General features: G+C 39.6%; 91 protein-coding genes, 1 tRNA gene and 1 other RNA gene (2 of these 93 only partly in view). 54 read left to right on the top strand and 39 right to left on the bottom strand.

Annotated features, from left to right (window positions below):
- The 5 genes from pgi to HII17_RS01780 all read left to right on the top strand — a co-directional run.
- Positions 1–393: the 3' end of a glucose-6-phosphate isomerase gene (pgi, locus tag HII17_RS01800; protein WP_169073605.1), read on the top strand. The gene continues 1,260 nt to the left of window position 1, outside the view; the window shows 393 of its 1,653 coding nt (coding positions 1,261–1,653); its start codon lies beyond the left edge, outside the window; it ends in the stop codon at positions 391–393.
- Positions 394–658: 265 nt separating this feature from the next.
- Positions 659–3,253, top strand: coding sequence for a TonB-dependent receptor (locus HII17_RS01795; protein WP_169073604.1), 2,595 nt, complete (start codon positions 659–661; stop codon positions 3,251–3,253).
- Between the two features lie 206 nt (positions 3,254–3,459).
- On the top strand, positions 3,460–4,164 hold the full coding sequence (locus HII17_RS01790; protein ID WP_169073603.1) for a SapC family protein: 705 nt from the start codon (positions 3,460–3,462) through the stop codon (positions 4,162–4,164).
- Positions 4,165–4,185: 21 nt separating this feature from the next.
- Positions 4,186–5,739, top strand: a complete 1,554-nt coding sequence (locus tag HII17_RS01785; protein ID WP_169073602.1) for a tryptophan halogenase family protein — start codon at positions 4,186–4,188, stop codon at positions 5,737–5,739.
- Positions 5,740–5,742: 3 nt separating this feature from the next.
- Positions 5,743–7,299: a tryptophan halogenase family protein gene (locus tag HII17_RS01780; RefSeq protein WP_169073601.1), complete on the top strand. Its 1,557-nt coding sequence runs from the start codon at positions 5,743–5,745 to the stop codon at positions 7,297–7,299.
- Here HII17_RS01780 and HII17_RS01775 read toward each other — a convergent pair.
- Positions 7,296–8,822 (bottom strand): tetratricopeptide repeat-containing sulfotransferase family protein, encoded by a 1,527-nt coding sequence (locus HII17_RS01775; protein WP_169073600.1) that lies wholly within the window; start codon positions 8,820–8,822, stop codon positions 7,296–7,298. The two genes, HII17_RS01780 and HII17_RS01775, sit on opposite strands and share 4 nt — an antisense overlap.
- 105 nt (positions 8,823–8,927) lie before the next feature.
- Here HII17_RS01775 and HII17_RS01770 point away from each other — a divergent pair, with 105 nt between their 5' ends.
- The 5 genes from HII17_RS01770 to nagP all read left to right on the top strand — a co-directional run bounded on the left by HII17_RS01770 (position 8,928) and on the right by nagP (position 16,206).
- Entirely contained in the window at positions 8,928–11,627 is a 2,700-nt protein-coding gene (locus tag HII17_RS01770) for a family 20 glycosylhydrolase (RefSeq protein WP_169073599.1), read from the top strand.
- Between the two features lie 174 nt (positions 11,628–11,801).
- Positions 11,802–12,692 (top strand): N-acetylglucosamine kinase, encoded by an 891-nt coding sequence (nagK, locus tag HII17_RS01765; protein WP_169074138.1) that lies wholly within the window; start codon positions 11,802–11,804, stop codon positions 12,690–12,692.
- A gap of 21 nt (positions 12,693–12,713) precedes the next feature.
- A complete protein-coding gene (nagB-II, locus tag HII17_RS01760; protein WP_169074137.1) occupies positions 12,714–13,712 on the top strand; it encodes a glucosamine-6-phosphate deaminase NagB-II in 999 nt (332 codons plus the stop codon).
- A gap of 18 nt (positions 13,713–13,730) precedes the next feature.
- Positions 13,731–14,873 carry an N-acetylglucosamine-6-phosphate deacetylase gene (gene nagA, locus HII17_RS01755; protein WP_169073598.1) on the top strand — a complete coding sequence of 381 codons (1,143 nt, stop codon included), beginning with the start codon at positions 13,731–13,733 and terminating at the stop codon, positions 14,871–14,873.
- Between the two features lie 40 nt (positions 14,874–14,913).
- Positions 14,914–16,206 carry an N-acetylglucosamine MFS transporter NagP gene (gene nagP, locus HII17_RS01750; RefSeq protein WP_169073597.1) on the top strand — a complete coding sequence of 431 codons (1,293 nt, stop codon included), beginning with the start codon at positions 14,914–14,916 and terminating at the stop codon, positions 16,204–16,206.
- 319 nt (positions 16,207–16,525) lie between these two features.
- Here the strand turns inward: nagP and ccmE are convergent, their stop codons facing one another.
- Genes ccmE through ccmA form a run of 5 tightly spaced genes read right to left on the bottom strand, consistent with a single transcriptional unit; the run spans position 16,526 to position 19,342 of the window.
- The gene (gene ccmE / locus HII17_RS01745) at positions 16,526–17,038 is read right to left on the bottom strand and encodes a cytochrome c maturation protein CcmE (protein WP_169073596.1); all 513 of its coding nucleotides are present in this window, start codon (positions 17,036–17,038) and stop codon (positions 16,526–16,528) included.
- Positions 17,028–17,252: a heme exporter protein CcmD gene (gene ccmD / locus HII17_RS01740; RefSeq protein WP_169073595.1), complete on the bottom strand. Its 225-nt coding sequence runs from the start codon at positions 17,250–17,252 to the stop codon at positions 17,028–17,030. The genes ccmE and ccmD overlap by 11 nt, the downstream gene beginning before the upstream one ends.
- Positions 17,252–18,010, bottom strand: a complete 759-nt coding sequence (locus tag HII17_RS01735; RefSeq protein WP_169073594.1) for a heme ABC transporter permease — start codon at positions 18,008–18,010, stop codon at positions 17,252–17,254. The genes ccmD and HII17_RS01735 overlap by 1 nt, the downstream gene beginning before the upstream one ends.
- A gap of 1 nt (position 18,011) precedes the next feature.
- Entirely contained in the window at positions 18,012–18,701 is a 690-nt protein-coding gene (ccmB, locus tag HII17_RS01730; protein WP_169073593.1) for a heme exporter protein CcmB, read from the bottom strand.
- 2 nt (positions 18,702–18,703) lie between these two features.
- A complete protein-coding gene (gene ccmA / locus HII17_RS01725) occupies positions 18,704–19,342 on the bottom strand; it encodes a cytochrome c biogenesis heme-transporting ATPase CcmA (RefSeq protein ID WP_169073592.1) in 639 nt (212 codons plus the stop codon).
- A gap of 290 nt (positions 19,343–19,632) precedes the next feature.
- Between ccmA and HII17_RS01720 the strand changes: the two genes are divergently transcribed.
- From HII17_RS01720 to HII17_RS01690, 7 genes are all read left to right on the top strand, one after another.
- Positions 19,633–21,615, top strand: a complete 1,983-nt coding sequence (locus tag HII17_RS01720; protein WP_169073591.1) for a heme lyase CcmF/NrfE family subunit — start codon at positions 19,633–19,635, stop codon at positions 21,613–21,615.
- 10 nt (positions 21,616–21,625) lie between these two features.
- Positions 21,626–22,174 carry a DsbE family thiol:disulfide interchange protein gene (locus HII17_RS01715; RefSeq protein WP_169073590.1) on the top strand — a complete coding sequence of 183 codons (549 nt, stop codon included), beginning with the start codon at positions 21,626–21,628 and terminating at the stop codon, positions 22,172–22,174.
- 1 nt (position 22,175) lies between these two features.
- The gene (locus HII17_RS01710; protein WP_169073589.1) at positions 22,176–22,646 is read left to right on the top strand and encodes a cytochrome c-type biogenesis protein; all 471 of its coding nucleotides are present in this window, start codon (positions 22,176–22,178) and stop codon (positions 22,644–22,646) included.
- A gap of 3 nt (positions 22,647–22,649) precedes the next feature.
- Positions 22,650–23,903, top strand: coding sequence for a c-type cytochrome biogenesis protein CcmI (ccmI, locus tag HII17_RS01705; RefSeq protein WP_169073588.1), 1,254 nt, complete (start codon positions 22,650–22,652; stop codon positions 23,901–23,903).
- A gap of 133 nt (positions 23,904–24,036) precedes the next feature.
- Positions 24,037–24,537, top strand: coding sequence for a glutathione peroxidase (locus HII17_RS01700; protein WP_169074136.1), 501 nt, complete (start codon positions 24,037–24,039; stop codon positions 24,535–24,537).
- A 23-nt stretch (positions 24,538–24,560) separates the two neighbouring features.
- Entirely contained in the window at positions 24,561–25,574 is a 1,014-nt protein-coding gene (gene hemH / locus HII17_RS01695) for a ferrochelatase (RefSeq protein WP_169073587.1), read from the top strand.
- Positions 25,575–25,713: 139 nt separating this feature from the next.
- Positions 25,714–27,576, top strand: a complete 1,863-nt coding sequence (locus tag HII17_RS01690; RefSeq protein WP_169073586.1) for a tetratricopeptide repeat-containing diguanylate cyclase — start codon at positions 25,714–25,716, stop codon at positions 27,574–27,576.
- Positions 27,577–27,639: 63 nt separating this feature from the next.
- Here the strand turns inward: HII17_RS01690 and HII17_RS01685 are convergent, their stop codons facing one another.
- The 4 genes from HII17_RS01685 to pepA form a co-directional block, all read right to left on the bottom strand.
- A complete protein-coding gene (locus HII17_RS01685) occupies positions 27,640–27,849 on the bottom strand; it encodes a cold-shock protein (RefSeq protein ID WP_169073585.1) in 210 nt (69 codons plus the stop codon).
- A gap of 321 nt (positions 27,850–28,170) precedes the next feature.
- Complete coding sequence (locus HII17_RS01680; RefSeq protein ID WP_169073584.1) at positions 28,171–31,023, bottom strand: valine--tRNA ligase; 2,853 nt, start codon at positions 31,021–31,023, stop codon at positions 28,171–28,173.
- Positions 31,024–31,067: 44 nt separating this feature from the next.
- Positions 31,068–31,502 carry a DNA polymerase III subunit chi gene (locus HII17_RS01675; RefSeq protein ID WP_169073583.1) on the bottom strand — a complete coding sequence of 145 codons (435 nt, stop codon included), beginning with the start codon at positions 31,500–31,502 and terminating at the stop codon, positions 31,068–31,070.
- Positions 31,502–33,010: a leucyl aminopeptidase gene (gene pepA, locus HII17_RS01670; RefSeq protein ID WP_169073582.1), complete on the bottom strand. Its 1,509-nt coding sequence runs from the start codon at positions 33,008–33,010 to the stop codon at positions 31,502–31,504. Before pepA ends, HII17_RS01675 begins: the two co-directional genes overlap by 1 nt.
- Positions 33,011–33,282: 272 nt before the next feature.
- Between pepA and lptF the strand changes: the two genes are divergently transcribed.
- Together lptF and lptG are read left to right on the top strand one after the other, a co-directional pair.
- A complete protein-coding gene (gene lptF / locus HII17_RS01665) occupies positions 33,283–34,416 on the top strand; it encodes an LPS export ABC transporter permease LptF (protein WP_169073581.1) in 1,134 nt (377 codons plus the stop codon).
- Entirely contained in the window at positions 34,413–35,483 is a 1,071-nt protein-coding gene (lptG, locus tag HII17_RS01660; RefSeq protein ID WP_169074135.1) for an LPS export ABC transporter permease LptG, read from the top strand. The genes lptF and lptG overlap by 4 nt, the downstream gene beginning before the upstream one ends.
- 68 nt (positions 35,484–35,551) lie before the next feature.
- Here the strand turns inward: lptG and HII17_RS01655 are convergent, their stop codons facing one another.
- On the bottom strand, positions 35,552–36,187 hold the full coding sequence (locus HII17_RS01655; RefSeq protein WP_235938609.1) for an RDD family protein: 636 nt from the start codon (positions 36,185–36,187) through the stop codon (positions 35,552–35,554).
- Between the two features lie 86 nt (positions 36,188–36,273).
- Between HII17_RS01655 and HII17_RS01650 the strand changes: the two genes are divergently transcribed.
- A tRNA-Leu gene (locus HII17_RS01650) sits at positions 36,274–36,360 on the top strand.
- Between the two features lie 91 nt (positions 36,361–36,451).
- Here HII17_RS01650 and HII17_RS01645 read toward each other — a convergent pair.
- From HII17_RS01645 to HII17_RS01635, 3 genes are read right to left on the bottom strand one after another with little or no spacing between them, the layout of a single operon-like run.
- Positions 36,452–37,732 carry a TRAP transporter large permease gene (locus HII17_RS01645; protein ID WP_169073580.1) on the bottom strand — a complete coding sequence of 427 codons (1,281 nt, stop codon included), beginning with the start codon at positions 37,730–37,732 and terminating at the stop codon, positions 36,452–36,454.
- Positions 37,732–38,220, bottom strand: a complete 489-nt coding sequence (locus HII17_RS01640) for a TRAP transporter small permease (RefSeq protein WP_169073579.1) — start codon at positions 38,218–38,220, stop codon at positions 37,732–37,734. The genes HII17_RS01645 and HII17_RS01640 overlap by 1 nt, the downstream gene beginning before the upstream one ends.
- Positions 38,207–39,250: a C4-dicarboxylate TRAP transporter substrate-binding protein gene (locus HII17_RS01635; RefSeq protein WP_235938608.1), complete on the bottom strand. Its 1,044-nt coding sequence runs from the start codon at positions 39,248–39,250 to the stop codon at positions 38,207–38,209. The genes HII17_RS01640 and HII17_RS01635 overlap by 14 nt, the downstream gene beginning before the upstream one ends.
- 306 nt (positions 39,251–39,556) lie before the next feature.
- Between HII17_RS01635 and phnD the strand changes: the two genes are divergently transcribed.
- From phnD to HII17_RS01610, 5 genes are all read left to right on the top strand, one after another.
- A complete protein-coding gene (gene phnD, locus HII17_RS01630; RefSeq protein ID WP_169073578.1) occupies positions 39,557–40,432 on the top strand; it encodes a phosphate/phosphite/phosphonate ABC transporter substrate-binding protein in 876 nt (291 codons plus the stop codon).
- 4 nt (positions 40,433–40,436) lie between these two features.
- Positions 40,437–42,413 carry a putative bifunctional diguanylate cyclase/phosphodiesterase gene (locus tag HII17_RS01625; RefSeq protein WP_169073577.1) on the top strand — a complete coding sequence of 659 codons (1,977 nt, stop codon included), beginning with the start codon at positions 40,437–40,439 and terminating at the stop codon, positions 42,411–42,413.
- Between the two features lie 71 nt (positions 42,414–42,484).
- Entirely contained in the window at positions 42,485–43,072 is a 588-nt protein-coding gene (locus tag HII17_RS01620; RefSeq protein WP_169073576.1) for a Tll0287-like domain-containing protein, read from the top strand.
- A 67-nt stretch (positions 43,073–43,139) separates the two neighbouring features.
- Positions 43,140–44,369: a sensor histidine kinase gene (locus HII17_RS01615; protein WP_169073575.1), complete on the top strand. Its 1,230-nt coding sequence runs from the start codon at positions 43,140–43,142 to the stop codon at positions 44,367–44,369.
- Positions 44,366–44,896, top strand: a complete 531-nt coding sequence (locus tag HII17_RS01610) for a response regulator transcription factor (protein ID WP_169073574.1) — start codon at positions 44,366–44,368, stop codon at positions 44,894–44,896. The genes HII17_RS01615 and HII17_RS01610 overlap by 4 nt, the downstream gene beginning before the upstream one ends.
- Positions 44,897–45,083: 187 nt before the next feature.
- On the opposite strand, the gene HII17_RS01605 is transcribed toward HII17_RS01610, so the two are convergent.
- Together HII17_RS01605 and mutS are read right to left on the bottom strand one after the other, a co-directional pair.
- Positions 45,084–45,518: a hypothetical protein gene (locus HII17_RS01605; RefSeq protein WP_169073573.1), complete on the bottom strand. Its 435-nt coding sequence runs from the start codon at positions 45,516–45,518 to the stop codon at positions 45,084–45,086.
- A 59-nt stretch (positions 45,519–45,577) separates the two neighbouring features.
- Positions 45,578–48,142, bottom strand: a complete 2,565-nt coding sequence (gene mutS, locus HII17_RS01600) for a DNA mismatch repair protein MutS (protein ID WP_169073572.1) — start codon at positions 48,140–48,142, stop codon at positions 45,578–45,580.
- Positions 48,143–48,443: 301 nt separating this feature from the next.
- On the opposite strand from mutS, the gene recA reads away from it, so the two are divergent.
- Together recA and HII17_RS01590 are read left to right on the top strand one after the other, a co-directional pair.
- Positions 48,444–49,466 (top strand): recombinase RecA, encoded by a 1,023-nt coding sequence (recA, locus tag HII17_RS01595; RefSeq protein ID WP_169073571.1) that lies wholly within the window; start codon positions 48,444–48,446, stop codon positions 49,464–49,466.
- A 284-nt stretch (positions 49,467–49,750) separates the two neighbouring features.
- Positions 49,751–50,830: a hypothetical protein gene (locus HII17_RS01590; protein WP_169073570.1), complete on the top strand. Its 1,080-nt coding sequence runs from the start codon at positions 49,751–49,753 to the stop codon at positions 50,828–50,830.
- Between the two features lie 44 nt (positions 50,831–50,874).
- Here HII17_RS01590 and dolP read toward each other — a convergent pair whose 3' ends face one another.
- Genes dolP through HII17_RS01570 form a run of 4 tightly spaced genes read right to left on the bottom strand, consistent with a single transcriptional unit; the run spans position 50,875 to position 54,264 of the window.
- Entirely contained in the window at positions 50,875–51,444 is a 570-nt protein-coding gene (gene dolP / locus HII17_RS01585) for a division/outer membrane stress-associated lipid-binding lipoprotein (RefSeq protein ID WP_169073569.1), read from the bottom strand.
- A 2-nt stretch (positions 51,445–51,446) separates the two neighbouring features.
- Positions 51,447–52,037 (bottom strand): phosphoheptose isomerase, encoded by a 591-nt coding sequence (locus HII17_RS01580; protein WP_169073568.1) that lies wholly within the window; start codon positions 52,035–52,037, stop codon positions 51,447–51,449.
- A gap of 15 nt (positions 52,038–52,052) precedes the next feature.
- The gene (locus tag HII17_RS01575; RefSeq protein ID WP_211185218.1) at positions 52,053–52,427 is read right to left on the bottom strand and encodes a YraN family protein; all 375 of its coding nucleotides are present in this window, start codon (positions 52,425–52,427) and stop codon (positions 52,053–52,055) included.
- Positions 52,414–54,264, bottom strand: a complete 1,851-nt coding sequence (locus HII17_RS01570) for a penicillin-binding protein activator (RefSeq protein ID WP_169073567.1) — start codon at positions 54,262–54,264, stop codon at positions 52,414–52,416. Before HII17_RS01570 ends, HII17_RS01575 begins: the two co-directional genes overlap by 14 nt.
- A 78-nt stretch (positions 54,265–54,342) precedes the next feature.
- Between HII17_RS01570 and rsmI the strand changes: the two genes are divergently transcribed.
- The 4 genes from rsmI (at position 54,343) to HII17_RS01550 (ending at position 57,350) form a co-directional block, all read left to right on the top strand.
- On the top strand, positions 54,343–55,197 hold the full coding sequence (rsmI, locus tag HII17_RS01565; protein WP_169073566.1) for a 16S rRNA (cytidine(1402)-2'-O)-methyltransferase: 855 nt from the start codon (positions 54,343–54,345) through the stop codon (positions 55,195–55,197).
- Positions 55,198–55,599, top strand: coding sequence for a hypothetical protein (locus tag HII17_RS01560; RefSeq protein WP_169073565.1), 402 nt, complete (start codon positions 55,198–55,200; stop codon positions 55,597–55,599).
- A gap of 55 nt (positions 55,600–55,654) precedes the next feature.
- A complete protein-coding gene (locus HII17_RS01555; protein WP_169073564.1) occupies positions 55,655–56,050 on the top strand; it encodes a hypothetical protein in 396 nt (131 codons plus the stop codon).
- 112 nt (positions 56,051–56,162) lie between these two features.
- Positions 56,163–57,350 (top strand): serine hydrolase domain-containing protein, encoded by a 1,188-nt coding sequence (locus HII17_RS01550; RefSeq protein ID WP_169073563.1) that lies wholly within the window; start codon positions 56,163–56,165, stop codon positions 57,348–57,350.
- Between the two features lie 29 nt (positions 57,351–57,379).
- Here HII17_RS01550 and HII17_RS01545 read toward each other — a convergent pair whose 3' ends face one another.
- Positions 57,380–58,258 carry a TolB family protein gene (locus tag HII17_RS01545; protein ID WP_169073562.1) on the bottom strand — a complete coding sequence of 293 codons (879 nt, stop codon included), beginning with the start codon at positions 58,256–58,258 and terminating at the stop codon, positions 57,380–57,382.
- A gap of 152 nt (positions 58,259–58,410) precedes the next feature.
- Between HII17_RS01545 and rnpB the strand changes: the two genes are divergently transcribed.
- Positions 58,411–58,791: RNase P RNA component class A (rnpB, locus tag HII17_RS01540), an RNA gene on the top strand.
- Between the two features lie 150 nt (positions 58,792–58,941).
- On the opposite strand, the gene speA is transcribed toward rnpB, so the two are convergent.
- A complete protein-coding gene (speA, locus tag HII17_RS01535) occupies positions 58,942–60,867 on the bottom strand; it encodes a biosynthetic arginine decarboxylase (protein ID WP_169073561.1) in 1,926 nt (641 codons plus the stop codon).
- 33 nt (positions 60,868–60,900) lie between these two features.
- Positions 60,901–61,833 carry an agmatinase gene (gene speB / locus HII17_RS01530; RefSeq protein WP_169073560.1) on the bottom strand — a complete coding sequence of 311 codons (933 nt, stop codon included), beginning with the start codon at positions 61,831–61,833 and terminating at the stop codon, positions 60,901–60,903.
- Between the two features lie 115 nt (positions 61,834–61,948).
- Here speB and HII17_RS01525 point away from each other — a divergent pair, with 115 nt between their 5' ends.
- The gene (locus HII17_RS01525) at positions 61,949–62,944 is read left to right on the top strand and encodes an adenosylmethionine decarboxylase (RefSeq protein ID WP_211185217.1); all 996 of its coding nucleotides are present in this window, start codon (positions 61,949–61,951) and stop codon (positions 62,942–62,944) included.
- Positions 62,934–63,794 (top strand): polyamine aminopropyltransferase, encoded by an 861-nt coding sequence (gene speE, locus HII17_RS01520; protein ID WP_169073559.1) that lies wholly within the window; start codon positions 62,934–62,936, stop codon positions 63,792–63,794. Before HII17_RS01525 ends, speE begins: the two co-directional genes overlap by 11 nt.
- Positions 63,795–64,027: 233 nt before the next feature.
- Here the strand turns inward: speE and HII17_RS01515 are convergent, their stop codons facing one another.
- The 5 genes from HII17_RS01515 to HII17_RS01495 form a co-directional block, all read right to left on the bottom strand.
- Entirely contained in the window at positions 64,028–64,915 is an 888-nt protein-coding gene (locus tag HII17_RS01515) for an aspartoacylase (protein WP_169073558.1), read from the bottom strand.
- A 202-nt stretch (positions 64,916–65,117) separates the two neighbouring features.
- Complete coding sequence (locus HII17_RS01510; RefSeq protein WP_169073557.1) at positions 65,118–68,381, bottom strand: VPS10 domain-containing protein; 3,264 nt, start codon at positions 68,379–68,381, stop codon at positions 65,118–65,120.
- A 130-nt stretch (positions 68,382–68,511) separates the two neighbouring features.
- Positions 68,512–69,228, bottom strand: coding sequence for a manganese efflux pump (locus tag HII17_RS01505; protein ID WP_169073556.1), 717 nt, complete (start codon positions 69,226–69,228; stop codon positions 68,512–68,514).
- Positions 69,229–69,230: 2 nt separating this feature from the next.
- Entirely contained in the window at positions 69,231–70,943 is a 1,713-nt protein-coding gene (locus HII17_RS01500; RefSeq protein WP_169073555.1) for a hypothetical protein, read from the bottom strand.
- A 79-nt stretch (positions 70,944–71,022) separates the two neighbouring features.
- A complete protein-coding gene (locus HII17_RS01495) occupies positions 71,023–72,981 on the bottom strand; it encodes an alkaline phosphatase PhoX (protein ID WP_169073554.1) in 1,959 nt (652 codons plus the stop codon).
- Positions 72,982–73,328: 347 nt separating this feature from the next.
- Between HII17_RS01495 and HII17_RS01490 the strand changes: the two genes are divergently transcribed.
- From HII17_RS01490 to HII17_RS01480, 3 genes are all read left to right on the top strand, one after another.
- Positions 73,329–75,161: an SLC13 family permease gene (locus HII17_RS01490; protein ID WP_169073553.1), complete on the top strand. Its 1,833-nt coding sequence runs from the start codon at positions 73,329–73,331 to the stop codon at positions 75,159–75,161.
- A 98-nt stretch (positions 75,162–75,259) separates the two neighbouring features.
- A complete protein-coding gene (locus tag HII17_RS01485; protein WP_169073552.1) occupies positions 75,260–76,822 on the top strand; it encodes an AMP-binding protein in 1,563 nt (520 codons plus the stop codon).
- Between the two features lie 345 nt (positions 76,823–77,167).
- Positions 77,168–78,073 (top strand): PEP-CTERM sorting domain-containing protein, encoded by a 906-nt coding sequence (locus HII17_RS01480; protein ID WP_169073551.1) that lies wholly within the window; start codon positions 77,168–77,170, stop codon positions 78,071–78,073.
- A 32-nt stretch (positions 78,074–78,105) separates the two neighbouring features.
- On the opposite strand, the gene HII17_RS01475 is transcribed toward HII17_RS01480, so the two are convergent.
- Entirely contained in the window at positions 78,106–80,352 is a 2,247-nt protein-coding gene (locus HII17_RS01475; RefSeq protein WP_169073550.1) for a response regulator, read from the bottom strand.
- A 360-nt stretch (positions 80,353–80,712) separates the two neighbouring features.
- Between HII17_RS01475 and HII17_RS01470 the strand changes: the two genes are divergently transcribed.
- The 6 genes from HII17_RS01470 to HII17_RS01445 all read left to right on the top strand — a co-directional run bounded on the left by HII17_RS01470 (position 80,713) and on the right by HII17_RS01445 (position 86,972).
- Positions 80,713–82,749, top strand: a complete 2,037-nt coding sequence (locus HII17_RS01470) for a TonB-dependent receptor (RefSeq protein ID WP_235938607.1) — start codon at positions 80,713–80,715, stop codon at positions 82,747–82,749.
- Between the two features lie 169 nt (positions 82,750–82,918).
- Complete coding sequence (locus tag HII17_RS01465; protein WP_169073549.1) at positions 82,919–84,211, top strand: M20 family metallopeptidase; 1,293 nt, start codon at positions 82,919–82,921, stop codon at positions 84,209–84,211.
- A 150-nt stretch (positions 84,212–84,361) separates the two neighbouring features.
- Positions 84,362–85,621, top strand: coding sequence for an NRAMP family divalent metal transporter (locus tag HII17_RS01460; RefSeq protein ID WP_211185216.1), 1,260 nt, complete (start codon positions 84,362–84,364; stop codon positions 85,619–85,621).
- Positions 85,622–85,641: 20 nt separating this feature from the next.
- Complete coding sequence (locus HII17_RS01455; protein WP_169073548.1) at positions 85,642–86,043, top strand: cupin domain-containing protein; 402 nt, start codon at positions 85,642–85,644, stop codon at positions 86,041–86,043.
- Positions 86,044–86,049: 6 nt separating this feature from the next.
- Positions 86,050–86,460 carry a GFA family protein gene (locus HII17_RS01450; protein ID WP_328824437.1) on the top strand — a complete coding sequence of 137 codons (411 nt, stop codon included), beginning with the start codon at positions 86,050–86,052 and terminating at the stop codon, positions 86,458–86,460.
- A 50-nt stretch (positions 86,461–86,510) separates the two neighbouring features.
- Positions 86,511–86,972, top strand: coding sequence for a Rid family detoxifying hydrolase (locus HII17_RS01445; protein WP_169073547.1), 462 nt, complete (start codon positions 86,511–86,513; stop codon positions 86,970–86,972).
- Positions 86,973–86,983: 11 nt separating this feature from the next.
- On the opposite strand, the gene HII17_RS01440 is transcribed toward HII17_RS01445, so the two are convergent.
- The gene (locus HII17_RS01440) at positions 86,984–87,898 is read right to left on the bottom strand and encodes a LysR family transcriptional regulator (protein ID WP_169073546.1); all 915 of its coding nucleotides are present in this window, start codon (positions 87,896–87,898) and stop codon (positions 86,984–86,986) included.
- Between the two features lie 454 nt (positions 87,899–88,352).
- On the opposite strand from HII17_RS01440, the gene HII17_RS01435 reads away from it, so the two are divergent.
- The 4 genes from HII17_RS01435 to HII17_RS01420 all read left to right on the top strand — a co-directional run bounded on the left by HII17_RS01435 (position 88,353) and on the right by HII17_RS01420 (position 96,715).
- Entirely contained in the window at positions 88,353–89,756 is a 1,404-nt protein-coding gene (locus HII17_RS01435) for a S8 family peptidase (protein ID WP_169073545.1), read from the top strand.
- A 188-nt stretch (positions 89,757–89,944) separates the two neighbouring features.
- Complete coding sequence (locus HII17_RS01430) at positions 89,945–91,741, top strand: sensor domain-containing diguanylate cyclase (protein ID WP_169073544.1); 1,797 nt, start codon at positions 89,945–89,947, stop codon at positions 91,739–91,741.
- A gap of 46 nt (positions 91,742–91,787) precedes the next feature.
- Positions 91,788–92,240: a TlpA disulfide reductase family protein gene (locus HII17_RS01425; RefSeq protein WP_328824459.1), complete on the top strand. Its 453-nt coding sequence runs from the start codon at positions 91,788–91,790 to the stop codon at positions 92,238–92,240.
- Between the two features lie 158 nt (positions 92,241–92,398).
- Entirely contained in the window at positions 92,399–96,715 is a 4,317-nt protein-coding gene (locus HII17_RS01420; protein ID WP_169073542.1) for a PAS domain-containing protein, read from the top strand.
- A 28-nt stretch (positions 96,716–96,743) separates the two neighbouring features.
- Here HII17_RS01420 and HII17_RS01415 read toward each other — a convergent pair whose 3' ends face one another.
- Genes HII17_RS01415 through HII17_RS01405 form a run of 3 tightly spaced genes read right to left on the bottom strand, consistent with a single transcriptional unit; the run spans position 96,744 to position 100,146 of the window.
- Positions 96,744–98,108, bottom strand: a complete 1,365-nt coding sequence (locus HII17_RS01415; RefSeq protein ID WP_169073541.1) for a sigma 54-interacting transcriptional regulator — start codon at positions 98,106–98,108, stop codon at positions 96,744–96,746.
- Entirely contained in the window at positions 98,108–98,653 is a 546-nt protein-coding gene (locus HII17_RS01410) for a hypothetical protein (RefSeq protein WP_169073540.1), read from the bottom strand. The genes HII17_RS01415 and HII17_RS01410 overlap by 1 nt, the downstream gene beginning before the upstream one ends.
- On the bottom strand, positions 98,650–100,146 hold the full coding sequence (locus HII17_RS01405; protein WP_169073539.1) for a sensor histidine kinase: 1,497 nt from the start codon (positions 100,144–100,146) through the stop codon (positions 98,650–98,652). The genes HII17_RS01410 and HII17_RS01405 overlap by 4 nt, the downstream gene beginning before the upstream one ends.
- Before the next feature lie 368 nt (positions 100,147–100,514).
- On the opposite strand from HII17_RS01405, the gene HII17_RS01400 reads away from it, so the two are divergent.
- From HII17_RS01400 to HII17_RS01385, 4 genes are all read left to right on the top strand, one after another.
- Positions 100,515–100,826, top strand: a complete 312-nt coding sequence (locus HII17_RS01400) for an EF-hand domain-containing protein (RefSeq protein ID WP_169073538.1) — start codon at positions 100,515–100,517, stop codon at positions 100,824–100,826.
- Between the two features lie 80 nt (positions 100,827–100,906).
- Positions 100,907–101,230, top strand: coding sequence for a hypothetical protein (locus tag HII17_RS01395; protein WP_169073537.1), 324 nt, complete (start codon positions 100,907–100,909; stop codon positions 101,228–101,230).
- 246 nt (positions 101,231–101,476) lie between these two features.
- On the top strand, positions 101,477–103,021 hold the full coding sequence (locus tag HII17_RS01390) for a methyl-accepting chemotaxis protein (protein WP_169073536.1): 1,545 nt from the start codon (positions 101,477–101,479) through the stop codon (positions 103,019–103,021).
- A 53-nt stretch (positions 103,022–103,074) separates the two neighbouring features.
- Positions 103,075–105,588 (top strand): putative bifunctional diguanylate cyclase/phosphodiesterase, encoded by a 2,514-nt coding sequence (locus HII17_RS01385; protein ID WP_169073535.1) that lies wholly within the window; start codon positions 103,075–103,077, stop codon positions 105,586–105,588.
- A 14-nt stretch (positions 105,589–105,602) separates the two neighbouring features.
- On the opposite strand, the gene HII17_RS01380 is transcribed toward HII17_RS01385, so the two are convergent.
- From HII17_RS01380 to HII17_RS01360, 5 genes are all read right to left on the bottom strand, one after another.
- A complete protein-coding gene (locus HII17_RS01380) occupies positions 105,603–107,099 on the bottom strand; it encodes a sensor histidine kinase (RefSeq protein ID WP_211185215.1) in 1,497 nt (498 codons plus the stop codon).
- Entirely contained in the window at positions 107,096–107,812 is a 717-nt protein-coding gene (locus HII17_RS01375; protein ID WP_169073534.1) for a response regulator transcription factor, read from the bottom strand. Before HII17_RS01375 ends, HII17_RS01380 begins: the two co-directional genes overlap by 4 nt.
- 33 nt (positions 107,813–107,845) lie before the next feature.
- The gene (locus HII17_RS01370) at positions 107,846–108,586 is read right to left on the bottom strand and encodes a spondin domain-containing protein (RefSeq protein ID WP_169073533.1); all 741 of its coding nucleotides are present in this window, start codon (positions 108,584–108,586) and stop codon (positions 107,846–107,848) included.
- Between the two features lie 10 nt (positions 108,587–108,596).
- Positions 108,597–109,307, bottom strand: coding sequence for a spondin domain-containing protein (locus tag HII17_RS01365; RefSeq protein WP_169074126.1), 711 nt, complete (start codon positions 109,305–109,307; stop codon positions 108,597–108,599).
- Between the two features lie 146 nt (positions 109,308–109,453).
- Positions 109,454–110,281 (bottom strand): LysR family transcriptional regulator, encoded by an 828-nt coding sequence (locus HII17_RS01360; protein WP_169073532.1) that lies wholly within the window; start codon positions 110,279–110,281, stop codon positions 109,454–109,456.
- A 120-nt stretch (positions 110,282–110,401) separates the two neighbouring features.
- Between HII17_RS01360 and HII17_RS01355 the strand changes: the two genes are divergently transcribed.
- Genes HII17_RS01355 through HII17_RS01345 form a run of 3 tightly spaced genes read left to right on the top strand, consistent with a single transcriptional unit; the run spans position 110,402 to position 114,925 of the window.
- Complete coding sequence (locus tag HII17_RS01355; protein ID WP_169073531.1) at positions 110,402–111,586, top strand: acyl-CoA dehydrogenase; 1,185 nt, start codon at positions 110,402–110,404, stop codon at positions 111,584–111,586.
- A gap of 27 nt (positions 111,587–111,613) precedes the next feature.
- Complete coding sequence (locus tag HII17_RS01350) at positions 111,614–113,839, top strand: dehydrogenase E1 component subunit alpha/beta (protein ID WP_169073530.1); 2,226 nt, start codon at positions 111,614–111,616, stop codon at positions 113,837–113,839.
- A complete protein-coding gene (locus HII17_RS01345; RefSeq protein ID WP_169073529.1) occupies positions 113,840–114,925 on the top strand; it encodes an ACP S-malonyltransferase in 1,086 nt (361 codons plus the stop codon).
- Between the two features lie 131 nt (positions 114,926–115,056).
- Here HII17_RS01345 and galK read toward each other — a convergent pair whose 3' ends face one another.
- Positions 115,057–115,343: the final stretch of a galactokinase gene (gene galK, locus HII17_RS01340; RefSeq protein ID WP_169073528.1), read on the bottom strand. Its footprint extends 865 nt past the window's final position; the window shows 287 of its 1,152 coding nt (coding positions 866–1,152); the start codon falls outside the window, past its right edge; it ends in the stop codon at positions 115,057–115,059.

The raw sequence follows: 115,343 nt of genomic DNA, 5'->3' as shown, positions 1-115,343 counted from the left end.
AATTTCTTTGCTCAGACTCAAGCGTTAATGACTGGCGTTGATGAAAGTCAGGTACGTGCTGATCTAAAAGCGAAAGGAAGAACTGATAGCTATATTGATATGGTCGCGCCACATAAAGTACATCAGGGTAACCGACCAACGAATACGCTATTACTTAACCGTTTGGATCCTCGATCTTTAGGTGGCCTGATAGCGCTATATGAACATAAGATATTTGTACATGGCATCTTATTAAAAATTTGTTCGTTCGATCAATGGGGTGTAGAACTCGGTAAAGGCTTAGCAGCTAAAATTCAAACTCAATTAGAGGATGAGGAGCTGCAGCAAGCTCATGATTGTTCTACAGAAAACTTAATTCGCTATTACCATCAAGCAAGAGCAAATAAATCGTAATTACTACTATTATTATCATACAAATAACTTGGTTAAAATTGACGGTCATCTAAATATATTAAGACAATAAGTTCATATAAAACAAGTGTTTAGTATAATTTGTTGTATTTTTATTGAACAAACTATAGCCAAAGTTAATTTTTATGTGTATGGTTTAAGACAGATGAATGACAGCGTTGTCATAACCAAAAAAGACAACGCTGTCATTCGCAAGCAAGCTAACATAATGAAAATATTAAATAAAACGTGTGTAAGGGAAAAGTCGATGTCAACTTTAACATTTAAAAAAGGCGCATTAGCAACTAGCATTGCTGTAGCCTTGGCTGGTGTGCCAGCCTCTGTTGCATTTGCTGCTGAAGAAGCAGCTGCAAACCAAGACGATAAAATAGAAGTTATTGAGGTTCGTGGTATTCGCGGTAGCTTAAAAGCTAACCTCAATGCTAAACGTTTTTCTGATGCTGTTGTTGATGTAATCAACGCAGAAGACATCGGCAAATTCCCTGACAAAAACGTTGCAGAGTCATTGCAGCGTGTACCAGGTATTACCATTCAGCGCCAATTTGGCGAAGGTTCTTCAGTATCAATTCGTGGTGCAGGTCAAAACTTAACTAAAACGACATTGAATGGTCAAAATGTTGCTTCTACAGGTTGGTTCGTTTTAGAACCTGCTAAGCGTTCATTTAACTATGAGTTATTACCTTCAGAATTAGTAGGTGGTTTAGAAGTTTACAAATCATCTCAAGCAGATATTTCTGAAGGTGGCATTGGTGGTACAGTTGTTGTAAATACCCGCACGCCTCTAAAACTCGATTCAAACACTGCATATGCTTCAATTGAAGCACAATACTCTGATGATTCTGAAGAAACAGATCCACAATTCTCTGGTATGTACAGCTGGAAAAATGATGAAGAAACGTTTGGTTTCCTAGTTTCAGCAGTTGCACAAGAACGTCACCTGCAACGTCAAGGTAACGAAGCGTTCTGGCAATGGGGTGCAGGACCTGTTGGTTTTGAACAAAACCGTAAACGTAATGCCTTTACTGTTGCATTAGAGTGGGCGCCAACAGAAAACTTATCTTTCGTATTAAATGCGATGGATATGGAAATGGAAGCAGATAACACTAACTTCGCATTATGGTTAACACAAGCTGATACTACATGGGGTGGCGGTCAAACTGATGAGTTTATTGCACCAGGCAGCGAGCCAGGTCAAGTTGGTACTCCAGTTAAAGGTCCATTAAATGTTGCGTACTATCAGGCACGTCCTCGTGAAGCGACAATGAATTCAGATTTAATTGACTTAAAAACTACTTATGAAGGTGAAGCATTCACGTTAGAAGTTCAAGTAGGTACTACTGAATCTGACGGTGGTACTGACTTCGAAATGGTTGTTGATGACGGTACCGGCGGTACACCGATTCCAGGTGGTACTTATGACTTTACTGGCGGTACTCAGAAGTGGGATACCAATGGTTTTGACATTGCGACTTATGACCCAGGTTCATTAGCAATGGGTACAGGTGCAAACTTTAATGCGACACCTAAAACAGATGAAGAAACTTACTTCCAGGCTGATGTGGAGTTCCAAGTTGAAGATTGGGGCATTATTACCGCAGTTAAAACAGGCTTCCGTTACGCAGATCATAATACAACTAGCCGCAAATTTGAGTTCAATCAAGCTGATGGCTTTAATAACGTGATTTCGACTTCTGGTTTAGCGCAAGGTTCATATGATGTGGGTCTTGATAACCTAGAAATTATGAAGTTTGATGTTGCTGAACTTAAGAAGTGGGCGAAAAACAGCATCACTGGTAAAACAGAAGATTTAGGTGCTTATTCTGAAATTCAAGAAGACAACACTGCTGCTTATGTAATGGCTAAGTATGAAGGCGAAAACTACCGAGGTAACTTTGGTGTTCGCTACATTCAAACTGATGCAGAGTCTATTTATTATGTCGATGGCGTAAAATCATCTACAAAAGCGGACTACAGTGAAGTATTACCAAGTGTTAACTTTGCATATAACTTAGAAGAAGACCTAATTTTACGCTTAAGTGCAGCGCGTACAATTGCACGTCCTCAATATAACGATATGTATGTTAACCCAAGCCCATTAGGCGTTAACGATGATACACCAAATAACCAAATTTGGGTGGCAGGTAATGTAGCATTAGAACCCTACAAAGCGGATCAATTTGATATTGGCTTAGAGTGGTACTTCAATGAGAACTCACTAATTTCAGGTGCAGTATTTGCTAAGAAAGTAGATAACTTCGTTAAAGTTATCGAAACGCAAAACGTACCTGCATCAGAAATCCCGCTACAATTACCACCGGAAGAAGCGGCATTTGGTTGGACTACTCAAACTAAAGAAAATGCAGAAGATGCGGATATCTTAGGTTTTGAATTCCAATACCAACAAGATTTCGGCAATGGCTTCGGTACTATGGTGAACTACACCTATACAGATACTGAAACAGATGATTTAGCATTTAGCGATCAAAATCCGTTTTTAACAGATGCATCGGATCACACGTATAACCTAACTGGTTACTACGAAACTGACGACTTCTATGTGCGTTTATCATACAACTGGCGAAGTGAGTACATGCTTCGTGAATCAGGGGCCTATGGTAATCGTTTACATGATGACTTTGGTTCACTTGACCTAAGTGCTGTGTATAACTTTAACGAAAACATTACGTTTAAAGTTGACGTTGTAAATATGACGGGTGAAGAGTCTAAACAGTACGGTAATAACCAACAGTACACTCACTACTCAGGTTTTGCTGATGGCTTCCCTGTATACCAATATGCTGTGGCAACGCGCATCAATGCAGGTGTTAGCTTTAAGTTCTAATAACTTTAGCTAAAAAAGAAAAGGGGAGTTTAGCTCCCCTTTTTGTTCAACGTTTTGTAAATCTAGAAAAAATTACTTAGTTGTTAATTGTTGTTTGCGGTATAACCACATTAAATACTTGGCTTGTGGGTTACTTTCTATAAACATTTTGATATAACCCCAACAGTATAATTCTCTCGTAAAAAATAATTATTAAGGATTCCTTTATGTCTGCACCAGCTAGACCGTTAAACTTTGTAGACCATGGCAAAGTCAAAATTAAACCTTCTCGTCACTTTCCTCATGTTGAAAATGAACAAATCGTTCCGCTAATTGTTCACGAATTTGCTAGTGCTGCGGCTGAAATGCCGGTAGTTTTTGTTAAAAACGCCGAAACAGGTGAATTTACACCAGTGGCAATTATGGGTTTTGAAACAGGCGAAAACGTCTTCCATGGTGAAACATGGCGTGGTAGCTATGTTCCTGCTGTTGTAATGCATCACCCATTTGCACTAATGCCAAGTAAAGAAGATCCAGAGCAACTACAACTTATTCTTATCGAAACTGATGAAGTACTTAATGGTACAGAGGGTGAAGCGTTATTCACCGAAAGTGGCGAAGAGTCTAAGTATTTGGCATCACGTAAAGAAGCGTTAGGAAAATATTTTGAACATACTCATGTCACTAAGTCATTCGTAAACTTCTTAACAGAAAAAGACCTGTTGGTAGAACAAACGCTTAACTTAGAAATTAATGGCCAAAAGCGTCAGTTAAGTGGTGTTTACTTGATTAACGAAAGTAAGCTAAATGCACTTTCAGATGAAGACTTTTTAACGTTAAGAAAGCGTGGCTTTTTATCGCCTATTTATGCGCATTTCTTCTCGATTCAACAGCTTAGTAATCTAGCGCGTTTAAAAAGCACTAAGGCTTAATAAAATATAGGTAACAAGCGTATGAACAGTGGCCCAGTTTCTTCGATTATCGTTGTCGGTGGCGGCTCATCTGGCTGGATGAGTGCTTTGTACTTGAATCGTTTATATAACCAAGAAAAGCATACGGTTGATATTACGGTAATTGAAAGTAAAGACATTGGCATAATCGGTGTTGGAGAGGCCACAGTTCATAGTATTCGCTTCTTTTTTGCTGCGATGGGCTTAGATGAGGCGGAGCTGCTAAAAGAAACTAATGCTACGCTTAAAGCCGGAATTATGTTTAACAATTGGATGAAGCCTGTCGATGGCAAAATGCATCAATATTTTCATCCTTTTGAACACGTACAAATAGGCCCTGGACTTGATATCGCCTCTCGATGGCTATTGAGTGGTAGAGGTGAAATTGAGCGTTTTGATCAAGGAGCCTCGCTTTCAGCACACCTAATTGAAAAAGGGCATAGCCCAAAAATGGCCAATGCTCGTCCTTACGAAGGTGCTGTTCCCTATGGTTACCACCTTGATGCAACGCTAATGTCACGTTACTTAAGAAAAAAAGCAACGGAAGCAGGGGTTAAGCATATTGAAGGAACAGTTAGCCAAGTGAATGTCAACGGCGAGAATATCGAGTCGATAGTCACTGAGCATGGTGTTCACCAAGCCGATATCTATCTTGATAGTACTGGCTTTAGGGGCTTGTTAATTAATCAAGTGAAATCTGATAATTGGCAGTCATTTGAAGACGCTTTACCGTGCAATAAAGCGGTGGCAATGCAAATTGCCTACGACGATGATCAAGTACCAAATCCGTATACAACAGCGACTGCGCTCGATAATGGTTGGGCATGGCAAATAGATTTGGTTAATCGCCGTGGTACAGGTTATGTCTATGATGGTAACCGAATCTCAAAAGAGCAGGCAGAAGCTGCGCTAATTGCCCATAATGGTGAAAATGCCACTATTTTAAAAACTGTTCATTTAGATATGAATGTTGGGTGTCGCAAAGAGTTTTGGGTGGGCAATTGTGTTGCTATAGGGCTTTCAGGCGGTTTTATTGAACCATTGGAATCAACAGGGCTGCACATTATTAATATTGGTGTACGTTTGTTGGCTACTCACCTTTCAAGCAATCAAATTCCGCAAGAAGTACGCGATTCATACAATCGCTTAATGAATGGTGCTTACCAAGACTTAAAACAATTTATCGTATTACATTATTGCTTAACAAATCGAGATGATACGGAATTTTGGCAACAAGCCCAGCGTTCGGTTGATTTCTGTCCAGAGCTAAAACGAAACTTAACTGTTTGGCAGCATAAAGTCTGTGAATATTTTGACTTGGCCGGCGGCTATTCGACTACGTTTACTGATGAAAACTACCGTTTTATCTTATACGGTATGCAGCACTATCCAAATTTGAATATGCAGGTCGATGAAGAACACAGCAAAGACTTGTTTGAAAAGTTAGGGCGAAAAGCGACACAAACAGTACAAAATACCTTAAGTCATGAAGCGTTTATACAAAGTTTGCATGATATGTCGTTAAGTGAGATTGCCGATATGTGGAGAAACCACTAACAAATGGCAACGCACACCCCAATTAAGCAGGTGATTATTGTCGGTGGCGGTACAGCTGGCTGGCTGGCGGCTAATCATCTAGGTAAAAATCTAGCGCCCAGTTCGCCTGATGGCGTCAAAGTCACTTTAATTGAATCGCCAGATATTCCTACTATTGGTGTTGGTGAAGGCACTGTACCGCTAATGCGCCAATCGTTAAAAGCGCTTGGGATTTCAGAAACAGAATTTATTCGCGAGTGTGACGTTACCTTTAAGCAAGGTATAAAGTTTGTTGATTGGTTGCATAATCCGATAGCGAATAACCCTCATTACTATCATCATATTTTTGATTATCCACAAATTGAACCGGTAGATTTAACACCATTTTGGTTAGACAACAATCAAGGTCGTAGTTACGTAGACACCATTGCATGGCAAGGAAAAGTCTGTGACGCAGGCTTAGCACCAAAACTTATTACTTCGCCAGAATATCAAGGTCAAAGTGCATATGCTTATCATCTTGATGCAGGTAAGTTTTCTGCCTTATTAACTAAAAATGCCGTGGAGCGCTTTGGTGTTAATCACATATTGGCAAATGTTGTTGAGGTTAAGCAACATGAGAATGGTGATATAGCCTCGGTAGTCACTGATCGCAATGGAGAGTTATCGGCTGATTTGTTTATCGATTGCACAGGCTTTTCTGCAAAATTAATCGGTGACGTACTTAACGTACCTTTTATTGATAAGTCTGATGTGCTATTTGCTGATCATGCGGTTGTTATGCAAGTGCCGTATCAATCTGAAGATCAAGCAATTGCCAGTCATACTATTTCAACAGCGCAGCAGTCGGGTTGGATTTGGGATATCGGCTTACAGACTCGTAAAGGCGTAGGGCATGTCTATTCATCAAATCATACGAGTCATGAACAAGCAGAGCATGCGCTAAGAACTTATATTGGTAAACAGGCTGAGTCGATTGGTAGCCGCGTGATCAAAATGAATATTGGCTATCGCGAAAAGTTTTGGCATAACAACTGTGTCGCGCTTGGTTTATCACAAGGCTTTGTTGAGCCATTAGAGGCTACTGGTTTATTAGTGTTTGATGCGACGGCTAAAATGTTGGCAGAGCAGTTTCCAACCACCACTACAGAAATTCCATTGATAGCGAAGCTATTTAACCAACGTATGTCTGAAAGTTGGGAGAAAGTAATTGATTTTATTAAGTTACATTACTGTATTTCAAAACGTGATGATAGTCAGTTTTGGCTAGATAATCGTGAGTTGAGCTCAATTCCAGACTCCTTGCAGGAACGATTAGCACGGTGGAAGTTTCAGCCGCCAAGTAAGTATGACTTCTTCAGTGGCTTTGAAATATTTAACTTAGAAAATTACCTTTACGTGCTCTATGGTATGGAATACCCGACAGCGAGCTCTTTAGTGAGGGGTAAAGTTGTCCAGGCTGCGCAAATTGAAGAGTTGCACCGTTGGATTGCTAATAATACAGAACAGGCCTTAACTCGACTACCTAAGCATCGCGAGTTGATAGAAAAGATTAAGCAATTTGGACTACAACGCGTTTAAAAGTTTAAAAAGCTTTTGTAGTGTTGCCAATCGTTTAAGTGTTTTTGTGTTATAGGTTTTCTAACTTGAGTGCTACTAACTGTATGCACTGGCTCTTGCTTCTTATAAAATTCCAACATGCTTTGTTGATAATCTAACGATAAAAATTCACATATAGATTGCGTGACTACTTCGGGTGTCGAAACCAGATTCTCATAGTCAACAACAAGCACTTTGTCTTTTAAATGTTTAAGCCAATGATCCATTAATTGGCTATGGGCGCTATAGAATTGTTCAAGATCAGAAAGACTGTTAGCGAAGCTATTTCCTTGACCAAGAATTTGCTTATAACACCCCCAGATGACATCTTCTTTGTTTCGTCTAACGTAGATGATTTTTGCTTTAGGTAATGCTTGGTGAATAATACCAATGGCTTTGTAATTAAGTGGCATTTTATCGGTTAAATAGTTGCCATTAGCAAGTGGCTGGCATGCTTGTAAATAGTGCTCACCAATCTCATGCCAATGCTTATTGTTTAGCTGTTTTACCCAGTTAGGAAACGGTGATTGAAGGTTGTGATTTTGAAGTATTGCTTGACTAGCTTGAGCTAAATATAGCAATTCATCACCAGCGTTAACTTGCGGATGACTGGCAATAATCTGCTCTACTAATGTTGTGCCTGAGCGAGGTAAGCCACAGATAAAAATGGCTTTTTCACCTAGCGTCGAAGACCCTGATTGCATGCTTGTTTTTGCGAGATATTCAGAAGAAAAAAGATCCTTTATGGTGCCATGTTCTTTTATATCAGCGCTTATATTGCACTGGGTGATAGTTGATAGTGCTTGGTTGCCTTTAGTTAGGTAGTCAAACGCTAACTTATAGTTTTGGTGACTATTATAATGACGAAATAATGTGAATGCTGCATAAGTCAAAAGCTGTAAATTAGATTTTTCTGGTCGGTTTATTTGGGTAGTGTGGTTTGTTACCGCTTCAAAAAATTGAGTTAATAGGGCTGTTTCTGGTTCGTTTAAGCTCGGCTGATAATCACTTCTTAACCAATAGCTTTCAAAGTCTTGTTGATTTTGCGCTATACAATAATTAAATGCAGCTAAGGCGTCTTCTTTTCGGCCAAATTCTTTATATAAGGTACCAAGAGTTCTTCTCCATGCAAGCTGAGCGGGCATTAATTTAACTGCTTTTTCGAGCGCAGGTAAGGCTTTGTCTGCCATTCTCATAAAACGGTATGCAATCGCCATCGCATAAAAGGCTACAGGCCATTGCGGAAATACCACTAATGCCTGTTCAGCGATAGCGCTTAATTTTAAGTAATCAGTTTGTTTTAAAAGATAGTTAAACGTTAGTTGATACGCTGTTTCGCGCTGCTGACGAGTGATTTCTTTGTGTGTTATTAATTGCTGCAGTACATCGAATGTATGAGTTGAACGTGAACTGATTAACTGATGGCATAGCGCGATGGCGTGATCAAATGTCATCTGTTTATCGATGCTATTTAGCCGTAAATTTATATTTTTATCTGTTGCCATGTCAGCCAGTTATCTCAAATTATGCCAATTGATAGTAATTTATTTTTGACAGCGCTGTCAAAATGAGTATCTTATAGACAAACCATAAGTAATATTGAGTATACAATGAAAAGACTGATAGTAACGACTGCTGTGATTAGCGCGCTAATATTAAGCGGTTGTGAGCAAGCTCAACAAGCTGGCGAGTCAAATGAAACGCAAGCTCAACACCAGACGAGCCAAGCATTGCCTATGATTACACAATCAAGCTTGGACCAAATTGCTCAATCGCTAAAGGTAAACTATCAGTTAGTGACGAATATACCTACCGACAAATGTGATAAAGAAAAAGCCGACGGAGCTTGTTTTGAAGTTTTATTGTCGCTAACGGCAAATACTGAAATAAAAAGTAAAGATTGGTCAATCTATTTTAGCCAGATATCACCCATTCAATCTTATGAAAGTGATTCCTTTAGTGTTAAGCATATTAATGGCGATTTACACCGAATTTCACTTAAAGATGATTTCGCAGGTTTTGAAAAAGGTGAAACTAAAACCTTATTGTTTAGAGCGAATTTTTGGTCGCTTTCAGAAACGGATGCATTGCCAAACTATATCGTCGCTGCTGATAATCTAACCGCGAAAGTTATTGAGTCGACCAAAACGGTTATCAACCCAGATACAGGTCTTGAAGTTTTGCCATATGTATCGCCATATACCGACGAAGTGAAACAGTTTAAGCGAACCCATTCAGACAAAACACAGTGGCTAACTACAGAGCGTTTATTTGAACGAAACCAAGCGGTTACTAAACACCGAGCTGATATTGAAAATGTCATTATTCCAACACCAATGCAACTTACGTCACAAGCAGGCACTTTGGATATCACACAAGGCTTAGCGCTTAATTGGCACAACGTTGCTCTTACTGACGTAGATGCAGCAATTCAACGTTTAGCTAGCCTAGGTGTAGTGCTAAATCCTAAAGGGGTGCCGCTTAATTTACGTATAACACCCGATGAAGATGCAAAAATTGGTAGCTATCAATTACAGGTGGCGAGCGAAGGAATTAGTGTTGTTGGTGTCGATGCTAATGGTGTATTTAATGGCTTACAATCACTTGCGGGCTTAAAAACAATAGGTAGTAATCATTTACCGTTAGTGGAGGTTAATGATGAACCGCACTATGCGTTTAGAGGGATCTTAGTTGATGTCTCACGTAACTTTCATAATAAAGCGTTTATTCTGAAGCTTCTCGATCAAATGGCCGCATATAAAATGAATAAACTTCATTTGCACCTTGGTGATGATGAAGGGTGGCGATTAGAGATCCCAAGCTTACCTGAACTTACTGACATTGGCAGTAAGCGCTGTTTTGACCCTAGTGAGCAAACTTGTTTGCTTCCGCAACTAGGTGCCGGTACCGATTCAAATAGTGGTGTTAACGGTTTTTATTCTGTAGCCGATTACCAAGAAATATTGGTTGAAGCCAAGCGTCGATACATCCAGGTGATTCCATCATTAGATATGCCAGGCCATTCTCGTGCTGCGGTTAAGTCAATGGCGGCGCGTTATAATAAATTTATGGCGAAAGAACAGCCAGAAAAAGCAGAAAAATTTTTGTTACACGACCCGGAAGATAAAACTGTTTACTCTTCTGTTCAATATTATAACGACAATACAATTAATGTGTGTTTAGAGTCGTCTTATCACTTTATCGAAACAGTGATGAAGGATGTAAAAGCTATTCATTCAGAAGTTAATCACCCACTCACTCGATATCATATTGGCGCCGATGAAACGGCAGGTGCTTGGGTTGAATCTCCTGCATGTAAGGCATTTTTAGCAAAACACAATGCTCAAATAGCAGGACCTAAAGAGTTAGGTGCTTATTTTGTTGAGCGTGTGTCGAATATGCTTGCTGACTTAGGGATTGAAGCTGCAGCATGGATTGATGGGTTAGAGCATACCAACCCAAATAATATGCCAGCGGTTATTCAAGCAAATGCTTGGCACCCATTAGCTTGGGGTGGCCATCAATCAGCTCATAAGTTAGCTAACTACAATTGGCAAATGGTGGTTTCTAGCCCAGATGTAACCTATTTTGATTTTCCTTATGAAGCAGATCCAAAAGAGCACGGTTATTACTGGGCTTCAAGACAAATAAATACTCGGAAAATGTTTAACTTTATGCCGGATAACTTGCCAGTCCATGCTGAATTTTGGCTAGATAGAGCTGATAACGCATACATAGCAGACGATACAGTGAAAACAGATGAAAGTGGCAAAATTATATCTGCTCCGATGAATAAGGGAGTTAAGTTTTTAGGTTTACAAGGTCAGCTGTGGAGTGAAAATACTCGCACAGAGGCAACAGCAGAATACAAAATATTTCCACGTTTAATTGCGCTGGCTGAACGAGCTTGGCATAGCGCCAATTGGGCTGTTCCGTATAATTATGAAGGTTTTAAATACAGCCAAGATACTAATACGTTTACTGATGAAAAGCGTAAGTTACGGGATACTGCTTGGTTCGATTTTGCTCATACGATAGGTAAAAAAGAACTACCTAAGCTAGAGCTGGGTAACATTAACTATCGATTACCTACCGTTGGTGCAAAGATAATTAATGGGCTATTGCATGCCAATATTGCATTCCCTGGAATTACTATTGAGTATCGATTGCTCGAAGGAGAGTGGCAAAAATATACAGGACCAGTAAAGGTTGATTCGCAAGTAAGTGTGCGTAGTGTAAGTCACCAATTAGATCGCTATGGTCGCGAATTAGTGATTGAAAATATAGAACAGACGAAATTAAATAATTAGCATTAACAAGTGGTTATCAAGTAAATTGATGTTTTTTTGATAATCACTAAAAAAACAAATGACAACGCTGTCATTTGTGTTAAGATAAATTTCATTAATAAGAGAAATAATACGTTGCCAGCGCGATTAGCGACAGAGATTAACAATAGGCAACGAGAGTATAACGAGGTTGATATGCTTAAAGGCGAATTAGACAGCCAAGGGCTTTTTCTAGGGATTGATGGCGGCGGTAGCAAATGCAAAGCTATTTTAGTCGATAAGCATAATAATGTGCTTGGCACTGGTATTTCAGGTCCAGGTAACCCTCTTCATGGCTTTGAGCAAGCGACAAACTCAATTGAAGAATCTGCAAAACTTGCGTTAACAGACGCTGGCATAGATGTGAGCTTACTCGAAAAAATTTCGGCAGGTGTTGGTCTAGCGGGGGTTAATTTACCTGTGTTATTCGAACAAATGAACAATTGGCAACATCCATTTAAAGATATGTACCTAGCAACTGATTTATTGATCGCGTGTTTAGGTGCTCATGGTGGCGAAGACGGTGCAGTAATGATAACCGGCACTGGTTCATGTGGCTTTGTTTATGTTGATGGTCAATCTCATATTGTTGGAGCCCACGGTTTTCCGCATGGCGATAAAGGTAGCGGTGCTTGGATTGGCCTGCAAGCAGCTAAACAGGTTCTACTGTCTCTGGATGGTCTTGTTGAATCAACAATATTAACTCAGTCTTTGCTTAGTCATCTCGATGCTAAAGATGCTATCGAAATGGTTGAGGCAATTGCGGCTAAGCCTGCGGCATTCTATGCAAAAATGGCCGGTCTAGTGTTTGAGGCTGCCAATAAGCACGATGCTATTGCTCAAGCAATTATCGAAGAGGGCGCTGATTACATCAGTCGTGTTGCGCGTAAATTACTTGCTAAAAACCCTCCGCGTATTTCGTTGATTGGTGGATTAACGCCACTATTAACACCATGGTTAGATCAAGATATTCAAGACAAATTAACGACTCCAGAATTTCCGCCTGAAATGGGCTCAGTAATTTTTGGTCGCCAACAAGCAGTATAGATAAGTTAAACAGGTTATATGATGACACAAACGATAATGGAAAAAGAGGCAGCACAAGCACCTCAAGTAATTGCTGAACAGTTAACGGCTAACCAAGCATTAATGGAGCGTATTGGAGAAAAGCTTCGCTTATTAAGTCCGAAAATGGTGATGATTATCGGTCGTGGTTCTTCTGATCATGCGGGTGTGTTTGGTAAATATCTTATTGAAATTGAAGCGGGAGTACCTGTTAGTTCGGCTGCACCTTCTGTTGCTAGTGTCTATGGGAAACAGCTTAATTTGTCTGGCGCGATGGTGATTGTAATTTCTCAATCTGGTCGTAGTCCTGACATCATTGCTCAAGCTGAAATGGCTAAAAAAGCAGGCGCTTATTGTGTGGCATTAGTTAATGATGAAACTTCGCCTTTAGCTCAGGTTGTTGATGACTTCGTACCGCTTAAAGCGGGAGCAGAAATTTCAGTCGCTGCGACTAAAAGCTACCTTTCAACATTGTCGGCTTTACTTCAATTAACAGCGTATTGGACACAGAATCAATCGCTTATCTCTTCACTTAAGCGCTTACCTAACGTATTACAAAATATGGTCGACAGTGGTACTCAATTTACCGCCGATTCACTAGATAAAGTGAAAAATATGGTCGTACTAGGGCGTGGTTTAGGTTACGCGGTTTCAAAAGAGATGGCATTAAAACTTAAAGAAGTTAGCAGTATTCATGCTGAGGCATTTAGTAGTGCTGAGTTTTTACATGGGCCAGTTACGTTGGTCGAGCAAGGGCTGGCAATTTTAAACTGTGCTGTAAACGATGAAAGTGCTGCATCACATAATGAACAAATTGAAGAAGTGTCGAGCAGGGGAGCAGATTTAGTTCACCTTAATCAAATAGATAACGATATTCACCCGCGCTTAGCGCCACTTGTTGTGTTGCAACGCTTTTATTTAGATGTGGCGAAAGTAGCGGTAGCTCGAGGCTTTAATCCTGATGAGCCGAAAGGCTTAAAGAAAGTAACTAAAACCGTTTAGTTAGGCGAGATAATAGTAATGGCAAACACAGTCAGTATTTTTGCAGAACGCATTTTCGATGGTCAGAATTTTTTAGACCAAGCGAGATTGACTATTAATGACGGCATAGTTTCGTCAATTGATAGCCATGTAGAGCGTCAAGCGGCTGATCTTTATTGCCGAGGGTTACTTGCACCAGGTTTTATCGATTTGCAGGTCAATGGTGGTGGTGGAATATTACTTAATTCAACTCCCTCGTTAAGTGGTATTCAAACCATCATGGCCGCGCATATCAAATTTGGTACCACAGCAATGTTTCCAACGTTAATTACCGATACGGTTGAAGTGATGGAATCTGCGGCAGATGCTATAGCTCAAGCAATAAGTGAAAGCGTACCAGGTATTGTCGGTGTTCATTTTGAAGGGCCACATTTGTCCGTCGAGAAAAAAGGTGCTCATAGTGCCGAATATATCCGACCTATTTCAGTGCGTGAATGGAACATTCTAGAACGAAAAGATCTCGGTCAAATTATTGTGACTTTAGCACCTGAAAATGTTTTACCTCAAGATATCGCCAAAATGGTCGAACTGGGTATTAAAGTTTGTTTAGGGCATACCAATGCAAAGTTTGAAACGGCACAAAAAGCGGTTATCGCCGGTGCCGACGGTTTTACTCATTTGTATAACGCAATGTCACCATTAGCAGGAAGAGAACCAGGTGTTGTTGGCTGTGCATTTTTTAATGAACATACCGCATGTGGACTTATTGCTGATGGTCATCATGTCGACTACAGCAGTTGTCAAATTGCCTTGAAAGCAAAAGGGAAAGGTAAGCTATTTTTGGTCACAGACGCTATGCCTCCTGTCGGGACAAATGAGCAAGCATTTGAATTTTTCGATAGAGAAGTCACTTTGTCTGATGGCAAACTTACCTCAACAACAGGCGAACTAGCTGGCTCTGTTTTGGACATGGCTACTGCAGTAAAAAATTGTCATCAATATATGCATGTTTCTCTTGACGAGTCCATACGAATGGCAAGCTTATATCCTGCGCAATATGCAAATTTAGTTAACGAAATGGGCACACTTTCTATTGGCTCAAAAGCCAATTTTGTCGTGCTTAATCACGAGCTATCTGTCGAGCAAACTTGGATAGATGGTAAAAAAGAATTCCAACAATAATAACAAATATTAATAAGCTAACAGGTAATGGGGAAAAGTTATGACAACCAGTGTAGTAGAGGCACCAGCTAAAAGTACTTTATTGCCAATGGCATTAGCAGGCTCAATGTTTTTTATATTGGGTTGTATCACTTGGCTTAATGGTGCGATAACGCCATTTTTACAACAAATGCTTGAACTTACGCCTCTGCAAGCATCATTTATTATTTCGTCATTTTATATTGCGGTTACCATTGCGGGTATTCCGTCAGCAATGCTCATCAAACGTGTTGGCTATAAAAACGGTATGGCTATTGGTTGTGCGGTTATGGCAGCATCGGCACTTCTTTATATACCTGCGGCGAAGCTTCAGGCTATTGAAGTATTTTTATTTGCTCAATTGCTAATAGGTGTTGGTCAAACAATATTACAAACAGCTGTTAACCCTTATGTTGTAAAAATGGGCTCAGAAGAGTCTGCAGCCGTTCGGGTGTGTATCATGGGGTTGTTAAACAAATTTGCCGGTGTTGTTGTACCAATTATCTTTGCTATGGTTACCGTCGCTGCAGTCGCTGGTGAAGGTGCTACCCTTAGCCAAGAACAAAAAGATGCGATGGCTAGTAGTCTAGTTGCACCTTATATTGCCATTGCAGCACTTATTTTTGTTTTTGCTGCGTTTGCTAAGTTTTCTCCATTACCAGATTTAGTTTTTGAAGACGAAAACCCTAATGCTAAAGGAGAAGTTAGAGAGGCGCTGAAACATCCTCATTTGGTGTTAGGCGTTGTAGGGATTGCGTTATATGTTGCGGTGGAAGTTATTGCAGCTGACACAATTGGCTCATATGCCTTAGCCATTGGCATTGCAGATTATTCTATGATGACCTCTTACACTATGGGCTGCATGCTTATCGGTTATGCAATAGGTATTGCGCTTATTCCGAAATATATGTCTCAACAGAACGCCTTAGTTATGTCAGGTGTTGCCGGCATTATTACTGTTGCTGCTGTCGTATTTGGCAGTAATGACTCGCATGTCATCTCAGAATTATTATTAGTGCCATTCGGTGGCCCGCAGCTACCGGACCCTTTACTTTGCATAGCATTACTTGGCTTTGCAAATGCAATGGTTTGGCCGGCAATTTGGCCGCTTGCTTTAAAAGGTTTAGGACGTTTAACAGGTACAGCGTCAGGTTTACTTATTATGGGGATTGCCGGTGGTGCATTAGGGCCATTGTTAATTGGTGTAGGAAACGCTGCAGGTCTAGGCGCTCAAGGTGCTTACGCATTAATGATCCCAAGTTATATATTCATTCTTTACTATGCAATAAGTGGTCATAAAAAAACTCATTGGTAATTAAATTATCCCCCTCCCAGTTTCGGGTGCGTTAAATGATCGAAATGATCGCCCTAGGTTTTGCCTAGGGTTTTTTTTGTCCGTTTGAAAAGTGAATTATGTGACTCGACTTTTATGAATGTTAGCTCTTATTCTGCTGTCGACGACAGCGCAAATTAAGTACCGGCTCATTGCGCTTTTTGACAGGCTTCAATAACGTTGAAAGGCTAAATGTAATTACCTATAGTTCATGTGATAGTAGCTGAAAATTGACTACTTAATTTTGAATGAATAAAAAAGCCAGCGTTATGCTGGCTTCTAATTTAAGGATAACTGTGAGCTAGTTTTTACTTTCTAGCTGCTCTTTTGTGTATTCAGGCTTAGCGTGTTTCTCACCAGCATCATCTGCTAACTCTTTAGGCATATAGTTTTCGTCATGCTTAGCCAGTACTTCACTTGCTTCGATAATAAAACCTTCAGCTAACTTACCATTAGCAACAATACCTTGTCCTTCACGAAATAAGTCAGGCAAAATACCGTCATACTTAATGGTGATCATCGGCTCATTTGGGTCAAAACTGATAGGCATTTTCATATCAGCTAACCTAAAGGAAACTTTTAAACTTTTTTCGTCACGCTTAACACTTTCTGGCACCACTAAGCCACCAACTCGTAATCGCTGGCCGATTTGCGCTTTTAAGCCTGTATCTTCTTTACCATGATGAATTTCTGAAGGTTTATAAAATAAATCAATATTTTGGCTTAATGCATAAAGTACTAAGCCTGCTACAACAGCTAAACCAGTTAAAATTGAGACAACTATAGTTAAGCGTTTTTTCCTTCTAGGATTCATTGGTAACCTCTTGCTGAGCTTGCTGTTTTGCAGCAAGTTTTAGTTTTTGTTCACGTTTAATTTGGCGAGCGATTTGCTCGCGAGTGTTACGATTACTTATTTTACTGCCGACAAGAAGCGTGATTAGAAGTGCTAACGAAACACCGTAGCTCAACCATACATAAAAACCATAACCGCCCATATCTAAAAAGGCTGAAAAACTTTCAAATTGCATTATTTTGCCTCTTCAGGTTGGTTATTATCACATACCAATGCGCGAACCCAAGGGCGCATTTTGTTACGAGATATAACTTCGGTTTGAAAACGAATACAGGTGACATAACCGACTAAACCAATAAAGCCTAAAAAGCAGAAAAGAAATGGCCAGTACATTTCTGCTGCCATTGCTGGAGCTCCTAATTTAGATACCGTTGCGCCTTGATGTAAAGTGTTCCACCACTCTACAGAGTACTTAATTATTGGCAAATTGATTACACCAACTAACGCTAATATACCTGCAGCTTTTCCTGCCATTTGTTTGTCATCAAAGGCATTGTTTAAAGCAATTACCCCAAGGTATAAGAATAATAATATTAATTCAGATGTAAGACGAGCGTCCCACACCCACCAAGTCCCCCACATAGGTTTACCCCATGCTGCACCGGTAACAAGTGCTATTGCTGTAAAAATGGCACCAATTGGTGCTAGCGCCGAAACAGATGCGTCTGCCAATTTAAACTGCCAAACTAAACTACACAGTGCGGCTGTCGCCATGCCTGCGTATATGCCTGCAGACAAAATGGCACTGGGCACATGAATATAGAAGATACGAAAGCTTTCACCTTGCTGATAATCAGCAGGAGCAAATAAAAGGGCCCAAACAAAACCTATGGATAGCAATAAAAAAGTTGCCCAACCAAACCAAGGTTTAATTTTATCGGTGAAGTGATAAGACACTTCAGGATTTGCATAAGGGTGTAACCATTTCCACATTTTAGTTAGTACTCACTTTTAAAGCAGCACCCACAGCAAATGGTGCTAGTGTCAGGGTGCCAAAAAACAGCGCAGCAATTATAGCAAGTTGTCCACCGTAGGGTAAGCTCATGCTTGCAGTGTCAATTGCGCTTGTTGCAAATATTAATACTGGTATATACAAAGGTAGCACGATCAAACTTAACAGAACGCCACCTTTCTTAATCCCTACAGTTAACGCAGCGCCAATAGCACCGATAAAACTTAATACCGGTGTGCCAAATAATAGTGTTAAAAATAGTGCCTGATAACTTTGTTCCGGTAAATGTAGAAGCACGGCTAATAAAGGAGCTACTAAAATAAGTGGTAAGCCAGTAAGCAGCCAATGGGCACATATTTTAGCTAAGGTAAAAATAAACAATGGCTGAGGACTGATTAACATTTGTTCTAATGAACCGTCGTTATGATCGGCTTTGAAAAGGCGATCTAATGATAATAACGTTGCAAGCAGTGATGATACCCAAATTATTCCTGGTGCAATTTTAGCTAATGTGTTGGTTTCAGGTCCTATACCCAACGGAAATAAGGTAACAACAATAATGAAAAATAATAGAGGGTTTAACATTTCATCTTTATGACGAAAAGCGATAGTTAAATCTCTTTTTAAGATTAAAGAAAATGTTTTACGGTAAGACAATGCAGTGGCAGACATAACTAGTAAAACCTATAACTTAAGGTGATTTTTTTCACCAGATCTGCAGGTAAAGATAAATCTTGATGTGTAGTCAAAATAACGCAACCACCAGCTTGTGCATGTTGAACAAAAAGTTGTTCAAGTGAAGCTACGCCTTGTTTGTCTATCGCAGTAAACGGTTCGTCCAAAATCCATACTTTTGCTTGGCTTTGCCATAAACGTGCTAACGCTATTCGTCGGTGTTGTCCTGCACTTAGATGTGAAGCCGTAGCGTCTTCAAAACCTAATAGATTCACATTGGCTAAGGTGTCTTCAGCTAGTTCGGGATCAGCACCAACCATTGCTAAGTTAAAGGCAAGGTTTTCTTGTGCAGTTAATTCGGCTTTAACACCAGGCATATGACCTAAATAAAGTAAATCTTGATAATAGTGTTCAGCTTGTTCGTGAATAGATTGTTCTTGATAAAAAATATTGCCTTCAAATGGCATTGAAAGGCCTGCCAGCAAACGAAGTAGGCTAGTTTTTCCTGCGCCATTTGGCCCCTCAACTTGAACGATGTCGCCGGGGGATATGGCAAAAGAAAGGTGTTCAAAAAGAATACGATCTTCTCGAATACAAGTTAAATTTTTCGCTTGAATTAACGGTGATTGCTCAGCCAAGAGTTTACTTCAATTTTCTATTGTTGACTGTTTACTAGACACCCAACGTTTATTTATGACCGATATCATACTACAAATTATCGATTACAAAATAGTTTCACCCGAGTGAATTGCATTTTCTTGTGTTAAATCATAAAACGTCATAATTTGTCACCAATTTGTACTGTGAAAAGGCTGAAACACTGATGTTTTTAATGCTAGAATCGGCCTAGTTTTACCGACTGCGAATACTCACTGAGGCTCAAAGCCTCAATGTGCAGCGGCTTTATTACACAGCATTGGAGATATTCATGATCCCTGAGTTAGGGCATTTTTCTTTGATAATAGCAATGGCGTTTGCCATTTGTTTATCTATTGTGCCACTTGTCGGCGTATATGCTAACCAACCTAGGTTGGCGTCATATGCTAAGCCACTTACTTTTGGTATGTTTATTTTTACCACGATTAGTATTGTGATATTAGGCTACAGCTTTGTTGTTGATGACTTTTCAGTACGTTATATAGCAAGTCATTCAAATAGCCATTTGCCTTATTATTATAAAATTAGTGCGGTTTGGGGCGGACATGAAGGTTCTTTATTATTATGGGTGTTTTCATTAACCGCCTGGACAATGGCCGTTGCTGCATTTAGTAAAGATGTTGAACAAGCTTTTATTGCGCGTGTATTAGCTGTTATGGGGATGATTTCAGTCGGATTTATCGCCTTTACTCTACTTACTTCAAATCCTTTCGATCGTTTATGGCCGAATGTGCCAATGGAAGGTCGAGATCTCAACCCACTTTTACAAGATTTTGGCTTAATCGTTCATCCCCCTATGCTTTATATGGGCTATGTTGGCTTTTCTGTAGCATTTGCCTTTGCGGTTGCTGCGCTGATGTGTGGAAAAATGGATGCGGCTTGGGCACGTTGGTCAAGGCCTTGGACAGTGGCAGCTTGGATTTTCTTAACGTTAGGTATCGCGCTAGGTAGTTGGTGGGCGTATTACGAATTAGGTTGGGGCGGTTGGTGGTTCTGGGATCCAGTAGAAAATGCTTCATTTATGCCATGGCTTGTTGGTACGGCGCTAATACACTCTCTTGCGGTAACAGAAAAGCGTGGTACGTTTAGAAACTGGACGGTATTGTTAGCAATATTCGCCTTTAGTTTAAGTTTACTTGGTACCTTCTTAGTACGTTCTGGTGTGATTACTTCGGTACATTCATTTGCTGCTGACCCAACTCGCGGTGCGTTCATTCTATTATTATTAGCTATAGCCGTGGGTGGTTCGTTAACGCTCTATGCATTAAGGGCTAGCAATGTTCAATCGTTTTCAAGATTTTCATTTTATTCGCGTGAAACTGCACTGTTAGTTGCAAATGTAATTTTAGTTACCGCTGCAGTTACCGTTATGTTAGGAACTTTATATCCACTACTTATTGATGCGTTAGGTTATGGAAAAATATCAGTAGGGCCTCCTTATTTTAATGCGGTATTCGTGCCTATGATGTGCTTACTATTTGTTGCTATGGGTATTGGGCCACTTATTCGCTGGAAGAAAGCCAAGCAAGGAGAGTTGAGAAAACAACTTAATCCTATAACAGTTATTAGTGTCGTTGTCGGCGTAGCATTTCCTTTCGTATATGGCGGGTCGTTTGAATGGTTAGTCGCTTTAGGTGTTGGCCTTGCTACTTGGGTAGCATGTGTCGTTATTAAAGAAGCGATTAATCAATTACGTAAAGCAAATAAATTGACGATGAGTCAATGGGGAATGACGGTTGCTCATTTTGGTATTGCGGTCACGATTGTTGGTGTAACATTAGTGTCTGTATATGAAACAGAAACAAATATTCGGATGGTGGCAGGAGAACGTGCTACTGTTGATGGTTACACCATCGCATTTAATGGTATTAAACAAGTTAAAGGACCAAATTATTCAGCTGAGCAAGGTCAGTTGGAGGTTTATCAAGGTGATGAGTTTATTGTTTTACTCCAACCAGAGCGTCGTACTTATTTAGTTCAAACGATGGGAATGACAGAAGCGGGAATAGATCCTGGCTTTACTCGTGATGTTTATTTGGCGCTAGGTGACCCTCTTGGTGGCGGTGCATGGGCAATTCGCGTACATATTAAACCTTTCGTTCGTTGGATTTGGTTAGGGGCTATCTTTATGTCACTTGGTGGGTTGATTTCCGTACTTGATAAACGCTATCGACTGCGTCGTAAAGTTAAGAATCCTGCTAAGCAAAATGATTCAACTGCTAGCTCATTAGTCGAAAATACACAAACGGTATAGTTGTAAAAATATGGGAAAAATAATTCGATTTCTACCACTGATTGTTTTTATTGCATTAGGAGTAGTCTTGTATCGAGGTTTATTTTTAAAACCTCAAGAGTTGCCATCTGCACTAGTTGGAAAACCTGTACCAGAATTTACACTAACTGGCCTTAAAGATGGTGATAGAACGTTAACGTCTGTCGGTCAAAAGGGTGATATTAAGTTGCTAAATGTATGGGCCACTTGGTGCCCTTCATGTCGTTACGAGCATCCGTATTTGCTTGATTTGGCGAAAAGTGACCAATTTAAATTGTATGGGCTGAATTACAAAGATGAGCGTGATTTAGCAATTAAGTGGTTGGAAGACTTAGCAGACCCCTATCAATATTCTATTTTTGATCCTAACGGTCGATTAGGCTTAGATTTAGGAGTATATGCAGCACCGGAAACGTTCGTTATTGATCATAATGGCATTATTCGTAAACGTTTTGCTGGCCCTATTGACGGCAAAGTGTGGCAGAAAGAGTTTGCCCCATTGATTAAGACTATTTCGCAAGAAAGAGCCAGAGGAGAGTAGGATGTTAGCAAAACTAGCAAGTTTATTTTTAGTGCTGGCATTTGGGGTTGTATCACAAGTATCCGCTATGCCAAGTCAAACAGTGAGCTTTGACGATCCTGTTACGGAAAAGCGTTATCAGTCGCTTATTAAGGAGCTGCGTTGCCCTAAATGTCAGAACCAAAACTTAGCAGATTCAAATTCTCAAATTGCTGTCGATCTCCGTAATGAAGTCTATGCAATGCTTAAGCAGGGCAAAGCTGATATGGAAATTACGCAATATATGGTCGAGCGTTACGGAGAGTTTGTGCTTTATCGCCCGAAGATCAGTGGTTTAACCTACGTGCTTTGGTTTGGGCCGGCGGTTATATTGCTCATCGGTGTAATTATTGTTGTGGTTGTTGCTCGTAAAAAATCAGCGACTAAAAAAGAGTTGGCGTTGTCAGATGAACAGCAACAACGTTTAAGCAAAATTTTAGAAGAAAAAGAATAAGCCATGATAGATGTATTGGTCATAATAATTGTATTTGTTTTACTGTTATTGGCAGTAATTTGGTGGCATTACTTATCTAGTGCCAAAGGCGATGCTGAGTCACTTTCTGGTGAATCTAGAGAGCACACTAATATTTCTCTATATAAAGAGCATAAAGCAGAAATTGAAAAAGATTATGCTGAAGGAAATATAGATCAAGAAAACTACGAATACTTGTTAGCAGAGCTTGATAAAAGCTTATTGCAAGATATTGAACAAAGTAAGCAAGAACAAGAAACTCAAGAAAAAAGCTCTCATCGTATGTCCGTGCTTTGGCCTGTTGGTTTAAGTATTTTTGTAATTGCTTTTAGTGTCTTGCTATATAGCAAACAGGGTGCTTATAAGCAATTGGCTGAACCGCAAGCGGCCATGTCTGATCACAGCCATCAAGATGATCAAACAGCAATGCACTCACAACTTGATAGAATAAAAAAAGCGTTGGAAGAAAACCCAAATGACCCCGATGCATTGTATAGTTTGGCTCAGTTGTACATTAGTGCAGGTGAGTTTGAACAAGCAATTTCTGCGTTTGATAAAGTTATTGCTATTGAAGGTGAACATGCCGATTTAATTGGCGCTAAGGCACAAGCAACTTATTATGCTGCGAATCAAAAAATAACACCTGAAGTGCAGGCGCTAATCGACAAAGCTTTAGCAATTAACCCTAATGACCCTTCTACCAATATTTTGTTGGGCATGCATCACTTTATTGAGCAGTCCTATCAACAAGCGATTGACTACTGGCAGAAGGTAGCTGATACGGGAAGCGAAGCTGTTAATGTTGACGCCCTTAAAGAGGCGATAACTGAAGCGAAAAGTCGCATGGCATTGACGAACGGTAATCAAGGTGAAGAAGCAGTAACAGGTCCGCAGATAAATGTTGCTGTTGAATTAGGTGAAGAAGTACTAGAGAAACTGATCCAAGGTGAAGACAAGGTCGTATTTATTTATGCGGTACCAGCAGAAGGTGGCAGAATGCCGCTGGCTGCAGTGAAACTAATGGCCTCTGATTTACCTACGCAGGTTGTACTTAATGATTCGCGGGCAATGACACCCGAAATGAAGTTAAGTGGCTTTGAGCAAGTTAATATTTATGCGGTTGTCTCTAAGCTAGGTGGTGCAGGTATTAAATCAGGTGATTATAAGGCTGAAATAAACAATGTCAGCGTAAATACGACAGACATTATACAGCTAAAAATAGATACCATCGTTCCTTAAACGTGCGTATTGTAAGTAGATGACCTTAATTAATAGTTAAAAAGGATTACTATTTGTGAAATTAATTTATGCACTCGTGACAGTTGTGATTCTTTTCGGCCTAGGGCTTTCGAATGAAAGTAAAGCCGAAAAGATGGCAGAAAATAAGCAAAATGACGCTTCTTGTTCGCAGTTTTTAAATCATAGTTTTCGACAATTACATGCGAAGGAGCGCGTTGATCTTTGCCAATTGACGGCAGGCAAGCCAGTGTTGATTGTAAATACTGCCTCAAATTGTGGTTTTACACCTCAATTTAAAGCATTAGAAACACTGCATAAGCGGTATAAAGAACAAGGCTTAGTGGTAATCGGATTTCCTTCGGATGATTTTTTTCAAGAAGAAGATGACGAAAAAGATACAGCGAAAGTGTGCTTCGTTAATTACGGCGTGACTTTTACTATGCTTCAAACTACCGCAGTACGAGGCTCTGATGTTAATCCAGTATTTGAACATTTAGGTGAAGCAACCACATCGCCCAAATGGAACTTTTACAAGTATTTAGTCAGTAAAGATGGGCAAACGATTAAACATTTTAATAGTCGTATGTCGCCAGATGAATCTGAATTTATCCAAGCTGTTGAAGCTATTTTATAATTAGAGTGCATTAAGGTAGTAGCATGTCTCGATTTGTCGGTGTCGATAAAAATATTCACGACCAACAGTTAAAAACAGGTGTGTTATTGGTGAACCTTGGAACACCTGATGCACCTACAGCACCGGCTTTACGCCGCTATTTAAGTGAGTTCTTATCTGATCCTCGCGTTGTTGAAATCCCACGTTTAGTATGGATGATAATTTTGCACGGCATCATTTTACGCGTTCGTCCGGCAAAATCGGCGGCTTTGTATCAGAGTATCTGGACTGAGGATGGTTCGCCGCTTCTAGCAATCACTAAAAGACAATTGGCTAAACTGAAAGAAAGTTTAAAAGGTGAATATGGTGATAATGTTGTTGTCGATATAGCGATGCGATATGGCAATCCGTCGATGAGTAAGGCGCTTAAATCATTTCAACAGCAAGGGGTCAATAACATAGTTGTGTTGCCCTTGTATCCACAGTATGCAGGCCCTACTACTGCGTCAGCCTTTGACGCTGTTGTTAAAGAGTTACAACAATGGCGCTGGATACCAAGCCTGCACTTTATCGGTACTTATCATGATCACCCGCTGTACATTGCAAGCTTAGCTGCATCGGTAAGAGAGCATATTCAGGCACACGGTAAGCCTGATAAGTTAGTGCTGTCTTATCATGGTATGCCAAAACTATTTCACGACAATGGCGACCCATATTATTGTTTTTGCGCTAAAACAACACGTTTGCTTGCTGAAGAACTGCAGCTTTCGGAAGATGATTTTGTAATGACCTTTCAGTCGCGTTTTGGTAAAGCTGAATGGTTAAAGCCATATACTGATGAAACACTTGAACAAATCGCCACACAAGGTATTAAAAATATCGCAATTATTAGCCCCGCATTTAGTGCCGACTGCTTAGAGACACTTGAAGAGTTAGAATCGGAAAATCGAGAAGTATTTGTAAAAGCGGGTGGTGAGCAATACCATTATATTCCAGCGTTAAATGACCGTGATGATCATATTAAGTTAATGTTGGCTTTGATCAACAAACATATTTAATATGTGCCTAGTTGAGCTAGGTAAAGTTTGTTTTTATGCAGAATTTATAGTTTATTACAAAGGTTTAACAACGAAATAGCGGACATTTAACAATCACTACTGCTACTATGGAATTAGTAGAAAGCAATGAGGGTATCAAATGCATAGGTTAAGTCGTTTTGTCACGTTACTATTTGCTTTATTGCTAACATCAAATTCCTTTGCTGAAAATCGAAATTTAGAACAAGAGTTAGGTGATATTGAATCACAAATTAACTCGCAACCAAGTAAATTCTTTTACCGTCTTAACCAGCTAAAAGAAGATCTTCCTCAGTTCGACATATACTCACAGCAATACTTCTGGACACTGTATTGTGATACTGCTGTCCGGATGGAGCTCTACCAAGATGTTATAGATCTAGTTAACAATCAACTTAGCCAAGCTACAACTGAACTTACTAACGATAATAAAATAGAACTTCTGATTTGCCGTGCGGAATCTAAACAAGCACTGGGTAAAACCCAGCAAAGTTTACTTGATTATAATATGGCACTCGAACAGGCCATTAATTCAAAGCATCAAGAATTAGAAATATCTGTGCTGGTGAAATTAGGGCAAATGCATGGCTCACTATCAAATTTTGCAAAAGGGCAAAAGTACTTGTTGCGGGCATTTAAGCTTGCACAAAGTCTAGAAAACGATGAGCTACTAAACAATGTAAACTCTTCTTTAGGCGGCTTTTATGCCTATAAAAAAGAATACGCTAAGTCTATTCCCTATTACCATAAAACCAAAGATTACCATTTAGCAAAGGGCCATTTGCAGCAAGCATCTATTAGTGTTTATAACTTAGGGGTAATAGCTAATAAGCTCCAAGACTACAAGCGCGCAGTAGCCTACTTCAACGAAGCTAAGAGCCTATCCGAAAAGGTCGGAGACATTCCTGGTATCGCTTATGCTGAATTAAAAATGGTTCCTGCATTGCTCGCAGAGCAGCGATTTAAGGAAGCAGAAGAAGGACTTAACGTTGCCTACAATTTCTTTTTTCAACAAAAAAATAGTACCAAACTTGCAGAAGTTCAAAAGTTTCGTGCTCAGATAGATATCCATGAAGGGCAGTATCAGCTGGCAATAGATTTACTACACAAGGTGTTGCCTATATATCAAAAGAGCCAATTTTTAGATGAACAATCCGCCGTACTCCTAATGATTTCTGAGGCTTATCTTCTTAACGACGACCCTGACAACTCACTGAGGTTTTATAAACAATACCACCAAATCGAGAATGAATTGGCTAGTCGACAAAGTGAAGAAATTACCCAACGCATGGCGGCAGAGTTTCAATTTGAGTTGAAAGAAAACGAAAATTCACAACTTAAAAAATTACTCGATGCAGAGCAACAAAAAGTCAAAGCTCAGAAGGCAACGCAAAATTTACAAATTGGTCTTATTGTTGCGGGTATCTTGCTGATCGTTTTTGTTGTTTATCACCTTTATAAGCAATATTCATATGGTAAGAAAATGCGTGCATTAGCAATGCGCGATGATTTAACGCAAATTGCGAATCGCAGAGCGATAATGGCCAGTCTTAAGAAGTCGGTATCCTGGTCGCTGCGTTACCAAGACTCTTTGTCCATTGCGATATTTGATATCGACAACTTTAAGAATTTTAATGATAGCTATGGTCATGATGTTGGTGATCAAGTACTGGCTGCATTTGCCCAAGAAATGGCAAATGCCATTAGGTCGACTGACGATATCGGGCGATTAGGCGGTGAAGAATTTATGTTAATAATGCCTAATACTACGGTGGAGCAAGCGAAAATATTAATGTCTCGTATAATGCCAGCAATTAGAGCGCTAACTATCAAGGTTAAGGGTAAAGACTATCATGTCACGGCAAGTGCAGGAGTAACGGAGTTTGATATTAAAAACGAAACGTTAATGGATTTGTATGGTAGAGCAGACACAGCGTTATACTTGGCGAAAGAGTCAGGTAGAGATCAATATAAAGTAAGTTAATCACTCATCTTCAGACACAAAAAAAGCAGCTAATTAGCTGCTTTTTTTTAACGTATCGTCAGATTAAACTGCGTTTACGTTCTCAGCTTCTGGGCCTTTTTGACCTTGCTTAACAGTAAAAGATACTGCTTGGCCGTCAGTTAAAGTGCGGAAACCAGAACCTTGGATAGCGCTGAAGTGAACAAACACGTCAGGACCATTTTCTTGTTCGATGAAACCGAAACCTTTAGTTTCGTTAAAAAATTTTACTTTACCAGTTACTGTATCAGACATACCAACATTTCCCGTAGTCATATATTTAAATTAAGTGGCCATAATTGACCGTTTCACGGAGTAAATGCCCTCTACCCAAAAGTACAGACAGAGGAAGGTATCCAATAACACTAGCGCGTCAGGTGAATCAACTAAACTTCTTAATATAGTTAATTTGAACCTTCATCCGAAACGCAAAAACTCAACGCGAACATAGTCTAACACAAAGAATTTGAATTAGCTTGAAAAAATTTACTTTAGTTGTATTGCAAATTTATGAATTCTAGAAGAAAAAAGCCATTACAAAATGTAATGGCTTTTTGTTTGTCGCTTGCGGTTTGACTAGAGTGCAGCAATCTGTGCTTTCTGTTCAACCAGTTTAGCTAACGCTGACTCTGCTTCGGCCAGTTTGGCTTTTTCTTTTTCGATAACAGCAGCAGGTGCTTTGCCAACAAAGTTTTCGTTGCCTAGCTTGCCTTTAACTTTTTGAACATCTTTTTCAAGCTTTTCAATTGCCTTAGTTAAGCGAGCAATTTCAGCGTCTTTATCTATTAGTCCTGCCATTGGAATAAGCACTGATAAATCACCAATTACTGCAGTAGCAGATGCTGGGCCTTCTTCATCATCAGCAAGTAAAGTGATGCTTTCAAGTTTTGCCAATGCACTTAAGAACTGCTCATTATCAGCTAAACGGCGTTTGTCTTCGTCGTTCACGTTTTTAAGGAGCACAGGTAGTGGCTTGCTAGGCGCAATATCCATTTCACCGCGAATGTTACGAATAGCGATAATAAATTGCTTAACCCACTCAAGATCATCAATAGCAGCTTGATCACACTGACGTTCATCAAATTGAGGGAAAGCTTGAGTCATGATACTGTCGCCATTTTTTTCAAACTGGCTAAGCGGTTGCACACGTTGCCAAATGGTTTCGGTGATAAATGGCATAATTGGGTGCATTAAACGTAACAATCCTTCCAGCACATTAACTAGCGTGTGGCGGGTACCACGTTGCTGAGCTTCATTACCTTTGAATAATACAGGTTTAGTCAGCTCTAAGTACCAGTCACAGAATTGGTTCCAAGTGAATTCATATAACGCCTGTGAAGCGATATCAAAACGGAAGGTATCAAACGCTTCATGTACTTTTTGCACTGTTTGTTGGAACTGGCCTAATATCCAACGATCGGCCAATGAAAGTTCCATTTCCCCACTGCGACCACAATCTTGGTCTTCAGTATTCATTAATACGTAGCGACTTGCATTCCAAAGCTTGTTACAGAAATTGCGGTAACCGTCTAAACGTTTCATGTCCCAACTGATATCACGCCCTGTAGATGCAACAGAAGTAAGTGTGAAACGAAGCGCATCAGTGCCGTGTGCTTCTATACCGTCAGGGTATTCTTTCTTGGTTAGCTTAGTAATTTTCTTAGCTAACTGTGGTTGCATCATATTGCCAGTACGTTTTTCTAATAAATTATCCAGCGAGATGCCGTCAATCATATCTAGCGGATCAACAACGTTACCTTTTGATTTACTCATCTTATCGCCATTTTCATCGCGAATAAGACCTGTTACATAGACTTTCTTAAATGGCACCTGTGGCTTGCCGTTTTCATCTTTAATGAAGTGCATGGTCATCATGATCATGCGGGCAACCCAGAAGAAAATGATATCGAAACCGGTGACTAGCACGTCTGTTGAATGGAATTTCTTTAAGTCTTCCATGCTGTTTGGCCAGCCTAACGTAGAGAATGTCCAAAGTGCTGAAGAAAACCACGTATCTAAAACGTCGTCATCTTGCTTTAAAACAAGTTCGTCAGCTAAACCATTGTTAGCACGAACTTCAGATTCACTGCGTCCAACATATACTTTGCCGTTTTCGTCATACCATGCAGGAATGCGATGTCCCCACCAAAGCTGACGCGAAATACACCAGTCTTGAATGTCACGCATCCAAGCGTTGTACATGTTTTCGTATTGTTTTGGAACGAACTCAATATCGCCGTTTTCAACCGCTGCAACGGCAGGCTCAGCTAAAGGCGCAGCACGCACGTACCATTGGTCGGTTAAAAGTGGCTCAATAATTACGCCAGAGCGATCGCCGTATGGCGCAACTAAATCGTGGTCTTTAACTTCAACCAATAATCCGAGTTCATCGAACTGAGCAACAATGGCTTTACGTGCATCGAAGCGATCCATACCAGCGAATTCTGCTGGTAAATCAGTGCTGTAATCGTCCGATGGTTCGCCATTGGTATTGTATACTTCTGATTGCGCAAGAATAGCGGCGTCTTTGTCAAAAATATTGATCATAGGTAGCGAGTGACGCTTACCTACTTCATTATCGTTAAAGTCATGTGCTGGCGTGATTTTTACACAACCAGTACCTTTTTCCATGTCAGCATGTTCATCGGCAACAATTGGAATTAAACGGTTTACCAGCGGCAATAAGACGTGTTTGCCAATTAAGTCTTTATAGCGCGAATCTTCAGGGTTAACAGCTACACCAGTATCACCTAACATTGTTTCTGGGCGAGTAGTTGCGACTACTAAGTAATCTTTACCTTCCGCCGTAGTAGCACCATCAGCTAATGGGTAACGTAAGTGCCACATGTGGCCTTTTTTGTCTTTGTTTTCAACTTCAAGATCCGAAATAGCAGTATGGAATTTCGGATCCCAGTTTACTAAGCGCTTGCCGCGGTAAATTAGGTCATCTTCAAATAAACGAACGAAAACTTCTTGAACCGCTTCAGACATACCGTCGTCCATGGTAAAGCGTTCGCGAGACCAATCAATAGAGTTACCTAAACGACGCATTTGTTGACCGATAGTGCCGCCTGACTCTTCTTTCCACTGCCATACTTTGTCGATAAATGCTTCACGGCCGTAATCGTGACGAGTTTTTTCTTCTTCTGCTGCTATTTTGCGTTCAACAACCATTTGTGTTGCTATGCCCGCATGGTCGGTACCCGTTTGCCATAAGGTGTTTTTACCTTGCATACGTTGGTAACGAATTAGCGTATCCATAATAGTTTGTTGGAACGCGTGCCCCATGTGCAAGCTACCCGTAACATTGGGTGGCGGAATTGCAATGCTATAGCCGTCGCCTTCACCTGTCGGGCTAAAATAGCCATTTTCTTCCCAGCTTTTATAAAGCTTTTGTTCAATTTCAGAAGGATTAAATGTTTTTTCCATCTCTACTTTCTATTCTTTATTCATTAATAAGAGGTTTGATTCTGTTAACTGTTAATCGCTTGCGTATTAACGTTGAACCCCATTTGCCGGCATGCTTTAAAACGCTCTCTAGCGAGCTGTTTATCATTTTCGGCTACGGGAACAAAATCCATGATTTGTGAAAACTGACCGGCAAATGCAGGCATTGTTTGCGTCAAGTTAATTAATACTGGTCGTCGCCCTCTAGGTGCTTGCCATCCTATTTCGACAGGGGAACCTTGCCTTGGTCCTTCGCCAACAAGGTTATGTGGAACAAAGCTATCTGGCTCAAACGACCAAAGCAACTCATCAACTGCATGTGCTTGCTGCTCATTTTCAGCAAAGATAAATACCTTTTGCTGCTGACGAAAATGCTGGGCGGCTAGCACACAGGCATATTGCACTAACGCATTGTCATGCGCATTATCAGGCATCAGATGAAAAGTTGCTTGAGTTTGCATTATTCGCCTTGCTCTGCACCGCTTCGGTTAAGCAAGAACTGCGTTAGCATGCTAACAGGACGCCCTGTAGAGCCTTTGTCTTTTCCACCACTACGCCAAGCTGTACCAGCAATATCTAAGTGTGCCCAATTATACTTTTTGGTAAATTTCGCTAAAAAGCATGCTGCTGTGATTGTGCCTGCTGCACGACCACCTAGATTGGTGAAATCAGCAAATGGACTTTCTAATTGCTCATGGTAGTCGTCCCACAATGGCAAACGCCACGCTCGATCGCCACTTTGATCTGAGGCATTTAATAATTCGTGAGCTAATGGATTATGACTACTCAATAGACCTGTAGCATGTTTACCTAGTGCAATGACACAAGCCCCTGTTAACGTTGCGACGTCTATTACTGCTTCTGGTTCGAAACGCTCAACATAAGTTAACGCATCACATAGCACTAAACGGCCTTCGGCATCAGTATTTAATACTTCTACCGTTTGACCAGACATAGTCGTTAAAATATCACCAGGACGATATGCGTTAGCGTCAGGCATATTTTCACAGCCGGCTAATACGCCAATAACATTAATTGGTAGATCTAATTCCGCTAAAGAGTGCATTGCACCTAATACACCTGCGGCACCACCCATATCGTATTTCATTTCATCCATAGCTTCGCCGGGTTTGATTGAAATACCACCGGAGTCGAAGGTTAATCCTTTGCCGACGAGAACGATTGGTGCTTGATCTGCTTCGCCGCCTTGGTACTTGATAATACTCATCATTGATTCGTTAACAGAACCACGACCAACGGCTAGGTATGAACCCATGCCAAGCTCTTCCATTTCACGCTCACCAACAATTTCGGTAGTGACCTTGCTGTAGTCGTTTTCAAGAATTTTTGCTTGCTCTGCTAAGTAAGCAGGATTACAAATATTTGGTGGCATGTTTGCCACATTCTTACAGGTACTAATACCTTCAGAAACCCCTAAACCATGCGCAATAGCGCGTTCACCAATCGGTAATTCACGACGTGTTGGAACGTTAAATACGATTTTGCGTAGTGGACGACGAGGTTCTTCTTTACGCGTCTTTAAGCTATTAAAGCTGTATAAACAATCTTGAGTTGCTTCTACAGCTTGTCTCACTTTCCAATAAGTGTCGCGGCCTTTAACATGTAATTCTGATAAGAAACAAACAGCTTCCATTGAGCCGGTTTCATTGAGCGTGTTAATTGTTTTACTGATAATTTGACGGTATTGACGTTCGTCTAGCTCACGTTCTTTACCACAACCAACAAGTAATACACGTTCACTTAAAATATTGGGCACATGGTGCAATAACAACATTTGCCCTGATTTACCTTCAAGATCACCACGACGAAGTAAGTTACTAATATAACCTTCACTGATTTCGTCCAGTTGTTCGGCAATAGCGGATAAACGACGAGGCTCAAAAACACCAACGACAATACAGGCGCTACGTTGTTTTTCCGGGCTGCCACTTTTTACACTAAATTCCATGAATTCTCCTGCTGGCTTTCTTGCGTGTAATTGTAATCAAAATTAGGTGAAAACTGATTTCACTTATTATTAAACTTGCTAAAATCAACAATTAATAGATAAGGTTACTATTAATTAGATAGCGCTAAGGGCTATAATTATAGCCGCATTCGTCGCGTTTACTATGAGCAAGTTTGTTCTATTATGTATAAAAATAGCAATTTTACTTAAAAATTGCTCAATTGTCAGAAAAAAACTATGTTTTTAATAATGGTTTACCATTCGAGGTTTAAGTGATTGTATTTCGTTATCTATTAAAGGAAGTAGCTAAGACACAATTGGCTGTTTTCTTTGTTCTGATGACCATATTTATCAGTAATAAATTTGTTAGGGTACTTGATGACGCCTCAGAAGGTGGCATCCCTGGTCACTTAGTGATGATATTTATCGGCCTAAAAATGCCTGATTTAGCAGGTATGTTGCTGCCACTAAGCTTATTTCTTGGGGTACTTTTAGCGTATGGGCGAATATATGCTGACAGCGAAATGACGGTGCTACATGCTTGTGGTGTCAGCGAATGGTATGTGGTTCGAGTAACGTTAGTATTAAGTTTTATTACCGCAATTTTTACCGGTTTGTTTACCTTGTATTTAGCGCCAATGGCCTCCGAGTATGAATATCAAGTTAAAGAGCAACTGGCAGCCGACTCGGGTATTACCGCTATGGTCGCTGGTAGATTTCAAAAAACAGGTAATAAAAAAGCAGTAGTGTTTATTCATGATAAAGATCGAAATGACAACTCACTCAATAAGGTGTTTGTAGCACAACTCCCCAATGAAACGGCTGATACCGAAAGCGTTATTAATTCAAGCTTAGTATATGCCGATAAAGGTCGTGTAGAAGAAGAAGATTCTGGTTTACAACGCCTAATTTTAGAAGATGGTACTCGCTATCAAAGTGATAATGGCTCAGGTGAATTTAGAGCAGTATCGTTCGATAAGTACTATATCCAAATTCAAGACCAAAAAGTTGAGCATAAGCGCCGTAAAATTAGTGCTATAGCAACAGGTGACTTATTGGTTGATGATTCTCAAGATGCTCAAGCTGCCATTCAGTGGCGTTTAGCTTTTCCATTAGCTTGTCTTATTTTAACTTTGGTGGCAGTTCCTTTAAGTGTAGTTAATCCTAGACAAGGGAAATTTGCCAAGCTATTACCTGCACTAATGCTGTTTTTAGCCTATTTCTTGTTACTAACGGCAATGCGTTCAGGGGTAGAAGGCAATGCATTACCTTATTATGTTGGGTTATGGCCCGTACATTTAATGGCGTTAGTATTGGGTGTAAGTTTACTGTTGAAAAGCAGAAGTAGTGGTATGAAGTTAAAAGCTAAATTACCTAAGCGAAAGCAAACAAAGAGGGCTAAATAATGCGTATTTTAGATGCATACATTGGCCGAGTGATTACTTCTACAACATTTATCACTTTAATGGTGTTTGTTAGTGTTAGCGGTATTATTAAGTTTGTTGAACAAATGGGCGATGTCGGCCGAGGTGACTATGAGCTAGCTCATGCTGCACTTTATGTTTTATATGCTGTGCCTAGGGATGTTGAAATATTTTTTCCAATGGCGGCCTTAATTGGTGGCTTAATCGGGATTGGAATGCTGGCAAGTAACAGTGAGTTAGTTGTCATGCAAGCTGCTGGCCTATCCAAATTAAATATTGTTAAGTCTGCAATGAAAACTGCCACCTTATTAATTGTAATTTCAATGGCGGTAGGCGAATGGTTAGCGCCAGCAGGTGAAGCGTCAGCAAGGGAGCTGCGTGCCCAAGCAATTTCTGGAGGTAGTCTCATTTCGTCTAAGAACGGTGTTTGGGCGAAAGATGGTGATTATTTTGTTCATATTGCAGAAGTAGAAGATCAAGGTACTTTAAACAAAGTACAGGTCTATCGTTTTGATGCAAATTTAAAATTAGATAGCTGGTTGTCGGCAGATTCAGCGGTCTATAGTGATGGTGCATGGCAACTTAAAAATGTTAGAGATACAGCAATCGAAGAAAGCCAGATAAGGGAAGTTCAACATCAAACTATGGCGTGGAAATCAAGCTTAACGCCAGAAAAGCTCGGCGTGGTTACGGTTAAGCCAGAGTCACTGTCAGTGCAAGGGTTGATTAGCTATTTAGAATACCTTTCACAAAACCAGCAAGATCAAAGTCGTTATTTGCTGGCATTCTGGCGTAAGATTATGCAACCAATTACAGTGGCAGTGATGCTACTAGTAGCTTTGTCGTTTATTTTTGGCCCGTTACGTTCAGTATCGATGGGCGCGAGAATTATGATGGGGGTATTAACCGGGTTGTTATTTCATATTACCAACCAAGTTTTCGGTAGCTTAAGTTTGGTGTACCAATTGCCACCTGCATTAGGTGCGATAATGCCAAGTGTACTCTTTGTTTCAGTGGCGCTTTTTTTGATGAAACGAAAGGCGTCCTAGCTATTCGGCTAAGTTTTGTGGTTAAGATTTACGCCTTAGTTAAGTTGATTAACTAAGGCGCTTATTTATTAGATTTTAGATTTATTGGCATCAAGTGAAAGCACAATAACTTCCGTTTTTGTCATCCTATCTTGCAAACTTAAATGGTTCTTACGATCAAATAACACCAATATATTCCCAAAACCAAATAAAGTAGGGAAAATACGCTTAAAACCGGTTTTCTTTGTGATCAAACTGCCATCTAAGTTTTGTACTCGTAATCGCCACGCTTTCATTCCGATAGTCTGGCCGCTTCGTGCCCAAAAATAGACGAAGAAAAACGCAACCCAAGCTAGCGACCAGCCATCTACCAGTATTTGATAAACGTAGGAGCTTTCTTTTACATCAATTAGGTGCTCATGACCGCTAGTATCTACGAGTCCAATATTGGCAGCTAACGCGAATAAACCAAATCCAATCGCACCTGCTACCATGTATACAGCAAGCGCTATTAATACATCATAAACCCATGAACCGAATCGGCGAAAAAAGCCTGCTCGCGGAAATTCGGTATATTTAACAAAAGTCGTATTATCTTGTTCGGACATAAAGGCATTCATTGGATTAAAATCGGCGTTAGTATAACGTGGCAGAGCTGTTAAATTCAAAGTCACTGCAATAATGACTAAAATGCTGACTCGATTGGTTGATTTATCGTCAATCAAAGAGCTATCTATATAAAAAGGATTGATAACCCTTAATCTTTTCGTATAATGCCAGTCACTTTCGTAATAAACGAAAGGCATGTGTTGCCGGAGTGGTGGAATTGGTAGACACAGGGGATTCAAAATCCCCCGCCGTTAAAAGCGTGCCGGTTCAAGTCCGGCCTCCGGTACCATTAATCTTTCATTAGATTAATCACAATAAGCCAGCTATTTAGCTGGTTTTTTTGTGTCTAGATTTTGATGCGATAAGAATCTTAAACTTCATCAAATCAAGTTAGGTAGAAACAGCACAATGTCTGGTAAGTAAGTAACAACTAATAAAGCGATTAGTAATGCCAATATAAACGGCCAAACCTCTTGAATAAAGTCAGTAACAGGCACTTTAGTAATAGAACAAGTGGTGAACATCATTGAGCCAAAAGGTGGAGTAATTCCTCCTATCATAATGTTAACAATAATGATCATGCCAAAATGAATAGGATCGATACCTAATTGCATGGCGATAGGCACAACTAAAGGAGCGATGATTAGCATTGCCGCTCCTCCTTCTAATAACATTCCTAACGCTAGAAGTAGAATGTTTAGTGTTGCTAACATTAGGTATTTGTTATTAGTAAAATCAAGCAATAGTTGAGTTAAGGTTTGCGGTATTTGCTCCCAAGTTAAGTAGTAGCCAAATACCGAAGCGGCAACGATGATAAGCACCACGGAGCCTGTGCCATATATAGTGTCGAGGAGTATTGGCTTTATATGGCTAAGGGTAAGTTCTTTGTAGACAAACGCACCAATTAATACACAGAATAATACGGCTATAGCACCCGCTTCTGTTGGCGTGAACAGCCCAAAACGTAATCCTAATATAATGCCAAATGGTAATGCGAGCGCCCACAATGAATCAAAAAATTGTCCACTTACTTCGCGCAGCGAAGCCCTCTTTTTTCTCGTAGCAGCATAGCCTCGTTTCTTTGCGATTATCGCAACCGTTAGCATTAAACAGCCAGCCATCAATAAACCAGGAATATAGCCAGCAACAAACATTTTTGCCACAGACACTTGTGCAATTAATGCGTAAATGATTAGTACGATTCCAGGCGGGATGACCGGGGATATCGCTGAAGAAGCAGCAGTAATCGCTGCAGAAAATGCAGCAGGGTAACCGTGCCTGCGCATTTGTGGAACCAGCATTTTGCTTTGCATCGCTGCATCAGCATTTGCAGAGCCAGATATACCGCCCATCATGGTACTTAGCACTACATTGACCTGTGCTAGTCCTCCAGGTAAATGGCCTGTCAACATTTGTGCAAGTTCCATTAGCTTTTTGCTTATACCTGCATAGTTCATTGTTGAGCCCGCCATAATAAAGAATGGAATAGCTAACAAAGGGAACGATGCCGTAGCGGTTATGAATCGCTGTAATACAAGATCTGCTGGCATACCAGAGTCAAAAAATACGAAGTAACTTAAAGCCGCACCGAGCAAAGCATAGGCAATAGGAATACCAGTAAAATATAATAAAAAGACAAGAAGTATTGGTATATATTCCATTATTCGTTTGCCTCGCTATTATCGCTAAATTGGCGCAAATTGGCGGCTAAAAAACGCAGACTATGCCAACTAATAAAGGCGAAACTGACAATTAGAGAAGCGTTTACAATAAAAGAACTGATACCCAATACTGCGGTTGGTTTTTCAAAGGCGATTATTGAAAAAACAATGCTAATATAAAAAATATACACGTTTAGTATTAATAAGATACAAGATACGATTAGCTTCACACTTTGTTGAGTACGCTGAGATAATTGATTAACAATAAGATCAATGCCGATATCTAGCTTTCTTTTGTATGTGGCACTCGCTCCTAAAAAAACGGCCCACACGAAACAAATTGTCGCGACTTCTTCAGCCCAAAATAATGAATAATTAGTTAAGTAACGTAAGAAAACGTTAATGATAACTAAACCAACCATGACAACTAAAAAAGTGCCACAAAGTACTTCTTCAATATTGGCAACTAGCTTGCTATGGGATTTCATTGACTGGTGCCTTGCCTTTAATTTTTGCTAACTCAGTTTGTATTTGCTCATACATTTTCAGCGAAACCCCTGGCAATGATTCAAATAATGGACGTGTTTTGGTTTTAAAGGCATTTCTGTCAATCGTGTTGAATGTTACGCCATGCTCTTCTAATTCATTCACAACTTTAGCGTGATTGGCCTTAAGCATATCGACCATTTCATCTGCCCCAATCGCAAACTCCTGTTCGATTATCTCTTGATATTGTTTAGGAATGGTATGCCAAACTTCAGTAGATATATAGACGCCACAAACGCCTAAAAAGTGATTTGTCAGAGCAACGTTTTTCTTGCCAGTTTCATAGACTTTTGTGCCTAAATTAGTGAACTCTGAACCTTCAAGCCCGTCAACGACACCTTGCTGGACAGCGCTAAATGTTTCTCCCCAAGGTAATGGTGTTGCTGTGGCGCCCATTGCGTTAAGCGTTTCAATGAATAACTTACTACCTGGCGTTCTTAGTTTGATACCTTTTAAGTCATCAGGGTGTCTAATTACTTGATCAGAAATGATATTTCGAAAACCAAAGATATACTGAAGAGAAAGTACTTTTATGCCTTTTTCTTCTAGCTTTTTTTCCCAGCTCTTAACCAAAGGCGTATTGATTAGTGCAATGTATTCATCATAGTTCTCATAAAGCATTGGGCCAACTAAGGCGGTAAATTCAGGTACGTAATCGCCGATATATGAAGGGTCTTCAACAGAGATGAAATTTGCGCCACGTACGACCATCTCTACACTGTCTTTATATGCTGCAATTTGCCCTTGAGGAAATGTAAGGACTTCGACAGCGCCATTTGTTTTTTGCTTGATACGCGCAGAAACTAAATCCATAAAGTGGGTTAATTCTTCATTTGGCGCGAATACATGGCTAAGTCTTAATACGATATTAAAATCATTATCTGATTTAGGTTGGCAGCTTGTTATGCAACACACAGTAATAAATGTGATGAACCAGCTAAACGTTCTGGCATGTTTTTGTAAAAGGGCCAATGCACTTCTCTCTTGGAAATAGGTAACAGAAGTATCAATAAAGAGAACTTCTCGTTGTATTTATTATATGAAGGGAAAATTTGATGCTATGCAAGCGTTTTGTTTTTATAGGCTCATATTTGTAACTCAAAGAATATGAGTATTTGGAATCTGATTTAATATACTTAATTTACTAGTCAGATACTTGAGCCTTCGATTGGCAACTGAAGACTATGCTATTCATCAGTTCCATAGTAAAACTTTCAGCGCGTTTTCTCATATTTATTCTATAATTTTATTAAATAATTATTTTAAATTAGTTTGTAAATGCTCTATAAATGGACTGCTTTAGCAGCATTACTGATGTTATTGTTCGCTGTTGCTTCTTGTAACCCCCTTCCAAAAAAAGCTGAACAGCCAAAACAACTTGTTATTGGGCTTTTGCCAGATCGTGAGCCTGAGCAATTAATGGAAGTTCATCAACCGCTGTTAGCGTTTATATCGGCCAAATTAGCGGTTGATTATAAAGTTGTTATTCCAGCAAATTATGATGATTTCATCGATAAATTTGAAAAAAACAAAATAGATTTGGCATTGTTTGGTGGGGTTACTTTTATTAAAGCCTCAAACAAAAATAATGCAATTCCATTGGCTATGCGCAATATAGATTTAAACTTTGTAAGTTATTTAATTGTAAGAAGAGATAGTGAACTAACAAACTTAAGAATGTTAAAAGGAAAAAGCTTCGCTTTTGGTTCAAGTTTATCTACCTCTGGTCACATCATGCCGCGCTTTTATATGAAGCGACAAGGAATAACTCCTGAAGAATTTTTTTCAAGTGTTATATTTAGCGGTTCTCATACTGAAACCATTAATATGGTGGTAAATAGGGAAGTTGCAGCAGGCGTGCTCAATAGCCAAGTGTACGAGACAATGCTAACAAGCAAGCCCGCAATTGGTAAGCAACTGATGGTGATTCGACAATCACCTCCATACCCTGATTATGTTTGGGCTATTCAACCTAATTTTGACGAAGAGTTTAATCAAAAAATTATTGACGCTTTTTTATCTATCACATCAGAGACTGAAACTGGAAAAGCAATCTTAAGCAAGCAATCTGCAGAAGCTTTCTATCCTGCGTCAATAGAAGATTTTGATGAGCTTAAACAGGCTCTCATGTTAATAGAAATGAAAGAAGATTAGAAATATGTCGGATGTAAAAGAGGCAGGGATTGCCAAAGATCCAACGCTAAAATTGTTATATGCCTTATCTATAGGGGTGGTCATATTCATTGCTATAGTGTTGTTCGTGCTTGATGGTTTTAATCAACAACTAAGACAACAGCAGGATGTTATTTTAAATTATTATGATAAAAGCATCGCTGAAACTTTCAATTTAACAGAAGCTTTACAAGCCCTAAAATTTGAATTGTCCGCTAATTACGGTCGGCCTATTCATATTGATAGTCCGCAAAAAAAAGCAGAGCAACTAAAGCGGATCCTTCATAAAATTAACCTCCTACAACAACGTTATCAGCAATTGAAATTTCAACAATCTGTCAAACGCTTGAATAAACAAATCAATCAAGTTATTGAAAATTTGTCTCGAGGGGAATTACAGGAAATAAGACGTTATTTGGATAGCGCAATGCACAGTGCAAGACAAATAAACCTGCTTCATCAACATGAAAGAGGTAATAGTACGGAACAACATTATATTGAGTTTTCTCGTGTTGATTCTGTTATTGAAGCAGCCACATTAATAACGGTACTGATAGGATTACCCTTGATAGCCTACATCTTATTTAGAGTGAAGGCAGGCGTTCAACAACTACAATATGTTCACGCTAAATTATTGGATACACATAAAGAAGTAGAGCGTCATGCGTATTACGATGCGCTGACTCAACTTCCTAATCGACGTCTATTCAAGGAATATTTGGAATCAGCGATTGAAAATAGCGCTAGAAATGGTGAAACCTATGGTGTTTTTTACATAGATATTGATAACTTCAAGCGAATAAATGATTCGTTAGGTCATGATATAGGTGACGAGCTACTGATTGAAATTAGTCAACGAATACTTAGCTGTATCCGCTCAACCGACATGCTATCTCGTATCGGTGGTGATGAGTTTAATTTACTGCTGGTGAATGTTGAAAATGATCTCAAAGCACGACAAATTGCTGAAAAAATTATCGAGAAAATAACTAAACCTGCAATAATTCAAGGTCATGAAGTTAATGTAAGTGTAAGTATAGGCATTACGTTGCTTCCAGATGACTCAAGAGATTTTTCAACGTTATTAAAATATGCTGATCTAGCGATGTATCACGTAAAAGCGGTTGGAAAGAATTCATTTAAGTTTTTTGATAAGACACTTAATGATAACGCTATTGCCAACTTAAAGCTTGAGCAAAAATTGAAAAGTGCAATAGAGCGAGGTGCTTTTGAATTGCATTATCAGCCACAGTTTGACATTAAAACTAAACGCTTGATTGGCTTTGAAGCGTTAATCCGTTGGTACGATGATGAACAAGGAAATATTTCCCCCGTTGTATTTATACCTCTGGCTGAGGCGACGGGCCTTATTGATAAAATAGGGAAGTGGGTTATCACGCAGGTCTGTAAAGATATAAACACCCTCATAGCACATACACACGCTAATATTAGGGTGGCGATCAACATATCCACCAGACAATTATGTAATACTGAACTAGTTAAAACTTTGAAAGAAAGTTGCGAGGTACACCAGGTAAGCCCGACTAATATCGAAGTAGAAATTACGGAAAGTATGCTTATGGATGACATTGATGAGAAAAAACAGTTGCTACAATCGTTACAAAACATGGGAATAACAGTAGCAATTGATGACTTTGGCACTGGTTATTCTAGTTTTAGTTACTTAAAAGACTTACCGGTTAATACCTTGAAAATTGATAGAACATTCATTCAACACGTTTGTGAGCAGGTAAAAGACGAAGAAATTGCGTCTGGAATTATTGCACTGGCCCATAGCTTACAATTGAAAACAGTCGCTGAAGGAGTGGAAACACAAGAGCAGTTATCTTTGTTGGCGCAGCAAAGTTGCGATTGTTGTCAAGGGTACTTATTTAGCAAGCCCTTACCGCTAATTGATATTGTCAATATTAATTATGACGGTATTAGACAATCGACTAACTGATTATTGCCAAAGTATCTATATCTTTGGATTTTCTATGGCTAGGTTAACTAAATAATTTAGAGGGTTCTTAAATGAAAAAAGCATTGCACTTTTTGCTATTCTTTACGCTAATTTTCCCATTGATATCGTTTGCAAATACATCACAACAAGAAACTGAACATCAGCTAAATGGTGAGGCAAAACAAAAGATTCAACTATTTGCTAAACAATTAAAATCTACTTTACAAGCTGGTGTTAAACAAGGAGGTTTAGTGCACGGCATGAGGATCTGTCAAGAAGTGGCAAATGATATTGCCCATTCATACTCGACAGATGGTTGGACTATTGGCCGTACTAGCTTAAAACTTCGAAATACAGATAATGCAGCGGATAATTGGCAGAGAAAGCAACTCATCAAATTTGAAAAGCAACTAGCTGAAGGTGTGAAACCTAAAAAGTTGATGAGCAGTGAAATTATTCAGCAAAGCGATGGCAAACAGGTCTATAAATTTGCCAAGGCAATTCCAACTGGAAAACTTTGTTTAAATTGTCACGGCAGCAATATAAAACCTGAAGTCAAAAGCGCTCTAAATTTACAGTATCCAAATGATGTCGCAGTTGGCTTCAAATTAGGTGAACTAAGAGGAGCCTTTATTGCAACTAAGCAGCTTACTAATTAAAAGAGCCATAGAGAGCTACTTGGTTTTTCGGTATAGTCATTTTACTAAATAAGAATCTAATTTTCATATGCTTACCAATTTAAAACGTTTGTCAGTGCTTGAGTTAATCCTAGCGCTTCGTGCAATTTCTATCGTTACCCAATTAGGTTTAGTGTTATTTGTAAATCTAGCATTAGGTTATGAGTTACCTTGGGTGCCTTTATTTACCATTATTACTATTGAAGTTGTTTTTAATGGTCTCTGTTTTTGGTTTTATAAGTTAAGGGCGACAAAAGGCGCTAAGCATATTGTTATACAATTACTTGCTGACGTCGTATTTTTAGGTTGCCTTTTATATTTTAGTGGCGGCGCTACCAATGCTTTTGTTTCATTGCTACTAATTCCAATAGCTATTGCGGCCGTTTCGTTATCATATTTGCGAATGCTATTAGTAGCAGTTGCCGCTGTAGGTACTTATAGTTTGCTTTTATGGGCGATGCCGATGCATGTAATGCATGGCAATATGGAAGGACACTTTATTGGCATGTGGATAAACTTCCTGTTTTCTGCACTTGTTGTCTCGGTAGTTGTTGGGCAGTTAGCACAGATGATAACTCAAAGAGAGGCTACTATAGCTCGCTATCGTGAAGAGCAATTAAAACAAGAACGCATAATGGCACTAGGTGTCGCTTCAGCACAAGTGACTCATGATTTAGCAACGCCACTTGCAACGATAAACCTACTTGTCGAAGAATTACAAGAAAGCGATGAACATCAGCCAGAAGTAATTGAAGATCTAGTTAAACAAGTAGCAAGGTGTAGTGAAAATTTACACGCATTTCGACAAACTACTGAGCAAATTAAAACCAATCAAAAACAACGGGTAAGTAGCGAAAAGTTATTTAAACAGATTAAACACCATTGCCAATTGAACTATCCACAATGTAAATTTCAGTTCCTTTCAGAATGCGCTGAAACCGTAATTGAAGCTGATGGTGCTTTGATCCCTGCCATCGTTAACATTATTGATAATGCTGTAGAGGCAAATAAACATACTGATAAAAACCAAATTAATGTTTCAACTAGCATAGTTGATGAAACTTGGCGTTTGGCAATTAAAGATTTTGGCAAAGGATTTTTAGCAGAGCAGACGTCACAGTTAGGCGCGTATCCGCAAGCAAGTGAACAAGGGTTAGGAATTTCAGTATTATTAAGTAATGCGAGCCTAGAACGAATTAATGGCAAGCTGGAACTTGCTAACCATTCTGATGGCGCTCAAGTCAATATCTCAATACCAATTGTAGAGGGGGCTGTATGACAAAGTTGCTGATTGTTGAAGATGATGAAGCGTTTGCTACAACCCTTTGTAGACGCCTAGCTAAACATGGGCTTCAAGTTGAACATGCGAGCAATTCGACAGATGCTTTATTGATGACTCGAAAACACTTACCTGATGCAGTTTTACTTGATATGCATTTAGACGGTGACAGTGGCTTAAATTTAATTACGCCAATTAGAAATGTTTTGCCAGATGCTCGAATTGTTTTACTTACTGGTTATGCGAGTATTGCTACGGCGGTTGATGCAATTAAACTAGGCGCGGATGATTATCTCGCGAAGCCTGCGGATGTTGCGACTATTTTAACTGCTATTGGCATGACTAAAAGTACTAAAGTTGGTAGTGATAATACTAGCGAGCCATTATCAGCGGAACAAGCAGAGTGGGAACATCTGCAACAAGTATTAAAAATCAATGAAGGTAATATTTCGGCTGCGGCGAGACAGCTTTCAATGCACCGGAGAACTTTGCAGCGAAAATTAAAAAAACGCCCTAGTAATCACTAAGGCGTTATAGGGTAGGCAAAGGCCTAAATTTTGCGAAATTTTGCCAAGTAAGTGTCCAGCTACTTGGCCAGCAACAGTTAAGCTGCCGATGAATACAGTTTGCGGTACCGGACATTGATTAGCAACGATAAACCCGAAAAGTGCGACAAAATGTCACACTTGATTGCATAATAAATAGGTTACTGGATTAATCATCAAGGACATCAAGTTGATATTGGCGGGCAATTTGATTTAGCCAATGCCTTAACAATATCTGTAATTGAAGTTGAATGTCGTTTGATAGCCAACGGCTTTTATCTGCAATGTCGCCGTAGTGTTGATTTTCCATATCTAAAATAATGTGTTGTTTCTCTTCAATGCCACCGAATTTCAGCGCTGCATTGTTTTCGTTATCAATTTTCCATTCAGGCATATCAAGCGATGCAAATTTTTGCTGGAATGTATCAGCGCTAACTAGCGTAAATTGACATTTCAGTTCTATATCTTCATCACCATACCAATTAGCTTTTAATGTTTCGAAATTTGCCCAAGCTTCTAGCTTTTCGAGCATGCCAGTGGATAGATCAAAAAGCTCTGACACTTTTTGCTCTGCTGAGATAACGATAGGTAATTTTATCGACATAAACTTATTTCATATTCGCTTTAGCAATACCATAGGCGACTTTACAAACGTTTGGCAAATTAAAGCATGGTTTTTAATTGATATAACATATCCATAGCTTGTTTTGGTGTCATGTCATCAATATCCGCCTGCTTTAATGTTTCAATTGCTGGATGTTCAACATCGACCAACTGAAGTTGTTCGAAGGTATTTGGTTCTGTAGCAACTGTTGGCGTTTGTTGACTTTCTAATTCAGACAAGCGTTGTTTAGCTCGTTGAATAACGGGTTTCGGAATGCCTGCAAGTTGTGCAACTTGTAAACCAAAACTCTTGCTAGCAGCTCCTTCTTGAACGGCATGCATAAAGATTATTGTGTCATCATGCTCTACGGCATCTAAATGAACGTTAGCCAAGGTTTCAATTTGCTCCGCCAATAACGTTAATTCAAAATAATGGCTGGCGAAAAGCACAAAGGCCTTAGTATTTAAGGCGAGCATTTCGGCAACCGACCAAGCGAGAGATAAGCCATCATAGGTACTGGTACCGCGACCTATTTCATCTAACAGTACTAAGCTGCGATCTGTGGCGTTGTGCAGAATATTTGCGGTTTCGGTCATTTCTACCATAAAGGTTGAGCGACCGCTGGCTAAATCATCTGATGCACCGATACGAGTAAATATCCGATCTACAAGTCCAATTTGAGCAGACTCAGCTGGCACAAAACAACCAATATGAGCAAGTAACACGATTAGTGCGGTTTGACGCATATAGGTAGATTTACCACCCATATTTGGGCCTGTAATAATAAGCATTTCACGGTTAGTATCTAATACCACTGGGTTAGCAATAAAGGCATCACAGGTCACTTGTTCAACGACTGGATGACGGCCTTGTTCTATTGCAATTCCTTTATTTTGTGATAATACCGGCTTAGCGTAATTTAATGTGTCTGCACGCTCTGCGAATGTACTTAACACATCTAGTTCAGCAACCGCTTCGGCCAGCGTTTGTAATTGTTCGATATGTGGCAATATTTGGTCAAATAATTCGTCGTACAAGCGTTTTTCTAATGCTAAGAAACGGCTTTGTGCTGTAAGCACCGTCTCTTCATGTGCTTTTAGTTCTTCGGTGATATAGCGTTCATTATTTTTTAGTGTTTGACGTCGAATGTAGTTATCAGGCACTTGGCCCGCTGATGCTTTACTCACCTCTATAAAAAAGCCGTGTACTTTGTTATAGCCTACTTTTAATGTTGGTATGCCTGTGTGTTCTTTTTCTCGGGATTCAATTTCTTCCAAAAAGTTAGTTGCGCCTTGGCTTAAATCGCGTAATTTGTCTAATTCTGCGTGATAACCTGGGGCAATGACTCCGCCATCTCGAATAAGTACTGGCGGGTTTTCAATAATGGCATGACTCAATAATTGATGCATGTCTGCCATAGGCATCATGTTGTTCGCTAATGGTTTAAGCTTGTTATTACTAGCTGTGGCCATAACTTCTTGAAGTGAAGGTAACTGGTCAAGTGCTTGTCTCAATCTAGCGAAATCACGCGGCCTTGCAGTCCTTAATGCAATACGAGCGACGATTCGTTCAACGTCACCAACTTGTTTTAGGATGGGTTGTAGCTCATGGGTTAAATCATCATTTAAAATACTGGCAACAGCATCTTGTCTGCCGTTTAACGTATCTAAATCTCGTAGCGGGAAATGCAGCCATCGTTTAAGTAATCGAGAGCCCATTGGGGTAGATGATTTGTCTAAAATAGCGGCCAGCGTATTGTCAGTGCCGCCTTGTAAATTATGCGTTAACTCTAAATTTCGGCGAGTAGCGGCATCCAAAATCACGCCTTTTTGTGAAGACTCCGCAACAATAGAACGAATATGCGGCAGGGCAGTTCGTTGGCTATCTTGTACATAATTTAATAAACACCCTGCGGCAGTAATGCCTTTTGTATAATCTTGTACTCCGAAACCAACGAGTTCTTTGGTATTAAATTGTTTATTTAATAAAGTGGTGGCGGTTTCAAAGTCATAATCCCACTCAGGGCGACGTCGTAACCCTTTGTAGTTGTCTAATAATTCTGGTTGTGAAAAATTTTCTGGATAAAGTAATTCGGCAGGTGATAAACGTTGTAGCTCTGCTTGAAGTTGTTCAACCGTGCGTGGCTCATTTAATACAAAGCGACCACTTGTCATGTCCAAGTAAGCTAAGCCAAATCCTGATTTACTTTCTGAAATAGCAACAATTAAATTGTCTTGGCGATCGGTTAATAGCGCTTCATCACTTACTGTGCCGGGTGTAACTATTTTTACAACTTTGCGCTCTACAGGTCCTTTGCTTGTGGCTGGATCACCGATTTGTTCACAAATAGCAACCGATTCACCAAGTTGTACTAGCTTTGCCAAATAATTATCGACGGCATGATACGGCACGCCAGCCATTGGAATGGCATTGCCACCTGACTTACCACGAGCGGTTAATGAAATATCTAATAAATCTGCAGCACGTTTTGCGTCATCATAAAATAGTTCATAAAAGTCACCCATTCGGTAAAACACTAAAATATGCGGAAATTCTGCTTTTATTTTTAGATATTGACGCATCATAGGCGTATGAGAAGAATGGTCAGCAGTGGTGTTGGTCATGGCAGAAAATTATTATTATTAAAGGAAAAAACAAAGCCGCATTATGCCATATTTTTTATAAATACCAGTAAAAATTTGCCAAATTAAATAACAAAAAAGTACTGTATAAATACTGTTTTATATGTCTGTTTAAAATAAATGAAAAATATAAACTATAAAAATACCCTTTTAAAACAACAATTTGAAAGTGCAATTATATTTTAATAAGTAATAATGAAAAAAAATACTTGATACTGTATGCATTGACAGTATACTTACTCCCAACTTAACAAGATTCGTCAAATATTTTCCGGAGCGATAAATGGACGCAAATAAAGAAAAAGCACTATCGGCAGCACTAGGTCAAATTGAGCGCCAATTTGGTAAAGGTTCTATCATGAAGCTTGGTGAAAACCGTAGTATGGATGTTGAAACCATTTCTACTGGCTCGTTAGGCTTAGATATTGCGTTAGGTGCTGGCGGTTTGCCAATGGGTCGTGTGGTTGAAATTTTTGGCCCTGAATCAAGTGGTAAAACAACGCTTACACTAGAAGTAATCGCAGAAGCCCAGCGTAACGGTAAAGTTTGTGCCTTCGTAGATGCAGAGCACGCTTTAGACCCAATTTACGCAGAAAAGCTAGGTGTTAATATTAATGAATTACTTGTTTCACAACCCGACACTGGTGAGCAAGCATTAGAGATTTGTGACATGTTAACTCGCTCTGGTGCCGTTGATGTTATCGTCGTTGACTCAGTTGCAGCCTTGACACCGAAAGCGGAAATTGAAGGTGATATGGGTGACTCGCACATGGGCTTGCAAGCACGTATGTTGTCTCAAGCAATGCGTAAGTTAACTGCCAATCTAAAGCAGTCTAATACGATGCTTATTTTCATCAACCAAATCCGTATGAAGATAGGTGTAATGTTCGGTAACCCTGAAACAACAACGGGTGGTAATGCACTTAAATTCTACGCCTCAGTACGTTTAGATATTCGCCGAATTGGCGCTGTAAAGCAGGGTGATGAAATTGTAGGAAACGAAACCCGCGTTAAAGTAGTTAAAAATAAGATTGCACCTCCATTTAAACAAGTTGAATTCCAAATACTTTATGGCGAAGGCATCAATAGCTTAGGTGAGTTAATTGATCTTGGCGTACAAAATAAAATGGTTGAAAAGGCTGGTGCTTGGTATAGCTATAATGGTGATAAGATTGGTCAAGGTAAGGCTAATGCAGTTAAGTTCTTAAGTGAAAATGCTGAAATTGCTAATGAGCTTGATACTCGCTTACGTGAAGTTTTCTTAAATCGCAATGTCGAAAGTGAAGAAGAAGCTGTTACTGAATAGTAGGTGTTTGAAATTAAATAGATAAAAAAAGCCTTGCAGATGCAAGGCTTTTTTTATCTAACGGGTTTATATTTTGCAACATTATTTTTATTAAAAAGCTCAACATTTGCTTTTTTTTTCTATATGATGCCGCGAACTTTATAGTGTGATTAATATAAATAAAAAAATAATGAAATGATCGTAAGCACTATAATCATTATTATGACAGTCAGAATTAGCAGAGCTTTGTGCCACCCTTAAACTTGTACGTAGGCAAGGCTAACTTAAAATTCAAAAAGGGATACATGAAAAAACTACTTGCTGTAATGCTAAGTCTTATCGTGCTTAGCGGTTGCGATACTATTAACTTGTCGATGACTGAAGATAGTTATCAACAAGCGATAGAATCAGGAGAGCTGCAACAACAAATTCACTTAATTGATGAGTTATATCAGTATGCGCCAGAGAAGTATCAATTAGCACTGGATGAAAAGGAATATTTACTTCCACTACTTGAACAACTCATTGCCAATCCTCGTAACTTTAGTGGCTTAAGTGAAAGCGACTTAGAAAGAGCATTTGCCTTTGCTCCTAACTATGAACCTTTCTCGTTAGCAAAAAAATATTTATCTAAGCAGCAAGCAATTAAAGCTAAGATCCGCGAAAGCGAAGCTGCTGCGCTGACTGCAAAAAAACACTTACAAGAAAAGCTCATTCAAACCCCTAAGCATATTGAAACGTATAATACTGGTATGTCATTTAGAGGCTTTGAGCGATATTTCTTAGCGTCAATCTATACGCGTAAGTTTATTGATACATTCGAAGATAAGCAGCTAAATGGTTATCAACTTGCTGCAATCACCAAAGGTTTAGCTGACATATTTGTAGCAAATCAGGTTAAAGAGAAGTCGCTGTTAGAACTAGATTTAAAAGCCTTGGATAAATTAAACGAAAATGATCGTGAATTTATTAAAGAGAATGGCGATATTCAACGTGTATTGATGTGGCTTTATAAAAAACAATTGGTATTAAGTTATAAAAGCGCGGAAAAGTCTAACGACTATTTACAATCGTTATTAAATAGTAAGTATGGCCGTGAACGACTAGATGATGTTTGGTTACGATTAGTTGAGCCCGCGGCTAAAAAGTCGGTTATGCAAGCAAAAGAAACGTATTTGAGTGCGTTAGATTTAATTGCTGCTAAGATTGATAAAACAGCTGGTGACAAACCGAAATTAAAGAAAATTTATAGTGAAACATTAGCATTAGATAAAAAGCTATTATCGTTAATGTGGCCTCCTAATGGTTTAGACAACTTTAAGGAGTCTTCTAAACAAGCGATGAGAGAGCTTAAAGTAGCAATCAACGAAATTCAGCAGAGATAAAAAAACGCCACGTTAAGTGGCGTTTTTTTGTACATCATGAATTGTTACTGGTATTCAAATGCTTTAACAACACGGTTCACACCGCTAACATTACGCGCTATTTCAACCGCTTCGTTAGCCTCTAGCTGACTAACGAGACCCATTAAGAAAACTTCACCATTCTCGGTGACAACTTTAATATTTGTTGCTTCTAATTGATCGCTTTTAAATAATGCAGTTTTCACCTTTGAGGTTAACCATACATCATTACTTTTGGTGCCAATAGATACAGTGTTGCCAATTCTAATTTGGTTATGAATTTGCACTATGCCATCAATCGACTTTAAGATTTTCATCGCTTCGTCACGCAAAAAGCTATTAGGTGCTTGGCCTACAACCAAAATAGATCCATTCATGCTAGTAACTTGTAAGTTCGTATTTTCATTTACGCCTTGGTGTTTAGCTAACTTGGCATAGGCGTCAAATTCGATTTTCTGATCATCAATTTGGGCACCAACACTTCGCTTGTCTGCAGCCATCGTTGCGCCGCCAACCACACCAACGACGGCAGCAGCAACACAGCCTTGAAGTAATGCCACGGCAGTTAAAGTTGTTGCAAGTTTAGAAAGCTTCACTGCTAATCCTCTGTTTGTGGAAATAGTGTCGTGTCGATAATTTCACAAAGGCAATGGATAACCAATAAGTGAACCTCTTGAATGCGTGCTGTACGTGGCGAAGGCACACGAATTTCTACATCGTTTTCACCAAGTAAACCCGCTATATCGCCACCATCACGGCCAGTTAATGCAATAATTGGCATATCACGCGCTACTGCAGCTTCAATGGCTTTAATGACATTCTTTGAGTTACCACTGGTTGAAATCGCTAATAACACGTCGCCTTCATTGCCAAGTGCTCTAACTTGCTTAGAAAATACTTCATCGTAATGATAGTCATTGGCGATAGAGGTTATTGTAGAACTGTCAGTAGTTAACGCTATTGCTGGTAAACTTGGACGTTCAGTCTCATAGCGGTTAAGTAATTCTGATGAAAAGTGCTGCGCATCGCCAGCTGAACCACCGTTACCGCAACTTAATATTTTTTTGCCATTAAGTAGGGCTTGCACCATAACCATTCCCGCTTGCTCAATCGGTACGGCTAATGCTTCACTCGCCGCAATTTTGGTTTGAATACTTTCAGTGAAGTTACTTTTTATACGCTCTAACATGAGAGTGTTGGCTCCTTAAAAGGCATTTTTCAGCCAGGTTATTTGTGGTTTATCTAAACTGCCTTGCAATGCGACCACATCAAATCGACAAGGGGTATTATATTCATTTAGCCCCAATTGTTGGAAATAAAAAGAGGCACAAAGTTTCAGTTTTTGTTGCTTTTTTTTTGAAATCGTTGAAATTGCACCACCAAATTGACTTGACTGGCGATATTTTACTTCAACAAAAACGTAAACCTCTTGGTCTTGACAGACTAAGTCGAGTTCGCCAAATTTACTGGAAAAATTTTTGCCGATAACAATCAAGTTATTTTCTTGTAAAAATTTGGCAGCTTGTGCTTCGCCCTTGTCACCAATTAACTTAGTGGTTATTCCTTTAATCCATTGCAATTTCTGTTACGCGCTCTGTAAAGTAGCGGCCCCAAATTAAACTCCGAGTTAAAATTTGTTGCTCATTGAGGGTGAGAGTACCTATTTGGCCAAAGTGTCTGGCATAAGGCCTTTTAGCCATTACTTGTACTTTATCAACTAATGCTAATGCGTCATAACCCATAGCGAAAATTCGCTGTAAGCTATCACTGCGGTTAGGGAATAAATGTTTACTTGCATTCACCAACTGCTTATTTTGTTGCTTACTGTTTAACAACCAAGGCATTTCACTAAAGCTTAATCCTGCTAAATCACGCGTATCCCCTTCGTCAATTCGTGCACTGTGACTGCGGCTACTAGCGTACATGGGTATAGCGTCGGCAAATGGGCTAATACTGACATCTATATATGGCTTTAACAGTCTTGTTTGTGTTGGTGAGCCGACGATATAAATCATGTCGATATCACGCCTATTACGCGTGTCAGCTTTGATAGTTTGTTTAATCCGGCGATTAATATCATTAATGCGCTCTTGGCTTTGTTCGACACCTAATGCTGATTTAAGCATTACCTGCATTTTTTTACCTTTAGTAAATGCCATTTTATTAGGTAAGTAACCGGTAACTCGTTGCCATTCTTCAATAAATGCATCAGCTATTCGTTGGCTTACGGCATCTTGATAGGCGAGTACTATTGGCATTTTATATTGCTTGTTCGACAATGTCGCCGCCGCTTGCGTAGCTTCATCTTCAGGACGCATCGAAATGGCATATTGATGCTGCGCTAATAATTGATCTGCTGGGATGTTTAAAAATAATGTCGGAACTGAAAGTTCTGGCAACGCTTTATATTGCTTTACTCGCTCTCTTAGCAATGGGCCAATAACAAAGTCAATATTATTGCTATTAAGTTGTTCAGTTAAGGTTGCCCAGTCGAGCTTTTCTGAGTCGATAAAATGCAAGTTACCAGTGGCATTATTCGCGTAGGCCGCCAATATCCCCTGTTGTGCAGCGTTTCCAGCCGCTTGTTGTTTGCCGGTAAGTGGAAGGATGACCGCAATATTTGAAGCACGACTTAATGTGCTGACTGTTTCCTCTTGGCTTAATTCCAGTGAGCTTTGCAATTGCATTGCTATAGTATTAGCTGGATGAGTTGGAAACTGATGTTGCCATTGTTTTAAATATCGAGAAAGTTGCTCGTTATTTGCACCAAATTGATTCGCAAATTGAATTAGTCTTAGCCAGCCTTGAATAAAAGGTGCGTCAAGTTGACCAAATGCCGATAGCTGTTGCGGCGATAATTGAACAAATGATTGCCATATATCGTCAATATCTTCCTCTGCTGCATCAAGGTTTATGGCAAAGGCGTTAAGTTTTGCCTGTAAACTGAGTACAGGAAAACCATTGTTTTTATGAGCATTACTCAGCAACTGGTAGTAATGTTTACTGTGTTTGATATTCAATTCATTAACCAACGCTAGCTGCTCAATAGCTAGTTTTGGATGGTTAAGCTTATTTAAGGCTTCTGCTTTAAGTAAGCGGGCGTTATAAATATCAGTTGGGTTGACCAATAAAGGTTGTAAATGGTTGGCTAACCAAAGAGCCTTTAGCGCGTCATCTTCAGCAATATATAACTCGCACGCTTTAAGAAGCGCTGCTTTCGCTTCCTTAGGTTCAAGTGTTTTACTTAGCTCTGTGTAATCTTGTGCCGTTAATAACTGTTGTTGGGCAACAGGTTTAGGTGCTTCTATTTGCTTGCTAACTTTAGGTGTTGGGCTAGAACAACCGTATAGTAAACTCGCAGAAAGTACTGCAAATAAGCTGGTGCGAACAAGTTTTTTAAAATTTTCTGATGCCACTAATGAGAAATCCGTGCGCTAAGGTATGACTTTATAATAAACTCCATCCAGAACACACTCAACCACTGCTCAATTTAAATGACTGATTTTCAAGTAACGCCAGGTAGTTTATATGTAGTATCAACTCCAATTGGCAATTTAGGTGATATAAGCCAACGAGCGATAGAGGTATTATCTCAAGTTGATTTAATTGCCTGTGAAGATACCCGCCATACTCAAAAATTATTAAGTGCCTTTAGTATCAAAGCACAAACGTTTTCGTTACATGATCATAATGAGCGTCAGCGACAAGAACAAATTGGTAACTGGCTAAACGAAGGGAAATCGATAGCGTTGGTTTCTGATGCTGGAACGCCGCTTATCAGCGATCCTGGCTATCATATTGTCAATTATTTACGACAAAATGAACATAAAGTGGTGCCTATCCCTGGTGCTTGTGCAGCCATTGCAGCTTTGTCTGTTGCTGGATTGCCAACGGATAGATTTACATTCGAAGGGTTTTTACCTTCTAAATCTGGGCAACGTCAAACCGTGTTAACGAGTTTAAAAGATGAATCACGTACTATGGTGTTTTATGACGCACCGCGCAGGGCTATTGATACAATTAAAGACATCGTTGAAGTATTAAGTGGAGATCGTTTAGTCGTTATTGCACGTGAACTTACTAAAACGTTTGAGACCATACATCATGATACCGCACAAAATTTGTTGGAATGGTTAAAGGAAGACCCGAATCAATTAAAGGGCGAAATGGTACTAATTATTGCTGGTAAAACAGCAGTAAAAGACGAGCTGCCACCAGAGATAAAAAATACATTAGCGATTTTATTGGAAGAACTACCACCTAAAAAAGCTTGCGCTGTAGCGGCTAAAATTTATAGTGTTAAGAAAAATGCGTTGTACAACTTAGCGCTGAGTATGAAAAGTGAGTAGATGAAAGAACAAGCGCACGGCATATTTCAAGTAACACTAGACAATCATATAATTGAGTGCGTACTAAAAGGCAGCTTCAATGAAGTCGGGTGTTTAGCCTACACAACTAGAGTTAAAGAAGAAGTTACCGCTCTTAACGGACAGCCATTTGCTATGTTAATTGATGACTTAGACTTGGAAGGCGGAACACCAGAAGCTTATGAAGTACTTAATCAATATAACCATTGGTTAAGTAATCATCCGTTAGCAGCCAAAGCGTTAATAATTAACTCAATCATTCAAAAGGAAATTATGCTCCAGCAAGCGCCTTCGCTTAAGTCGCAGAATATCGAGTTTTTTACCGATAAAGAAGACGCTAAAAAGTGGTTAAATAAACAATTGCTGAACTATAATAATACGTAGCGTACAATTAAGTATATTGTTTATATATCATAACTTTGACTAGAAAAGTGAGTTAATGGAAGCACACGGTGAGTTTAATGTTGTTTTAAACGGTAATGCTATCGAGAGTAAGCTGAAAGGTAGCTTTAACGATGTAGGTTTTAGTGATTATGTTGAAACGGTTAAACGCAATGTTGCCAAGCTAGCTGACTTACCGTTTGTGATGATGATAGACAATAGTGAATTTGAAGGTGGTACACCTGAAGCATACGTTGTATTTGAAGAATATAGTAAGTGGATTAGTACGCAACATGTAATTGCTAAAGTCTATTTAGTAAGCTCTTTCGTTCAAAAAGAAATCATGCTGCAACAAACACCAGAATTACAAAATCAAAACATTGAATTTTTTAAAGAAAAGTCAGAAGCTCGAGATTGGCTCGCAAAACAGTTAGCTGCTTACGAACGCCAATAATCTTGACATTAATTGTTACATTAATACTTCCTATATACGCGCACGATTTATTTTCATTTATTTCAGAACTTTCTAAGCTGTTGTATGTAAATTAAACAAAGGCTTGAATATTATGCTCCCCTTAAAGAACGTTTGCCGACCTGTCTATTTTAGCTTTTTTCTATTACTTGCTTTGCTGGCAGGTTGTGGTGGCGGTGGTGGTGGAGATAAAAGTTCAACAGAAAAAGTTCCTACCTCGTATACCTACCAACAACCTGATTTATTGAATGATGGTTGGCAAGTCGCGCACATTGATGAATTCAGTATTTCGCCTGCCGGTTTAGAGCGAGCAGTTCGAAATGTTGCTAGTGAAGCAAGTGGTTATCGCTATATTGATTCCATCACCATAATTAAAGGCAACAAAATCATTCTGGATGAAAATTTTGGTCGAACCCTAGACATGGCTGACGGCTGGGCAAACAATACCGACCCTTCTATTCATATTTTAAACTCGGTGACTAAGAGTTTTGCTTCTGCGCTTATTGGTATCGCAATTGACCAAGATTATATCCAAGATGTTAACGTAAAAGTGCATGATTATTTTCAACATAAATTACCTGTATCTAATTGGGGAGAAGATAAAGCAAATATCACCTTAAAAAATTGGTTAACTATGCGCCACGGTTACGAGTGGGATGAATGGGATGTTTCTTATTTAGATAACAGCAATTTAAATAGTCAAATGAACAATAGTATTGACCCTATCTATTTTTTACTTAGCCGTCCGATGACAACAACACCGGGAGAAACTTTTGCTTACTCAACGGGGGTTTCTTTCGGGTTAGGTAGGTTGTTAGAGCATGCAACTGGACAAAGTGTGACAAGTTTTATGGAGCAAAATTTGTTTTCTCCATTAGGTATTAATAACTACACTTATTGGGCCTTAGATGGTCAACTGCATACTGGCTCAGCGCTTTATTTATCGCCTCGCGATATGGCGAAATTTGGCCAACTTTTCCTAAATGAAGGGCAATGGGATGGGCAACAAGTCATTTCAAGTGAATGGGTAACGGAGTCGACTCAGCGCTATCATGATGCGGGAGACTGGGGTTATGGTTACCAATGGTGGAATACCGACTTTAATGTTAATGGCGAGCAAGTAAACAGCTTTTATGCTGATGGTTTTGGCGGGCAATATATATTTGTTTTGCCATCACTTGATGCGGTTGTAGTGTTTACTGGTCATGCCTATCAAAGTAGCGAGCAAGCTGAGTATCGTGTACGTAGCATATTAGAAAATGATATTTTGCCAGCGCTTTAAGAGCAAAGGCTGGCAAAACTTGTTTAAAATTAAAGAGCAGTTAAGGCAATTTGATAAAGATTACCAACGCCATTTTCAATGCGGGTAAAGAATAAGTAGTTGCCATCAGGTGACACAATAGGTGTGAACTCGTGGTCTTTGGTATTCACTTTCTCACCTAATGATTTGGCTAACGTCCATTTACCATTTATTTTTTTAGAGATATATAAATCACCCTTTCCTAAACTGTCTGCTCGGCGCATACTAAAAATAATGGTATTGCCGTCAGGTAATACAACGCTATCACCAATTTTGGCGTTATCGCCGAACATATCTGTAGGTAAAGCTACTGGTGCGTCAAAACTGTCACCATTTTTCTTGGCTAGGTACATTTTGCGCTCATTGTTTCGAAACGAAGGGTAATATAAATCCCCATTGCTGGTAATTGACGGATACAGATCGTTCTCTTTTGAGCTTAAATGGGCTAGGTATTCAGGACTTTGCCATTTACCATTAGTTAATTCTGCTCGCCATAAATTTACATTTTTAGTTTCCTTACCACCTTCATCTATTGGCCTTTTTGAAACAAAGTAAATAGCGGAGTAGTCTTCGTTGTAATATGGATCAGCCTCTAAGTAGCCACCTGAAAAGGGTAATGCTTTTGGTATTTGCCACTGATCATTTTCAAACTTGGATTCCATCATAGTGCAACGTTTAAAGTCATTCGTACAACGAGCGAACAATACCTTGTCCCCGGTTTTGTTAAATACTGTATTTATTTCAAAAGCATCAGTCGAAACTACACCGGGTGCAAATATGACTGCTTTTGTTTGAGCTGCTTCTGAATGGTATGGGACTTTAGCAGCGGATGATAGCGGTGCAATAGCCATTAGTATCAATGCACTAATATAAAGCTTGTTAATAGACATGATTGGGCAAATCCTAATTTTTAAGTTTAGATTAATATATGAGCAATGAAGTCATTATACATAAAGTGAACTCAAATTCACATATTTGAGTTTTAAGTCTATTCGCTGCGTATATTGTTTGCCTTAAATCTTGCATCAGGTAGAATACGCGCCGAGTTAGCCAGACAATCGCTGCTTGATTCACTTCGGTGTTTTCAAGGGGAGGAAAGTCCGGGCTCCAAAGAGCAGGGTGCCAGATAACGTCTGGGCGGTGTAATGCCGACGACAAGTGCAGCAGAGAGAAGACCGCCGATGACTTCTTCGGAAGAACAGGTAAGGCTGAAAGGGTGCGGTAAGAGCGCACCGGGCGACTAGTAATAGTTCGTTGCAGGGTAAACTCCACCCGGAGCAAGACCAAATAGGGTTTCATATGGCGTGGCTCGCGTTGAAACCGGGTAGGTTGCTTGAGCCTTAGAGTGATTTAAGGCCTAGACGAATGATTGTCACTTTTCCTAGGAAGAGTACAGAACCCGGCTTATCGGCTAACTCACATACTCCATAAACCCTCGCAGGAATGCGGGGGTTTTCTTTATATAACATTTCAACCTCTTGTACGCGAACGCCGAACAGGCGAAACTTGGGCTTAACTGCTGGCACATACTTTTAAGGTTATAGCATTACATGAATTGTTATTTTGATATTAATTACTTTAAGTAGGTATAACCACTTAAACAGTCTTCATAGAAATCAATAAGATTTACACCTTCCCTTGGTTTTATTTGCCCTTGTTGAATTTTCTTATCAATCGCTTTTTTTACTGACTGGGCAAGAATCGCTGGCGTGTATTGCATGGTAGATAGCACGCTTTCCATTGACGACCCTTTCACTACTTCTTCAATATAAAAGTCTTTTGGATCATCGTCATAACTAAAAATATGCACTTCATTTAGTCGGCCAAATAAGTTGTGCATATCCCCCATAACATCTTGATAGGCACCAGTTAAAAACATGCCTATAAAATAATCCTCATCAGCTGAGAGCTTGTGCAGAGGTACACCATTAGCGACAGAGTCTTCCCCAATGAACTTATCGATTTTACCGTCACTATCGCAGGTTATATCCACTAAACTACAAAGCTTGGTCGGCTTTTCGTTAAGTTTAGAAATCGGGACGATTGGTAGCACTTGGTCAATGGCCCATGAATCAGCTGCAGATTGAAATACTGAGAAATTTGCCAAGTATTGTGAAGATAACAGTTCAGGAATTTCTTTTAATTCTTCTGGAATAAAGTCAAGGTTAGTAATAATTTGCTCAATGTTATCCAAAGTTTGCCAGTAAAGTGTTTCTGTTTTAGCTATTTCATCCAAAGATAAAACACCAAGTTTAAAGGCTTGTATTGCCTGTTCTTTTAATGCTTGAACATCATTGAATGCTTCTTGATAACTGGTTTGGTCGAGGCCTTGGGCAATGTCACGCATGTTGCTGACAATAATATGCTCACCAGTAGCTTTCTTAGTGGAAAACTCAGTCCCTCGCGGATGAATTTCACCAATAACCTTTGTCACAACGCATGAGTGATGAGCCGTAATAGCGCGACCACTTTCACTCACAATATTTGGGTGTGCGACTGACTCCAAGTCACAATGTTGTTTAAAGCCAGTGACAATATCTGAAACGTATTGGCTTAAATCATAATTACACGATGAATCATTGGTAGACTGTGAACCGTCATAATCGATCGCTAAACCACCACCGACATCAATATATTGAAGTGGTACGTCACGTTTCGCTAATTGCGTATATATGGTTGCAGCTTCTTGAATTGCCTCTTTTATGGCACGAATGTCGGTGAGTTGGCTGCCTATATGAAAGTGCAGCAGTTGAATGCAGTCGAGCAAGTTTTTTTGTTCACATACGTTGATAGCATTAAGAATTTCAGCAATGGTTAAACCGAACTTAGCTCTTTCACCACTAGAGCTTTCCCATTTACCACGGCCTTTGACCATCATTTTGATACGTAGACCAATAATCGGGCGAACATTAAGTTCCTTAGATAGTTTGATTAACATATTAAGTTCACTGAACTTTTCGATGACGATAACGACTTTTCGACCTATTTTTCTGCCAAGTAAGGCTAATCGTAAGTAATCTTCGTCTTTATAGCCGTTAAGAATGGTTAACGCTTCGCTATTGGTGTTATAAGCAAGCGCTGCGACAAGCTCGGGTTTTGAGCCAGCTTCAAGTCCATAGTTGTAACGTTTGCCGACATCGACAATTTCTTCTATGACCTCGCGCATTTGATTGACTTTTACAGGGAAAACACCGAGATATTTCCCTTCGTAATCCGTTTCTTCAATTACATTTCTAAAGGTTTTGTTAATTAACTCAACTTGCGAACGCAATATATCGTGAAATCTTATTACAGCAGGAAACTCTATGCCTGTTGATTGCATTTCATCAATAATTTCTCGTAGGTTAATTTTGAGGTTGGGTTCGTTATAGCGTGGAATGACCATTAAATCGCCTGACTCACCAATGTCAAAATACCCATTCCCCCAACGTTTTACACGGTAGGTACTTTCTGCGTCTTCAATCGTCCAAGCGCCATTTTTATTGCTAACACTATTCATTTTCTATTCTTACCTAATACTATTTGGTCGTGCTTAATCACATTGGTCTAAGCACAAAATAAGTTCACGAACGACTTTAGCGGCAAAGACGTCGCTGTTTCCGGTGCTGTCAATTTCTGGGGATAACTCTACGACATCACAACCGACAAAGTGCTTGTTACGTAAAATTTTACAAAGGCTAATAAACGAGTGGAAGTCTTCTCCTCCGGGCTCTGGCGTGCCAGTACCAGGAAAAAAACTTGGGTCGAAATAGTCGAGATCAAAGGTTAGATAAATTGGCCGCTTAGCGTCAATGGCCTCGATCGCAGAAAGGAATTCGCTACGACTTTGCTTAAGCGTCTGATGCGCGTTCATCCATTGGTATTCTTCTTTCGTACCAGAGCGAATACCATATTGTATTAGTTGATGCTGCGGTCCAAAGTGATCTAACGCCCTGCGAATAATGGACGCATGAGAATAGTGAAAGCCTAAATAGCCGTCACGTAAGTCCGCATGTGCGTCGAGGTGAACTACCACTAAATCTGGATATTGCTCAAGATAAGTTTTTAGTGGCGCATATGAGATAGAGTGCTCACCACCTAAAGTGATAACTTTGAGTTTATGCGCCTTAATACCTGCGTTGGCAAACAGTTCAGTAAAGTTGTCGGTGGCTTTTTGCCATTGTGCTTCAATGGTTTTATGTTCGCGGCCGCTACTTGGAACGTCAGTAGATAAATTACCTAAGTCATAGAATTCGACGTTTTCTAAATCTAGATCGAGGTAAGGAGAGTATGACTCGATGCCATCAGACACTGCGCGTAATGCATTTGGCCCTGCTTTAGTGCCTTTACGAAAGCAGGCGGTGCCATCGAAACCAAAACCAATTAAATGCACTGCATTAGCATGGAGAGCATCGGTTACTTTACTACATTCAAATAATGGTTGTGCGGGTTGAAGTTCAATATCAATTTCTTTTACTTTGCTCATTAGTGTGCTCAAAACCATGTAGCCTTATCCAGTTTTAAACTAGTGTAATTTTATCAATATTATATTTAAACAGGATAGTAATTTTTATTTCCTAACGGCAAAAACGTTTGTAAAATTGGCTACTTTTGTTTTTTATGGTGGGCTTAAGGTGTATTTTGAAGGCTCTGAAAAAAAGGCTGAAATTGTTATTGATGGCAGTCAGTTATCCTTATTGCACGATATTACCGATGACTTTTGGGCATCGTTAGTAGAATGTTGCAACGCGCAAATTTTATCGAATATTAGTAATGATTCGTGCAAAGCATTTTTGTTATCAGAATCGAGTTTGTTTGTCTGGCAAGACAGGTTATTAATTCTAACCTGTGGTGTTACTCAACTTGTGAAATCGGTGGAATATTTTATTCAGCAATTAGGAACGGATAAAATTTTACAGGTCACGTACCAACGAAAGAACGAATATTTTGCTCATGAACAGGCAAGTTGTTTTGGTGATGATATTAAATGCTTAAGCCAATATGTTCAGGGGAAAGCCTTGCGCTTTGGGGAATTAGATAGCCATCATAATTATGTTTTTCATCAAGATAACGACTTTGTTGCTAGTGTAGAAGATAAAACTTATGAACTGCTGGCGTATCAAATCAGTAGCGAGGCGTCAAAGGTGTTAACCACGCCGAATTTATCGGCAGCGCAAATTCGTGAATTTTTAGCCATAGATGCATTGTTGCCAGATTTCATTATTGATGACTATGTATTTAAACCTTTTGGTTATTCATTAAATGCGATTAAAGGCGAGCAATACTTAACGATTCATGTTACTCCACAAGAAGACAGCAGCTATGTCAGCTTTGAGTCGAATCTTAATTTGGTAAAATTAGCCCCGCAAATACTAGCGGTATTATCACCCGCTTCTTTTGATTTAATCACCTTTAATGCCCTTGATTTGGCAGAACTGCTGCAAGCGCACATACCTGAACAATATGTCAGCCAGTCGTTAGTGAGTCAGCAATTAAGTAATGGCTACTATGTTGGTTTTGCTAACTTTATTAAGCCTCAGCGTATTTTTTACGACGCAAAAGAAATAGATATAAGTGGAGATAACCATGCACTCTGATCTTTGGATTGAAGAAAAATTTTCAGACTTTTTGGGTTTACGTATTAAGGTTGAAAAAGTCCTATTTTCTGGCAAAAGCGAATTTCAAACTGTTGATGTTGTAGAAACGAAAGGTCATGGCAAAATGTTGCTAAACGATGGCTTGATTATGGTCACGGAGCGGGATGAATTTGCCTATCATGACATGATCAGTCACGTACCGTTATTTGTGCATCCAAATCCGAAAAACGTATTAGTGATTGGCGGTGGGGACGGTGGCACAGCTCGTGAAGTATTGCGCCATGCAAGCGTTGAAAAATGCACTATGGTTGAAATTGATGGCATGGTGGTCGATGCCTGCAAGCAACACATTCCGCAAACGTCAAAAGACTTAGAGCACCCGAAAATGAACCTGATTATTGGTGACGGTGTTCAATTTGTGAAAGAAACTAATGAGAAGTTTGATGTTATTATAGTTGATAGCACTGATCCGATTGGCCCTGCGCAGCCACTATTTGGCGAAGAGTTTTATCAAGACGTTTATAACTGTCTAAGTGAAGACGGCATTGTGGTGTCACAAGGCGAATCGTCTTGGTATGCCATGGATATTCAACAGTCGTTACTTAAAGTGTTAAATGCAGTTTTTCCTAACAGTTATTTATATAGCTTTAGTAACTTAACCTACCCAGGCGGCCTTTGGAGCTTCACTTTTGCATCGAAAAAATATCACCCTTGCCATGACTTTAACCCAGAACGAGTTAAAAACAGTGGTTTAGCCTTTGATTACTACAACGCAAACTTACACCGTGCCGCGTTTGCATTGCCAAGTTTTGCATTAAAGGGCTTAGACGGGTTAATTGATAATGATTAAAGCGGAGTTTTAAGGTATTTCAGATAGCTTATTAGCCTAATGTTGATTAGTTATTGATAAGTTAACTTATCGGTTAGTTCACTCAAATTTAGAGACCGCTTGTTTTACTATTATAAATCAAGTGGTTATCTAAAGCCTCTAAGGTTAATTGACAGTTATACTTTTTCTAATGCAAAAATGTTAGTTGTTAGTAGCAGTAGCCATGCTTTGTCTGTTTAAGTTATGTTGGGAAGCTAGTCGATCGTGACAATTCTCTTTTTACCTAGCGACATAGCCAAATTATTGTCGTAATAAGCGGCCTCATTAATAAAGTGAGGGTAGGCTTCATAGTCGCCTTGATAGGTGATTTCGCCGCCGTCGAATAAGGTAAATATAGGATCGCCAGCTTTTAATGGTTTGAAATCATTGTCTTGTACATTTTTATGTACCATACCAATGCGCTCACCCTTGTTATCTTGTGGCAGTTCAATACTTTCAACATATTCGTAAGCTTCGTATTGTTTAGGTAAGTCGGGCAGTTCATCTTTATTGTAAAGTTCTACAAAATCTAGAATGGCATTAGTCATGTTTTCCATCCAGTCTAATACGTCTTGCCTAATCACTGATTGGGGTTGTGGACCAATTTCAACTATCACGCCTTGATCTGCGATAGAAGCTAAAAAGTAGTGCTCGTGCATCGATATTTGATCTTCAAAGACGACAACAGCTTCGGGCATTACTGACAAGACGTAGGCGCCCATTTTTTTATTAAAATCATCAGACTTTAATAAGATCAGGGACGGTCCCATATTGCTGGTAGTATTGTGTAAATCAATAATGAAATCGGTTTTAGCATTACCCTTTGGGCCAAGCTGATGATTGATAACCTTGGCTCTGCTTTGTTCGTAGTTGGCCAGTTTGTTGTTTGCTAGGTCTGATAAGGTGAACTGACGATTTAAGTCACAATCAATATATCGCTTGTTTGCTTCAAATGCTTTAGGGTTTGCAAATACGGTTTCAACGTTAATGCTATTTCGTTTCAGTAATTGCGTGTTTTTTTGCCACTTTTTCAATAAATAAATCCCACTGAATTCATTACCATGTGTACCACCAACAACAGCGATTTGTTCAATTTTACTCATTAAAAAATGCACCCTTCCTAAAGATTTTGTCAACGTCTATCATACTGAACCATTAGAAAAATAGCATGGTTCAACTTGCTATTTTTTATATCAATTTATTGTTAATTGTAATGATATGCTAGAAAAGTGACGTGTTTGTTTGGAAAAATAAAAACGGCACCAAATATAGGTGCCGTTTACGCTTAACTAGGCTGGCGTATAGTTATTTGATAATAACTGAAGCTCCTTCAGTCCATGGACCGTCTGAAGCTAATATTGCTTTTTGCAGCGTAGGTACACTTGTTTCTTGCAATGCTTTTATGCGCAAGCTTACGGCATTTAACCCTTCTAATGCATAACCAAATTGCTCTTTATGCTGTTTGGTTGGGCCATAAGAGGAACCGGCACCAGACATAGCGTAGCCTAGTCGGCTAGTGATGTTAGCAGGTTTAGCACCTTTTCGGTCGCGAGATTTTAGGCCGTACAATTCGATATTAATAGCATTAATTTCTGTTTGAATGTCAGCATACTGAGCTTCAAGCGCTGTAACTTCACCTGGCGTACGATCAATTGCTGTGCGAAGCAATTTAACAGTGTTGCTTAACGTCTTAATCGCAGACGTTGCTGAAGATGAGCGTCTTTGTGCTGCAGCGACTTCTTTACCATAGTTAAGTACATCTGATAATGAAGCAGTTTGTAGTGCGCCTTCATAAATGGCTTTTAATTCAAGCTCAACAGGGTCTGCAAGTTGAGTAATCGTACTGCCAACACGTTTGTATAATGTTGCCTTATATTTACCAGGCATCGCCATTAGCCCACCACGTGAACGGCTTTCCTTGTGGGTAATTGCATTGCCTTTTGCATACATCATATCCCATGTAATACGGTGTAAACCTTTTTTCGTTTTACCGGCAATACGGTTAACAAAGTTGCCATTGGCATCGGAAATTTCGATATAAATAGCAGGTTTTGTTTCTTGGTTTTCTTTCTCAATCGCTTCCCAAGTAGGATATTTAGGGTACTTTTTATCTTTTACCATTTTCTTTTCAGCAGCTTGGCGTTTTTCTTTTGCCGTTAATAGACTGTCTTTTAAGAAATACGTAAGTGTTGCACCATGCGCAGGGTTTTTTGCAACAAAGCGGTCATCACCGTCTGTTCTCGCATGGCTACGGTCTAAGCGGAACCATTTTACTGCTCGGCTAGGCGCAAATAATAAAGCATCTTGCTGCATTGTTTGTTTGTTTAAACTGCGAAGAGGTGCATAGTCGTCAAGAATGTATATACCACGGCCGAATGTACCTGCAACTAAGTCATTCTCACGACGCTGTATTTTTACATCGCGTGTTGAAATAGTCGGAATACCACCATCAAGTTCAAGCCATGATTTACCACCATCAACGGTGAAAAATAAACCAAATTCGGTACCGATAAATAGTAGATCTTTATTTACATGATCTTGAACAATTCGCCAGACTAAATGTTTTTCAGGTAAGTCGTCCGCCATAGACTTCCACTTTTTACCCAAGTTAGTTGACTTAATAAGGTACGGTTTGAAATCACCATATTTGTGATTATCCAGGGCTACATACACGGTTTCACGATCGAATAAATCGGCACGGATATCGTTTACGTACGCTGTAGCTGGTACACCTTTTACTTTCTTAAGATCGATCTTCTTCCAGTTTTTACCGCCGTCAGTAGTCACTTGAATTAAACCATCGTCTGTACCAACCCATAAAACATCTGGATCAACAGGGCTTTCTGAGAAGTTAGCAATAGTATGATAGTTCGACATGGCATAAATATCCCAGCCAGCTTCAACGGACCAAGTACGTCCCATCATTGGCATGTGCATACGGTTGCCATCTTTGGTTAAATCACCTGAAATGGCTGTCCAACTGTCGCCTCGATCATCCGAACGCCATACGCGCTGTGAGGCATGGTAAATGCGTTTAGGATCATGTGCAGAAACATTAATTGGCGCATCCCAGTTATAGCGCTCGGCAGGTTCACCTGGGCGAGGTTGTGGCTTAATATAGACATTTTCACGGGTTTTTAGGTCGTGGCGCATTAAGTTACCTTGTTGCCACTGTGAGTACATAATTTCTGGATTGCCAGGCTCTACCGCAGGTTGATGACCGTCACCTCCTAGGGTTAAGAACCAATCTTTGTTTTTAATACCTTCTGCACGACGCGTTCTCGAAGGGCCACCTTGTGTCGAGTTGTCTTGTGCGCCAGCATAAACATTATAAAAAGGTTCTGCGTCATCAGGAGCGACTTTGTAGAATTGCGTTAAGGGTAGGTTGGCTATGTAACGCCAGTTTTCCATACGATCATGTGACATGTATATGCCACCATCAGAGCCAATTAATACAAAATCAGGATCGGTAGGGTGGAAAGCAAATGCATGATCATCAACATGCTTGCGCTTAGTGCTAATTGGAGTCCATGTTTTACCGCCGTCGTCAGATACCTTACTGTAGTTACTTGCGATGTAGACTCTATCGAATTGATGCTGATCAGTGAAAATTTCTTGATAGTAGTGAGGGCCTGTACCACCACCTACTTCATCGGACATTTTCTTCCAGCTCGCCCCTTGATTTTCTGAACGGTAGAAGCCGCCTTTTCGATTATCAATTTCAATGGTGGCATAAACAACATCAGGGTTTATTGGTGAAATAGCCATACCAATTTTACCCATATTTCCCTTTGGTAAACCCGTTTTAAGTTCAGTCCATGTGTCACCGCCATCGTCAGATGTATGAATGCCTGAACCAGGACCAGTACCAACATACGATGCTACTGTTCTTTGACGAGACCACGTAGCAGCATACAGCTTATTCGGATTACGTGGGTCGATAAGTAGTGAAGTTACTCCTGTCCATTCATCAGCGGTTTTTAGCACTTGCTTCCAAGTCTCACCGCCATCTGTGGTTTTATAAAGACCACGTTCACCACCGCTGGTCCATAATGGACCTTGTGCAGATACCCAAACTGTATTTGAGTTTGTAGGATGAATAATAATATCTGAGATACGTTCAGATTTTTTCAGTCCCATATTTTTCCATGTGTTACCACCGTCTACAGATTTGTAGACGCCGTCACCAAAACTAATATGGCGACCACCGTTATTTTCTCCTGTACCTACCCAGATAATATTTGAGTTGCTAGGGTCAATAGTGACATCACCGGTTGAATAAACCTTTTGTTTATCGAAAATAGGTTTCCACGTGTTACCAGCATTGATGGTTTTCCATACACCGCCAGAGGCAACAGCTGTGTACCAAGTTGATGGGTTGTTTTGGTCTACCGCAATATCGGAAATACGTCCTGACATATAGGCCGGGCCGATATTTCTAAGCTCCATTGCGTTGAAGGTTTTAGCATTAAACAACGATTTTTCATCTTCGTCAGACTTAAATGCGAATGTTTGTACACTAGATACCAAAATAGAGGCTGCAATTGCAGCCTTTAGAAGTAGGTTCATGTTGTCACCGATTATTAATTGTTTTTTTGTAACATAGTAACATTATGTATAAATGTGTCTGTATACAAGAAAAGAAACGACCAAATAACGAAAATAAACGTTCAAATTAGTCAAGACAACAATGATGAGCCTATGTAATGGGTCTCAGTTTCATTTCGCTATTTCTGCTTTGTATGCACAGCAACATACAGACGCCTACCAATAAACACGAGATCAATAATATTTGCCACCAGTAAAGATTGAGCACTAATGTATACCTTACCAAGGCAAGTAAGCCGAAGTAGCCTATAACAGCATATTGAACCCAGCTGCCAATCCAAGCTAAATAAGGGCGGTTAGCTGTGTAATGGTTTAAAAGCTGGGACATGCGTAAACTCATGATAGCCAAAATTGATACCATCCCCCCAACTAGAATAAAAGAAACCCACACCATTAATTCGGGCCAACCAATCACTTGTGCTGACTTTGCTGGGCCTGACCATAGTGCGTCCCAACTCACCGCTAGAATTAATCCTAGGGTGATGAGTATTTGTGAGTGTTCATTTTTTTGTTCAGGATGGGCCAACTCAATGAATTCACCTTTTAAATAAAGAAAGATACAAACAAAAGCCAAAATGCCAATAACCGGTGTGATTTCTGGCATGACTTGTACGCTAAAATAGGTGAGCAAGTAACCCACCATAGGAAACAGCGTGTGGGTAAGTGATACGCCAATTACCCAAAGTGCTGCCGTTTTAAATGTAGCTAATTGCCCTGAACGGGCAACCGTGGCAATAGCAACATCTAAACCAATGCCTAGCCCCATTAAAACACTTGCTAAGGCAAAATCGAGTAACGGAAAACCCATGGCTATTTCTCTGCTTTTGCGAGCGTTGTTTTTTCACCTTTGCTCCAGTCAAGACGAATGTCCCACTGGTGAATGTGCTCTTGGTGAAGAGGCGCTTGCTCTTCATTGACTTCGGTGAGTACATTCTTGGCTTCTACTAGCGTAGCGTCTCGGCCATAGATAAAGCTTTGTTCTTCAACGATAGTTTTATAGGCTTTGTTCATATCTAATGCGCGACGTCTAGATGGTGTGATAAGGTCGTAAATGCTGTGTTGAGCCAGTACTTTTTTCGTATTGACGCTGCCGTCAGCATTAAACCAACGTTTGATCATTTCTTGATTTTGTCTGAATTCATCACCACCACCCACACGTTCAAGATAAGTTAGAATTTCACCTTTCTCCTCACCAAGGTTTGGCACGTCATTGATGCTTTTTAGGTTGATATAACCCCAACCATTAACTCCTGCCACTTTGCGAGGAAAACTAAAAGTTTCATCTATGATAGAGCCAACACTTTTATGGCAGCCCGTACAGAAGAATTGTTCTTCATCGTTTTGCTGGCGCAATTCACCTTGCTCGTTTTCGATAAAGCCAAGTAGTGTCCAGCCATGTTTGTTGCTAACACCGTCATCGCCAAAGGCGTTGTAATAAGGGAGGTTTTCAAAATGTTTTTCTTTGCGTTCAAGGTAATAGCGACCTTTTAATTCTCCTAATGAGAGAAACTTCTTTTTCACCATGTAACGCACTTCTTTCATACGTGGTGACACGCTAATCTCGCCATCGTCATTAGTATTAACATAGCGTACGGTATGTAAAAACGCTGTGCCTTCAGGGTATAACATATGAGCAAGTTCTTGTGATGAAGCGTCGGCTACATAGTGAGTACTTCGCTTGATATGGTTAACTTGGTCTTCAAGCTCACCATTACCATTCAAGTCTGAACCAATGAGTTTTTCACTGATTGAAATGGTTGTTGTTTCTAGCGTATCGGCTATAGCCATTTCAACTAACGCTAAATTGGCATAGTAAGCGTCCCTTGAATATTTACCGTTAATTTGCCTATATTCTTCAGGTAGGCGGATCATCACATCATCAGTTGAACCATTCGTTGGCCAGAACGTGCTTGGCATAGGCTTGTAATTAAATGCTACCCAGCCAGACCCATCTTTTGCAAGACCATGTTCGTCAAAGGCTTGTGCGCCTAAATGCAAGTTTTTAACTTCAGGAATAACACCTTTCCAATTAGAGTTTTTAAGCTTTGCTATGAAAGGGGAATAGTTATCTTCATTGATATAATCAATGATTTGTTCATCAGTAATTTTTGCGATTTTTCGCGTTCTATCGACAAATAAATTGCGCCAACTGTTGCTTATACCTATGTCAGAAAAAGCATAGCTACCTTGTTGAAAACCATCATTTAATTTATTCGGACGTAAACTTTGCTCATGGTAACTTTGATGGCATACGTAACAAGGGTTATTTACTTGATTTGTTTTGGTGTAGCACTGCGGTGGAATTGGTGCTTCTTTGTTGTACACCTGTCCCGCTTCAAGCCACTTTCTTGCTGGAGTATAGTCTGGTGTTAACTCAGAAATTGCGGTGTTTTCCATAGAATCTGCCGTAAAAGTGGCTAGTGGCTGCTCATCTTTGCAGCCGGATAGAAAAGGGCTTGTGACGATAAGTAATACAGCTGTCGTCACAGAAGGTTTCACCGTAAAAATAGTTGGTAAACGCATTTTTGTATTCTCTTGCTTCATGTAAACGAAAAAGGTGATCAGGAGTTGCCTGATCACCCGGTCAATCAATAACTGATAGTTAATCGTTTACCGAAGGATCGTACATCCATAAGGTATTATTGGCTTGGCCGCCATCTTCACCGATAAGAATACGACCATCTTCCATGACAACTACGTTATCTGGTTGAGACAAACCATTGGCATCACACTCTTCAATTCCTTCGACATTACGCTCAGCTGCGCCCATTAATACAGGCTCTATGCGACTAACATCGTAGTCATTTTCAAGTGCCATACGGTAAACACCACCACAATCTTTAACACGAGCGTTTAATTGAATATCGCCAGTACCGTCAATCATGCCTTTGTCCATATCGGCAATCGCAAAGTACACATAGGCTGTCGTCGCTGGGTCACCATCTTCTACTAAATTTTGAGCTCGAGTAGTGTTGATGTTGATACCTTCAAATTTACGCCATTCAGCTGTTGCACCTTTTGCGCGCGCTGCTTTACGAGACTCTAAGAATGCAATTCGGTCATCCATAGCTTGACCAGCTGTTACTGTACTTGGGTAAGTTTCAGCTCCTTCGTATCCATCAGTTACTGCTTGCGATGACTGTGTATCCGCTGCGCTGTATGAAGCATTGCCTGCTGCCCATGCGATGGCATCAGCATCAGTTAAATAATTACTGCGGCCATCAACATAGCTGTCAGTATCGATAGCGTCATATTCTGCAATCCAACTTTCTATTGTTGCTTCATCGCCAGAGGCTAATTCAATCCAAGCAATATCAAAACCAGTAACTGCTGGCTCTGTGCTACCGGCATCTTGCGTTAATTTAGCGGCGTATAGAGTACCTGCACTTAAATCGCCAGCAGTATCAGCAACGAATTTGTAGAATACGCCGTTAGTGCTGTCTTGTGATAAATAGACGGTTTTTTGATCCGGCATAACTACAGCGTTTTCATGTTCAAAACGACCTAAAGCATAGCGCTTAACGGGGGTTGCTGTTCCTGCAGGGTCGGTTATCTCGACAATGTAGTGGTAACGATAGGTGTTAGGGAATAATGTCGCTTCTGTTGCGTTGCTAACACCAGCATTGATGAATTTAGCTAATTCGTCACGTGATGCATTATCGGTATCTGCTGGATCATTCCAAGACCACGACGCATCGCCGTTGTTGCCCCATTCTTCTGACGTTAATGGCGTATTCCATGGAGTAACCGAGCCGAAACAGTTAGCTACTGTACCGTATGTACCAAAATCAAGCATAGTCACGTCCGTATTATCAACCGACCAAACACCTGAAGTCGAATCTTTTGAAATTTTCATACGGCTCATGCCTCCTGGGAAATATTCCCAGTTTGTAAATAAATAACCTTCGTTCGCACCTGTTGGGATATAGCCATTAAAATCAGGCCAACCTTCTGCTACTGAACCTGGCTCTTGTTTGCCGCTAGCGCCAATAATTGCGCCAAGACCATCGGTTAAATTACCTTCAAAAGTGTCGCCATATTGACCTAAAAGTTTGTATTCACCGTAAGCAACTTGCACGGTTTCTTTTTCTTCATCAGAAACTGGAATAGGAGTAGATATCGCATTTTTAGGTAGCTTATTGATATTCACGCCTTGAACCACACCAACACCACCGCGATTATGTGCTTTACCGTCAACGTCTACTTCGTCATTAACATCATCAGGGTGTTGGAAGTTAAAGAATAAATCTCCGTCTGGTGATACAAATGCCCCTGTCACTTCTGCACCTGTTGGCACTGTTGCTAAGCGGACTAAACCAGCCGGTTGCATTACACCGCGATCACCTGACTGCCCATCTGCGCCATCTTGACCATTAGTACCATCTGACCCATCCGTGCCATCAGTACCATCTGAGCCGTCAGAACCATCAACACCAGCAACACCTTGCGGGCCCGCTGGACCTGTCGCGCCATCGTCGCCATCATCACATGCAGTTAAGGCAAGTAACATTGATAAAGTAATCGCCGATAATTTAAAGCGGCTTGATATTTTTTTAGACATTGTATATTCCGTTTTTATTAGGTTTCCAAGCGAATTTATTGCCCTACATCTGGTGAGTCAGCAGAGTTATATGTAAGTAACTACCAAAGGGAGATGCTAGTGTGTGGACATGTGGTGACAGTTTAGTGACTTAAAAATGAAGATATTTTTACTGAAATTTGACGAGAAAATGTCAATAAAAAGACAAGATCAGTGTTTGATAGGAAATTTTTGTTCGATGAGAGCTTCATTATCATGAGAGTTTAAACACTGCGCGGTATTAAAAATTGAATTCTATTTCGCTTTTTTAAAAAGCAACTGCTAACGTTAATTAAATGTTTGTAATCAAGTATTAAGCAGATTTTACTGTGCAGATCCCTGATATACCCAATACACATGCGCTAATCATGCTGTTGCTAACAGCTGTTGCACTTTATTTCTTTAGACGGGACGATATTCCGTTAGAAACGTCATCCCTTGCTGTACTAGTTGTGCTTTGCCTAGTATTTACCGTATTTCCGTTTGAAATAGATGGTAAGCATTTAGAGCCTTCTTCTTTATTTTTTGGCTTTGGTCATGAAGCTTTAGTGACGGTTTGTGCGTTGATGATTATTGGACATGCATTGGTTCGCACAGGTGCGTTGGTTCCTGTTGGCCGAAATTTGGCGAAACTTTGGAAAATTAGTCCTACTTTATCGTTATTATTTACACTTATTGTTGCAGGAGCATTGAGTGCTTTTGTCAATAATACGCCAATTGTTGTACTGCTATTGCCAATATTAACCAGTGTAGCTATTCGTACGCAGACAGATACCTCACCGATGCTATTGCCTATGGGCTTAGCAACGATTGTCGGTGGCATGACAACCACAATTGGTACATCGACAAACCTACTTGTAGTGAGTGTAGCAAGCGATATGGGTCTACCACGAATGGGTATGTTTCATTTTAGTGTACCAGCGCTTATCGCGGCATGCGTAGCTATTGCCTATTTATGGTTAATAGCACCTAAGCTATTACCGTCTAGAAAAGCATTACTACCAGATACGTCACCTCGCTTGTTTAGTGCATATCTGAATATTGACGAAGAAAGCAACTCTAAAGGTAAAACTGTTGCTGAAATTTTGAAGTTAACTGACGACCAAATGACAATCGAGTCTATTCAGCGCAAGCCTGATTACCGCAATATCAGACCATTTCCTGATACCGTGCTGCAAGAAGGAGATCGGCTTCAAGTTAAGGACACGCCTGAGCAGCTAAAGGAGTTTGAAGCGGTTTTACAGGCAACGTTGTTTAGTGGTGCTCACAAAGTAGATGATGATCATCCATTAAAAGCTGAAAAGCAAATGTTGGCAGAGATCGTTGTTATACAGTCGTCAGAATTGGATGGCCGAACGTTAAGAGATGTGCAATTTGCCAAACGTTACGGTATTTCCGTACTTGCGCTTCATCGAGACGGTAAAGCAATGGATATCGGTCGACGAAGTATTGGCAATGTGGTGATACATACCGGTGATATATTGTTGGTGCAAGGAGAGGCGGAACAGCTATCTGAACTAAGGGAAACGCAAGGTTTTTTGATTATTGACGGTGCCTCTGACTTACCGTATTCACAAAAAGCCCCAATGGCACTATTAGTATTATTTTTTGTTATAGGTGTAGCTGCTATTGGTCTGCTACCGATAGCAATTAGTTCGATATGTGGCATTTTGATTCTGTTGGTGACCAAGTGCTTAGATTGGAAAGAAGCGTCGGCGGCATTAAGTAGTCAGGTGGTGTTAATTGTCGTCGCGTCATTAGCCCTTGGTTCGGCTATGATGCAAACAGGAGGAGCAGAATATATCGCGCAATTGTTTGTAGCACTTGCTTTTGACCTGCCACCAGCGGGAGTTCTGTCAGCATTAATGTTAATGCTAGCTGTGCTAACGAACATTGTCTCTAATAATGCTGCGGCAGTAATCGGCACACCAATCGCGGTTTCTGTTGCTCAACAGCTTAATCTACCAATTGAACCTTTTATATTGGCGGTTTTGTTTGGTGCAAACTTAAGTTACGCCACGCCAATGGCCTATAAAACGAATATATTAGTTATGAATGCTGGTGGATATCAGTTTTCTGACTTTATCCGAGTAGGCATGCCATTGATTATTTTGATGTGGATTTCATTATCATTTCTCTTGAGTTGGCTGTATTTGTGGTAGGAACAATATATTTATAACTTTAATAAAAACAATTAAGACTATATTGTTAGTTGTAACTTTAACTATTTACTCGTTAATTTAATTGCAGGATAACTAAAATGACAAATCAAACTGCACTTCATTTACCCGCGGGAAATCTAGCAGATTTCATTGAAAATACACTCGAGAAATATGCTGAAAAACCTGCATTTTCATGTTTAGGGCAAACACTATCTTTCGCAGAAATAGACGCGAAATCTCGAGCGTTAGCTGCGTACTTTCAGCAACTACCTAATCTATCTCAAGGCGACAGAGTTGTCGTGCAATTACCTAACTTAATTCAATATCCGATTGCGGTATACGGCGCATTGCGAGCAGGGCTAGTCATTGTTAACACTAATCCATTGTATACACCAAGGGAGATGGCTCATCAGTTTAAAGATTCTGGTGCCAAAGCAATTATTATTCTTGATGATTTGCTGTCTAAATTAGAAGAGATTAAAGCACAAACTGATATTGAAACGGTCATATCGACTAAAGCTACAGATCTATTAACTAATGATTTATCTGACGCTTCTAGCGGTTACGTGAGTTTTAATCAAATACTGTCAAACTTCGCGAATCAAGAATTGGCATCTCGTCAAGCGGTATCGAGTGATGACGATAGTGTGTTGCAATATACTGGTGGCACAACTGGTGTTTCAAAAGGGGCATGTTTAAGTCACAAAAACTTAATTGCCAATGCAGAACAGTCTGCTGAGCGTCTTGAAGGAAATTGTTTGGAAGGCGAAGAGATATTTGTTTGTCCGCTACCGCTTTATCATATCTACGCTTTTACCGTCAATATGGTGTTATTTTTCTCTCGCGGTAACTTGAACGTGCTTATTCCAAACCCACGTGATTTAGATGCCTTTGTAAATGCCATAAAGCCATTTAGGTTTACTGGCTTTTCTGGCATTAACACCTTATTTGTTGGTCTATGTCAACATGAGGAATTCAAACAGTTAGATTTTTCTGCATTTAAGCTAACTATTTCTGGCGGTACTGCATTAACTAGCTCTGCAGTCTCTGTTTGGAAAGAGGTGACTGGTTGCTCAATTAGCGAAGGTTATGGCTTGTCTGAAACATCGCCTGTGTTGTGCCTAAATAAGCCTGGTGAAGAAGAAATTGGCTCTGTTGGTAAACCGCTTTGTCAAACCACTATTGAGCTGTGGGATGAGAATAACCAAGCGACTGAAGAAGGTGAAATAGTGGCTAAAGGCCCACAAGTCATGCGAGGCTATTGGAATTTGCCAGAAGAAACAGACAAAGTGTTAGTTAACGGTTTTTTCAAAACGGGTGATGTTGGTATTAGGTTGCCGTCAGGTGCGATTAAAATCGTCGATCGCTTAAAGGACCTAATTATTGTCTCTGGTTTTAATGTATATCCAAACGAAATCGAAGATGTGCTAAGTACACATCCTGCAATTTTGGAGGCGGCAGTAATTGGCGAGCCTGATGAACATTCTGGAGAAAAAGTTTGCGCTTATGTCACTTTGGCGAGTGAAATTACACCGGAACAAGTGACTAGCTATTGTCGAGAGGTTTTGACTGGCTATAAAGTGCCTAAGAAGGTTGTGTTTCTAAAAGAATTACCCAAATCTACTGTTGGTAAAATACTTAGAAGGGAACTTCGCAATTAATTACCTAAAATATAGATAATAGTTGTATTTTCTGGTTAGCCCATTAGGTGGACTTTGTCTCCACCTTAATTTTCCCACAAAAGTTCTATTCACAGAATTTGTTAATTTATTATAGTGATCTGAGCTAATGCTAATTAAGTGCAACCAATATTAAAACTGCTTAAATACTCATTGAATATTATGTTTACGTGTAAAGATAAATCAATGCAACTCAATTAATTGTCCAAATACTTTACAGCAAAAATTTACATGAAATTTTACTGTTTGAAATTTAACCAATTTTTTTTTCGGTTTAAATTTCGCTTAAGTGTATAAAAATTAATCACGAAAATTATGGAGAATAAAGTGAAATTAATATCTAAATTTATACTCGTAACGTTATTACTGACAACATTTTCATCGAAAGCTGGAATTATCGACGTGTTGTGGTTATCAGGTAATACAAATTACAACGACTACATTGCAACTATGGCTGCCGGCGGCGCAAATGATGCTGCGAATTATGACCCTTTATTAGATGGTTCAAATAGTTGGAATATCGATTTTTGGGCAAATGGTGCAGCCGCTCCAGATTTGACAACATATGATGCGTTAGTCATCGGTAGCACATGCTATGGGGCTTCTTTGCATAGTTGCTCTGGCAGTAACGGATTTTTTGGGTTAGACATCTATGCCGACAATATATTAAATAACAAAGCAGCAATTGAAAGTGCTCGAGGTTCTCGTACATTTGTTAGTGGCCAAGATGCGGATTGGCATATGACTCGTTCTAATAATATGGATGCGATGGCTTTCTTGATTAATGCGGTTAACTGGGCAGCGTCAGGAACTGGGCTTGGTATAGTTGCGTTAGCAGATGGGCATCAAATTTCGCCAGGAAATGGTTGGATAAATGATAACAATTCATTTTTAAAAGATGAAATTGGTGGTGCGAGATTAACAGGCGATAGTGAGAGCGTGGTCATTCCAACAGACAGTGAAGATTTTCCAATCAATGAAGGGTTAACTTCAGCGAAGCTAAGTAACTGGGGGGTTTCATCACATACTTACTTTGATAAGAGTCTATTAGATGCGTCAAAATGGAAAGCTATCAATGATTATTCTGTACTAGATGGCCCAAACGCAGTAACAATTGTTACTGCAAGCGAAGCGAGCGGTAGTACCGACCCCAATGATATACCAGAGCCGCAAACTTTAGTTCTATTTGCGCTGTCCTTATTACTATTGAGCTATCGAAAAATAGTGAAATAATTACTTTTTTATTGAGTTATCAACATCAACTGTTATGTAATGTTGAGCCATTTTATTAGCTTTTCTAAAATTATGTCTTTGGCAAGTGGTTTTGTCATGTAATCATTCATACCAATCGCTAAGCATTTCTCTTTATCTCCAGCCATCGCATGTGCAGTCATCGCTATAATGGGTGTTGCTTTATAGGCATCTCCCCCTTTGCCTTTTCGAATATTTTCGGTGGTAACATAGCCATCCATTACTGGCATTTGACAATCCATTAATATTAATTGATACGGTCGATTGTTTTTCAATGATGCATACAGCATAGCAAGAGCTTCGGCACCGTGACTGGCGATGTCGCAAGTTAAATTAAAGTGAGCTAGTAATTGCGTAGCAACCACCTGGTTAATACGGTTATCTTCAACTAATAGTATTTGGGTATTGTTAGGCCAATCTGGAAGGTCTTTGTTTTCTCTTGTTTGTATTTTTTGCTTATTATTCGGCGCCTCACTAAACGGCTTGTTAAACCCTGTTATTGCTTTTAATAATTGTGAGGAATACATTGGCTTGGTTAATACAAAATCAACATTGTCACTTAACAATGCATGCACTTTATTGTCGTCAGTGGTAGATAATAGCTGAATGATTTTCAGAGATTGGCAGTTAGGTAGTTGTTTAACTTGTTCATTTAATGATTCAGCGTGAATACCATTTAAATGATCACCTAAAAGTATGAAGTTAAATGCTAGAGGCTGTTTACATAACGACAATGCTTGCTCCGCTGTAATTGCAGTTTCTACTGATATCCCCCACATAGTTAGTAACTTAGTAATGACCGTCAAATGAGTGTTGGAACTATCAACGATCAAAGCACGCAGGTTTGATAAGTCTGGTTGGCTAGGTTGTTTTGTGGTGTCAGAGCAGCGGTTAAGAGGCAGGGCAATAGTAAAACAGCTGCCTACACCTTTTTGGCTACTAACTGAAATTTTACCATTTAATAGTTGGCACAGGTGTTTCGAAATCGAAAGGCCTAAGCCCGTACCACCATAATTTCTAGTTGTAGAAGTATCTTCTTGTTGAAACGACTGAAAGATTTTGTCGCGTTTATCATCTTCAATACCAACACCTGAATCTATGATTGCGCAGTTGAACAAAGGTTTATCGTGTTTTTCATTAATGTTTGCTTTAATTAATATTTCGCCTTGTTCAGTAAATTTTATTGCGTTGCTGATCAAATTAAGCAGGATTTGTTTAATGCGTAAAGGATCAGAATTTACCATGACAATTGATACGTCAGCGACATCTAATATTAATTCTAGCCCCTTGCTGTGAGCGGATGCTTTTACAATATCAACCACTTCTTCTAACATTTCTATAATATTAAAATCGATATACTCAAGACTTAGCTTGCCTGCTTCGATTTTAGAAAAGTCCAAAATATCATTGATAACTTGGAGCAAGTTATTACCCGACGCCAGCGCAATAGAAACGCGATTATGTTGCTCAGAACTTAGGTTATCGTGATGCAATAGCTCCAACATGCTGATTACACCATTCATCGGTGTTCTAATTTCATGGCTCATATTTGCCAAAAAATCACTTTTAGCTTTGCTAGCTTGGTTTGCTTCTTTAACTAAACTAAGGGCAGATTGTTCTGCTTGAATCATCCTGTTTTGAAAACGATTGACGACCATGTAGGCAAAAGATAAGTAAACAATGAGGTTAAGGGCATTGCCAAATAAGTAACCGAAATTCAACCAAGTTGGGAAATTAACGGCGATTGGGAATGTTAACCAATGCACGGCATAAAGGTAGAGAATAACTATTAACAAAGATTTATACTGAATATCTTTGTTAAAAGTATTGTGTTTCAACGTGTAAGCGACGATTAATAAAAAAATGGCTTGTGTCGTTGAAAACCATGACAATGTTAACGTTTGTGCGCCTAAAAAGTAAAAAAGTATCAATAAACTAAGCAGTATCGATATTCCAAACCTTAAAAAGTTGGGGTTAATAGATTTTTTTTTGTTGCCTTCTACAAATTGCATTAACCCAATAATTAGGAAAATTTTTTCAAAAGTCAGAGAGAAAGCGTAAATAGCTTGTATATGGTCTTGCGCTATATACTGTGGCATAAAATGAAGGTTTACTCTGCCAACTAACATAAATAAAACAGCGATAAACCAAAATTTGGCACGAGTGCCAGAATTGGGTACTTGAGTTAACCAAAGAAAAAATATGGCGACTAATGAGTAGGCAGTAATCCCAATGATATTAATCGTTTCATACAGCGTCATGCTAGGTGAACCCAAATAGATATACGCATTATCGCAGTACAATATAAGGAAGTTATTGCTCTCAAAAATCACACTGCTTTGGTTAACATTGAATATAAAAAATATAGCACAATCAGGTAGTTTGTGTGTTTTGATGATAAATTAACTTGAAGCCAATTTAAGGAGCTACAGTGATTAGCGTAACTTCACAGGCTGCTTGCTAGATAAAGCATGTTGGCAGCTATATCTAAAGAGTCGCTTGATATGTCGTTTTTTTTACTAGATTGCGAATAACGTAAATGGGTATTTAAGCTAGCATTGTTCAGTTAATTTTATGGAACATAACAAATGCTAATAATAAGTAGGTTTAGGGAGTAATTTTTGAAATTAAATCGTTTAGTAGCGTTAGCTCTGTTGTTTTCTGTTGAGACCAAAGCACAAGAGCTTATTGAGCGAATGGAACAAATAACCGTTACGGCAACGGCAGGCGAACATCACTTGATTGATGTTGAAAGCAATTTATCTGTTGTTGATACCGAAGCGCTTGACTTAATTCAGCATGAACATATCAATCAAGCACTAAGCCGTGTTTCGGGTGGATGGATTAGTCGTGGCAATGGGCAAGAACACTTAACGGCAATTCGTTCTCCTGTTTTGACCGGAGCAGGCGGGTGCGGAGCGTTTTTTATCGCACAAGATGGTGTTTCGCTGAGAGCCCCAGGTTTTTGTAATACCAATCAGCTATTTGATGCCAATACCGAACAAGCCAGCAGAATTGAAGTGCTTAAAGGACCAAATAGCACACTATATGGCTCTAACGCAGTGCATGGTGTGATTAATGTTATTACGCCGGATGCCTTTAACCAGAAATTTTCTACTGTTGGATTTTCGACAGGCCCAAATGACTATTACAAGGGGAATTATAGTACCCAGTTTAGTAATGAAGAACATGCTTTCTTGCTTTATGGTAATGGTTCGCATGATGGTGGCTATAAAGACAATAGCGGCTATGCACAACAAAAAATAAATTTTATTCATCAATTTCAATCCCCCCTGTGGTCGACTAAAACGGTAATTGCTGCAACGAACCTTAACCAAGAAACTGCAGGGTTTATTCAAGGGTTTGAAAGTTATAAAGATGAAGGGCTGAAAACAGATAATCCAAACCCAGAAGCTTTTAGAGATAGTCAGGCGTTTCGTGCCTACAGTGAAATAAAGTATCAAGTTAACCCGACAACGCTTTATCAAATGACCCCATATGTTCGCTGGACGGAGATGGAATTTTTGCAGCATTATTTGCCTTGGCAACCAGTTGAAAAAAATGCCCAAAAAAGTTTAGGGGTTAAAGCAAGTATTGAAAAACAGTTTGAGCATTTTAATTGGTTTGCTGGGATAGATGCAGATCTTACTGAAGGTGAACTCGAAGAGTTCCAAGGAGAGGCTTTTTCAACAACGATACCTGCTGGTATGCATTACGACTATACCGTAGATGCGAGCGTTATTTCGCCATCAACTCAGCTTCAGTGGCTTGCTAGCGAAGCGTTAACCTTAAGTGCTGGTGTACGTTATGACAAGACGGAATATGACTACAATAATCACTTGTCTGCAGGAGATGCATGTGCTCCTACAGTAGACAATTGCCGCTTTACTCGTCCTATTGATCAAAAAGTTGATTTTGACGAGTTTTCTTATCAGCTAAGCGGCAGGCTTTTACTTGCTGATAGTATGAGTATTTATGGGCAAGTGTCTAATGGTTACCGTTCCCCCCAAGCGACGGAGTTATTCCGACTGCAAGCAGGACAACAAGTCACTGACTTACAATCGGAGAAAATGACGTCTATTGAATTAGGAACGCGAGGTCTTTTAAATTCATTATTTTATGACGTGACTTTGTACACTATGGAGAAAGAAAACTTCATTTTTCAAGATACCAATCGCCATAACATTAGCAACGGTAAAACTTCACACTTTGGCATTGAGTTTACGTTAAATTACATGCTGCCCAACGACTTTTACGTAAATGCTAATGGGACGTTTGCCAATCACCAGTATGAGTCATCGTTGCTCATCAGCCGTGAGGATATTAATGGCAACGAGATTGATACGGCGCCTCAACATATGGGAAGTGTTCAAGTGGGCTGGCAACCCCAAGCGCGTACAAGGGTTGAATTGGAATGGCTGCACCTAGGAAATTATTATTTAAACCCCGAAAATACTGCTGAATATACTGGACATAATTTATTCAACCTTAGAGCGGCATTTACGTTGAATAGACACTGGTCTGTTAATGTAAGAGTATTAAATCTGCTTGATGAAGATTATGCTGAGCGAGCTGACTTTGGCTTTGGTAACTATCGTTATTTTGTTGGTGAGCCAAGATCTGTTTTTGCTTCAATTAATTACATGTTTGATGAGTAAAAAACTACGGTACTTACCCAATAAGGCGCAATCAACCTTATAAATGTGAATGCGTATTTACATAACTTCGTAATAGTTTTATGATGAAAAGATAGACAGCAGGTTACATGCTGAATAATCTAATCGATAAGTTACGTAGATTGCATAAAGTCAGTTATGAGGGGAACACATGAAAAAAGCACTATTGTCATTTGCTATTGCCACTGCATTATTTTCAACTACGCAGGCTAGCGCTCAGGCACCAGAAAAATTATTAAAAGGCGTTGAAGGCAAAGTTATTGAATGGCGTCGTGATTTTCATCAAAATCCAGAATTGGGTAATCGTGAAACTCGTACTGCTGGTCTTGTGTCAAAGCATTTAAAATCGTTAGGCATTGCAGTTGAATCAAACATTGCTTACACCGGTGTTGTTGGTTTTTTAAAGGGTGGAAAACCTGGGCCAACCGTAATGTTGCGGGCAGATATGGATGCCTTGCCGGTTACTGAAAAAGTAGATTTGCCATTTAAATCAACAAAAACAACGAATTACCGAGGTGTTGACGTCGGTGTAATGCATGCCTGTGGACATGATACGCATGTTGCTATGTTAATGGGGGCTGCTGAAGTACTCGCTAAAATGAAGAACGAACTAGCCGGCAATGTCATGTTTGTTTTTCAGCCGGCCGAGGAAGGTGCACCTGTCGGGGAAGAAGGCGGTGCTGAGCTTATGCTGAAGCAGGGTATATTTAAAAAGTATCAACCGGAGGTCGCTTTTGGCTTGCATATCACCTCTAGCTTGCCGACAGGTGTTATTGGCTACAAAAGCGGTGCAGCAATGGCAAGTGCTGATCGTTTCGAAATTACTGTTCATGGTGAACAAACACATGGTTCAACTCCTTGGAATGGTATTGATCCAATAGCTACTGCTGCGCAAGTGGTTAGCGGTGTGAACCATATCGTTAGCCGTCAAATCAACATCACTAAAGAGCCTGCCATTGTCTCGTTTGGCAAAATTGCGGGTGGTGTACGTAATAATATTATTCCTGAAAAAGTTGAAATGGTTGGCACCATACGCAATTTTGATATGGACAACCGCCAACAAATATTTGAAAAAATCAAAACTACAGCAACACATGTTGCAAAAGCCAATGGCGCTACCGCTGATGTTGAAATATTTGAAGGTTATCCGGTAACTGTTAACAACCCTAAACTTACTGCACAAATGTTGCCTACGCTACAAAGTACAGCTGGTGAGAACAATGTCTTAGAAATGCCAAAAATTACTGGTGCAGAAGACTTTTCATTTTACGCGATGGAAGTACCTGGTTTATTTGTTTTCTTAGGAGCTACACCTAGAGATAAAGACCCTCGTAAAGTCGCGAGTAACCATTCACCTTACTTTTTTGCCGATGAGTCGTCATTTAAAACAGGTACGGCTGCATTAACCAACTTAGCACTTGATTACATGGCACAAGCGAAGTAATCAATAGTTGTATAAACGTTCGTTTTTACGTTCATCTTAATGAACATTGCGATATAAAAGTACCTATAGCATTACACCTTCTCCTTTCCTAGTGCTAATGGGCTTTTATGTCGCCTATGTTGTGATGGCTGGTAATTTAGGAAGTTCATAATGAACCTTCAAATCAACATTCAAAAAATATTTCAACTATTAGGTCCTGGAATTGTCTGGGCGGCAACCAGTATTGGTGTGTCTCATATTGTGCAATCCACCAGAGCTGGCGCTGACTATGGTTTTGCATTAATTGGCTTTATTTTGCTGGCGCATGTTATTAAATATCCCTTTTTCTTATTCGGTCCTAAATATGCAGGGCTAACTGGAAAAAGTTTGTTAGATGGCTACAAATCGGTAGGTAATTACGCATTTTATCTATTCCTATCGCTAACCTTAATCACCATGTTCTTTGTTCAAGCGGGCGTAACTATAGTGACATCCGCACTGGCAATGAATTTATTTGGTGACTTGCTTTCGCTCTCAGGTTGGGCAGGGCTTATTCTCTTGGTTGTGTGTACAGTGTTAATTATTGGGCACTACAAATTACTAAATAATTTATTAAAGTGGATGATGTTAGCGCTTGCGATTTGTAGCATTATCGCGTGGTTTGCCGCAGTAGGGCGATTAGGGCTAACCCCCTCTGGTGATGCGCCTATCATTTCTCTAACAACTGGCGCAAGTATAGCGTTTATTGTCGCATTGGTAGGTTGGATGCCAACAGCGATAGAAGTGTCAGTTTGGCATTCATTGTGGACCCTTTCTCGTGTCGATAAGCCAAGTAAAGAAGCCGCTAATAACGCCTGTATCGATTTTAATATTGGTTATGTAACAAGCTTAATTTTAGCTCTAATTTTTGTTTCTCTTGGTGCTATGCTGATGTTTGGAGAAGGAATTAGTTTTGCTAATTCTGCGGCCGCTTTTGCCGGGCAACTGATCGGTGTTTATACCAAAGCACTGGGTGACTGGAGTTGGTTGTTAATGGCGATAATTACGTTTGTTGCATTGTTCTCCACTACATTTGCTGTGGCTGACGGCTTTCCTCAAGTTTGGAGGAGAGCATTTACTTTGGTTCGCTCAGAAACTAACGAAGCAAAAGCAAATGCCGCCTATATAGTCACTTTACTTGTTTTAGCATTGGGCAGTTGGTGGATAATTACCTATTTTTCTCGCAACATTACGATTCTTTTGGATTTTGTAACGACAGTATCATTTGTCAGTGCACCAATATATGGCTGGCTTAACTATCAAGTAATGATGAAATCTGAGATTGATGAATCAGAAAAGCCCCAAGGAATATTTAAGGTATACACCTTAATTAGCTTGGCATTATTAACCTTATTTAGTGTGTTCTATTTGTGGTGGAAATTTATCGGCTAATCAGGTGTTAAGGAGGAAGTATGATTAAGTTATTTATACTGTTTAAAGCGGGTTTGATAATAAGTGTCTTATCTATGCTGGTGTTACCCATTCATGCTAAAAGTGTACTTGAAGGAAATATAGAAGTTCAGCCATTAGCGCGCTTTGCTTTAGCTAAGCAAGTGCCCGTTATGGCAGGTTTCGATATACGAGCAAGGCGTATTGTTGTTCCAGCAGGTGCCAAAATTGGTGAACATGAACATAGTAAGCGTCCCGGCATTGTTTATGTAGAATCGGGCGTAATTGTGGAGTATCGCGGTTCATCACAGCGGGAGTTGAAAGCTGGTGATTCTTTGGTGGAAGATGCAACAACGGTTCATTCTTATAAGAATATTAGTGATGAAGACTGTGTGTTAATCGCTTTTGATTTACCTGCGCAATAAGGAAAAATGATGAATATTACAGGAGGCTGTCATTGCGGTGAAATTCAATATCAAGCAGAAGTAGATTCAGACAAGGTGATGATTTGTCATTGTACTGATTGCCAGCGCTTGTCAGGCAGTGCTTTTCGAACGGTGGTTGTGTCTAAGCTAGATGGTTTAGAAATTACTCGAGGACAAGTTAAGGAGTATGTCAAAACGGCTGATAGCGGTAATCAACGTGCTCAAGGTTTTTGTGGAAATTGCGGTTCAGCAATTTATGCAACCAGTGTAGAGGCTGGCCCCAAAGTCTATGGAATTCGATTAGGCACGGTTGATCAGCAATCAAATTTACCACCTAAAGCACAGATATGGTGTCGCTCTAAGTTGAGTTGGATTCCATCAATAAAAGCGATTAAAGCATTTACAACAATTCCTTAATGGCATAGGCATCACTAATATATAAATTTGAAAAACTATTGGAAATCATAATGAAAATAATAATATCTCTGGCTAAAGTCGTCATTGTACTTCTGGCTGTCGCCACAGGCTCTTCAGTCGCTGCAGAGCAAGTAAACGTTGAATACTTAAACGACAAAAATAGCAAAAGTACCTTACCATTTTCGGAAGCCGTAAAAGTTGGCAATACTTTATATTTGTCTGGAAAAATCGGCATAAACCCAAAAACCGGTAAATTGGCTGAAGGTGGCTTTAATAGTGAAGCCCATCAAACTTTAAAGAATATTCAAACGACGCTAGAAAAATACGGCTACGACATGTCAAATGTCATTAAATGCATGGTAATGTTAACGGACATTAAGGATTTTGGGCAGTTTAATAAAATTTACAAACAATATTTTAAAGCGCCTTACCCTGCACGAAGTGCCTTTGCTGTTTCTGAGCTAGCACTCGGTTCTTTAGTTGAAGTAGAGTGTTTGGCTGTCGTTAAGTAACAAGTTCAATCTCAATTGTTAGGAAAAAGCTGCTTTGCAATAGCAAGTAGCTTTTCTCTAAGCCAATTATTAACAGGATCTTGCTCTACTTGTTTATGCCAGTACATGTGTACAGGCATATGAGGCACATCAAACGGTAGCGTAGTAATTTCAACAGGTAGTTTATCTTTTAAAATATTGGCGTAGGCATTAGGCATGGTCAGCAACATGTCGCATTGACAAACGACACTTGCTGCAGCGAAATAGTGTTCACAACGCAGCACAACATCTCTTGCACAGCCGTGTTTAGCAAGCGCCATATCAACATTATTCACCATAGAATCTTTCAGCGAGACTATCGCGTGCGGGTATTTCACATATTCAGCTAACGATAGCTTTTCTAGTATTGGGTGCCCAGGTCGGCAAATTAATGAAAAATGCTCATTACAAATCAACTGGCTATTAATTTTGCTGCTAGTTGGCGTTAATACGTCAATCACTATATCTAAACTTTGGTCATTCAAAGCAGATTCCATTTCTGCTCGTTTTATTTGCTCACTATTGATGCGAATGTTTGGTGTATTTTTGACTAAATCGGTCATTAATGGTGGAAAAAATATTGACTCTAAAATATCTCTTAAGCCCAAACGAATAAGTCGATCATGTTGGTGTATATCAAATTCAGAAACAGGGCTAAGCGTTTCATGCAGCCCTTGTAATGATAGATGAATGCTTGGCATGATGCGTTGACATAACTCGGTTGGCACCATTTTTCGCCCATGTCTGACAAACAAAGGATCATTGAACTTATCTCGTAAACGAGCAATCGCATGGCTAACGGCAGGTTGGGTTAAATGAAGCTTTTTTGCTGCTAAGGTTATTGAGCCAAGGTCGTATACCGATTGAAGTACGATAAATAAATTAAGGTCAATTTTAGTATGCAGCATATTTATGGCTTTCTAATTTTTTGATTATCACAATTTATACTATTGTATTTAGTATGCAACTTAACTTTGCTGATTTTGTTTATTATCAATGCTAGTAATATCGCTTTGGTCAATTAATAAAGTTAGAAATAAAAATATATTGGAAAGCTTTCAGCTTTTTTTTAAATGCTATTTTAAACAGCGGCTTAGCCTTAATTTTGATTTTTTAATTAGTATGCTCATGTGCTGGTAAGACCAAGCAGGTGTTGATTGTAGGTGAATCAAATGTTACTAATTTGTTAAGTTGATTTTCTGAACAATAAGAAAATACTTACTTTTTCATATACAAAAATTATAAATAAATCTAAGCGTTGATAATTGAATAAGTAGTCGAAAAGTAGACAGATGTATCTACGTTATTACTTTTTTGGGTTCGATTAGTGGTGCTGATAAAACAATAGGAAAAAGCATAACAATGAAAAAAACACTATTAATTTCCTCATTAGCGCTAGCGGTATCAGCTACGGTAAGCGCTAAGCCAACTAACTTTATTTTAGATGTTAACGGTAAATTCAATGAAGCTAAAGTTGCTTCAGAAGTGGCAAAATCAGGTGGTACCTTAGTTGATTGTATTGAAGAGATTGGCGTCTGTCAGGTGGCTTTCTCGACAGTGGCAGAAGCAGAGAACTCCGGTTTAACTCTAGTGCCTGATGCAACGGCTTTTACTCCTAAAATAGAAAACTTACCTGCAGATGCGAACCTTGTAGTAACTGCTGAAGATTTCGCTAACCCTCCTGCAAGTGGTGATGACGATTTCTTTTTTGATCTTCAATGGGGTCATAAAGCCGTTGGTGCGGTTGAAGCATGGAATGCAGGCAATCGAGGTGCAGGCGTTCGTGTGGCCGTAATAGATTCAGGTGCAGATGCTACTCATCCAGATTTAGCACCTAATATTAATTTTGGTTTAAGTGCATCGTTTGTGCCAGGTGAGGCATGGGATTATGCAGGTACTGATGTAGGAAACCATGGTTCTCATACTGCAGGAACTATTGCTGCGGCTGACAATGGGTTTGGTACTATTGGTGTTGCTCCTGAGGCTGAATTAGTTATTTTAAAGGCGTTATCTGCTGACACAGGTTCAGGTAGCTCATACGGTACTATGGCTGCTATGGTTTACGCGGCAAATATTGGTGCTGATGTAGCAAATATGAGCTTAGGTCTTGGAATTCGACGTAATGGTTTATACGATGTAAATGATACGCCTTACGATACATCTGACGATATTAAGTTTACTGTAGGTGGTAAAGATGGCATTGCGCATTTTATTAATACTTACGCAAAAGCTGCAAATTATGCGAAGAAAAATGGTGTAACGTTGATTGCTTCAGCAGGTAATGAAGCGACTGATATGGATCACACCGATAGTCTGATCAAGTTACCAGCGGGTCTTCCTGCGGTAAATTCAATTTCGGCATTAGGTCCTCGTATGTGGGCGACTGATCCAAATACCTTTACTGATCATTTAGCTATTTATTCTAACTATGGTCAATCTGAAATCGACTTTGGTGCACCAGGTGGTGACTATACTAGTGCATTTATGCCAGGTGGTACTGATGTATGTACTGTCGCTGGCGTTAGCAATGTATGTTATGCCTTTGACTTTGTTTTCAGTACAGGTAATGGTGGCTGGTACTGGTCAGTAGGTACATCTATGTCTGCCCCTCATGCTGCAGGTGTAGCTGCATTAATTATTGGTGCGAATGGTGGCGATATGAAACCATCTGCTGTAGAGCGTGAATTGCGCAGTTTAGCACTAGATATGGGTAAGTCTGGCCGTGATGATGTTTACGGTCATGGTAAAGTACAAAGCCCAAAATAAACGTTTCTGTACTTCCATTAAAAGGCGCTTAGGCGCCTTTTTTGGCAGTTAATACCCATTAAAACACATCAATTGTTCATTACGTATACCAAAATCTTCAATGACTTAAAGCATATGTTATGCTTAACATTAAGTTAAGGTCAGAACAAAATGTTCGATAAGCATTTATCTATAAGTGATGGTTGATAATGTCTAAAGTTAAGTTGTGGGCAATTTGGATAATATGCATTTTTTTTTCGCTTCCTTTGTATGCACAAAATGCTATTGAAGTAGGTGGCAATGAACAAGGTCTCAAAAGAACTGGCCAGCAAGCGGTGTATCATGATGCTACCAATGCATTATCTCTTGTTGAAGTTGCTCAATTGCTTAATGAAGGCCAATTTAAACCGTTAAGTTCAGCCGGCTCTACAGGTCTTAAAAAAGGTGCTTTTTGGTCGTCTATTGTTATCACAAACACTTTTAGTATCCCAAATGATATTTTCTTGGAGTATATTGACCATCAAATTATTCACATTGACCTGTATATCAAAGATAAACTTAGTGGAAAATATCAGCTAGTACACCAACTTTCATTAACTAAACCATTTATACATCGACCGGTGCGGAGTCATCGCTTCACATTACCGCTAAATTTTTCTGCTAACGAAACACAAGAAATACTGGTTCGCTTTGGTTCAGACGAAGCTGGCTTTACCTATCCAAGCATGCGAATTTGGACTGCTGATAACTTTTATGAAGCGCAGACTGGGGAAGCTAGTTTTATTAGCTTCTTATTTGGTTCTTTCTTTCTCATGTCGCTATTTGCTTTGGTTGCAGGTGTCGTTACTCGACAAGAAGTATTTTATTATTACAGTATTTATGCTTTTTCTAAGATTACCTGTTGGGCAACCATATTAGGTTTTACTCATCAATATATTTTGAGGGAAAACTTTCATTGGAGTTTAATGTCAACTAGCGGCGCAATTACCATTATTTGTGGCTTACTATTTTCACGTGCCTTTTTAAAATCTAAACAATTTACTCCTAAATTAGATAAAGTACTTTTGTTAATGTTAGCCAATGCCTTGTTGTTGCTTATAAGTGCATTGTTTCAAATTAAAGTTATCGCGATTATTACGATTACTGTCGCTTTACTATTATACCCAGTATTAATCGGTGTTGGCTTTGCTAGGTGGCGACAGGGGTCAAAAGAGGCGGGTATTTATTCTATTGCTTGGTCATTCCTTGTAATTGGCCTCATTATTCAAGCACTGCGTGATTTGGGAGTCGTTGAGCATAATTTTATAAATTATTATTGGCCGCCAGCCGCTTCGCTTTTAGAAATGTTAACAATAATGTTTGCGATGTCGATGATGGTGAACAGATTACGTAAAGAGAAAAATGCGGCCAAAGCATCATATCAAGCGCACTTGGAGCAATCTAAAGCCTTATTAGAAATGGAAGTAAAAGCGCGTACTATGGAGTTAGAACAAGCTAAATCTATCGCTGAGCAAGAGGCTCGAAAAGATCCGTTGACAGGTATTCATAACCGTCGAAGTTTCTTTGAGCGAGCAGAAGAACGCCTTAAGTTGGCACAACGTAGTCAACAACGTTGCTGTTTGTTTGTTATAGATCTTGACCACTTTAAACAAATCAATGACTCGATGGGGCATGGTGCTGGCGATCAGGCATTATGCACTTTCACAGAGATTGTAAACAGGCGAGTAAGAGAAACTGATGTATTTGGGCGGTTAGGTGGCGAAGAATTTGCGCTATTAGTAACAGAGGGTTTGAGCACAGCGAAATTAGTTGGAGAACGACTAGTCAGTGATATAGCATCTGAGAAAATAACAGTTAATGATACGTCTTTTAGTATTTCAGCAAGTATCGGTTTGGTGGAAGTCAATATAGAGTACGGTATTGAATTAGCGATAAAAACGGCAGATGAAGCTATGTATATGGCTAAACGAAGTGGTCGGAACAGAGTTATGATAGGTCAGTATTAATACTGAAATAAAAGATATTATTTACAAAGGAAAAAAATTGAAATTAGTGTGGTTGGTTTGTCTAATATTCGGGTTATCAACAGTTACATTCGCCGATGAAAGAAAACAAAAAGTTGCTGAACTAACGCAATTTATAACGAAGCAGCAAGGTAAGGTTGTTTACGTCGACTTTTGGGCATCTTGGTGTATTCCGTGCAGACAGTCTTTCCCTTGGTTGAACAACATGGTCGAGAAATATCAAGACCGTGGTTTACAGGTGGTTTCTGTAAACCTTGATGCTGATAAAGACAACGCTACTCAGTTTTTAGCAGAGTTTCCTGCCTCATTTCCTGTGATTTATGATGCAAAGGGCTACATTGCTCGAAAGTTCAAACTACCAGGCATGCCAAGTAGTATGTTGTTTGATCGGCAAGGGCAGCTAATTGCAACTCATGTTGGTTTCAATAGCGAAAAACAACAGAAATTTCAGCAGGAAATCACGCTGTTGTTAGAAGATTAAATCTATAGAAGTAGTACATAAGTAGTGACTTGGCGCTGGCGAGAAATTATGATTAGTGCAATAGTTAGTCTTAATTAAAATAATCGTTTACTTTGTTATGGTTACGTTAGCTACTTACGTTAACGAGCATCAAAAGTAGTACGAACAAGGTCGGCTTAATGTTTAATACTGAATCGTTAATTGCTGGTTATAGCAAACGCTATACATTGGCTTTGTTAGCAATTGGTGTTCTTGTTTTAAGTGCATATTTTGCGCTAAATCACCAATATAGCTATCAACAACTTAACGCTAACATCATTAATGTTGCTGGTGAGCAGCGAATGCTTTCTCAGAAAGTCAGCTTATTGTCTACCGCCTTACTTACTGAGAACCATCAAGGACTATCTGAAAGTGAAGTTAAAAAGCGCTTACAACTTGCTGCAAATAAAATGTCAAAGAACCAAGCGCTTCTAGTTAAACAATTAGAAAATTTCGAGCCAAGTGCTGCTGAAAAAATTAATGAAAAGTATTTTGGTCTAGGTGCGCTTAATCAACGAGTAAAATTATATACCGACACTGCTCAACTCCTTGCTCAAGACAAACGAACGAGTTTGCGTGATCAAGATATGTTTTTCTCTATCCATACCGAGCAGATACTCGCAGACTTAGATGAAGTCGTTTCCTTGTTTGAACAGGGGGCGAATCAACAAATAGTCATAATTAAAAACATCGCGCTATTTACGTTGGTTATTACCCTATTTTCGTTAGTACTGATTGCTTTTGTTGTCTTTAAGCCGATGAAAGGTTGGCTGATAACCACTTATGATAAGTTAGCTAAAGAGCGTGATCGAGTCGCTGATTTTCAATTTGCGATTAATAAACACTCGATAGTGATACAAATCGATAGCGATAGAAACTTGGTTTTTTATAATAAAAAATTCAGGCAGGTGTATGGCTATAAAAAAGGTGAAATATTAGGTCAAAAACTCGATTTGCTAAAAAGTTCGGTACATGAAAAGTCATTTTATCAAACCATTGCCAATACATTGGCTGATAAACAAGTTTGGCGAGGTGAGTCGTGTAATAAAGCTAAAAATGGCCGTTTGCATTGGTTTACTACAACCATAGTTCCGTTGAAAAACTCAGAAAGCAACAAAGATAATTTCATTATTATTCAAAATGATATAACCGAACAAAAGCTTACGGAAATCGCGCTTAAACAATTACATGATGTCAGCGCAGACCCTAATATTCCGCTTGATGAAAAGATAAATCGATTGTTGGCTTTTGGCTGTGAATTATTCCATTTACCTATTGGCTTAGTAAGTGAGATAAGAGGCGAAAATTATTCTGTATTACACGCATGTACACCTAATAACGAAGTTTCTGCAGGCGATAATTTTGAATTGGGCAATACATATTGCTGTCATACATTAGCTGCTGACGGCCCAATAGCCTACGACCATGCTGGCGAAAGTAACATTGCTAACCATCCTTGTTATCAAGGCTTTGGACTAGAAAGTTATATTGGTACCCCTCTGATTGTTGATGGTAAACGATTCGGCACATTAAATTTTTCGAGCCCAGACGCCTACCCAAGACCATTTACCGATAGCGATTTAGAACTTATCCAACTTATTGCTCAGTGGATTGGTTACGAGTTTATGCGTAAACAGCAGCGTGAAATGTTAGTGGGACAACGCCAATTAATGGAGCAAATGAGTCAATTAGCCAAAATTGGTGCTTGGGAGGTTGATTTAATAACTGGAAAGGTTACTTGGTCGTCAATGACTAAGCAAATTCATGAGGTTCCGGAAGATTATTGTCCACAACTTGATACTGCGATTAATTTTTACAAAGAAGGCTATAATCGGGAACGTATTTCAAAGCTAGTTGAAGAATCTATTGCAACTGGACTTGCCTACCATGAAGAGCTCGAATTAGTGACCGCAAAAGGCAACGCTATTTGGGTTGCTGCTAAAGGAGAGGCAGAATTTAAAGACGGTGAATGCGTGCGGTTATTTGGCTCATTTCAAGATATAACCGAACGAGTGAATTCACAGAAAAAACTCGCAGAAAGTAACGATAGATTAGCGTTTGTTATGCAATCGACCGGCGTTGGCATTTGGGACTGGGAAATCGAAACAGGTAAAACCGTATTTAATGAACGCTGGGCAAATATTGTCGGTTATAGCCTAAATGAACTGCAACCTGTAAACATCGATACTTGGATGTCTTTAGCACACCCAGATGACTTAGCTCACTCTGAGCAACAACTTAATCGTCATTGGCAAGGTGAGACTGAAAACTATACATGTGAATCCCGTATGCGACACAAGTCCGGACATTGGGTTTGGGTACTTGATACCGGTAAAGTCGTTGAGTGGCACGATGATGGTCGACCAAAACGTATGATCGGTACCCATCTTGATATTAGTGAATCGAAACAAGCTGAAACTGAAATTGAAGATAAAAATCGACGTATGGCGTTAGCCGCCGATTCAGCTGGCATAGGTGTATGGGACTTAAATGTTATCACCAATGAATTAAGCTGGGATGACTGGATGTTTAGGCTTTATGGTGTTGAGCCTGATAAATTTTCGGGGGCTTATGAAGCATGGGAAAATGGCCTACATCCAGATGATAAAGAACAATCCGTAAAGCTATTACAACAAGCAATAAATAATACCAGTAAATTTGATACGCAATTTAGAATTATTTGGCCAAATGGGGAAGTTCGGTATATCAAAGCTTCGGCAATTAATAAGCAAGACGATCAAGGTCGAGTCACTAATATGATCGGTGTAAACTACGATGTAACCGATCGTGTAGAAAATGAAATTGCACTGACAACCGCTAAGTTTGAAGCAGAAGCTGCTGCTAAAGCCAAAAATGAATTTCTTGCTAGCATGAGCCATGAAATTAGAACGCCAATGAATGGTGTTATTGGTATGTTGGAGTTACTTGATGATAGCGAATTAAATAAAGAGCAACATCATCGTGTTTCTATTGCTCAAAGTAGTGCTCACTCACTGCTTCATCTGATAAACGATATTTTAGACTTTTCTAAGATTGATGCCGATAAACTAAATTTAGAAACTATCCCGTTTGATTTACGTAAAATGATGGGTGAGTTGGCAGAATCTTTAGCTACTCAAGCTCAATCTAAAGGGCTCGAACTTATATTAGATACAGTGGGACTTTCAGATGCTTTTGTGGAGGGAGATCCTAGCCGTATAAGGCAAATATTAACCAATTTAATAAGTAATTCCATTAAATTTACACATCATGGCGAAGTGGTTATAACCGCCATGTTAATACCTGAAGATGAAAGCCATTGGCGACTTAAGTTAAAAGTAAAAGATACAGGTATTGGTATTGCAAAAGACAAGCAAAGTTTATTGTTTGAGAGCTTTAGTCAGGTGGATTCATCGACTACGCGCCATTATGGTGGTACAGGGTTAGGGCTCGCTATTGTGAAAAAGTTATGTCAGCGAATGGCGGGTGACGTAACGGTAATCAGTGATGTTGGCGAAGGAAGCCAATTCGTTTGTGATATACGAGTTGGTAAAACCGCACAATTGCCATCCCAAATGCCTAAAGTTGATATTTCAACATTGAATATTTTAGTAGCAGATGACAACGCAACCAATTGCGAAGTACTGGTAAAACAATTAACAAATTGGGGCGCCAATGTAATAAAAGCCAATAATGGTCAAGATGCACTCGAGTTATGCAAAGAATCCATTGCTAAAGGTAGGGTGATTGATATTGGCATATTGGATATGCAAATGCCTAATATGGATGGGGAGCAATTGGCAGCAAATTTAAAACAGGTCCCCCAATTAGCTAACATAAAACTTATAATGATGACGTCGATGCAAACTAAAGGGGATGCAAAACGTTATGCTAAAATGGGTTTTAGCGGTTACTTTCCTAAACCTGCAACTACCTCTGATTTATTGGCTGCGCTACATATTATTGCCGATGATGGTCAAGCATTGGAGCGCGCAAATCCATTAGTTACACACCACTATATTAACGAGATTAATGAGTCTAGCTATGCCGAAGGTTCTTCAGTTTCTCAAATAGTAAAAAATGCAGAAACAATCGATAACAGTCAGCTCAAAGTGTTATTGGTCGAGGACAACCGAATCAATCAAATGGTTGCGAAAGGGGTACTTAATAAAATTGGTTTGAATTGCGATATTGCCAGTAATGGTATTGAAGCATTGTCCCAGTTATCTAATGCTCAACAGTGTTATGACTTAGTGTTAATGGATATTCAGATGCCTGAAATGGACGGCTATGAAGCTACTAAAGGCATACGAGCTGGTGATGGTGGCAAGCAGCACAAAGATATGATTATTATTGCGATGACCGCCAATGCTATGGCTGGTGATAGAGAAAAATGTATTGCCGCAGGTATGAATGACTACTTAGCCAAACCTATCAATAAAGATAAATTAGAGTTAACGATAAAGAGTTATTTCTAACTAAGGTTTGTTTTTAAGCTAAGTCCAATTAATCCCTAAATGCCTCAGGTGTTAGATGGTGACGATTAAGCAGCTTGTAAAATTCAGTACGATTTCGTTGAGCAATTTTAGCTGCTTTGGTGACGTTGCCATTAGTCAGCTTTAGTAATTTACTCAGGTAGTCTCGTTCAAACTGATCTTTTGCATCTTGGTATGACGGCAGTTCGCTTGGTTTATTGCGAAGCGCATTATTGACTATGCTTTCTGTAATAAATGGCTCGGTGGATAAGGCAATACTTTGTTCTATCACATTCTCAAGTTGCCTAATATTGCCAGGCCAAGGTGCTGAAATAAGTAGCTCCATCGCTTCTTGAGCAAAACCATTGATATGTTGGTAGCCACCCAGCTCTTTTCGCTGCGTTAAGAAGTATTGAGCTAACAATGGGATATCTTCTCTACGTCCAGCAAGCGGCGGTAATTCTAATTCAATTACGTTTAATCGATAGTATAAATCTTCTCTAAATTTGCCCTCTAAAATCGATTTTCTTAAGTTCTTATGAGTCGCTGAAATCACTCTAACATCAATTTTTATGGACGTAGTACTGCCGACTGGGCGTACTTCTTTTTCTTGCAAGGCTCTTAATAGCTTTACTTGAAAACTCAATGGCATATCGCCAATTTCATCTAAAAATAACGTGCCTCCGTCACTTGCTTCAAATAAACCTATATGACGAGCATTAGCACCAGTAAAGGCCCCTTTAACATGACCAAAAAGTTCTGATTCAAGTAATGCTTCCGGAATTGCCGCGCAATTAATTGCGGTAAATGATTGTTGATGTCGAGGACTTGCTTGGTGTATGGCTTTGGCTAATAACTCTTTACCTGTGCCACTTTGGCTGTGGATTAATAAGCTAAAGTCGCTTTGAGCTACTTGCTTAGCTTGTTGTAATAGTTGCTCCATTTTTGAACTTCGAGTAATGATGTTCTCACGCCATTGTTCGTCTTGATTTGATTGCACTCCACTAGGCTGTAACCTTAGCGCTTGTTCAACTGTCTCGAGTAGCTGCTGACTTTCAAAAGGCTTAGTTAAAAAACTAAATACTCCCTGTTTAGTTGCATTTATTGCATCAGGAATTGTGCCATGTGCGGTCATGATAACGACTGGAAGATTTGGTTTCTGACGACGTATTTGCTCAAATAGTGCAAAGCCGTCCATGCCTTCCATTCGTAAATCACTGATCACCATATCGGGTTCAAAGCTGGTTAACATGCCAAGTGCTATTTTAGCGTTCTCTGCAGACTCTACTTGGTAACCTGCGGCGGTGAGTCGAATACTCAACAATCTTAATAAGCTAGGATCATCGTCAACAACAATAATGCGTTTGGTGGCTTTAACATCTGAAAAGTCAGTCATTATTGACCCTCTCGATTGCTTAGTTGTGTTTCTATAGCTTTTAACTGCGCTATTTTTTGATTCAATTGAGCAATGGCTTTTTGGTGCATAGCAAGTTGCAAGTTAGTTTTGGCAATTACTTGATTATTTTTATCTATCAATTGTTTGTGCTCTTGAATAAGTAAAAGCTGTTGATTGAGCTGATCTCGCAATAAAGTGATCAGTGCTAAATCTTCTGAAGAAACTGTCGAGTAAATGTATTGATTGAATGCGCCATCATTGAGCATAGATTTCGCAGTATATGGATTAAAAATATTAGCTGACGGTAGACTATGAAGCATCAATAAATAGAGCTTTGCATTTTCAATACCATCAGCTTTTCGTTGTTGTTGAAGTATGATTTCACTATTGAGCTGTTCAGCTTCTAGCGACTTTATCCATTGATAATATTGGCCTAAGTTAGGCTTTAACGTCGCGCTACTTGATCTTTGATGCTGGCTAAACATTTGGCTACAGCCAGATAGGGTCAAGCAACAGCATAATGCGACGATAAAAAAATTATTCATGAAGAAGACTCCGCTGTAAAAGCTTTAGGTAAAGTTACTGTGAATATAGTACCTTTATTGGTGTTACCTGATTTAGGTAAGTTGCTGCTAACGTCTATTGAGCCATTTAATCGCATCACCAGCTCTTTCACTATAGTTAATCCTAAACCACTACTTTTAATCGTATTATCTAGATTGCTTTGGCCTTGGTAGAACGCATCAAAAATTAAAGGTAATTCGTTGTCTGAAATGCCAAGTCCTGTATCTTGAACTGCTATAGTTAGCCGAAGGTTGTTGATAGAGGCCGAGATGGTTATTTTTCCGTTCTGTTCTTGGAATTTTATCGCATTCGATAGCAGGTTTTCGATAATTACCGTTAGCTGCTTACGATTGCATAATATATAGCCGCTACCCATGACAAGCTCGGTAATAATATTCTTACGGTTAATTTCTAGTTTGTGCTGTTCGACAATGTTTTCTATGAGTGGTGCAATATACACTTTTTCAGCATCTTGTAAGCTACTAGAGTCAAGCACCACATTAAATGACAACAAGTCTTCAATGAGCTGCTGCAAACGATTGACATTGCCAACGATAATGTCGCTAACTTCTTGTTGCCCATTATTTAGTGCGCCTAAACTATGGTCGCTTAGTAAAGAACTCCCTTCCCTGATAGCCGCGAGCGGTGTCTTTAGTTCGTGTGATATGTGTCGAATAAAACTAGACTTTTGAAGCTCTAAGGCGTGTAAACGACTGCGCATGGTATCAAGAGCCAATGCAATTTCTCTTACTTCGGATGACCCAGTAGAATTTATTTCTTGCTCAAACTTACCTTGCTCTAACCTTTTAATGTTTGTGATCAGCCTTTTAAGCGGTGCGGTAATTAAATGAATAAAAATTGCGGCAATAGCCATGGAAATAGGCACAATTAGTAATGACTTTAAAATTACCTCATCGACATTATTTGCTTGATTACGAATATCAATAGCGGCTTCCTGAATTAACAGGTTCGTCCTTTGGCGAATCTTATTATTATGTGTATTGATTGATTTAAAATGCTTTTCAACTTCAATCAGTTCATTAAACTCTTCAGGCAAGTCGGGTAACAGTTGGCTAATGAAGCTTAACTGGTTGGTTAGGTTCGTTAATTCTTGATTAAGCTCGATGTCTCCGAATGTCATTAGTTGCTTATCAATTATGCTATCTAACTTAAACTGTTCAACGCTAAAGCGCTCTAATAACTCAGGGTCCTTTAACACAATATATTGACTAGCAAACCTTTCAATTCTAGTCAGTGATTGGTTTAGCGCTCTATTGGCGTCAATAAGTTCAGATACGGATAAAATTGATTCAGAGCCTTTTGTTGAAATTGCCTTAGTTTGCTCAGCCATATAAAGCAGAGTTACAAATAACGGCGTCATCACCAAAGCAAAACCTAAAACGGTCATACGCTTTACGGATAAATTGCTTAGCATTTTTTTTAATTGATATGAACTAGCACTAAATGAGCGCATGCCGAGTTTCCTGTATTAATAACAACGCCGTTTGTATGTGATTTACTAGCAAATATCAATACTGTCTCTAAATGGAGACAGTGAGTGGTGTAAGGTTTAACTTGGTTAAGTCTATGTTATTTAATGATAAAATTAAGAGTGTCATTTGATTTGTTAATTAAATCAATGAAAAAAAATAAATAGTGTTGCTAGTAGGCAACAAAATAACCTTTAGGATTTCGGCAATAAATATAAAGTTATTAAAAAACAAGTGGTTGTGATTTTGGTATGGACTGTGCAATAGCTATAACAATCAGAAGATTACCTCAGTTTAATTTTCTGAATGGTGTAGCAATCATTTTCGATTCACAAAAATAAAAGGAATAAATATGAAAAAAGTCAGTTTATTAGAGTTGACGGCATTTGTAATCGTTGCAGCGGTAGCATCGACAACCGTAAATGCAAACGATGCAGCTTTGAAAGAAAAAGTCGTTAAGGCGGATGAAGTTGTAGAAACTAACGTGCTTTTTACACCGCTTGATACTGATAAAAATGGATTGATTAGTCAACAAGAGCTAGGAGTAAATAACAAGTTACTGAAAGAACAGTTTAAAGAAATTGATGTTAACGCTGATCAAGGGATCAGTGAGCAGGAATTGAAAAATTACTTAGCGAAAGTAGATATAAAAATAAATATATAACGGGCGCAGCCCAACTTGTATGTTTCCCATCTTGCCGATTGTCGCCCAACCAGCAATCGGCCTTTTTATAGGCCCTAACAATGAACGATGCTATTTCTCGATGTGTGCGGATAGACGACTGGATTTTTGAAGTAAAAATGGTACGTGCACTTAAAGTTGATAGCTATGGAAAGCCCTACAAAGCAATTGCTCAAATGAATATTAATGGTGATTTTGCTTTTCTTGACGGAACATTACACGCCGATGATTCACAATTTAGTGAACAGGATATAAATACATTTAAAGCAATGTGTGCAACACTTGATGTAACAGAACTGCGTTTTAGTGATGAGCAATTCCTCACGGAATACAAAGAGCAGGCTACGGGTAGGTCGTTTAAATTACCTCATCAAAATATCGCTTAAAATTGAATAAATAAAATAATTTTGAGATATAGCGCCAATTCTATTGGTGCTGCTTATCTAGAGAATTATTTTCTTTTCAATGGTTTGAAAATTTATATTTACAATTTTTTCCTCATAACTCCTTATTTTGTTCTAAAATAACTAATAATTGTTTGTTCACGTAATTAGCAGCTTAGCGCATGCTAGAGCTTTACTCGTTACCGTGAGCGTCATTATTTATATTAAATATATTTAAGTAATCTTTATATGGAAATTAGGCCAAATAACGGTAAGGAAATACTATTCCCTGAATCCGAGCAACTTGTCTCTATTACTGATACTCGCGGTGTAATTACTTATGCAAATGACGTTTTTTGCAAAGTCGCCGGTTTTACTCAAGAAGAATTGCTTGGTAAACCACATAATATTGTTCGTCATCCTGATATGCCAAAAGCAGCTTTTGGTGATTTATGGGAGAAATTAAAGCGCGGTGATTCATGGCGTGGCTTTGTTAAAAATCGCTGTAAAAATGGCGACTACTACTGGGTGGACGCATTTGTTACGCCGTTGTATGAAAATGGTGTTGTGACTGGTTATCAGTCTGTTCGTTGTAAACCCACGCAAGAGCAAAAAGAAAAGGCACAATCGCTATATGATGCGATTAATGGCGGTAATTCAGTCACTGATTTTCATGCTAATCGACAGTTAAAGCTATCGTTAGCAGCAATTGCAACAATTGTGGCTGCATTGGTAACAAGTTGGTTGTCTGGCAATATAGCGTTAGCTTTGGTGCCTATGCTGCTAATCGTCGCTATTGTTGGAATTTTTTCTGAAGAGTTTATTAATCTGCCCAAATATGTAAGCGAAAGTCAACAAGCATATGACAGCCCAACAAGACTTATTCTAAGTGGTAAAGGGCTGATAGGCATTATTGACTATCCAAGGCATATATTCGCGGCGAAAGTACGAACCATCCTCGGTAGAGGGAATGATTCTGGCCGCAACTTAAAAGGCGTAGCTGAGGAGTTGCAAGCTTCTTCAAGCAAATCTTTTGAAGGCATTATGGAAGAGAGCTCCCATTTAGATCAGCTTGCTACAGCGATCACACAAATGAGTAGCACAATAGAAGAAGTTAGCCGAAATACTACAGACGCCTATGATAAGGTGAAAGATGTACAAGAAACTTGTGATACAGCTATTAATGTCGTGAGTTCAAGTCAATCGAAAATAGAAACCTTAGCTAACGATGTAGAAAATGCCGCTGGCACAGCGAATAAGTTGGTGGCAGATGCTGATGAAATTGCCAACATTATGGCCGAAATCGAAGGCATTGCCGATCAGACTAACTTACTTGCACTGAATGCTGCGATAGAAGCTGCGAGAGCTGGAGAGCAAGGGCGTGGTTTTGCTGTTGTTGCAGATGAAGTGAGAACTCTTGCTGGGCGAACGCAATCAGCAACGGAACAAATTAGAGGTTCTGTTCAGGGTTTACAATCTACACTGAGCTCGTGGAGTCAACTAATGTTGGCAAGCAAAGAAAATGCTGAACAGTGTAATTCAGAATCAGCTCAAGCAAAAAACTCTATGGATGAAGTTATAGGCTTGATGAATGAACTAGGCGATGTGACAGCACAGATTTCTACCGCGGCCGAAGAGCAAAGTGTTGTTGCCAATGAAATAACGCAAAGTGTTCATACCATCAGTGGTATTTCCCATGACAATACCGACATTGCTCAACAAGTAGAAAACATCAGTGTTAGCGTATTTAGAAACGTTGAAGACATTGAAGGTTTGAGTAGAACATTCAAATAATTTAGACATTAATAATTAGTTGCCAATTAAAGTGATTTGGTGAAAGAGAAACTATGACAAATGATTTAGCACAGTTCTTTGCGATTCAAGGAAGTACACAACGTTACTCGCACGCTTTGCAAAGCATTTATGAAAAACTTCGCGCTAAGCATTGCTTTATTGGTAAATTTATTGATGACAATAGTGTTAAAACAATTCTTCATTTAGTGGACGGTATAGCTAGCGATAATTTTGTGTACGACTTGGCTGGTACACCATGTGCGGAAGCTAAAAACTCATTATCGACATGCTGTTATAACTCTGACGTTCAAGAGTGCTTTCCAGATGATATTGCATTAGTAGATTGGGGTATTGATAGCTATGTTGCTGTCACTATTCGTTCTTTTAATGATAAGCCTGTTGGAATTCTTGTTTGTCTTTTTGATCACCCTATCGATATTGCAGATAGCGATAAAGCATGGTTTAGAGAGGTTGGATACTTAATTGGTGCCGAATTTAAATACGAGATAAGTGAATCGGAACAACGCCAACTTATTTCTCAAATGTCGTTAGGTGAAGAGTTGGCCAAGCTTTGCACATTAGAATGGTACCCTTCGAAAGAATTATTAATTGGTAGTGATTATGCTTACGCTATGTTTGGCGTTGCATCTAGTGAGCCTGTTTCCATGGGGCAATTAAGAGGAATGGTGGATGAAAGGGATATTGAAAAAATAGAACATTACATAAAATCATTGGGCACAGGTACATCGGACTCTATAAACACGACCTTTAAAATTCATACGCCGGACAATCAAGAAAAGTACCTTAATGTTTTGGGGGTTGCTAGAAAGCATGAATTAACCGATGAAGTTGTGGTGCAATTAACGGTACAAGACATTAGCGAACACGAGCGGTTAAATCGAGATCTGGTGTTATCAGGGATTGTTTTTGAGCACTCCTCTGAAGCCGTAATGATCACCGACAGAAACAATCAAATAATTTTGGTGAATAGGGCACTTGAAGAGCTAACCGGCTATGGGAAAAGTGAACTGTACGGGAGAGAGCCATCTATTTTTTCATCAGGGAAGCATGAGAAATCGTTTTATCGCAATATGTGGCATTGCCTAGAAAACTATGGGGTTTGGCGAGGCGAGCTTTATAATAAACGTAAAAGCGGTGAAATTTTTCCTGAGGAGTTATCGCTCAGTGTAGTAAAAGACGAGCATGGAATTGTCACCAATTATGTTGCGGTATTTCGTGATATTACTCAATGGAAAGAAACCGAAAAACGACTAACATTTTATGCCAATAAAGAATCTCTTACTGGCCTTGCGAATCGTCGTGCTTTTATCGAAACGTTAGATAAACATGTTATGTTTGGTGAACGTTTCCAAGTGCCATTTACGGTGCTGTTTATTGACGTTAATCGCTTTAAAGAGATTAACGATATATATGGTCATGAATTAGGTGACAAGCTTTTAGTTGCTGTAGGTAGACGCTTGCTTAATATCATTAATAATGATGACTTTGTTTGTCGCTACGGTGGTGACGAATTTACCGTTGTGTTACCTGAGTATGATATTGAAGCGTCAAAGAAGGTGGCTGCCAAAGTGCAACAAGCACTTAATACTTCATTCAATATTGATAAAGTATCATTAGATGTTGGTGTCAGTATTGGTCTTGCACAGTATCCAGAAAGTGGTGTTAATGCCACGGAAATTTTACGAAATGCAAATCATGCAATGTTGCGAGTAAAAACTGCTGGAAGTGCAAAAATTGGTATTCATGATACTGAATTGCAGAATCTTTATCTGCGTAAGCTAGCACTAAGAGATAAATTAAAAGTCGCATTAGAAGAACAAAAATTGACGGTTTACTATCAACCAATTATTTGTGCTGAAACCCAAAAAATTGAAAAGTTTGAAGCCTTAGTTCGATGGTTTGATGACTTATTTGGCTTTATTTCACCAGCTGAGTTTATTCCTATGGCCGAAGAGTTTGGTTTAATTTCAACACTTGGGCAGTTTGTTTTAGAACAAGCTTGTGCCGACCTGAAACAAATGCATGAATTAGGTTATGATCATATTAGTGTCAGCATCAATCGTTCAATCAATGAATTTAGAACTGATAATGATCAAGTGTCGTTGGTTAAAGGCGCTATAAATAACTCCGGTATACCACCACAAAATGTCATGATTGAAATTACAGAATCAGTGGCTATGTCATCGAATAAGTATGTTAAAGAGGCACTTTCAACATTAAGAGAAGCTGGTATCAAAATCGCTTTAGACGATTTTTGTACTGGCTTTTCATCGCTGAGTAACTTAATCGAGTATCCTGCCGATACCCTTAAAATTGATAAATCGTTTGTTGATAAAATACTCACCAATAATAGCCACTGTCTATTGATACAAACCTTAGTAGATTTGGCTGGCAAGTTGCAGATGAAAGTTATTGCCGAAGGGGTCGAAGAGCAAGCTCAGCTTGAGCGGCTGCATGACTACGGTTGTAACCTGATTCAAGGGTATTACTTTAGCCCTGCAGTCGATAAAGAACACGCTATCGAACTCCTTCATAAACATAGTTAAAAATTGAAAGTATGTTACTGGGCAGCGGACAGAGTAAGTGAGAATTCACTTCCTTTCCCTAGCTCACTGTAAACGCTTAATTCACTATTTAATATCTGACTTAGGCGTTTACTAATAGCTAACCCCAACCCTGCGTGTTTATTTTTTTCACCTATGGCGTTACTCGCTCGATAGCGTGCATCAAAAATATAAGCGAGATCTTTTTGATGAATGCCCGAGCCGGTATCAACGACACTTACTTTTAATTTTTCGTTCACTTTGGTGATTTGTACCGTGATTTCACCATTTTGTGCGGTATGTCGTAAGGCATTCTCGATCAAGTTAGTTAAAATTCGTTCTAATTTTGCGATGTCAGAGAAAACCATTCGCTCACAGTATTGAGGAGACAATTGGAGCTTTACTGACTTTTGTTGTGCTGTGATAGTAAATTTTGCCACGATGTCATGCAGTAATTCACCAATGTTGAAAGTTTCGTTATTGACTGACACTTGGCCGTCTTCTAAGTGAGCTAATTCAAATATTTGATCAATTAGTAGCTTAAGCTGTTCAACGTTACGCAATGCAGTATTAATGTATTGTTGACGCTCATTGGCAGTTAATTCATCATTCTTAATAGATAACGTTTCTACATATCCTTTCATTGCGGACAACGGAGTGCGTAGATCATGTGATAGGTGTGCCAACAATTCTCGTCTAATTTTGTCGTTATGCTTGAGTTGTTGAAATTGCTTATTAATTTGTTCAATCATGGCATAGAAATTATCACCAAGTTGCACTACTTCATTGCTTTCGCTGATATTTGTTTTCTTTTTCCAATGGTTAATATCAACTTTTGATTGGTCGAAGTTTGCTGCTCGAATGGCATTAATATCCTTTACCAATAAGCGAATAGGGGAAGTGAAGTTGCGAAATAATGCTAAAAGTAAAAGTAGTAATAACACAAAACTACCACCTAACCATGCAATATTACGTAGTAATTGTTGATCCGCCTTTGCAGCGCTATAAATAGAATCATATATTTCGCCGCCAATAATAACGTACAAGTATCCTTGTAGCGTCTCGCCTTGGTATACAGGGGCTGCAGAGAATATTTTTGTTCTAGTATTATGTCTGGGATCATCGCCAAACACAGGTACTTGTTCAGGTGTTGCGATTATTTGATTTATTGGGATTAGGTCTACGCGTTTGCGCTTTATTTTTTCCGGCTTAGCAGAATAAGTAAGAATGTTCCCTTTAGGGTCAAGAAAATAAAACTCAAATGCTGGCCCAAGTAGCATTAACGTATGAAATAAGTTTTCTAGCGCAGGTTTGTCGTAAACACCGTCTTGTAATAAAGGGTTATCTTGCGCCAAATGCTCAGCTAACTCTATATGGAGCCTTTGTTCGGCTTGGAATTGTGAATGTTGAGCTAGTGAGTTACTCCACCAATAGAACACATAACCAAGTAATACAAAAGTCAGCGTAACTGTTATCGCTAACCGTAAGTAAAGTGAGTTTTTAATCAATGTCATCTATGTACTCCCGCGGAGTTTAGCTTATAACCCACCCCCCAAACCGTCTGAATAATTTGTGGTTGTGTTACGTCTTTTTCTAATTTATTGCGTAGCCGATTAATGTGAGAATTTACCGTGTGTTCGTAGCCGCTGTGATGATAGCCCCACACAGAATCCAATAGTTGGCTTCTAGAAAATACCTGGTCGGGATGTTTTCCTAAGAAGCTTAGCAACTCAAACTCGGTAGAGGTAAGCTCTATTGCTGAGTCACAATAAGTGACTTTGTGACATTGATGATCCACCATCAATTCACCCACACAAGTTACCGCATCTGGCGTTTTAGTTTTAGCTATTCCTTGCAAACTGTGTACGCGGCGTAGCTGTACTCTTATTCTTGCTTGAAGCTCTCTCACACTAAAAGGCTTCGTTAAATAATCGTCGGCTCCCAACTCAAGACCGAGTACTCGGTCTGTTTCTGAGCTACGCGATGTCAGCATAATAATTGCCTGCAAGGGGCTACTTTCTCTTAGCTGGCGACAAATATCTAAGCCGCTAAGGTCAGGTAACATGACATCTAAAATGATTAACTGAAAACCTTGTGAAAGGGCTAACTCCAAGCCCTTTTTGCCACTAAGACAAATACTTGGTGTTAACCCTAATTCTTGAACATGAACTGCGATTAACTCAGCAATGTCTTGCTCGTCTTCTATTATTAATATCTTGTCAGTCATAATCCCTGGCCTTTGTTGGCCAGGGCCAACCCGTTACTTAGTTCGTGTTATCGTCAACCTGATTGTTGGGTTATCAAAGCGATGTGCTTGGTTTAACACTGAGCTTGATAATCCATCGTCTGCGGTTACTACACCTGCATGCATTGCAACTACATCAATGTCATCTCGAACGTCGCTGTATCCAGTTCCACCATCAGCGGGGCCCGGTATCGTACCACTTGCTTCTGTATTGGCTTCAGTACCAGCATCATAAGTGCCTATGTTGCGGCTAAAACTGCTATCGACAGCCATAGATGACAAATCTAATCCAGTGAGACCGGAGAAAGCGTCATTTGTATTCACTAACATAGTGGCAATTGAAATATGGTTGGCCATTTCATCGGTAGTGGTTATCGAAATGGTAGTTGAATTCCCTGGCATCAAAATATCGTCGCCACTAGCGGCGGCTAATACTTGTTCTTGTGAAGTGAACGAGGAATTGTCACCACCTTCAGCAAGAATTTCCAAGGCATTTGTTGAGCTCATGCCAACTTGCCAGAGTTGTTCATCCCCATGAAGCACAACAGCAACAGGCGACATTGGTTGACCATTAGTTAAGTTGGTTACTTCAATTTGGTAGCTATATTCTGCAGGAGGTTCAGGCATAGGCATTTCAATGACATCGGTATCATTGTCATCATCGTCATCGAATGGACAGCCTGCTAGAAGTAGCATAGTAATGCTTGCAAAAGTAATTTTAGCAGCAGAGTTTGTTAAGGAATTTGGCTTATACATTGTGGCCTCCTTATTTAACGACGATAGTTATTTTTGCTACAGGGTTTAACCAACGGTGAACAGTATTATTTGCATCACTTAATCCGCCTGTTGCGTTATCGTCGCCTAAATTACCGCGATGAATGTGAATTGTTTGATTGCTTTCTTCAGTAGTTACACCAGTACCACCTGTGCCTGCCATACCACCAGGTGCGGCTGGAATACCAAGAACTCCAGGAGCGCCGCTGCCCTCAGTAACCAGTTCATTGTTAGCTTCGGTGCCTGCATCATATGCATTAAGGAAAGCCGTATAAGTACCCGCTTCCTCAGGGATCATCCAGCTGTTTAAACCGACAAACCCATCATTGGTTGGTAGCATCATGGCGGTTAATGACAAATAATCGTTGCCGTCACTATTGGTTAGCTCGAATGTTGTTGAATTAGCTGGTGCTAATAAGCCAGCCGCTGGGTTTTCAGCAACATCGGCATCTGCATTGGATAATAGAGAGACTAATCCTGAGATATCACCACCTTCTGCCATTGCTTGTAGTTCAGGACTTGCAGCTTGCCCTAAGGTGAACATTGATATTTCACTAGTGTGCGCACTTACTGCTAGCGGCGTAAAATAGATGCCTTGAGTTAAATTGGTGACAGTGATTTCTAAATCTTGAGCATGTGCGGTTGACGCTAGTGCACCTATCGATAAAGTGCTTAGCAATGTAAGCTTTGCAATTGAATTCATTTTTTTCATAACTATTCCCTCTACAATTGAACTTGTTTGTTTTTTAAAGTCAATTAAGTATCGAAAACAGTTATCGCGAGGGGCTCACGAATTTATCACGAATTTATAACAAATTTATATTTAACGAATAAATGATTGGTTTACAGTTATTTATGTACGTTTACCAAGTGTTTAAGTTGTTGGAAAATGTCATTTTCAACGTGATATGCCAAAATAATTTCTCGTCTTAGTTGCAATTCTTCTATTGGCCTAAAAATAATGTCTTTATGAGCTAACACCTCCTTGTAAGCCGGTAAAATTGCACAGCCGACGCCGGCACTGACTAGCCCAAGTGCATAATCTATTGTTCTTATTTGTGCACGAATATCTAGAGCTGTGCCTGCAAGAGCAAGAACCTCCTCTAATTGTTGCCAAGCCTGGCATGGCGAACGTTTTATCATTGCAAGTTGATGAAAATCAGTTAAAGACAATGAGCTTTTTAATGACAAGGGGTGATCGTATGGTAAAGCCAATAGATAATCCTCTTGCCAAAGTGGCAAGTAACTTTCATTAAGCGCTAGCTCTTCTTTAGTGATAATACGTGCGTCTGATTCAGCATTCGGTGGTACGAGAGTTAATGCCATATTCGGCACCGTACTTGTAAAGTCCTTCAATAAAGCACTCATGCGTTGAACGCCTAGACCACGAGTTACGCCAAGGCGAAATTCAGGTTTTTCAGGGGTTTCTTTAAACGACGCAGTAATAGCCCCAGCTTGGCCTATTAATTTTTTGGCCAAGGGATAGAGTTTTTCGCCGTCTGCTGTCGGTTTTACACCGCGTGCATGTCGAGTAAATAGTGTTGTCGATAGCAAAGACTCAAGCTGTGCTACCGCAGAAGAAATCGATGGTTGCGCAATATAACAATGCTTTGCAGCAGCGCTAAAGCTCATGTTTTCGTATACAGCAATGAAATATTTTAGTGACTTTAAGTCCATAAGCAAATCTTTAGTGGTATAGGTAAAAGCTATAGTTAATCTAGAAAAACTATATTTTATCTTTAGTTTAAGCTCTTTTAGCATAGTTTTTAACCTTTTATTGTAAATTATGGAAAAACTATGACTTCAGCCAAGCGTCCAGAATTTAACTGGCAAGACCCATTAAACCTCGATTCACTACTAACCGAAGAAGAACGTATTATTCGCGATAGTGCGCATAGCTATTGTCAAGAACAGCTAATGCCACGTGTGCTAAAAGCTAATCGCGATGAGGTATTTGACGTTGAGATTATGAGAGAGTTAGGTGAACTGGGGTTACTTGGTTGTACGCTTCCTGAAAAATATGGTTGTGCTAATGTCAATCATGTAGCTTACGGTTTAATTGCTCGTGAAGTGGAGCGTGTTGATAGTGGCTATCGCAGTGCGATGAGTGTTCAATCGTCGTTAGTAATGCACCCAATCTATACCTTTGGTAGTGAAGCACAAAAAGATAAGTACTTACCTAAGCTAGCAACAGGAGAGTTTATTGGTTGCTTTGGTTTGACTGAGCCAAACTCAGGCTCTGATCCCGCGAGTTTGTCTACTCACGCTAAAGCAGTAGATGGCGGGTACCGGATAACTGGTAACAAAATGTGGATTACTAATTCACCTGTTGCTGATGTGTTTATCGTATGGGCCAAGCTCGATGGTGTAATAAGGGGCTTTATTCTTGATAAAGGCATGGAAGGCTTATCTGCACCGAAAATCGAAGGTAAGTTTTCGTTACGCGCCTCTATTACCGGTGAAATCGTTATGGATAATGTCTTCGTGCCTGAAGATAACATGTTACCTCACGCCAAAGGCTTATCTGGGCCATTTAGCTGTTTGAATAAGGCGCGTTATGGCATTGCTTGGGGCGCGTTAGGTGCAGCAGAATTTTGTTGGCATTCAGCTCGTCAATATACCCTTGACCGCGAACAATTTGGTCGCCCATTAGCGGCAACTCAGTTGATACAGAAAAAGCTTGCTGATATGCAAACAGAAATTACTACCGGGTTATTTACTTGTTTACAAGCGGGTAGGTTGATGGATGAAGGTAATTTACCAACTGAATCTATTTCGCTAATTAAGCGCAACTCTTGTGGTAAAGCACTTGATATAGCACGTGTTGCACGTGATATGCATGGTGGGAACGGTATAGCTGATGAATTCCATGTTATTCGCCATGTAATGAACCTAGAAGCGGTGAATACTTATGAAGGTACTCATGATGTGCATGCGCTTATTCTAGGTCGAGCTCAGACTGGTCTACAGGCTTTTTTCTAAACGAAAACCAAATATAGGAGTAAGCTAGTGGCGGATCGAAATCAGTTAGTTAAAGAAAACTTTATCAGTTGGGTGGAAAGTGGTGATTTACCCGAACTGAGTTGTAAGAAAGCACCTAAAGAAGTCGGATTGACTAACGAAGAGGTAATTGATTTATTCGAAACACAGGTGATGAGCAGGCATTTAGACTTGCAATCACGTGTTATGCAGAAAAAAGGGCAGAGCTTTTATACAATAGGCAGTGCAGGGCATGAAGGAAATGCTGCTTATGCCAAAGCATTTAGACCCGATGATATGGCTTTTTTACACTATCGTAGCGGTGCATTTTGCGTGCAGCGTAGTAAAGAAGTTGATGGTCAAACACCGCTGTATGACATGTTGCTTTCTTTTGCCGCTTCTAGTGAAGATCCTATTTCAGGGGGACGCCATAAAGTGCTTGGTTCTAAGGCACTTAATATTCCTCCACAAACAAGTACTATTGCTTCGCACTTACCTAAAGCAATGGGGGCGGCATTTTCAATTGGCTTAGCAAAGCGACTTGGCCATGAAGGGGAGCTGAAAAATGATGGTGTCATTATTTGTAATTTTGGCGACGCATCGGCTAACCACTCAACTGCACAAGGGGCGATTAATAGTGCTGGCTGGACTGCCTATCAATCGATACCTATGCCGATCGTATTTATTTGTGAAGACAACGGTATAGGCATTTCAACGTCAACCCCTACAGGATGGATTGCTGCTAATTTTCAACATCGTGCTGGGATTGAGTATTTATATTGTGATGGTCTTAACTTAGTTGATACCTATGAAAAAGCTAAGTTAGCTGAAAAGATTGCTCGAGAGCAACATCGACCTGTATTTTTACATGTACGGACTGTGCGTTTGCTTGGTCATGCAGGCTCTGATGCTGAATTTGTTTATCGTGACATGGCGAAAATTGAACAAACCGAACGTCAAGATCCACTGCTACATTCTGCCAATATTTTGTTAAGCCATGGAATACTTTCTGCTTCACAAATTGTTGAAATGTATCAGGCAATTGAGCGAAGGGTTGCAAATGTAGCCGAACAAGCCGCAAGCAGACCAAGATTAACCAGTGCAGAACAAGTGATGGCGAGTATTGTTCCTGATGCAATTAATGAGCAACAACAGCAAGCACTTTATAAAGCCGTTAGCCCAGATCAGCGTGCGAAACTGTTTAGTCATGATAAGCATAACTTAAAGAAGCCTCAACACTTAGCTAAATTAATCAACTGGACATTATTAGACGCTTTAGCTGAACAAGATAATATTGTCATGCTGGGTGAAGATATTGCGAGAAAAGGCGGCGTATATAACGTAACAACGAAGTTGAGTGAGCGCTTTGGTAAGAATCGAGTCATGAATACCTTACTTGATGAGCAGTCGATTTTAGGTGGTGCTATCGGGCTTGCTCATAATGGTTTTCTGCCGATACCAGAGATTCAGTTTTTAGCCTATGTGCATAACGCGGAAGATCAAATTCGCGGTGAAGCAGCGACCCTTTCGTTCTTTTCTAATAAGCAATACACCAACCCTATGGTGATACGTGTTGCAGGGCTCGCTTATCAAAAAGGTTTTGGTGGGCATTTTCACAATGATAATTCTTTTGCCGTTTTCCGCGATATACCAGGCGTTGTATTAGCGTGTCCTTCTAACGGTGAAGACGCTGTTGATATGATGCGTAGCGCGATTAAATTGGCCCAAGAACAGCAACGTGTCGTGATATTTTTAGAGCCTATTGCTTTATACATGACCAAAGATTTGCATGAAGAAGGTGATGGTCTATGGACTTCGGAATATCAACATCAATCATTGGCTGAGCATGTTATAAACACAGGTGTGAAAGCGCATGGTCATGGTCAGCAGGTGTGTATTTTAACCTATGGCAATGGCTGCTATCTATCACGGCAAGCCCAGCAACTACTTGCCGAAAAAGGTGTCGAAGTAAAAGTGGTTGATTTGCGCTTCTTAGCGCCACTCGATGAAGCGGGAATAATTGCTCAGGTAGCAAGCTGTCAGCAAGTGCTAATCGTTGATGAGTGCAGAGAAACAGGCTCTATAAGTGAAGCGTTAGTTACCTTGTTACAGGAGAGTAAAGAAACACAAGCGCAAAACGTTGAGCGAATTACCGCTAAAGACAGCTTTATTCCATTAGGCAGTGCGGCCTATCACGTATTACCTTCAAGCCAAGAAATTGTCGATAAAGTACAAGTGATGGTGGAGGCTAAATAAATGAGCATTGAAGCGAAACAAAGTCCCCTAGACATGAAAAACAAAAAAATCAAACAACGTGCGGTGGTAATTTGCCCTGGTCGTGGTACATACAATAAAGATGAACTCGGTTACCTGAAGCGTCTGCACGGTGATAAAGTTGAACTAATTAACCTAATTGATGAATACCGTGCACAGCAAGAACAAATGGCTATTGCTGAATTAGATGGCATGGATAATTACACCATGCGATTGCATACCGCTGGCGAAAATGCTTCTGCCCTTATATATGCCTGTGCGATGGCTGATTTCCAGTCGATTAATCGCGATGAATATGACGTTGTCGCTGTGACTGGCAATTCTATGGGGTGGTATATTGCCTTGGCTGCGGCGGGAGTTTTATCTCCTGTGAATGCCATTGAGCTGATTAACACAATGGGTTCTATGATGACCAATGGTGTCATTGGCGGCCAGTTGATTTATCCTGTGGTTGATGACAACTGGCAGATTAGCAAAGAGCGATTGGCGAGTGTTGAGCAGGCACTCTTGGCAGCAAAACAAGTTGAAAATGCTGAAGTTTATCTATCGATTGCTTTAGGAGGTTATCGAGTCTTTGGGGGCAATCAAGAGGGGTTATCAGCGCTAGCTAAAGCATTGCCGCCGCTTGACGATCGATACCCTATGAATTTATTCAATCATGCGGCGTTTCATACACCTTTACTGCAAGATACAGCAAACAAGGCACAACAGCTGTTGTCCCCGGCGTTATTTGATTCCCCTTCAATTCCATTAATCGATGGTTTAGGGAATATTTGGCAACCGTATAGCACTGATGTTAATAAGCTCTATCACTACACATTACAGACTCAAGTAGTTGAACCGTATCAATTTAGTAAGGCTGTTGAAGTTGCGATTAAAGAATATGCCCCCGATAAGCTCATTATTTTAGGACCGGGTGCAACGCTAGGAGGCGCAGTTGCTCAATGTTTAGTGGCAGATAATTGGCAGGGTATAAAGGATAAAGGTAGCTTTATTGATTGCCAGAAAACTGAGCCGTATATTTTATCGATGGGACTTACTGAACAACGTAAACGTGTTACAAGCTAGGTTGAAAAGCGCGAAGTGAACAACGAGGGAGTGTTCACTTCGCGATTTAGAGAGATTTATACGCTTAAACGTTAAGTTTTCGCCCCTCTAAATATGTACAATTAGGTACTATTACCGTTAACCAAAAGCGATTAGTGAAAAGTCGTTACAGCTAGGCCATTACCTGCCTGGCAAACAAATATATCCGCAGTTAAATTGAATCTAGCCTGATATTCACGGGCTACAGCGGCTTTAACATCTGCAATGTCAGATGCTCGGCATAAACAAATAACTGCACCACCAAATCCACCTCCAGTCATTCTCACCGCACCTTTTCCTTGTAGTGCATTAGCAATAATGTTTACTAAACCGTCGGTAGCTGGCACGGTTACTTCAAAGTTATTTCGTAAAGAGTTATGTGAAGCGGCGAGTAAGTCGT

The sequence above is a fragment of the Thalassotalea algicola genome (assembly GCF_012932965.1).
GTDB classification, from domain to species: domain Bacteria; phylum Pseudomonadota; class Gammaproteobacteria; order Enterobacterales; family Alteromonadaceae; genus Thalassotalea_F; species Thalassotalea_F algicola.
The sequence above is the reverse complement of the archived record's forward strand: the minus strand, read 5'-3'. Positions and strand labels throughout refer to the sequence as shown.

What these genes read in the sequence shown, in the direction of transcription:
- HII17_RS01690 (WP_169073586.1), top strand. Translation starts at nt 25,714, where the DNA reads ATGCATAGGTTAAGTCGTTTTGTCACGTTACTATTTGCTTTATTGCTA.
- HII17_RS01475 (WP_169073550.1), bottom strand. Translation starts at nt 80,352, where the DNA reads ATGACGCTGTATGAAACGATTAATATCATTGGGATTACTGCCTACTCA.
- nagK (WP_169074138.1), top strand. Translation starts at nt 11,802, where the DNA reads ATGCTTAAAGGCGAATTAGACAGCCAAGGGCTTTTTCTAGGGATTGAT.
- HII17_RS01405 (WP_169073539.1), bottom strand. Translation starts at nt 100,146, where the DNA reads ATGCGCTCATTTAGTGCTAGTTCATATCAATTAAAAAAAATGCTAAGC.
- HII17_RS01465 (WP_169073549.1), top strand. Translation starts at nt 82,919, where the DNA reads ATGAAAAAAGCACTATTGTCATTTGCTATTGCCACTGCATTATTTTCA.
- HII17_RS01710 (WP_169073589.1), top strand. Translation starts at nt 22,176, where the DNA reads ATGTTAGCAAAACTAGCAAGTTTATTTTTAGTGCTGGCATTTGGGGTT.
- nagP (WP_169073597.1), top strand. Translation starts at nt 14,914, where the DNA reads ATGACAACCAGTGTAGTAGAGGCACCAGCTAAAAGTACTTTATTGCCA.
- HII17_RS01715 (WP_169073590.1), top strand. Translation starts at nt 21,626, where the DNA reads ATGGGAAAAATAATTCGATTTCTACCACTGATTGTTTTTATTGCATTA.
- HII17_RS01505 (WP_169073556.1), bottom strand. Translation starts at nt 69,228, where the DNA reads ATGGGTTTTCCGTTACTCGATTTTGCCTTAGCAAGTGTTTTAATGGGG.
- HII17_RS01345 (WP_169073529.1), top strand. Translation starts at nt 113,840, where the DNA reads ATGAGCATTGAAGCGAAACAAAGTCCCCTAGACATGAAAAACAAAAAA.
- HII17_RS01550 (WP_169073563.1), top strand. Translation starts at nt 56,163, where the DNA reads ATGCTCCCCTTAAAGAACGTTTGCCGACCTGTCTATTTTAGCTTTTTT.
- ccmD (WP_169073595.1), bottom strand. Translation starts at nt 17,252, where the DNA reads ATGCAATTTGAAAGTTTTTCAGCCTTTTTAGATATGGGCGGTTATGGT.
- HII17_RS01420 (WP_169073542.1), top strand. Translation starts at nt 92,399, where the DNA reads ATGTTTAATACTGAATCGTTAATTGCTGGTTATAGCAAACGCTATACA.
- HII17_RS01700 (WP_169074136.1), top strand. Translation starts at nt 24,037, where the DNA reads ATGGCAGAAAATAAGCAAAATGACGCTTCTTGTTCGCAGTTTTTAAAT.
- HII17_RS01580 (WP_169073568.1), bottom strand. Translation starts at nt 52,037, where the DNA reads ATGTTAGAGCGTATAAAAAGTAACTTCACTGAAAGTATTCAAACCAAA.
- HII17_RS01680 (WP_169073584.1), bottom strand. Translation starts at nt 31,023, where the DNA reads ATGGAAAAAACATTTAATCCTTCTGAAATTGAACAAAAGCTTTATAAA.
- HII17_RS01440 (WP_169073546.1), bottom strand. Translation starts at nt 87,898, where the DNA reads ATGCTGCATACTAAAATTGACCTTAATTTATTTATCGTACTTCAATCG.
- HII17_RS01775 (WP_169073600.1), bottom strand. Translation starts at nt 8,822, where the DNA reads ATGGCAACAGATAAAAATATAAATTTACGGCTAAATAGCATCGATAAA.
- HII17_RS01645 (WP_169073580.1), bottom strand. Translation starts at nt 37,732, where the DNA reads ATGGAATATATACCAATACTTCTTGTCTTTTTATTATATTTTACTGGT.
- HII17_RS01675 (WP_169073583.1), bottom strand. Translation starts at nt 31,502, where the DNA reads ATGCAAACTCAAGCAACTTTTCATCTGATGCCTGATAATGCGCATGAC.
- HII17_RS01770 (WP_169073599.1), top strand. Translation starts at nt 8,928, where the DNA reads ATGAAAAGACTGATAGTAACGACTGCTGTGATTAGCGCGCTAATATTA.
- HII17_RS01560 (WP_169073565.1), top strand. Translation starts at nt 55,198, where the DNA reads ATGAAAGAACAAGCGCACGGCATATTTCAAGTAACACTAGACAATCAT.
- HII17_RS01410 (WP_169073540.1), bottom strand. Translation starts at nt 98,653, where the DNA reads ATGAATAATTTTTTTATCGTCGCATTATGCTGTTGCTTGACCCTATCT.
- HII17_RS01735 (WP_169073594.1), bottom strand. Translation starts at nt 18,010, where the DNA reads ATGTGGAAATGGTTACACCCTTATGCAAATCCTGAAGTGTCTTATCAC.
- HII17_RS01605 (WP_169073573.1), bottom strand. Translation starts at nt 45,518, where the DNA reads ATGTCGATAAAATTACCTATCGTTATCTCAGCAGAGCAAAAAGTGTCA.
- mutS (WP_169073572.1), bottom strand. Translation starts at nt 48,142, where the DNA reads ATGACCAACACCACTGCTGACCATTCTTCTCATACGCCTATGATGCGT.
- ccmE (WP_169073596.1), bottom strand. Translation starts at nt 17,038, where the DNA reads ATGAATCCTAGAAGGAAAAAACGCTTAACTATAGTTGTCTCAATTTTA.
- HII17_RS01460 (WP_211185216.1), top strand. Translation starts at nt 84,362, where the DNA reads ATGAACCTTCAAATCAACATTCAAAAAATATTTCAACTATTAGGTCCT.
- HII17_RS01590 (WP_169073570.1), top strand. Translation starts at nt 49,751, where the DNA reads ATGAAAAAACTACTTGCTGTAATGCTAAGTCTTATCGTGCTTAGCGGT.
- HII17_RS01435 (WP_169073545.1), top strand. Translation starts at nt 88,353, where the DNA reads ATGAAAAAAACACTATTAATTTCCTCATTAGCGCTAGCGGTATCAGCT.
- HII17_RS01545 (WP_169073562.1), bottom strand. Translation starts at nt 58,258, where the DNA reads ATGTCTATTAACAAGCTTTATATTAGTGCATTGATACTAATGGCTATT.
- nagA (WP_169073598.1), top strand. Translation starts at nt 13,731, where the DNA reads ATGGCAAACACAGTCAGTATTTTTGCAGAACGCATTTTCGATGGTCAG.
- HII17_RS01610 (WP_169073574.1), top strand. Translation starts at nt 44,366, where the DNA reads ATGACAAAGTTGCTGATTGTTGAAGATGATGAAGCGTTTGCTACAACC.
- HII17_RS01685 (WP_169073585.1), bottom strand. Translation starts at nt 27,849, where the DNA reads ATGTCTGATACAGTAACTGGTAAAGTAAAATTTTTTAACGAAACTAAA.
- HII17_RS01455 (WP_169073548.1), top strand. Translation starts at nt 85,642, where the DNA reads ATGATTAAGTTATTTATACTGTTTAAAGCGGGTTTGATAATAAGTGTC.
- HII17_RS01395 (WP_169073537.1), top strand. Translation starts at nt 100,907, where the DNA reads ATGAACGATGCTATTTCTCGATGTGTGCGGATAGACGACTGGATTTTT.
- HII17_RS01430 (WP_169073544.1), top strand. Translation starts at nt 89,945, where the DNA reads ATGTCTAAAGTTAAGTTGTGGGCAATTTGGATAATATGCATTTTTTTT.
- pepA (WP_169073582.1), bottom strand. Translation starts at nt 33,010, where the DNA reads ATGGAATTTAGTGTAAAAAGTGGCAGCCCGGAAAAACAACGTAGCGCC.
- speB (WP_169073560.1), bottom strand. Translation starts at nt 61,833, where the DNA reads ATGAGCAAAGTAAAAGAAATTGATATTGAACTTCAACCCGCACAACCA.
- HII17_RS01365 (WP_169074126.1), bottom strand. Translation starts at nt 109,307, where the DNA reads ATGAATTCAATTGCAAAGCTTACATTGCTAAGCACTTTATCGATAGGT.
- HII17_RS01355 (WP_169073531.1), top strand. Translation starts at nt 110,402, where the DNA reads ATGACTTCAGCCAAGCGTCCAGAATTTAACTGGCAAGACCCATTAAAC.
- speE (WP_169073559.1), top strand. Translation starts at nt 62,934, where the DNA reads ATGCACTCTGATCTTTGGATTGAAGAAAAATTTTCAGACTTTTTGGGT.
- HII17_RS01495 (WP_169073554.1), bottom strand. Translation starts at nt 72,981, where the DNA reads ATGTCTAAAAAAATATCAAGCCGCTTTAAATTATCGGCGATTACTTTA.
- HII17_RS01360 (WP_169073532.1), bottom strand. Translation starts at nt 110,281, where the DNA reads ATGGACTTAAAGTCACTAAAATATTTCATTGCTGTATACGAAAACATG.
- HII17_RS01615 (WP_169073575.1), top strand. Translation starts at nt 43,140, where the DNA reads ATGCTTACCAATTTAAAACGTTTGTCAGTGCTTGAGTTAATCCTAGCG.
- ccmI (WP_169073588.1), top strand. Translation starts at nt 22,650, where the DNA reads ATGATAGATGTATTGGTCATAATAATTGTATTTGTTTTACTGTTATTG.
- HII17_RS01415 (WP_169073541.1), bottom strand. Translation starts at nt 98,108, where the DNA reads ATGACTGACTTTTCAGATGTTAAAGCCACCAAACGCATTATTGTTGTT.
- HII17_RS01555 (WP_169073564.1), top strand. Translation starts at nt 55,655, where the DNA reads ATGGAAGCACACGGTGAGTTTAATGTTGTTTTAAACGGTAATGCTATC.
- HII17_RS01640 (WP_169073579.1), bottom strand. Translation starts at nt 38,220, where the DNA reads ATGAAATCCCATAGCAAGCTAGTTGCCAATATTGAAGAAGTACTTTGT.
- HII17_RS01620 (WP_169073576.1), top strand. Translation starts at nt 42,485, where the DNA reads ATGAAAAAAGCATTGCACTTTTTGCTATTCTTTACGCTAATTTTCCCA.
- HII17_RS01390 (WP_169073536.1), top strand. Translation starts at nt 101,477, where the DNA reads ATGGAAATTAGGCCAAATAACGGTAAGGAAATACTATTCCCTGAATCC.
- nagB-II (WP_169074137.1), top strand. Translation starts at nt 12,714, where the DNA reads ATGACACAAACGATAATGGAAAAAGAGGCAGCACAAGCACCTCAAGTA.
- HII17_RS01625 (WP_169073577.1), top strand. Translation starts at nt 40,437, where the DNA reads ATGTCGGATGTAAAAGAGGCAGGGATTGCCAAAGATCCAACGCTAAAA.
- HII17_RS01445 (WP_169073547.1), top strand. Translation starts at nt 86,511, where the DNA reads ATGAAAATAATAATATCTCTGGCTAAAGTCGTCATTGTACTTCTGGCT.
- HII17_RS01780 (WP_169073601.1), top strand. Translation starts at nt 5,743, where the DNA reads ATGGCAACGCACACCCCAATTAAGCAGGTGATTATTGTCGGTGGCGGT.
- HII17_RS01795 (WP_169073604.1), top strand. Translation starts at nt 659, where the DNA reads ATGTCAACTTTAACATTTAAAAAAGGCGCATTAGCAACTAGCATTGCT.
- HII17_RS01400 (WP_169073538.1), top strand. Translation starts at nt 100,515, where the DNA reads ATGAAAAAAGTCAGTTTATTAGAGTTGACGGCATTTGTAATCGTTGCA.
- ccmB (WP_169073593.1), bottom strand. Translation starts at nt 18,701, where the DNA reads ATGTCTGCCACTGCATTGTCTTACCGTAAAACATTTTCTTTAATCTTA.
- HII17_RS01450 (WP_328824437.1), top strand. Translation starts at nt 86,050, where the DNA reads ATGATGAATATTACAGGAGGCTGTCATTGCGGTGAAATTCAATATCAA.
- HII17_RS01790 (WP_169073603.1), top strand. Translation starts at nt 3,460, where the DNA reads ATGTCTGCACCAGCTAGACCGTTAAACTTTGTAGACCATGGCAAAGTC.
- HII17_RS01785 (WP_169073602.1), top strand. Translation starts at nt 4,186, where the DNA reads ATGAACAGTGGCCCAGTTTCTTCGATTATCGTTGTCGGTGGCGGCTCA.
- phnD (WP_169073578.1), top strand. Translation starts at nt 39,557, where the DNA reads ATGCTCTATAAATGGACTGCTTTAGCAGCATTACTGATGTTATTGTTC.
- speA (WP_169073561.1), bottom strand. Translation starts at nt 60,867, where the DNA reads ATGAATAGTGTTAGCAATAAAAATGGCGCTTGGACGATTGAAGACGCA.
- recA (WP_169073571.1), top strand. Translation starts at nt 48,444, where the DNA reads ATGGACGCAAATAAAGAAAAAGCACTATCGGCAGCACTAGGTCAAATT.
- rsmI (WP_169073566.1), top strand. Translation starts at nt 54,343, where the DNA reads ATGACTGATTTTCAAGTAACGCCAGGTAGTTTATATGTAGTATCAACT.
- HII17_RS01370 (WP_169073533.1), bottom strand. Translation starts at nt 108,586, where the DNA reads ATGTATAAGCCAAATTCCTTAACAAACTCTGCTGCTAAAATTACTTTT.
- HII17_RS01375 (WP_169073534.1), bottom strand. Translation starts at nt 107,812, where the DNA reads ATGACTGACAAGATATTAATAATAGAAGACGAGCAAGACATTGCTGAG.
- HII17_RS01380 (WP_211185215.1), bottom strand. Translation starts at nt 107,099, where the DNA reads ATGACATTGATTAAAAACTCACTTTACTTACGGTTAGCGATAACAGTT.
- HII17_RS01485 (WP_169073552.1), top strand. Translation starts at nt 75,260, where the DNA reads ATGACAAATCAAACTGCACTTCATTTACCCGCGGGAAATCTAGCAGAT.
- HII17_RS01510 (WP_169073557.1), bottom strand. Translation starts at nt 68,381, where the DNA reads ATGAACCTACTTCTAAAGGCTGCAATTGCAGCCTCTATTTTGGTATCT.
- HII17_RS01500 (WP_169073555.1), bottom strand. Translation starts at nt 70,943, where the DNA reads ATGCGTTTACCAACTATTTTTACGGTGAAACCTTCTGTGACGACAGCT.
- HII17_RS01515 (WP_169073558.1), bottom strand. Translation starts at nt 64,915, where the DNA reads ATGAGTAAAATTGAACAAATCGCTGTTGTTGGTGGTACACATGGTAAT.
- HII17_RS01720 (WP_169073591.1), top strand. Translation starts at nt 19,633, where the DNA reads ATGATCCCTGAGTTAGGGCATTTTTCTTTGATAATAGCAATGGCGTTT.
- hemH (WP_169073587.1), top strand. Translation starts at nt 24,561, where the DNA reads ATGTCTCGATTTGTCGGTGTCGATAAAAATATTCACGACCAACAGTTA.
- HII17_RS01385 (WP_169073535.1), top strand. Translation starts at nt 103,075, where the DNA reads ATGACAAATGATTTAGCACAGTTCTTTGCGATTCAAGGAAGTACACAA.